The following is a 113,172-nucleotide window of genomic DNA, read 5'->3' on the forward strand; positions in this document are numbered from 1 at the left end:
CGGGATCCTCCGATCCCGCGGCCCCCGCGTCGTTCGGCCCGTGTCCGCTACGGACGGAACCGCAGCACCTGCGGGTCGTGGTCGCTGATCTGGTCGTTGAACTCCGAGTTGATGTGCACGCTGTCGTAGTCGAAGTCGCAGCCGCGCCGGATCGAGGGGCTCACCAGGATCTGGTCCAGGACCTGCTCGTTGCCCTGGTAGTCGTACGTGTAGCGCTCGCGCTTCGGCAGCGACTTGATCGCCGACCACAGCTCGCCGTCACCCTCGAGGATCTTGGCGGTGCCGGAGAACTCGAAGTCGTTCATGTCGCCGAGCGCGATGACCTCCGCGTTCTTCTGAACATCGAGGATGTTCTTGACGAACGCGTTGACGAGCGTCGCCTGAGCGTGCCGCTGGGCCTCCGAGCTGCGCACCGGCGGCTGGTACTGCGCGGTCAGGCCCTGGTCGCCGCCCTTGGAGTTGAGGTGGTTGGCGATCACGAACACCGTCTTGCCGCGGAAGACGAACTCGCCGGCCAGCGGCTTGCGGCTGGAGTTCCAGGCCGCGTCGGCGGGGGCGATCCGGCCCGGGGAGGCCGTCAGCTGCGCCTTGCCGTGCACCTTGGTGACACCCACCGCGGTGGTGGAGTCGCCGCCCGCGCGGTCGGTGAAGGAGACCCGCTCCGGGTTGAAGAGGAACACCTGGCGGATGTTGCCGCCGGGCTCGCCGCCGTCCTGGTCGTTGACCGGGTCGATCGAGCGCCACTCGTACTTCGGGCCGCCCGCCGCGACGATCGCGTCGATCAGCTTGTTCACGGTCACGCTCGCGTCGACCGTGCCGTCGTCCGTGGCGCCGTTGTTGTCCTGGATCTCCTCCAGGGACACGATGTCGGGCGACTGGAGGTTGTTCACGATCGCGGAGGCGTGCTTGTCGAAGGTGGCGTCGGACGGGTCGAGGTTCTCGACGTTGTACGTGGCCACCGCCAGCTCGCCGCGGGACTGCTTGCGGGTGGTCTCCCGCTCCAGGCCGCCGCTCTTCAGGGTGCCGAGCTGCCCGGCGACGAGGGTGTAGCCGCCGTACTGGTTGTAGTCCAGCGGGCCGGTGGTGGTGCCGGTGAGGGTGTCGCCGACGTTCGCCTTCGGGAAGTCGGCGGTCGAGCCCAGCGACTGGACCTGAATGCGGCCGGTGTTCTGCGAGTCGTAGGAGCCGTAGACCGTGCCGCCGCGGCGGCTGCGGTGCTCGTGCGGCTTCACCGTGACCCACAGCTCGCTGTAGGGGTCGGTGGCGGTGACCACGCGGGCGTCGGCGACCTGGACGTTCATGCCCTCCAGGGACTCGTAGTGGTCCAGGGCGTACTTCGCCGGGTCCAGGGTCAGACCGTTGACCGAACCGCTCGCGGCGGTGTCGCCGGCCGGGGTGTACCGGTCCGGCACCGACTTCGCGTCGATCACCGTCGGAGCCGGGACAGCGTTGCCCGTGGAGACGGTGGTGACCGTCGGCTTCGTGATCTCGGTCAGCGACTGGTTGCCGGTCGAGGTGCCGCCGGGCACGTACTCCGAGACCGTGCCGGTGACCGTGACCGAGTCACCGACGGCGACCTTGGGGGTGGCGCTGGTGAAGACGAACACGCCTTCGCTGGTCGCCGGGTTGTCGTCCGGGGTCGGGTCCTGGATCCAGAAACCTCTGGAGGAGCCGTAGGTGCGGGTGCCCGTGACGATGCCGGGTACGTCCGTCACCTTCTGGCCGGCGTACGGCGATACGCGGGTGGTGCCCTGGACGTCGTGGATGCGTACGGAGTCCGCGTGTGCGGGAGTGGGGAGGGCAACTATCTGGGTGGTGGCCGCCGCGCCGCATACGGCGGCGACGGTGAGCGCGGCGAGGCGCGCGGAAGACCTGCTCGGCAAGGGATCCCTCCGGGGACGTACGTGAGCGCCGGGACGAGGGTGGGACAGCGTGCCCTGGGTGGAACGACGTGACACGCGTAGAGCCGCGTGAAACAAGTGAGTGAACAGTTGTCCCCCCGTTTCTACGCGCGTCAATCTCCTGCCTGGCCAGGCCAGTTGTCAAGGTTTCGGCCATGTACGCCCGACGACGGGGAGATGAACCGGGCGGCATGGGGCCAAATCCGTCTAGGCTGAGCGGTTGAACCCCTGACAACCGCGAGGAGTCCGATGTCAGACAGCTCCCCCCTGCCGCCGGTCAGGCTGCACCCCGAAGCGGAGCTGGCGCGTGACGCGCTGTCCACACCGTTGCTCTCCCGGGCCGCCCGGCTCGCCCGCTGGGCCGGACCCGACACCCGCGTGGACGCCGGCGGCGGGCTGGTCGACGAGCAGCTCCCGGCCGCCGCGGAGGTGCTCTCGCTGAGTGGGGACGACGCGGCCGCCCTCGCGAGCGAGGCCTGGCGGGTCGCCGTGGACACCGGTCTGGTCGAGATCCTCGACGAGGAGGCCGGCACCGTCGCCACGGGGCAGGAGCTGGCACGGCTGACCGGCGGCTCCCCGCACGACGTGCTCGCGGTGTGGCTGACCGCGCTGGAGACCGCGGTCGCCGACGCGAGCGTGCCCGACCTCGACGACCTGGCCGACGCGATGGACGCCGGCGGCGAGGTCGATTTCTCGTCACTCGACTGGGACCCCGAGGCGGAGGCCGCGTTCCTCGACGGGGTCCTCGGGAACCTGTACCTGCTCACCGTCAGCGAGAACGGTCCCGGCGACGCGGCCGTCCCGCTGCCCGCGCTCGCCGCCTCGGTGATCGTGCCCGGTGACATGGGCGAGCCCACCAACGACATACTCGAGCAGGTCTCCGACGCCATGATGCGGCTGGACGACCAGTTCCGGGTGCTGGAGCCGATCGGGCTCGTGGAGTACCTGCCGGTCGACGAGGCGGTGATGGCGGACCCCGACGGCACCGGCGACACCGGCGAGGAGGCCTCCGGGCCGGTCGACGACACCGACGTCACCCGCTACGGCATGGTCCGGCTGACCCCGCTCGGCATCTACGGGCTGCGGGCGCGCCTGCTGGAGGGCGGGCTCGAGGCGCCCGCCGTGGGTGACCTCGCCGACAAGGGCGCGGACGTACTGCTCGACGGCACGTCCGCCTATCCGCCGGCCGCCGCCCAGGCCGAGACCGAGCAGTGGCTCACCCGCCGTGACCCGCTCGACGCCGCGACCGAACTGCTGGCCGCCGCGCGGGGCTCGGACCCCGGCGCGCCGCTGCGCAGGCTGCGCTGCCAGCAGGCGCTGTCCCTGGTCGGCCCGCAGGCCGAACCGGCGCTGCGCGAGGTGCTCGACGATGCGGAACTCGGCGGACTGGCCCGGGTGTGGCTGAGCGAGCACGGCGCGGCCGACGTGCCGCCGCCGTCCGAGCGGATGGTCTTCTGGCTGACCATCGACACGGTCGCCGCCCAGCTCCAGGCCGAAGGCAACTCCGAGGAACTGCAAGCCCTCGTCGAGGGCCTCGCCCGCCAGCACAGCAGCTTCTTCGCGGCGGCCTGGCGAGTGGACCACCCGGCCACCGCGGACGTCCTCGAGGCCATGGGCCGCCTGCACCCGGACAAGCGGATAGCGAAGGAGGCCCGGAAGGCGGCGTTCAAGGCGAGGTCCCAGCAGGGGAGTTGACCGAGGTCCCAGCAGGGGAGTTGACGTCCGGGCGCGGCCCCGGCGCCCGGGAAGGGCGCGGGGGCCGATGAAGTCTCCGGCAACGGCCGGAAGTCGGCGGGACTTTTGGTGTCAGTGGGGGAGTAATTACGGATTCATGGAAGTGGGTCCGGTGAAGTCGCCCGGTGTTCAACCGCCGTTCAGGGGCGGGCGGGACTGTTTCGCCGACCCGAGGTCCGCCACCCTCCACGGCACGCACACCATCACGGGAGACACCATGTCGCTCACCCGCAGGGACTTCGCCAGGAAATCCGCGATCACCGGGGCCGGAGTGGCGTTGGCGGGCAGCGTCGGCGCCCTCGCCACCGCGCCGAACGCCCTCGCGTCCACGGAGACCGACAGCGCGGACGCGGAAGCGCACGGCGGGCACGGCGGAGTCGGCTACGGGCCGCTGCTCCCCGACCCCGACGGCATCCTCGCGCTGCCCGCCGGCTTCAAGTACCGCATCATCACCTACAGCGGCAGGACCAAGCTGGAGTCGGGTGAGTTCACCCCGTCCAACCACGACGGCACCTCCACCTTCTGCGGCCCGCGCGGCACCACGCTCCTGGTCAACAACCACGAGCTGAAGGGCCCGCGCGCCGGCTGGAAGTACCCCGTGCCGCTCATCGAGGGCCTGGTCTACGACCCCGCCGCCTCCGGAGGCTGCACCGTCGTCGAGGTCCGCCGCGACCACGTCGCCGAGTGGGTCGGCATCGCCGGCACCTCCACCAACTGCGCCGGCGGCAACACCCCGTGGGGCACCTGGCTGACCTGCGAGGAGACCGAGGACAAGGCCGGCCAGAACGGCATGACCAAGGACCACGGGTACGTCTTCGAGGTCGACCCCGAGGACCGCCGCGCCAACCGCGACCCCAAGCCGATCAAGGCCCTCGGCCGCTACGCCCACGAGGCCGTCGTCGTCGACCCCAAGCGCGGCCACCTGTACCTGACGGAGGACGCGTCCGGCCCCAACGGCCTGCTCTACCGCTGGACCCCGCCGGCGGGCTTCCACCACGGCCGCGGCAAGCTGCGCACCCTCGCCGACGACGCCGGCGTGCTCCAGGCGTTCAAGTGCTTCGACTCCGGCGGCAAGTTCGTCGACGACCTCTCCCGGGCGACGAAGCCCGGCACGGTGTACGGGGTGGACTGGGTCGACGTCCCCGACCGTGACGCCAAGGCCACCTCCGTCCGCAAGCAGTTCACCGACGGGCAGATCACCCGCGCCCGCAAGCTCGAGGGCATGTGGTGGGGCGACGGCGGCGCGTACATCGTCTCCTCGTACGCCCGTGAGGAGAGCCCCGTCCAGCACGACGGCTCGGTCTGGTTCTACGACCCCAAGCGCCGCACGCTGACGCTGAAGGTCCGCATCGGGGTGAACCCGAACCCGGACGTGGAAGGCAACTTCGACGGCCCCGACAACATCACCGTCTCCCCGTACGGCGGCCTCGTCATCGCCGAGGACGGCGAGGGCATCCAGCACCTGTTCGGCGCCACAGACAGCGGACGCACCTACCCCATCGCCCGCAACGAACTGAACAACGGCACCGAGGAGGAGCCGGAATACAGCGAGTTCACCGGCGTCACCTTCTCGCCCGACGGCAGCACCCTGTTCGCCAACATCCAGGAGCCGGGCATCATGCTGGCCATCACGGGCCCCTGGAAGCGCCAGCAGCGGTAGTTAATTCGCTCGCCCGTCCCGCGGGCCGCCTCCTAGAGTGATGCATGTCCAGGTGCGAAGGCAGGACCTACTTCCACTCATAATGGGGCGGCCGCGGGTTCGAGTCCCGCCGCCGGCACAACAGGCCGGTGTAGCTCAGGGGTTAGAGCACCTACGTCGGTTCCGCCGATCTCGATCTCTGGACACCTAAAACTTCATGCACCTCCCGGTGCGCAGGCTGCGGCTACTTCTTTTGCGAAGAGAATCCGATGCCGCCGCCGACCTGATCTCGGGAGGCGCAGCACAAGGTGGGTGCCCGGTGCGCAGGCAGCGGATACTTCAGGGATCTGGTCCCCTGGAACAGGGGGTGCGGGTTCGAATCCCGTCATCGGCTCAGGGCCGGTGTGGCGGAAACGGAAGACGCGCCAGATGATAAGTCCCGTCGCCGACTCCTGATCTCGGGCACCCTCCTTTTGCTGCGCCTCCCTCCGAAACTCCAATGAATTCGGGGGAATTCACCATGGCGCGATTCAACCGCAAGTCCGTCCGAGCGCAGCCCGCTTCGCGGGTCACCTCCACGGGCCGTGTGCTCCGTACCTACGAGGGTGGCCGCGGGCGGGAGCGTGACGCGCGCTCCGAGCTCTTCCTGCTGGCGGTGTCCCACTTTGCTGCGGACACCTTCTACGAGCGCGCCGAGGACCGCGACGACCGGTTCGTGAAGCTCGTACGAGACCTCGCCGTCACCGACCCGTCCTGGACGGCCGGCCTGCTCGGCTGGCTGCGTGGCGAGGGCAACGTGCGGACCGCCTCGATCGTGGGCGCCGCCGAGTACGTACACGCGCGCCTGACGGCGGGCGGCACCGACGGCCCGGCCAACCGGCAGGTCGTGGCCTCCGTGCTCCAGCGGCCCGACGAGCCCGGCGAGCTGCTCGCCTACTGGACCGCGACCTACGGCCGCAGCGTCCCCAAGCCCGTCAAGCGCGGGGTCGCCGACGCCGTACGCCGCCTCTACAGCGGCAAGTCGCTGCTGAAGTACGACACCGCGTCCAAGGGCTACCGCTTCGGCGACATCCTCAACCTGGTGCATGCGGCGCCGGACCCGGACAAGCCGTGGCAGGGCGAGCTGTTCCAGTACGCCCTCGACCGCCGGCACAACCCCGACACCGCCGTGCCGCCCGCGTCGAACCGTGTCCTGACCGCACACCGCGAGCTGATGGCGCTGCCGGTGGAGCGGCGCCGCGCGGTGGTGACGTCGAAGGGCGGTGCCGAGCGGCTGGCGGCGGCCGGAATGACCTGGGAGGCGCTGGCCGGCTGGCTCCAGGGCCCGATGGACAAGGCGGCCTGGGAGGCCGTGATCCCGTCCATGGGCGCCATGGCGCTGGTCCGCAACCTGCGCAACTTCGACCAGGCCGGCGTCTGTGACGAGGTCGCGGCCCGGGTCGCGGCGAAGATCAGCGACCCGGCCGAGGTCGCGCGCTCGCGGCAGTTCCCCTTCCGGTACCTGGCGGCGTACCGGCATGCGCCCTCGCTACGCTGGTCGTACCCGCTGGAGCAGGCGCTCGGCCACTCGCTGGCCAACGTGCCCGCGCTGCCCGGCCGCACCCTGGTCCTCGTCGACCGTTCCGGCTCCATGTGGGCGCCCCTGTCGGACCGCTCGGAGCTCAATCGGGCCGACGCGGCGGCGATCTTCGGCACGGCGCTCGCGCTGCGGGCGGCGGACGCTGACCTCGTCGAGTTCGGCACCACGAGCCGGCGCCTGGATCTCCACGAGGGCGAGTCGGTGCTGAAGATCCTCGGCCGCTTCCGCGACCTGGGCGGCACCGACACCACCAGCGCGGTCCGCGCCCACTACCGGGGGCAGGACCGGGTGCTGATCGTCACCGACGAGCAGTACGCCTTCAATCACTACGGCGACCCGACCGAGCAGGTTCCGGCGCACGTGCCGGTCTACACCTGGAACCTCGCCGGCTACCGGGCGGGCCACGGCCCGTCGGGCAAGGCGAACCGGCACACCTTCGGGGGCCTTTCGGACGCGGCTTTCCGCATGGTGCCGCTGCTCGAAGCGGCCCAGAGCTCTGACTGGCCCTGGGCTGCCTGAGCCGCCGAAGCGTGGCCCGCACTTCTACGGGGGTGCGGGCCACGCCCTTGCCCGCGCCCTTGTGTGAGCGGCGCACTGATATCCAACATTTCAGTTGTGGAGGCCATACGACCCGTCCAGCGCACCCTTCTCCGGGACCGCGCCTACGCATCGATCCGGGACGCCATCGTGGCCGGGGAGCTCGAACCCGGCGCGGTGGTACGCGACGCCGAGCTCGCCGAGCGGCTCGGGCTGTCGCGGGCGCCGGTGCGGGAGGCTTTCTCCCGGCTGGTGGACGAGGGGCTGCTGGAGAGCAAGCCGCAGAGTTACACCAGGGTCACCCCGGTCGTCGCGGCCGACGTAAGGGACGCGGCGGCCGTGGTCGGTGCCCTGCACGAGCTGGTCACGCGTGTCGCCGTACCCCGCTTGCGGGAGGCGGACCTGGCCGCCATGCGCGCCGCCAACGAGCGGTTCGCCGCCGCCGTACGCACCGGTGACGTGGACGCGGCGCTGCACGCCGACGACGAACTGCACGACGTCCTGGTCCGGGTGAGCGGCAACCGCGCGGCCGCCGCCACCGTCGCCCGCTACACCCCGCTCATCCGCCGCCTGGAGCGACGGCGTTTCGGCGAGGGCGGCTCATGCCGTTCCGCCGGGCTGCACGAGCGGCTCATCGAGGCATGCGCGGCCGGTGACCCGGACGAGGCGGTCCGGGTCACCGCCGACATCTGGCGCACCCTCGCCGACCTGGCCGACCCCGACTGAACCGGGAGGACCCATGTCCCTTTCCTCGTACGAGCGTTACCCTCTGCTGTTCGGGCCCTCCCCGGTACACCCCCTGGAGCGCCTCACCGCCCATCTCGGCGGAGCCGCCCTGTGGGCCAAGCGGGAGGACTGCAACTCCGGGATCGCCTACGGCGGCAACAAGACCCGCAAGCTGGAATACCTGGTCGCCGACGCCCTCGCCCAGGGCTGTGACACGCTCGTCTCGATCGGCGGAGTGCAGTCCAACCACACCCGTCAGGTCGCCGCCGTCGCCGCCCGCGCGGGGCTCAAGTGCGTGCTGGTGCAGGAGAGCTGGGTCGACTGGCCGGACTCCGTGTACGACAAGGTCGGCAACATCCTGGTCAGTCGCCTCGCCGGGGCCGACGTACGGCTGGTGAGGGCCGGCTTCGGGATCGGGTTCAAGGAGAGCTGGGAGCAGGCTCTGAGGGAGGTCGAGGGGGGTGGCGGCAAGCCGTACGCGATCCCGGCCGGGGCCTCGGACCATCCGCTCGGCGGCCTGGGCTTCGCGGGCTGGGCGTATGAAGTGGCCGAGCAGGAACAGGAGTTGGGAGTCTTCTTCGACACGGTGATCGTGTGCTCGGTGACCGGGTCGACGCAGGCCGGCATGGTCGCCGGGTTCGCCGCGCTGGAGGAGGCGGGCGGGCGCCGCCGCCGCGTGATCGGCATCGACGCCTCGGCCGAGCCTGCCGCCACCCGCGGGCAGATCGCCCGGATCGCCCACGACACCGGACAACTCATCGGCGTCAAACGTGCGTTGACCGAGGCGGACGTCGAGCTCGACGAGCGGTACCACGCGGGCGTGTACGGCGTCCCGGACGAGGCCACGCTGGAGGCGATGCGGCTGGCCGCCCGCACGGAGGGGATGGTCACCGACCCCGTCTACGAGGGCAAGTCGATGGCCGGGCTCGTCGACCTGGTCGCGCGCGGCGAGATCGGCCGCGACTCCACCGTCCTCTACGCCCACCTCGGCGGCCAGCCCGCCCTCAACGCCTACAGCGCGCTGTTCTAGGCCCGTTGCGAGAGCCCCTAGGCATCCGCGCGCCGCCCCCTGATCATGAACGCCGCCACCAGCAGCGCAGCCAGCGCGATCAGTGCTCCGGTGCCGAAGGCGCGGGACGCTCCATGGGTGAGGAGGGCGGCCGGGGAGCCGGTGGCGTGCCGGGTCGCCGTGCCGAACACCGTGACCAGGACAGAGAGTCCGAGGGTGCCGCCGAGCCACTGGAGGGTCTGGAGCAGGCCGGAGGCGGCGCCCGCTTCCCGGGGTTCGATCCGGGCGAGGATCGTCGCGTTCAGCGGCATGAAACTGAGGCCGACGCCCAGGCCCATCAGCAGCAGCGGGCCGAGCAGACCGGTCACGTAGCCGTCGTCCGGTCGCAGCCGCCACAGCCACGCGCTCGCCACGGTGATCAGCGCCATGCCGGTGAGCAGCACCGGCCTGACGCCGAACCGGGCGAGGAGCCGGGGCACCAGGCGCACGATCGTGAACATCACCAGCGTCAGCGGCAGGAAGGCGAACCCCGCGCGCAACGGGCTGAACCCCAGGACCTGCTGGCCGACCAGGGTGAGGAAGTAGAACGCGCCGAACAGCCCCGCGGGCAGCAGCATGATGCTCACATAGCCGCCGGCCCGGTCCCGGTCGGCGAACAGGCGCAGCGGCATGATCGGCTGGCCGGCGCGGGCCTCGATCAGGACGAAGCCGACGAGCAGCGCGGCCGCCGTGCCGAAGCCGAGCAGCGCCTGGCCGTCGCTCCAGCCCTGCTCCGAGACCCGGATGAACGCGTACACCAGCGAGGTCATCCCGGCCGTTCCGGTCAGCGCGCCCGCCGCGTCGAACCGGCCCGCGTGGCGCGGGGCCTCCGTGACGAAGCGGGGCAGGGCGAGGGCGAGGCCGAGGCCGATGGGCACGTTGATGAGCAGGGCCCAGCGCCAGGAGGCCCAGGAGGTCAGCATGCCGCCGAGGACCAGGCCGACGGAGCCGCCGATGCCGGCCATGGAGGCGTAGACGCTCAGGGCGTGGTGGCGGCGCGGTCCGTCCGGGAAGTTGGTGGTGATCAGGGCGAGGGTGCTCGGCGCTATGAGGGCGGCGCCGACGCCTTGCAGCGCGCGGGCCGCGAGCAGCCAGCCGCCCTCGGTGGCGAGTCCGCCGAGCAGTGACGACAGGGCGAAGAGCAGGACGCCTGCGGTGAGCGTGCGCCGGCGCCCGAGGATGTCGCCGACGCGTCCGCCGAGCAGCAGCAGACCGCCGAAGGCGAGCGTGTAGGCGTTGAGGACCCAGGACAGGCCGGTGCGGCTGAAGTCCAGGCCCCGCTGGATGTCGGGGAGCGCGACATTGACGACGGTCGAGTCGACGCCGACCATCAAGTAGGCGGTCACGATCACGAGAAGGACGGTGCCGAGTCTGGCGGGATGCGGTGGTGCGGAGAGTGCGTCGGCGGGTGTGGGCGGTGCGGACGGGGCGGACATGGGTTCTCCCGTTGTGGCGTCCCCGGGTGAGGCGCGAAAGGGCAGGTCGGACTGCCCGCGGAGCACACGGCGGTAAGCGGGGACTGTCTCCGTTTAATGCTCGATAAGATACGGAGAGAGCCCCCGGTTTGCAAGGAGTAACTGGATGACGCAGGTCAAGCCCATGCGTGCGGACGCTCGGCGCAACTACGAGCGGTTGCTGAAGGTGGCGGCGGAGGCCTTCGCCGAGCATGGGGAGAACGCGTCGCTCGACGACATCGCCAAGCGGGCGGGGGTCGGTTCGGGGACGCTCTACCGGCACTTCCCGACCCGGCAGGCGCTGCTGGAGGCGGTGTACGTCGACGCCATCGAGGCGCTGGCGGCGCGGGCCGACGAGCTCGCGCAGGAGCTGCCGCCCGGCGAGGCGCTGGCCGAGTGGCTGAACGAGCTCGGCGCGGGAATGATCCAGGTCCGCGGCCTGAAGGCTCTGCTGGGTTCCGCTGTCACGGACGGCAGCTCCGCCGTGGTCACGGCCTGCGGCAACTCGGTGAAGAAGGCGGCTCAGCGGCTGGTGGAGGCGGCGCAGCAGGAGGGAACGCTGCGCGGGGACGTCGAGTCGATCGACATTCTGCGGCTGGCGCACGGCGTGGCCACGGCGTCCGAGCTGGCGAACGGCGAGGGCAGGCACATCCGCCGGTATCTGTCCCTGCTGACGGAGGGGCTGCGGCCGTAGGCCGACGGCGGGCGCCCCGGCCCGAGGCGCCCGCCGGTGTCGTACGACTGCTCACACGGCTGCTGGGGCCTGTTGCGAAAGTCCCGTCGTCCGCCCGGAGGGCGGGCCCGGCGGCGTCCGGCGAGAGTGCGTGCCGGCGTCGCTGGGCAGGCGGTACTTTCGCAACAGCCCTAGAGGGCCTGAGCGGCCGGCTTCACCATGTTCCGTACCGTACGGGCCTTCACGAAGTCGCCGATCGCGGTCATGTCCCACTCGCCGGAGAACTGCCGGACGAGCTTGGCCATCATCACGCCCGTCTGAGATTCGGCGTTGGTGAGGTCGAAGCGGACCAGTTCCTCGCCGGTCGCGGCGTCCAGGAGACGGCAGTAGGCCTTGGCGACCTCGGTGAACTTCTGCCCGGAGAAGGAGTTCACGGTGAAGACCAGACCGGTGACCTCCTGCGGCAGGCGCCCGAGGTCGACCGTGATCACCTCGTCGTCCCCGCCGCCCTCGCCGGTGAGATTGTCCCCGGAGTGCTTCACCGCGCCGCTCAGGATCGTGAGCTTGCCGAAGTAGCAGCTGTCGATGTGGTTGCGCTGCGGGCCGTAGGCGATGACCGAGGCGTCCAGGTCGATGTCCTTGCCACGGAACGCCGGTTCCCAGCCGAGGCCCATCTTGACCTGCGACAGCAGCGGGCGGCCGCCCTTGACGAGGGAGACGGTCTGGTTCTTCTGGAGGCTGACCCGGCCCTTGTCGAGGTTGATCTTCCCGGCACCGGGGGCCGGCGGCGCGGGCGGGGCCGGGGGTGCGGCGGGGGCCGGGGGAGCGGCGACCGGTGCCGCCGGAGCCGGAGCGGTCGGCTGGGGGGCGGGCGCCGGGGTGGCGGCGGCCGGTTCCTCGACCGTCACACCGAAGTCGGTCGCGATGCCCGCCAGGCCGTTGGCGTACCCCTGGCCGACGGCGCGGGCCTTCCACTGGCCGCCCCGCAGGTAGATCTCCACGACGACCAGCGCCGTCTCCGTGCCCAGCTGCGGCGGTGTGAACGTGGCCAGTACGGACCCGTCGTCCGCGTTGCGGATGGTCGCCGTCGGTTCGATGCCCTGGAAGGTCTGTCCTGCCGCGTCGGGGCTCGCCGTGACGACGATCTTCTCGATGCCGGGAGGGACGGCGGCGGTGTCGACGATGATCGCGTCGGGCGCGGTGCCGCCGCCGGAGCGGTACGTCACGCCCGGGCCGGCGGGCTGGTTGTAGAAGATGAAGTCGTCGTCGGAGCGCACCTTGCCGTCGGCGGTGAGCAGCAGGCCCGACACGTCGAGCCGCACCGGTGCGGCGACGTCCACCGCCACGCGGGAGACGGACAGAGGGATGTTCGAGCCAGGGGTCATAGCTGTCATGCCGGGTGAACGAGCGGGGCCGCTTTACCGTTCCCTTACCGTGGGCGGCGGGCCCGGGGATTTCGCCCCCACCGCCCCTACCGGGGCTCCGCCCCCGGCGGGGGCGAAATCCCCCTACGGCACCACCACGATCTTGCGGCCCACCCCCGCCGCGAACTGCTCCAGCGCCTCCGGGTAGCGCTCCAGGGGAATCCGGTCGCTGATGAAGAGATCCGGGTCCAGCACCCCGTTCGCGAACAGTTCGGCCGCGCGTTCGAAGCTGTGGAGCACCGCCATCGAACCGGTGATGGTGATCTCCTGGTTGTAGATGCGGTACGGGTCGATCGTCACGCGGGTCGCGTAGTCGGCGACGCCGAACTGGAGGAACGTGCCGGCCTTGGCCACCCGGTCCAGTCCGTCCTGGATCGCCGCCGCGTTGCCGGTCGCGTCGACGACGAGGTCCCAGCCCCGCGGCCGGTCCAGCTCGTCGGCGTTGCCCGCGGTCGCCGAGACGCCCAGCCGCCGCGCCGTCTCCAGCCGGGCCGGGTTGACGTCCACCACGTCCACGCTCGCCGCGCCAGTGCGCTTGGCGAGCTCCAGCATCATCAGGCCCATGGTTCCGGAGCCGTAGATGAGCACGTGGGCGCCGAGGCGGGAGCGCAGGACGTCGTAGCCCCGCACCGCGCACGACAGGGGCTCCACCAGGGCCGCGTCCTGGGTGCGGACGTGCTCGGGGAGCTTGACGCAGTTGGCCACCGGTGCCACCGCGTACTGTGCCGCACCGCCCGCCGTGGTCACGCCGATCGCGGCCCACCGCTCGCAGAGGTTGTTGTGGCCGGTGCGGCAGTAACGGCATTCGTAGCAGTACAGGGACGGGTCCACCGCCACCCGGTCGCCGACCGAGACCTCCGTGACCTGGGTGCCGACCCCGACGACCTCGCCGGCGAACTCGTGCCCGGGGACGATCGGCAGCTTGGGCGCGAACTCGCCCTGGAGGATGTGCAGGTCGGTGCCGCACAGTCCGCAGGCCGCGACCTCGACGACGACCTCGCGGGGGCCGGGCGTGGGGTCGGGGACCTCGGCGACGACGGCGCGGCCCACGGACTCGATGACGGCGGCCTTCATTTGACGGCTCCCAACGACAGGCCCTGGACCAGCTTGTCCTGGGCGGCGAACCCCGCGGCGAGCACCGGCAGGGAGATGACGAGCGACGCGGCGCACACCTTGGCCAGGAACAGGCCCTGGCTGGTGATGAAGCCGGTCAGGAAGACCGGGGCGGTCTCCGCCACCACGCCCGTGAGGACCCGGGCGAACAGCAGCTCGTTCCAGCTGAAGATGAAGCAGATCAGGGCGGTGGCGGCGATCCCGGGCAGGGCGATCGGTGCCACCACGCGCGCGAGGATCGTCGGCAGGCGCGCGCCGTCCACCCGGGCGGCCTCGATGACCGCCACGGGGACCTCGGCCAGGAAGGACTGCATCATCCAGACCGCGATCGGCAGGTTCATGGAGGTGTAGAGGATGACCAGGAGCCAGATGTTGTCCAGCATCCCGGCGTTCTTGGCGAAGAGGTAGATCGGCAGCAGGCCCGCCACGGCCGGCAGCATCTTCGTGGACAGGAAGAAGAACAGCACGTCCGTCCACTTGCGCACCGGCCGGATCGACAGCGCGTACGCCGCCGGGAGGGCCAGCAGCAGGACGAAGAGGGTGGACACGACCGAGGCCACGGCGGAGTTGATCAGTGCGGGCCAGGGGCTCGCCCCGCCGCCCGTGCCGAAGAACTCGCGGTAGCCGTCGAGGGTCAGCGATGCCGCGAAGGAGGGCGGGTTGGTGGCCGCGTCGGCTTCCGAGTGGAAGGACGTCAGGGCCATCCAGGCGATGGGCAGGAAGAACACGATGCCGGCCAGCCAGGCCACCAGGCCGAGGCCCATGCCCTTGCGGCGGACGCGTACGGCGATGGCGCTCATGCGCGGGACACCTCCTCGCGGAACAGGGACGACACCACGCGCAGGGCGAAGGTGGCGATGATGATCGAGCCGATGACCACCAGGACGCCGGCGGCCGAGGCGAGGCCGTTCTCGTGGGCCTGGTAGAAGCTCTGGTAGACGGTGTACGGCAGGTTGGCGGTGCCCAGGCCGCCGGACGTGATGGTGAAGACGGCGTCGAAGTTCTGGACGATGTAGATCGAGCCGAGGAGGGCGCCCAGCTCCAGGTACCGGCGTAGGTGCGGCAGCGTGAGGTGGCGGAAGATCTGCCAGTCGCTCGCGCCGTCCACCCGGGCGGCCTCGATCTGCTGCTGGTCGCGGCTCTGGAGTCCGGCGAGCAGGATCAGCATCATGAAGGGCGTCCACTGCCACACCAGGGAGGCCTCCACCGCGAGCAGCGGGGTGCTGGAGATCCAGTCGGGCTGTGGGCCGCCCACATAGTGCAACAACCCGTTGAGAAGGCCGTATTCGGGGTTGTAGAGGACGTGCTTCCAGAGCAGGGCCGCCGCCACCGGGACCACCAGGAACGGGGCTATGAGAAGCGTGCGGACCACGCCCCGGCCGCGGAACCTGCGGTCCAGCAGCAGGGCGAGGGCCAGTCCCAGGACCAGGCTGGCCAGGACCACCGCCACCGTCAGCAGCACGGTCGTCCACACCGAGTGGCGCAGGTCGGCGTCGGTCAGCACCTGGCGGTAGTTGTCGAGGCCGGTGAAGCGGCGGGCCTTGGGGTAGAGGGCGTTCCAGTCGAAGAAGGAGATCACCAGCGTGGCCACGAACGGCAGCTGGGTCACCGCGATCATGAAGACGAGCGCGGGGAGCAGCGGGGCACGGGTGGCCCAGGCGCGCAGCCGGGCGGAGGGCGGCCGGGTGGCGCGTACGGGAGCGGCGGCCACGGGGGCCGTGGTGGTGGCGGTCATCGTCCCTCGTACTCCTTGGAGATCCGCTCGGCGAGCTGCTGGGACTTCTTCAGGGCCGAGTCGACGGACTGGCGTCCGGCGATGGCCGCGCTGATCTCCTGGGAGACCTTGGTGCCGAGGTCGGTGAACTCGGGGATGTCGACGAACTGGATGCCGGGCGCCGGGCGCGGCTGGACACCGGGGTCGTTCGGCCGGGCGTTCTCGATGGCGTCCTTCGTCATGTCCTGGAAGGCGGCGGCCTCCTCGCGGTAGGCGGCGTTGGCGTACGTCGACGAGCGCTTGCCCGCCGGGACGTTCGACCAGCCGCTCGTGTCCCCGACCAGCTGTTCGTACTGCTTGCTGGACGCCCAGGAGACGAACTTCCAGGCCTTGTCGGGGTTGCGGGAGGCCTTCTGGATGCCCCAGGCCCAGGTGTAGAGCCAGCCGGAGGACTTGGTCTGCTCGACCGGGGCGGAGGCGTAGCCCAGCTTGCCCTTGACCGGGGAGCCCTTCGCCTCCAGGGATCCGGCCGCCGAGGTGGCGTCGTACCACATGGCGACCTTGCCCTGGGTCATGTTGTTCAGGCACTCGGCGAACCCGGACTGGGCGGCACCGGACTCGCCGTGCGCGCGGACGAGGTCGACGTAGAACTTGGTGGCCTTCTCGAACCCGGGGGAGTCGAGGCGGGCCTTCCAGCCCTTGTCGAACCAGGTGCCGCCGAAGGTGTTCACGACCGTGGTGAGGGGGGCCATCAGCTCCCCCCAGCCGGGCAGGCCGCGCAGGCAGATGCCCTTCATGCCGGGCCTGGCGCCGTCCACCTTCGCGGCCAGGTCCGCCACCTGGGTCCAGGTCGGGTGCGCGGGCATGGTGAGGCCCTTCGCCTCGAAGACGTCCTTGCGGTACATCAGGAAGGACGACTCGCCGTAGAAGGGCTGGCCGTAGAGCTTGCCGTCGTCCGCGGTGAGGGACTGGCGCATCGGCCCCAGGACGTCCTGTTCGTCGTACGCCGGGTCCTTCGCGACGTAGCCGTTCATCTCGTGCAGCCAGCCGTTGCGGGCGTAGATCGGTATCTCGTAGTTGGAGAGGGTGGCCACGTCGTACTGGCCGGCCTGGTTGGCGAAGTCCTGGCTGATCTTGTCGCGGACGTCGTTCTCGGGCAGGACGGTGAAGTTGACCTTGATGCCGGTCTCTTTGGTGAAGTGGGCGGCGGTGAGCTTCTGCAACTCGGTCATCTGGGGGTTGTTGACCATCAGGACGTTGATGGAGTCGCCGCCGGAACCGGACCCGCCCGCACCGACCCAGCAGCCGGAGAGCAGCGGGGCGAGCAGCGTCCCTGCGGCGGCCAGGGCGAGCGTGGCTCGCGACGGCCGTCGTCGGCTCTGGGTTCGCATGGATCGCTCCTGCACATATGAGGATATTAAGGGCGCATTATGGCGTGGATGTGCCACTGGTAGGTGGGTTGGATTTACAAACTGATGTGCTGTTGGGGTCGGGGAACGCGTTCGGATTTCAAACCCGGATCACTTGGGGTCCGAGCAGTGCGTACCGATGGGCCTCGGCCGCCGGAAGGAGCGTGCTCGTCACGATCGTCTCCAGGGCGCCGATGTCGGCGAACCGGCAGAAGCTGACCGCGCCGAACTTGGTGTGCACCCCCGCGAAGACGGTGCGCCGGGCGGCGCGGATCGCCTGGGCCTTGACCTCGCTGACCGCCGGGTCGGGAGTGGTCAGGCCGTGTTCGCGGGAGATGCCGTTGGCGCCGAGGTAGGCGAGGTCGAGGACGAAACCGGCGAGCATCTTCGTCGTCCAGTGGTCGACGGTCGCCAGTGTGCCGGGGCGGACCCGGCCGCCGAGCAGCAGGACGGAGACGTTCTCGGCCTCGGCGAGCGCGCCGGCGACCGGCAGGGACGCGGTGACCACGGTCAGCGGCCGGTCCCCGGGCAGGTTCTCGGCGATGAGCTGTGGGGTGAAGCCCTCGTCGACGAAGACGGTCTCCGCGTCCCCGACCAGCTCGGCCGCGGCGGCCGCGATCCGGCGCTTCTCGGGTACGTGGCTGGTGGCGCGGAAGGCGAGCGTCGTCTCGAACCCGGCGCTCTCCACGGGATAGGCGCCGCCGTGTGTGCGGCGCACCAGGCCGTGGTCCTCCAGGGCGCGCAGGTCGCGCCGGATGGTCTCCTTGGCCACGCCCAGCTCGGCGGCGAGCGCGGTGACGTCGACCGCGCCGGTGGCGCGCGCGGTCCGCACGATCTCGCGCTGGCGTTCCTCCGCCGTCCTGCCGTCCATACCTCGCACCTCCCGCCGTGTGCCCGTTCGGGCCCTGTGAGGCCCATGAGGGAATTTGTACAGCGGGGTCCGGGCACTGAACAGGCCTGTTGCCTGCCCGATACTGCCCGGGTGTGCCCGTTCCACGTCGGGTGTGCCCGCCTCGGACCTGCGGGGCTGCCTGCCCGGGCGTGGGATCGGGCGGGGTCCGTGCCCGAACACGGCGGCGGGCGGGCCCGTTCGGTGCCCGCCCGCCACCGCGCAGGGTCGTTCTCCGCCGGTCAGTACGGCCAGATCGGCGGGTCGCTCACGAAGGGGCCGCCCAGGTGGGTGTGCGCCGGGTTGTCCGGATCCAGCTCGCCGTGCTCGGCGACGAGCTTCTCGGCGTACGGCTCGGAGTCGTCCTGGGGTTCGTATCCGAGCGCCCGCGCGCTGGTCAGGTCCCACCACAGGCGCGTGTTGGCGGAGGAGCCGTAGACGACGGTGTGGCCGACCTTTTCGGCGGTCAGGGCCGCGTGGAAGAGGCGGGCGCCGTCGGCCGGGCTCATCCACACCGAGAGCATGCGCACGCCGGTCGGCTCGGGGAAGCAGGAGCCGATGCGCACGGAGACGGTCTCCAGGCCGTGCTTGTCCCAGTAGAGCTGCGCGAGGTCCTCGCCGAAGGACTTGGACAGGCCGTAGAAGGTGTCAGGGCGGCGGGGGGTGTCGATCGGGATCAGCGCGCTCCGGTCGAAGGGTGCCTCTCCCTGGGGCGCCGGGGTGAAGCCCACCGCGTGGTTGGAGGAGGCGAAGACGATGCGCGGCACTCCCTCCTGGCGGGCGGCCTCGTAGAGGTTGTAGGTGCCCTCGATGTTCGCCCTGAGGATCTTCTCGAAGGGTGCCTCCAGGGAGATGCCGGCGAGGTGCAGGATCGCGTCGACCCCCCGGACCGCCTCGCGCAGCGCCTCCTTGTCGGCGAGGTCGGCGGTGATCGCCTCGGGCGCGTCCTCGATGGGGCGCACGTCGAACAGGCGCAGGTCGTAGCCGTACTCCGGGAGCAGGCCGCGCATCAGGGTGCCGAGCCCGCCTGCGGCGCCGGTGAGCAGAACGGTGCGGGGTGCGGGCATCCTGGGTCTCCTTGGCTCGGGCGGCGCGTCCACGTCCGGCTACCTGTCCGTCATTCACATTCATGGACACGTTAGGGAGGGGCGCGCATCGGGTCAAGTGTGCCGTGGAGTGCGGAAATCCTCTCGTGTGTTGCGCATTTGCGTGCTTGACCCGCGTTGAGTGGGGCCCTTAGCGTGGATGTGTTCAGAAATATAGACGTCGATCAGAAGTATGCACCGACAGGGAGAGCCCGTGACGCCAGCCCCTCTCGCCGCTCGTCTCAGCGACCCCCGGGGACCGCTGTTCTTCCCCGTCACCGCGTACGGTCCGGACGGCTCGATCGACCTCGACGTCTACCGCACGCACGTGCGCCGGGGCGTCGACGCGGGGGCCGCCGCGGTGTTCGCCTGCTGTGGCACCGGCGAGTTCCACGCCCTGCTGCCCGAGGAGTTCGAGGCGTGCGTACGGGCGGCCGTCGAGGCGGCCGAGGGGCGCGTACCGGTCGTCGCCGGCGCCGGATACGGCACCGCGCTCGCCGTGCGGTACGCGGCGCTGGCGCGGGCGGCCGGGGCCGACGGCCTGCTCGCCATGCCGCCGTACCTGGTCGTCCCCGGCCAGGAGGGCCTGCTGCGCCACTACCGGCAGGTCGCCGCGGCCACCGAGCTGCCCGTGATCGTCTACCAGCGCGACAACGCGGTGTTCAGCCCCGAGACCGTCGTCGAGCTGGCCCGCACCGAGGGGATCATCGGCTTCAAGGACGGCCTGGGCGACCTGGATCTGATGCAGCGGATCGTCAGCGCCGTCCGCACCGAGGCCCCCGGCGACTTCCTGTACTTCAACGGCCTGCCCACCGCCGAGCAGACCCAGCTCGCCTACCGCGGCATCGGAATCCGCCTGTACTCCTCCGCCGTGTTCTGCTTCGCGCCCGAGATCGCCCTCGCCTTCCACCGGGCCCTGGAGACGGGCGACCAGGACACCGTCCGCCGCCTGCTGGACGGCTTCTACCGCCCGTTCGTCGACCTGCGCGCCCAGGGCCGCGGCTACGCGGTCGCCCTCGTCAAGGCGGGCGTACGGCTGCGCGGCCTGGACGTGGGGGAGGTGCGGCCCCCGCTGCACGAGCCGGCCGAGGATCATGTCAAGCAGCTCGCTCAGCTGATCGAGCGCGGGTACGCACTGCTCGAGGAGGACGTGTGAAGGCGTCGGCGTTCGTCTACCCCTGGGACGTCAACGGGGACCCGCAGGCCCCCGCGCGGATCGCCGGACTCGGCGTGGAGCAGGTGACCCTCGCCGCCGCCTACCACTCCACGCGCGCGCTGACCCCCCGCCACCCCCGCCACCGCATCGTCACCGCCGAGCACGCGGCGGTGCTCTACCCGGCCGACCCGCGGCGCTGGGAGGGCCGCACCCCGCGCCCGTACCCGGCCGGCGACTGGGCCCCCGGCGACGCCTTCGGGGAGGCCGCCGACGCCCTCGCGGCGGCCGGCCTGGAGGTGCACACCTGGGTGGTCCTCGCGCACAACTCCCGCCTCGGCGCCGAACACCCCGGCACCTCGGTCGTCAACGCCTACGGCGACCGCTACCCCTGGGCGCCCTGCATCGCCCAGCCCGCCACGCGCGCGTACCTCGTCGACCTGGCCGCCGAGGCCGCCGTACGGCCCGGGGCGCGCGGCACGGAGCTGGAGTCCCTCGGCTGGTACGGACTCCAGCACCTGCACGCCCACGACAAGACCTCCGGCGTCGGCCTGGGGGAGGCCGGGCAGTACCTGATGGCACTGTGCTTCTGCCCGGCCTGCCGGGCGGGCTACGCCGTGGAAGACCTGGACGCCGACGAGCTGGCGGCCTCCGTACGGGCCGCGCTGGAGCCCCTGTGGCAGGGCGCGGCGGCCGACGACGGGGGCTGGGCGGGCGTGGAGAAACTCCTCGGCGGGGAGACGGCGGCCGCCACGCGCGCGTGGCGCGACCGGACCGCCCGCACGCTCCAGGAGGACGCGGTCGCCGCCGTCCGCGCCGCCGCGCCCGAGGGCTTCCAGGTGCTGCTGCACGCGGACCCCGTGTCCTACCACTGCGGTGCCAACCCGGGTGTGGACCCCGCGCACGTCCTGTCCGTCGCGGACGGCGTGGTCGTCCCCTGCGCGGGCGGTACGGAGCCGCTGACGCCGTTCGCCGAACAGGGCCGGGCGGGAGCGGTGATCGCCGCCAACTTCACCGTGGTGTCCGGCATGGGCGGCAGCCCGGGCACCCTCGCGGCGGACGCGGCGCGGGCGCGGGAGCTGGGCGCGACGGAACTGCGGCTCTATCACGCCGGGTTGGCGTCGGACGGGGACTTGGCGGCGGTGCGGGAGGCACTGCGCTGAGCCAGTGACCCGGCGGTGGCGAGCAGCCCGACGCCGAGGAGCACCAGCAGCAGCCGGTGGTCGACGAGTTCGACGAGGGCGGCCCCGACGGCCAGGCCGATCACGTTGGGCGTGAACATCAGCGTGCCGGCGGTCGCGGTCGCCCGCCCCAACGCGTCGGCCGGGATCTCCCGCTGTACGGCGGTGTAGGCGGCGATCAGCACACAGGGCAGCCCGAGCCCGCCCGCCGCGCTGCACGCCAGCACCACCGCGTCGTACGGCACCGCCCGCGCGGCCACCGCGACCGCCGTCAGCGCGATGCCGTACGCCGCGAACCGGCGCTCACCGAGCCGCCGCAGCGCGGGCCCGGACACCAGCCCGACCGCGACCGACCCGACGCCCTGGACGGCGTACATCACGCCCGTGTAGGCGGGGGAGCGGCCGAGGGCGTCCACGACGGCGTAGTTCAGGCTGCTGCCGAGCGAGGTGAGGCTCATGGTCGTCCCGCCGGCCAGGACGAGCGGACGGAGCGTGGTGTGCGCCCACAGACGACGGGCGCCTTCGACGGTCTGCCGCCACCAGTTGCCGCCGGCCGGCCCGGGACGTTCCTCGCGGACCCGGAGCAGCGCGCACAGTCCCGCCGCCAGCACGAAGGTGCCGGCGTCCAGCATCGCGACACTCGGCCCGCCGTACGCCGTGTACAGCGCGGCGCCGGTCAGCGGGGCGACCAGCTTCATGCCCTCGCGGGCGGTCATCCGCAGTCCGTTGAAGTCGCCGAGCAGGGCGGGGTCGACGGCGGCGGCCACGAGGGCGGAGTTGGCCGCGTCCTCGACGACGCCTGCCGCGCCGTAGCAGACGAGGACGGTGAGGAGCAGCCGGACGGAGGCGGGGGAGTCGACGGTCCAGAGGGGGAGCAGGAGCCCGGCGAGGCCGAGGTTGACGCAGATCAGGAGGGGTTTGCGGCGGACCCGGTCGGCGAGGGTGCCGAGGGCGGGTCCGGCGAGGGTGGGGGCCCAGAGGGCGGCGGTGCACAGGGCGGCCAGGCCGTTGGATCCCGTGAGGTCCTTGACCCAGACGCCCGACACGAGCCAGAGCGCGGAACTGCCGAAGCCGGACACCACGACGCCGGTGAGGTAGAGGGCCGCGTTGCGGTCGCGGAGCAGGCGGGTCGCGGTCCAGGAGGTGGTCATGCCTGGTCATCGTGGGTCTAAGGCCTGCCCGGGAGCATCGGGCAGGTGCCTTAGAAAAACCTCTGGCCCACCGATGAGTTTCCCGGCGCCGCCCGGTCCACCCTCCGTACCGGTACCGCATGCCCGAAGGAGCAGGACCATGACCGACACGATCCTCGACCTCGGCCCGCAGGCCCGAGCCGTGGCACTGCTCGCCGAGAGGGTGACCGACGAGCAGCTCTCGGCCGTCACACCGTGCCCGGACCTCGCCGTGCGCAACATGCTGGGGCACCTCGTGGGCCTCGCCGCCGCCTTCCGTGACGCCGCCCGCAAGGACCTGGGCGTCACCACCGACACCAGCCCCGGCACCACCGTGCCGGACATCGGCCCCGGCTGGCGCGAGGAGCTGCCCAAGGTGCTCGACGAACTCGCCGAGGCCTGGCGCGACCCGGCCGCCTGGACCGGCATGACCCGCGCGGGCGGCGTGGACCTGCCCGGCGCGGTCGCGGCGGCCGTCGCCGTCGATGAACTGGTCATCCACGGCTGGGACCTGGCCCGCGCCACCGGCCAGGACTACACCCCCGACCCGGCCGCGCTGGAGGCCTCGTACGGCTTCCTCCGCGCCGCGGCCGACGACCCGAGCCGCGGCGGCATCTTCGGCCCGATCGTCCCCGTCCCGGCCGACGCACCGCTGCTGGACCGGGCGGTGGGACTGAGCGGACGCGACCCGGGGTGGCGCCCTTAGAGCCCCCAGCTCTCAGACCGGCGCAAACAGGCCTGGGCGACGGTAGATCACCGCAAACGGCGGGCGGGCCGGGGCCGTGCGACCGTACCCTCCCCACCATGCCCCTCAGCCTCACCGTCCTCGGCACCGCCTCCCCGCACCCCGGCCCCGGCCGCCCCTGCTCCGGGTACCTGCTGCGCGGCGGGGGCGCCGAGGTGTGGGTGGACGCCGGGACCGGAACCTTCGCGGAATTGCAGCGGCACACGGACCCGGCGCGGCTGACGGCGATCTGGATCTCGCACCTGCACGCCGACCACAGCGCCGACCTGCTCGCCGCCGCCTACGCCTTCGCCTTCGGCGGACTCACCCCGCCCGCGCCGATCCCGGTGTACGCGCCACAGGACTGCGCCCGCCGTCTGGCGGGCTTCTTCGGCCGGCCGGACGTGAAAGGGCTGAGCCACGTCCTGGACTTCCGCCCCCTGTACGACGGGCACGTCGTCCGGCACTGGAACCTCCGCCTCACCAGCCGCGCCGTCGCCCATGACACCGAGGCGTACGGACTGCGCGCCGAGAGCCAGGGGAGCGTCCTGGCGTACTCCGGGGACAGCGGCCCCTGCGTCGCGCTGGGCGAACTCGCCGTCCGCGCGGACCTGTTCCTGTGTGAGGCGGACATCGATGAGCATCGCGATGGCGAACAGGTCCATCTGACACCGGAGGACGCGGGCCGCATCGCCCGGGAGGCGGGTGTACAGGAGTTGCTGGTCACCCACGTCGGGCCGGCGCTCACCCGTGAGACGGCGACCGCGCGCGCCGCCGTGGCCGCCGGACGGCCCACCGACACCGCCCGTGAGGGTGAGACGAGAACCGTCTGACCCTCCAGCCCTCCTGCCTCGGCAGCCTCAACTTCCTTTGTCAGAAGCATTGACGAATCACATGCCCCCTCCTACCTTCATCGCGTCGTACTTCGTACGTCATATATGAGACGCGATACGCGAGATCAGATACGCGACATCCGAGAGGCGCGCATGACCTCTGTGCCCACGCCGATCCCGTCCCGCACGCAGTTCGTGCTGGAGGGGATCAAACACCGCATCCTCACCGGGCAGCTGACGCCCGGCCAGGCCCTGGTCGAGACGGAGCTCGCCGCGCAGTTCGGGGTGTCCAAGACCCCCGTGCGCGAGGCGCTCAAGACGCTGGCCGGGACCGGGCTGGTGGTGATGAGCCAGTACAAGGGCGTCACGGTGCGCATGGTGGACGCGGACATGGCGAGCGAGGTCTACGACGTACGGCTGCTGCTCGAACCGGAGGCCCTCAGGCGTGCCGTGCACCGGGGCGCCTCCCTCGACGACGCCCGGGACGCCCTGCGGCGGGCCGACGCGGCCGGCGACACCGCCGAACGCTCGTTGGCCAACCGGGAGTTCCACCGCGCGCTGTACCTGCCCTGCGGCAACCCGCTGCTCGGCCGGATGCTCGACGAGGTCCGCGACCAGGCCGCCCTGGTCTCGGCCGTGGCCTGGGCCGCCGACCCCTCCTGGGAGCGGGAGGCCGCCGAACACAGGGAGATCCTCCGGCTCGCCCTGGAGGGCGAGGCGGACGGCGCGGCGGCCGCCCTGCACGCGCACATCGCGTCGTTCGTGCGGCGCGCGTTCCCCCACGCCCAGGAAGAGGAAGGTCAGGAATGAGCGCGACGTTCGAGACCCAACGGGCCGCCCTGGCCGACGTGGTGGCGATCCCGGTGACGCCGTTCACCGCGGACGGCGACGTCGACCGGGACGCCCACCGGGCCCTGCTGCGTCGCCTGCTCGACGGCGGCATCACCACTCTCACCCCGGGCGGCAACACCGGCGAGTTCTACGCCCTCACCCCCGAAGAGCGCCGCCTGGTCACGGAGCTGACCCTTCAGGAGGCCGGCGAGCGCGCCGTCGTCCTGGTGGGCGTCGGGCACGACGTGCCGACCGCCGTCGCCTCCGCGCGGCACGCCCGCGAGCTCGGCGCGCAGATGGTGATGGTCCACCAGCCGGTCCACCCGTACGTCTCCCAGTCCGGCTGGGTCGACTACCACCGCGTCATCGCCGAGGCCGTCCCCGAGCTGGGCGTGGTCCCGTACATCCGCAACGCCCAGCTCACCGGCGCCCGTCTCGCCGAACTCGCCGACGCCTGCCCGAACGTGATCGGCGTCAAGTACGCGGTGCCGGACGCGGCCCGGTTCGCCGCCTTCGCCCGGGACGCGGGCCTGGACCGCTTCGTGTGGGTGGCGGGCCTGGCCGAGCCGTACGCCCCCTCGTACTTCTCCGCGGGCGCCACCGGCTTCACCTCGGGGCTGGTGAACGTCGCCCCGGCCGTTTCGCTGAACATGATCGAAGCGCTTCGATCCGGTGACTACCCGGCCGCCATGAAGGTCTGGGAGCAGATCCGCCGCTTCGAGGAACTGCGTGCCGCGGGCGGCTCCGCCAACAACGTCACCGTCGTCAAGGAGGCTCTGGCCTCCCTCGGACTGTGCCGCCGCGACGTCCGCCCGCCCAGCAGGCCGCTGCCCGAGGACGAACGCGCCGAGGTCGCCGCCATCGCCGCCGGGTGGGCCATATGAAGAAGCCGGAAGAGCTCAGGAGCCACCAGTGGTACGGCACCGACGGACTGCGTTCCTTCAGCCACCGGGCCCGCACCCGCCAGCTCGGCTACCTGCCCGAGGAGCACCTGGGCAAGCCCGTCATCGCGATCCTCAACACCTGGTCCGACATCAATCCTTGTCATGTGCATCTAAGGGATCGGGCGCAGGCCGTGAAGCGCGGCGTGTGGCAGGCGGGCGGCTTCCCCCTGGAGTTCCCGGTCTCCACGCTCAGCGAGACCTTCCAGAAGCCGACCCCCATGCTCTACCGCAACATGCTCTCCATGGAGACCGAGGAGCTGCTGCGGTCCTACCCGGTCGACGGCGCCGTCCTGATGGGCGGCTGCGACAAGTCCACCCCCGCCCTGCTCATGGGCGCCGCGAGCGTCGACCTGCCCACCGTCTTCGTGCCCGCCGGGCCGATGCTCCCCGGACACTGGCGCAACGAGGTCCTCGGCTCCGGCACCGACATGTGGAAGTACTGGGACGACAAGCGCGCCGGCCTCATCGGCGACTGCGAGATGACCGAGCTGGAGAGCGGCCTCGCCCGCTCGCCCGGCCACTGCATGACCATGGGCACGGCCTCCACCCTGACCGCCGCCGCGGAGGCGCTCGGTGTGACCGTGCCGGGCGCGTCCAGCGTCCCCGCCGTGGACTCCGGGCACGACCGGATGGCCGCCGCCTCCGGTCTGCGCATCGTCGAACTGGTCCATGAGGACCGCAAGCTGTCCGACATCCTCACCCGGGAGGCCTTCGAGGACGCGGTGACCACGGTCCTCGGCCTCGGCGGTTCGACCAACGCCGTCATCCACCTGATCGCCATGGCCGGACGCGCCGGGATCCGCCTCACCCTCGACGACTTCGACCGCATCGCCCGCACGGTCCCGGTCCTGGCGAACGTCCGCCCCGGCGGACGGACGTACCTCATGGAGGACTTCCACTTCGCCGGCGGCCTCCCCGGATTCCTCTCCCGGATCACCGACCTGCTCCACCTCGACCGGCCGACCGTCTCCCACGACACCCTGCGCGAGCAGATCGCCGGCGCCCAGGTGCACAACGACGACGTCATCCGGCCCCGGGACAACCCGGTGGCCGACGAGGGCGGGGTCGCGGTGCTGCGCGGCAACCTCTGTCCGGACGGCGCGGTCATCAAGCACATCGCCGCCGAGCCCCACCTGCTCAAGCACACCGGGCCCGCGGTCGTCTTCGACGACTACCGGACGATGCAGCGGACCATCAACGACCCCGCCCTCGGTATCACCGCCGACAGCGTGCTCGTGCTGCGGGGCGCCGGCCCCAAGGGCGGCCCGGGCATGCCCGAGTACGGCATGCTCCCGATCCCGGACCATCTGCTCAAGCAGGGCGTGCGCGACATGGTGCGGATCTCCGACGCCCGGATGAGCGGGACGAGTTACGGCGCCTGCGTGCTGCACGTGGCACCGGAGTCGTACATCGGCGGCCCGCTCGCGCTGGTCCGCACCGGGGACCTGATCACACTGGACGTCGAGGCGCGCACCCTCCGACTCGACGTGGACGACGTGGAACTGGACCGGCGCAGGGCGGAGTGGACGCCACCGCCCACGCGTTACGAGCGCGGCTACGGCGCGCTCTACAACGACCAGATCACCCAGGCCGACACCGGCTGCGACTTCGAGTTCCTCGCCCGCCCCGGCAAGGTCGCGGACCCCTACGCGGGCTGACCCCACGCACCACGGGTGACGCCCAGGCCCCTGCGCACGAAGAAAGCGCTTCACCCGCACGAGACCGGACGACGCACCAGAACGGAGAACAGTCATGGCCCAAGCCGCAGCCGTGGCGAAACCGCCCGCGCCACCCCGGCGGCGCCGTGCCTCCGCGACGCCGCGCAGGCTCCCGTACCTGCTGATCGCCCCGGCGGCCCTGCTCATGCTGGGCTTCATCGCCTACCCGGTCCTCAGCGTCTTCTACTACAGCCTCCAGAACTACAACCCCACCAAGCCGTGGCGGAACGGATTCGCGGGCTTCGACAACTTCACCCAGGCCTTCGCGCACGACCCCCAGTTCTGGGACACGCTCACCTTCAGCGCGAAGTGGGTGGTCGTCGAGGTCGGACTCCAGCTGCTCCTCGGTCTCGCCCTCGCCCTGATCGTCAACCAGACCTTCGTCGGACGGGCACTGGGCCGGGCGCTGGTCTTCTCCCCGTGGGCGGTCTCCGGCGTGCTCACCTCCGCGATCTGGGTGCTGCTCTACAACTCCCAGACCGGCATCACCCGTTACCTCGCCGACGCGGGCATCGGCTCGTACGGGACCAGCTGGCTCTCGGACACCTCGACCGTGTTCCCGGCGGCGGTGGTCGCCGACCTGTGGCGCGGGGTCCCGTTCTTCGCGATCCTCATCCTCGCCGACCTCCAGTCCGTCTCCAAGGACCTGTACGAGGCGGCCGAGGTGGACGGCGCGAGCCGGCTGAAGCAGTTCTGGCACATCACGCTGCCGCACCTGAAGGACGCCATCGTCCTGTCCACGCTGCTGCGGGCGGTGTGGGAGTTCAACAACGTCGACCTGCTCTACACCCTGACCGGCGGCGGCCCGGCGGGGGAGACCACGACCCTCCCGCTCTACATCGCCAACACCAGCGTCGACGCCCACAACTTCGGCTACGCGTCCGCCCTCACCACGGTGGCGTTCGTGATCCTGCTCTTCTGCTCGATCGCCTACCTGCGACTGAGCAAGTTCGGAGGTGGCGAGAAGTGATCACCGAGATCGCCCCCGCGGAGGACAAGCGCGTGGCCCCCGAACCCGCCCGAGCGCGCCGGGGCAGGCGCCGCGCCTGGGACGAGGCCCCGCGCTGGCAGATCTACCTGCCCCTGTCGGTCTACCTGCTCTTCACCCTGGTCCCCTTCTACTGGATCCTCCTCTTCGCCCTCCGCCCGGCCAGCTCGACCTCGCTGGTGCCCTGGCCGGTCACCTTCGACCACTTCCAGAAGGTGTGGAGCGAGCGGAGCTTCGGCACCTACTTCACCAACAGCGTGTACGTCGGTGTCGCCACGCTGATCCTCACCACCGTGGTCGCGCTGGCCGGCGGCTACGCCCTGGCCCGCTTCGACTTCCGGCTCAAGCGCGCCTTCATGCTGGCCCTGCTGTGCTCCCAGTTCGTGCCGGGCGCGCTGCTGCTGGTGCCGCTGTTCCAGATCTTCGCCAAGCTCCAGATGATCAACTCGCTCGGCAGTGTGATCCTCGCCGAGACCGTCTTCCAGTTGCCGCTGTCGATGATCCTGATCAGCGGCTTCATCCGGAACGTGCCGTACTCCCTGGAGGAGGCCGCCTGGGTGGACGGCTGCAACCGATTCGCCGCCTTCCGCATCGTCGTGCTTCCGCTGCTGCGGCCCGGGTTGATCGCCGTCGGCTCCTTCGCCTTCGTGCACGCCTGGAACCACTTCCTGTTCGCCCTGATGTTCCTGTCCGACCAGAGCAAGCAGACCATCCCGGTCGGCCTCAACACCCTGATGAGCGCCGACAGCGTGGACCTGGGCGCCCTGGCGGCGGGCGGTATCGTCGCGGCCGTACCGGTGGTGATCGTGTTCGCCTTCATCCAGAAGTGGCTGATCACCGGCTTCAGTGCGGGGGCGGTGAAGGGTTGATGGCTCGTGACCTGACGGTTGGCGCCGGCGTACCCCTCGTGCTGGCGGGGGCGCGCGGCCACGGCCGCTGGCACCTGGACAACATCCGCCGGCTCCAGAGCAAGGGCATCGTCCGGCTGGCAGGCATCTGCGAGCTGACCCCGCTGGCCGCCGCCGAGATCCCCGAGGGCCTCGGCGCGCCCGAGCAGTCCGCCGACTTCGGGGCGCTCCTCGACTCCACCGGCGCGCGGATCGCGGTCGTCTGCACGCCGATCCCGACCCACACCGACCTGGCCCTGACGGCCGCCCGCAGGGGCGTGCACCTGCTGCTGGAGAAGCCGCCGGCGCCGTCGTACGCGGAGTTCCGCCGTATGACCGACGGGGTCACCGCGGCGGGCGTGGCCTGCCAGATCGGATTCCAGTCACTGGGCTCGCACGCCGTGCCCGCGATCCGCCGGCTGATCGCCGAGGGCGCGGTCGGCGAGGTCACGGGGGTCGGCGGCGCCGGGGCCTGGGCCCGCGACGAGGCCTACTACCGGCGGGCGCCCTGGGCCGGCAGGCGCCGGCTGAACGGCGTCGACGTGATCGACGGGGTCCTCACCAACCCCTTCGCCCACGCCGTCGCCACCGGCCTCGCCCTCCTCGGCACCACCCGCGCCGAGGACGTCGCCGGCATCGAGACCGAGCTGCTGCGGGCCAACGACATCGAGTCCGACGACACCTCCTGCGTCCGGGTGACCACCGGGCTCGGCCCGGTCACCGTCGCCGCGACCCTGTGCGCCGAGGAGCCGGGGGAGCCGTACGTACTGGTGCACGGCTCCAGCGGCCGGATCACCTACTGGTACAAGCAGGACCGCGTGCTGCTCCAGCGGGCGGCCCACGGGCCGGAAGAGACCGAGTACGGCCGTACGGACCTGCTGGAGAACCTCGTCGACCACCTCACCACCGGCGCGGACCTGCTGGTCGAACCCGAGTCGACGGGCGCCTTCATGAAGGTCGTCGAAGCGATCCGGCTGGCCGAGGACCCGGCCGCGCTGCCCGCCGGCGCCTGGCATCTGCTCCCGGACGAGAACCGCCGGGTCGTGCCCGGCATCGACGCTCTGGTCGCGGCCGCCGCCGACACCCTCGCCCTCTACTCCGAGCTGGGCGCCTCCTGGGCCCTACCGAAAGAGGTGAGCACCCGATGACACCCGACGACACCCACGTCCTGCGGGTCGCGGGCCGCCCGGTCGGCCGCTATGTCACCCGGCCCGGACTGCCGGCCCGGCTCTCGCCGCGCCCCTACCTGCACCCCGTCACCACCCTGGCCGGCACGGCGGTCACCGAGCTCAGCCCCGCCGACCACACACACCACCTCGGCGTCGGCGTCGCAGTCCCCGACGTCGAGGGGTACAACTTCTGGGGCGGGCGCACGTACGTCCGTGACCAGGGCCCGACAGAGCTGGACAACCTTGGCGCCCAGCGTCACACCGGCTTCCAGCTGCGCGACCCGGACGGCTTCGTCGAGGAGCTGCGCTGGGTCGCTTCGGGCGCCGAGCTGCTGCGTGAGCGCCGTACCGTAGCGGCCACCGAACTCACCGCGACCGCCTGGGCGTTGGACTTCACCTTCTCCCTCACCAACGTCACGCCTCAGGCGCTGTCCATCGGCAGCCCCGCCACGAACGGACGCCCTGGTGCCGCGTACGGCGGCTTCTTCTGGCGGGCCCGCAAGGAGGCGTCGGCGCCGGACGTCTTCACCGGCGAGCGTGCCGGCGAGGCCGAGGCGCACGGCGCCCGCGCCGACTGGCTGGCGCTGGCCGGCGCCGGCTGGACGCTGGTGTTTGCGGGGGCCACCGAGGAGACCCGCGGCGACCCGTGGTTCGTGCGCACCGCCGAGTACCCGGGGGTGGGTTCCTCGCTGGCGTCCGCGGAGCGGCTGCCGATCGCGCCCGGCGACACCGTCGTACGACGGATCGTCACCGTCGTCGCCGACGGCCGGCTCGGCCGGGACGAGGCGGCCGCGCTGGTGCGGAAGGCGGTGAGCCAATGAGCGTCCGCCTGACCGAGGAGACGTACCGCAACCCGATCCTCAACGCCGACTGGTCCGACCCGGACGTCGTGCGCGTCGGCGACGACTTCTACCTCACCGCGTCCAGCTTCGGCCGCGCCCCGGGCCTGCCGCTGCTGCACTCCCGCGACCTGGTCAACTGGACCCTGGTCGGCCACGCCCTGCAACGCCTGGAGCCGGCCGCCGAGTTCAGGTCGCCGCGCCACGACTGCGGGGTCTGGGCACCCTCGTTGCGCTTCCACGACGACCGCTTCTGGATCTTCTGGGGCGATCCCGACCAGGGCATCTTTCAGGTCAACGCGCCCGGGATACGCGGCCCCTGGACCCGCCCGCACCTCGTCAAGAAGGGCAAGGGACTCATCGATCCCTGCCCCCTGTGGGACGAGGAGAGCGGCGAGGCGTATCTGGTGCACGCCTGGGCGAAGTCCCGCTCGGGCGTCAAGAACCGGCTCACCGGACACCGGATGCACCCCGACGGCACCAGCCTGCTGGACGAGGGCAGGCTGATCGTCGACGGGGACGGGATCCCGGGCTGGTTCACCCTCGAAGGGCCCAAGCTGTACCGGCACGACGGCTGGTTCTGGATCCTGGCGCCCGCCGGGGGAGTGGAGACCGGCTGGCAGGGCGCCTTCCGTTCCCGGGACTTCTTCGGGCCGTACGAGGAGCGGATCGTCCTCGGACAACGGGACACCGACGTCAACGGGCCGCACCAGGGCGGCTGGGTGCGCACCCGGTCCGGCGAGGACTGGTTCCTGCACTTCCAGCAGCGCGGCGCGTACGGCCGTGTCGTGCACCTCCAGCCGATGCGCTGGGGCCCCGACGGCTGGCCGGTGATCGGGGACGACGGCGCCCCCGTCACCGAACACCGCCGCCCCGCCCTGCCGCCGCAGCCGCCCGCCGCGCCCGCCACCGACGACGACTTCCCCGGCGGACGGTACGGCCGTCAGTGGCAGTGGACGGCCAACCCCCAGGACGGCTGGGCCACCCAGCACTCCGCCGACGGACTGCGGCTGACCTGCGTCCGCACTCCCGGCGCGCACGACCTGCGCAAGCTGCCGCACATCCTCACCCAGCGGCTGCCCGGCACCCCGGCGACCGTCGAGGTCGAGCTCGGGCTGCACAGTGAGGAACCGGGGGCGCGGGCCGGGCTGGCGGTCCTCGGGGACGCGTTCGGCTGGATCGGTCTCGAGCGCCAGGCCGACGGGACGGTCCATCTCGTGCACCGGTTCGCCGAGGCGGTGGCGGAGAAGGAGCGGGACGCCGAGCGTCCGCGGCCCGCCTCCGAGGGGCACGCCCGGCTGCGCATCGAGATCGGCCCGGACGCGCGCTGCCGTTTCGCCGCCGACACCGGGGACGGCTTCCGCCCGTCTGGTCCCGTCTTCGCCGCCACCTCCTGGCGCTGGGTCGGCGCTCTGCTCGGACTGTTCGCCGCAGCGCCGGCCGGAGCCGGGCACGCCGGGTCGGGCACCTTCACGCACTTCCGTATCGAGCCCTGCTGATCACCTGCCTGGTTCAACCCGCACGCCTCTTGGGAGCCGCAATGACGCACCTCCGTAGCAAGCGCTTGCCCCTCATGTCTCCGCTGAACCCGGAAGAAGAGAGCAGACCGATGAAGAGCAGCATCCGCAGAAGCAGGCGCGCCGCCACGGCCGTCGCCCTGGGCTCCGTGCTCGCGCTGGCCGCCACCGCCTGCGGCGACGACGGCAGCGGCGGCGCGGGGGACAAGGGCGACGAGGGCTCCGGCAAGGGCACGATCACCTTCTGGGACAACAACGGCGGTGTCCGCACCGACATCTGGAAGCAGATCATCGCCGACTTCCAGCACAAGTACCCGGACATCAAGGTCAAGTACGTCGGCATCCCGGCGGCCGGCGCCCAGTCCAAGTACGACACCGCCATCCAGGGCGGCGGCCTGCCGGACGTCGGCGGCGTGGGCACCGCGATGCTCGCCGAGGTCGGGGCCCAGGGCGCGCTGGAGCCGCTGGACAGCCGGCTGCGGAAGAGCCCGCTGAACGGAAAACTGAGCCAGAACCTGATCGACGTCAGCAAGGCGGCGGGTGGCGGGGACACGCTGTACCAGGTGCCGACCTCCGCGAACAACGGCACGCTGTGGTACCGGACCGACCTGTTCAAGAAGGCCGGCCTGGACGCGCCGACCACCTGGTCGAAGTTCTACGCGGCCGCCGACAAGCTCACGAACAAGGGCAAGAACCAGTTCGGCTACACCATCCGCGGCGGCGAGGGCGCCATCGCGCCGGCCCTCGACGCGGTGTACGGCCAGACCGGGATCACGTCGTTCTGGAACGGCGACAAGACCACCGTCAACGATCCCAAGAACGTGGCCGCCCTCGAGAAGTACGTCGCGCTCTACAAGAAGGACACCCCGTCCGCCGACGTGAACAACGACTTCACGAAGATGGTCGCCCAGTGGGACAGCGGCACGATCGGCATGCTGAGCCACAACCTGGGCTCGTACCAGGACCATCTGAAGGCGCTGGGCAAGGACAAGTTCCGGGGCGTTCCGAACCCCACGCTGGACGACGGCACCCGGGTGCAGGTGTCCAACCCGGTGGACGGGCTGAGCCTGTTCAAGTCCAGCAAGAACAAGGCGGCCGCCTGGAAGTTCATCGAGTTCGCGGTCTCCGCCGAGGAGAACTCCAAGTTCAACGAGTCGGCGGGGCAGGTCCCGGCGAACACCGACGCGGCCAAGGACGCGTGGATCCAGCAGGCCGAGCCGACGAAGCTGGCGGCCGAGGCGCTGAACGGGGGCGAGACGAAGATCGTCCAGTTGCCCTACTACCTGCCCGACTGGAACACGATCTCCAAGGCGGACAACGAGCCGAACTTCCAGAAGCTGCTGCTCGGGAAGATGAGCGCGAAGGAGTTCCTGGACACGCTGGCCGACCAGCTGAACAAGGCGCAGGCGGACTGGAAGGCGCATCACTGATTGTCCTTCGGCTGCGGGCCGGTCGTGGCTGGTCGCGCAGTTCCCCGCGCCCCTTCGGGGCGCGGGATTCCCCCCGTTCGAAAGGCACCGTCGTGTCTCCTACCCGCAGACAGGTAACACTGGCGGCTCTCGCCGCCCTCCCGCTCGGCCTCGCCGCCAACGGCACCGCGCAGGCCGCCCCTCACCGTCGTACGGTCCACATCGCCGGTGACTCCACCGCCGCCCAGAAATTCGCCGACGCCGCCCCCGAGACGGGGTGGGGAATGGCGCTCCCCTTCTTCCTCCGGAAGGAGATACGGGTCGCCAACCATGCCGTGAACGGGCGGAGTTCCAAGAGCTTCGTCGACGAGGGGCGGCTCGACGCCATCCTCGCCGGCATCCGGCCGCACGATCTGCTGCTCATCCAGTTCGCGCACAACGACGAGAAGTCCGCCGACCCCGCTCGCTACACCGAGCCGTGGACCACGTACCAGGACTACCTGCGGCTCTATGTCGACGGGGCGCGAGCCAAGGGCGCCCGGCCCGTGCTCGCCACCCCCGTCGAGCGGAGGAAGTTCGACGCCGACGGCAACGCCGTGCCGACCCACGGCGACTATCCGGCAGCGATGCGGGCCCTCGCCGAGGAGGAGCGCGTGGCGCTGCTCGACATCGAGGCGCTGTCGCTCGCGCTGTGGCAGTCGCTCGGGGTCGAGGCGACCAAGACGTACTTCAACTGGACGGACACCGAGCAGGACAACACGCACTTCAACCCGCCGGGGGCCATCGCCGTGGCCCGGCTCGTGGCGCAGGAGCTGCCGCGCACCCGGGTGCTGGCCCGGCACGACGCCGTCCGGCTGCACGAGGACGTCCCGGCGTCCTGGATCACCTGGCCGCCCGCATCGGATTCGTGAACGAGGAGACCGCACAGTGCGCACTCAGAAATGTCATGGACGCGTCATAACAGCCCTCGTCGGCTGCACCGCCCTCGTGCTCGCCGTCACCGGCACCGCCTCCGCCCAGCCCCGGCACCCGGACCTCGCCCACCAGACCCTCGCGGCGAACGACGGCTGGGCCGCCTACGGCACCGGCACCACCGGCGGCGCCGCCGCCGACCCCGCGCACGTCTACACCGTCACCACCTGGGACGCCTTCAAGGCCGCCCTCGCCGACGGCGGCAGCGCACCCAAGATCATCGAGGTGAAGGGCACCATCGACGCCGACGGGCCGAGCTGTGCGTCGTTCGCGGCGGCCGGGTACGACTTCGACGCCTACCTCAAGACGTACGACCCGGCCGTGTGGGGCCACGACAAGAACCTTGACGCCGAGCCCGACGACAGCCCCGAGGGCCTGCGCCGCGCCTCCGCCGCCGACCAGGACGCCTACATCAAGGCGAACATCCCGGCCAACACCACCGTCGTCGGCATCGGCACGGACGCCGGCTTCAAGGGCGCGAGCCTCCAGATCAAGGGCGTCGACAACGTCATCGTCCGCAATCTGGGCTTCGAGAGCCCGCTCGACTGCTTCCCGCAGTGGGACCCGACCGACACCGCCGACGGCAACTGGAACTCCGAGTACGACAGCGCGGTGGTCTACGGCTCCACCCATGTGTGGATGGACCACGACACCTTCACCGACGGCGACCACCCGGACAGCACCCTGCCGTACTACTACGGGCGGATCTACGAACAGCACGACGGCGAGCTCGACATCGTCAAGGGCGCCGACTACGTCACCGCCTCCTGGAACGTCTTCGAGGACCACGACAAGACGATCCTCATCGGCAACAGCGACAGCGCCTCGACGGCCGCCGTGGACCGAGGGCATCTGAAGGTCACCTTCCACCACAATCTGTTCGCGAACCTGGTGGAGCGCGCGCCCCGCGTCCGCTTCGGCCAAGTGGACTCCTACAACAACCACTTCGTCGCCGGTGACGGCTACGGATACAGCTACGGCATCGGCATGGAGTCCCAGCTCGTCGCGGAGCACAACGCGTTCACGCTGCCCGACGGAGTCAGCACCGGTTCCGTCCTGAAGAAGTGGAAGGAGGCACCGGTCACCGCCGACGACAACTACGTCAACGGCACCCGGACCGACCTGATCGCCGTCCACAACGCCGAGGTCCCCGGCGAGATCCTCCAGTCGGGCGCCGGCTGGACGCCGGCCCTGAGGACGAAGGCCGACCCGGCGAAGGCCGTCCCGAAGATCGTCGACCACTGCGCGGGCGCCGGGCACCTGCGCTGAGCGCCGCACGAAACGGCCGGGGCAGGACGGGCCCCGGCCGGCATCCCCTGACGAGCCGCACCGCGAAGGAGCATCCGCATGGCCTCGCCCCACCTCCGACCACCCCTGTCCAGAAGGGCCTTCCTCGCGGCGAGCGCCCAGGCCGCCGCCACACTCGGCCTCGCGACCGCCGCCCCCGCGCACGCCACCGGCGGCCGGCGCCCCTTCGGCCGGTACGGGTCACCGGCACGCCGCCTGACGCCGAAGACCCTGTATGTCGACCCGCACGGCCGCGGCGACTTCACACGCGTCCAGTCCGCCGTGACCGCCGCGACCGGCACCGGCCGGACCCTGGTCCTCGGCCCGGGCACCTACCGGGAGACCGTCGCCGTCGATGCCACCCGCACCGAGGCGACCTGGATCGGCGCCTCGGAGGACCCCCGGGACGTCGTGATCGTTTACGACAACGCCAACGGGACGCCGAAGCCGGACGGCTCGGGCACCTACGGCACCACGGGCTCGGCCACCACGACCGTCCAGGCCGACGGCTTCACCGCCCGCTGGATCACCTTCGCCAACGACTGGCTGCGTGCCGACCACCCGGACATCACCGGCACGCAGGCGGTGGCCATCAAGGTGCAGGGCGACCGGAGCGCCTTCACCCACTGCCGGTTCCTCGGCCACCAGGACACCCTGTACGCCGACTCGATGGCGCTCGGCGTCTTCGCCCGCCAGTACTACGCCCACTGCTACGTCGAGGGGGACGTCGACTTCGTCTTCGGCCGGGCCACGGCCGTGTACGAGCACTGCCACTTCCGCACGCTGAACCGCACCGACCTCACCGCCGCCCCCTACGGCTTCGTCTTCGCGCCCTCCACGGCGGTCGCCGATCCCCGCGGCTACCTGGTGACGCGCAGCCGGGTCAGCAGCGAGGCCCCGGACGCCTTCTACAAGCTGGCCCGCCCCTGGGTCCCCGGCTCCGACCCCACCGCCCGCCCGATGCTCACCGTCCGGGACACCCACCTCGGCCCCGGCATCGACGCGGTCGCGCCCTACACCGACATGTCGGCCGCCTACCCGTGGCGGAACCAGCGCTTCGCCGAGTACCGCAACGCGGGGCCGGGCGCGGAGGTCACCGTCCCGGAGAACCGCCCCCAACTCACCGACCAGCAGGCCCGGTCGGCGACCGGCGAGGCCTACCTCGGTGACTGGGCGCCGCGGCGGGAGGGCTGCTGACATGCGCAGACGCACCCTCCTGGCGGGCATCACCGGCGGCCTGGCCGCCGTCGGTACCCTCCCGCTCCCGCCGTCGGCCGCCATATCCTGCACGTTCGCCGCGTACAACGCCCGCAAGTCCGACGGCTCCCTGCCCGCCACGACGTTCCTGACCACGGGCAGCCCCACCATCGGCGCCACCATGAACTGACCCCGGCAGGGGACGAGGAGCCCGTTGCCCGACCGAGAAGGTATCGATCGGGCAACGGGCCTCGCGCTCGGAGGGGTGACGCGCGTAGAAAACCTGTCATGCATAAGCCACTTCGGATCGCGGCCCTCGCGGCCGCCTGTGCCCTCGCCGGTGGCGCCCTGTACGGCGCCGGCGCGGCCACCGCCGGTCAGTCCACGGCGAACTCCACCCACGAGCCCTACAACATCGGGCAGCTGGTGAAGGACATCGACACCTACTACGGGACCACCGCCGACGCGAACGGCGTCTACCAGGCGTCCCCGGACAGCCCGTACGCCACGGACCTGGCGCGCCTCGACTCCGCCGCCAAGCGGTACATCGACCAGGCGGCGCGCAAGGCGCACCACCGGCACGAGAAGCCCGCGGTCGTCTTCGACATCGACGACACGCTGCTGCTCAGCCTCGACTACGAGAAGCGCTACAACTACACCTACAACTCGACCACCTGGGGCGACTACGTGAACCGGGCCGACCGCCCGGCCGTCTTCGGCAGTCCCGAGCTGGTCCAGTACGCCGAGTCCAAGGGCGTCGAGGTCTTCTACAACTCGGGTCTGAGCGAGTCGCAGCGCACCGCCGCCGTCGAGAACCTGAAGAAGGTCGGCGCCGATGTGAACCTCGACGCCGACCACATGTTCCTCAAGGACAAGGCGAACCCGCCGTCCTACCTGAGCGCCTGCGCCACCCCGGGCACCTGGAACTGCACCACGGTCCAGTACAAGTCCGGCACCCGCGAGCACATCGAGGACGACCTCGGGTACGAGATCATCGCCAACTTCGGCGACCAGTACTCGGACCTCGACGGTGGCCACGCCGACCGCACGTACAAGATCCCGAACCCGACGTACTTCGTCAGCTAGCGTTCCTCACCGGTCTGATCGACTCCAGGGTCGGTACGACCGGTTCGATCGTGCCGTCGGCCGCGAACCGCATACGGTCGACCGTCGTCTCCCGGTGCATACCGTCACCGCCCGCCTTCCCGGGGCCGTTCAGCGCGAACCGGTGGTAGACGATGTACCAGTCGTCGGTGCCGGGCACGTTCACCACGGAGTGGTGGCCGGTGGCGAGGATGCCGTACTCGGGACGCTTGGACAGGATCGTCCCCCGCTTGGTCCACGGGCCGAGCGGGGACGGTCCCGTCGCGTAGGCCACGTGGTAGTTCTCGCTACGGGTGTCGTCCTCGGACCACATGAAGTAGTACGTGCCGTTCCGCTTGATCACGAAGGATCCCTCGCGGAAGTTGTCCGTGGTGATGTCCTTCACCTTCGACGGGTCGTACGACGTCATGTCGTCGTTCAGCGGGACCACGTACGCGTGCCCGTTGCCCCAGTACAGATACGCCTGGCCGTTGTCGTCCGTGAACACGGCCGGGTCGATCATCTGGCCCGCCAGGTTGCCCTTGGCGACCAGGGGTCTGCCGAGCGCGTCCTTGAAGGGGCCGGCGGGGGAGTCGGCCACCGCCACGCCTATCTGCTGCTCCGCGCAGAAGTAGAAGTAGTACTTGCCGCCCCGTTCGGCGATCGCCGGTGCCCAGGCGTTCTTGTCGGCCCAGGAAACGTCCGGGCCCAGGTCGAGGATCACGCCGTGGTCCTTCCAGTGGACCAGGTCTCTCGACGAGTACGCCTTGAAGCTCGTCCCGCTCCAGCCCTGATGGCCGTCCGTCGTGGGGTAGATCCAGTACTGGCCGTTCAGGTAGTGGACGTCCGGGTCCGCGTTCAGGCCGGGCAGGATCGGACTTCGGGTGCGGACGGCCTCGACCGTCCAGGTGCGGGTCGTGCCGTCCGCCGCCGTCACCGTGTACTTCCGCGGCTTGCGGAAGTCGCGCCGGGTACCGGACCTCGGGCTGACCGTCGCGCCCTCACCCACCCACAGCTTCGGTGCCAGCCGGGACAGATCGGCGTCCGGCTCCATCGGGAGCACGACCTTCGACGCCGGCTCGGTGACGACCGCGTACCCTTTCTGGTCCTTCGCCGTCGCGTCCACCACGGAGGTGGGCGTGCTGGGGTACGCGGCCAGCAGGCGGTCGTACTCCGCCTGCGTCACCGGCATCACCGTGCCGTGCCGGGGGCTCGCCGGGAGCTGGTAGTCCGTGGACATCGTCCACTTGCCGGAGTCCAGGTCGGTGGTCTCGAAGGGCACGTAGCCGCGCAGACCGTACTCGTCGATGAACAGGTACCACTTGTTCTCGGTGTTCGACTTGAACACCGTCGGTCCCTCGCCGCGCTCGATGGACCCGCTGCCGATGCAGTCGGAGACGAAGTCGTACTTGGTGCTTGTCAGGCTGGTCGATTTCTCGCCGGTGATGAACTTCGAGCAGGGCGAGCTGGAGGACGGATCGCGTTCGTCCTTGGTGTAGCGGTAGTAGGTGTCCTTGTACTTGACCACCGTCGAGTCGATGACCGAGTAGCCGGGGTCGTCCCAGACCTTCGGCGCGCTGAAGGTGCGGAAGTCCTTCGTCGTCGCGTACAGCATCTTGTTGTACGTCGATCCGGTGTGGTCGGGGTCGTCGTCGGCGTACAGCTTCGACGCCCAGAAGACGACGTACTCGCCCAGCGAGTCGTCCCAGTAGGCCTCCGGCGCCCAGGTGTTGCCCGCGTTGTCGGGGGCGACCTTCACCAGGCGCTGGTCGGTCCAGTGCACCAGGTCGGTGGACTCCCAGATCATGATGGACTTGCTGCCGTGCCGCTGGACGTGGTCCCAGCTGCCGCTGCTGTTGTTGTACATCCTGAGGTCGGTGGCGATCAGATAGAACTTGTCGCCGTCGGGGGAGCGGATGACGAACGGGTCGCGCAGGCCCTTCTCGCCGATGGTCGAGGTCAGGACCGGCTTCCCGGCGTTCAGCTCGCGCCAGTGCAGCGGGTCGTTGCCCCGGCTGAGGGCGTAGCGGATCTGCTCGCCGTCGGCGGTGCCCTCGCCGGTGAAGTAGGCGAAGAGGTAACCGGCGTACTTGGGGTGTTTCACGGGTGGGGCTCCAGAGTGCGCGGTGCCGGGCGGGGCGGCGAACAGCGTGAGCAGGAGGGCGAGACAGGCGAGGAGCGCGGCTCTTAGGCGCATGGGCAATCCTGTCGGAGCTTGGGGGTTTCTGTTGGGTGTTGCGCCCTCGGAGTGTCACCAGTGGGGAAAGGCACGTCAATCGATGAGAGCGGGATGAGAACCGCCGAAACTTTCGCTCGTTTTCGTTCGGCCCGGCAACCCGCTCCGGCCACGGTGGCGACCGGTGTCCGTAGCATCCCCCTGGGAAAGGAACACCCCGTGCGCCAGAGCACCGGACGCCACCGCAGGACGCGCACCCTCTCGATCGCCTCGACGGTGGCCGTCGCCGCGGGGGCCGGCGGCGTCTACCTCGGCCTGTCGAACGGCGGCGCCCAGGCCGCCACGACGACGGTCACCGTGTCCAGCACCGCCCAGCTGGAGTCGGCCGTGAAGAACGCGGCGGCCGGCACCGTCATCCAGGTGCGCGGGGGCACGTACTATCCGACGGCCACCCTCAAGTCCACCGCGAACGGCACCGGTTCGAACCGGATCACGCTCCAGGCGTACGGCAGCGAGAAGGTGAAGATCGACGGGTCCAAGCTGCCCGCCGGCTCCTGGCTCACCGGGATCTACGGCAGCTACTGGACCGTCCAGAACCTCACCTTCCAGAACTCCCCGGCCCAGGGCTTCGTCGTCACCTCCTCCACCGGCGGCGTCTTCAAGAACCTGGTCACCGCGGACAACGGCGACTCCGGCTTCACCCTGCGCGGCGACAACACCGTGAACAACCTCGTTCAGAACCTCAACAGTCACGGCAACTACGACGCCGCCGGGCACGGCCAGAACGCCGACGGCATCGCCGTCAAGTTCGGCTCCGGCACCGGCAACAAGGTCACCGGCGCCCGCCTGTACAACAACTCGGACGACGGCCTCGACCTCTGGCAGTTCTCCTCGCCGGTCACCATCGAGCACTCCTGGGCCTTCGGCAACGGCAAGAACCGCTGGAACGACTCGGCCTTCGAGGGCAACGGCAACGGCTTCAAGCTGGGCGGCGGGGGCATCGCGGTCGCGCACGCCGTCAACAACAACGCGGCCTGGGACAACACCCTCAACGGCTTCACCGAGAACTCCAACACCGGCGCATCGTGCTCAACCGCAACACCGCGTACGCCAACACCGAGGCCGGCTTCTACTTCGCCACCGGCAAGGCCCGCCTCGCCCGCAACCTCGCCGTGGGCAACAAGGGCGGCCTGGACAAGCTGGGGTCCGCCACCGTCTCCGCCGCCAACAACTGGGACAGCGGAGTCAGCACCCCCGCTTTCAAGTCGACCGACGCGACGACGGCGTACGGCGCCCGCGATTCGGACGGTTCGCTGCCCGCGACGAGCTTCCTCACCACGGGTTCGGCCACCATCGGCTCGACCATGAATTAGCCCGCCGGCCAAGGGAGAACGCCCCGCCGGTCGTCACCGGCGGGGCGTCCTCGTGGCCGGTCGAGGGGGGCTCGGACCGGCCGTACCGGCCGAGGGGGGCTCAGGCCGACACTTGTACTGACGCTGAAAACGAACACATGGTTGTCGAACGTGTGATTGTTTTCTGGGTCGGTTCAGGAGTCGCCGTCGCCCGAGTCGTGCGCGGCGAAGTCGCCCTTCACGGCGTACCGGGCGGCGCCCGCGGCGCCCGTGACGGTGTAGGTGTCGTCCTTCGCGTCCCGGCCGCCGCGCTCGTGGTTGTACTGCCCGGCGAAGACCCACTCGCCCGCAGGGACCGTGCGGCCCTCCTTGAGCACCCATGTGTAGACCAGGAAGCCGTTCCTCTCCTCGACGGTCTGGGTGAAGTCGGCCTCGGGCAGGGACCGCCAGGCGCCCGCCGTCGACACGCCGCCCGTCTGCGCCACCTTCAACTGCACGGTCAGCGCGTTCAGTTGCTTGGACGTCTTCAGGGTGATGTTGCTCTGCGCCCAGAAGTCGTTGCTGTGCGGGTCGACCGAGCCGTCCGACCACACAGGGCCGTCCTGCGTACCTTCGGCGGCCGGCGCCTTCGGGGTGGCCGAGGCCTTCGGGGGCGTCGGCGTGGGGGACGGACCGGCCTGGTGGGAAGGCCGCGTGGCGCCGTCGGAGCCGGTCGTCGGGGCCGCCGAGTGGACCGGTGGCCGCCTCGTCGCGTCCGGCGACGGCGTGGGCGTCGGCGAGACCGCGACCGTCTGCTGGGCCGGGGTGTCGTCGTTCTTCACCGCCGAAGCCACCGCGTACCCGCCGACCGCGAGGACACCGGCCACCGCGGTCGTGGCGCTCACCACCCGGAACCAGCCGAACACCGGCGGGCGCGTCGCCCGGTGGTCGGAGCGGCCCTGCGCGGCCATGCCCCGCTCGACCCGGGCCAGGATGCGGGCGCGGTCGGGTTCGTGCTCCTCGGCCGCCTCGTGCAGCCGGGCGCGCAGCTCGTCGTGCACGTCCTGCTGCCTCATCGGTTCCTACCTCCGGTCTCGCCGCCGCGCGCCATCGCCGCGTGCACCTTCTGCGGAGCGCGCTCGGTGCCGAGCAACCGCTGTAGTTCGGCCATTCCCTTCGACGTCTGGCTCTTAACCGTACCCACCGACACCCCCAGGGCCAGCGCGGTGTCCTTCTCCGACAGGTCGAACGCGTGCCGCAGCACCACACACGCCCGCTTGCGGAACGGCAGCCTGCGCAGCGCCTCCTGCACGTCCACCACGCCGGCCACGTCGGGGTTCTCGGTCTTCTCCTCGCGGTGCGACCAGAACAGCGAGATCCGGCGGCGCTCGCGCACCGCGCTGCGGATGCGGGTACGGGCCAGGTTGGCGACGACACCCCGGGCGTAGGCCACCGGGTGGTCGGCCGCGCGCACCCGGTCCCAGCGGTGCCACAGCGCGAGCAGCGCGTCCGCGGCCAGGTCGTCGGCGGCGTCCGCCTCGCCGGTCAGGAGGTAGGCGAGACGGGAGAGTTCGGCGTAGTGCCGTTCGAAGAAGGCATGGAACTCCACGGAGGCGGCGTCGTCGACGACTGTGCCCACGGGCGACCTCTCTGTGTGTGTCATGTGAATGACATGTGGTTGTCCGGGGGTGGCCGGGACGGGATCCGGAAGCGTAGCAGTGAACAACCGCTTGGTTTGTACGAGGGTTCGAACGCCGTATGGTCGGCCGACGTCCGATTCCGTAACACGGAGAAAACCTGAAACCGGTTCAACGAGGGAACAATCCAGCCAGCATCCGCAGACCGATCATGAGGCGACAAGGAGCAACACCATGTCCGAGACGCAGAAGGTGGCCGACCGGCCAAGTGCCGCGCCACCCGCGGCGAACGGTGTCGACCGGTACTTCAGAATCTCCGAACGCGGATCGACGTTCGGCCGGGAGATACGCGGCGGCCTGGCGACCTTCTTCACGATGGCCTACATCCTTGTCCTGAATCCGATCATCCTGGGCAGCGCCAAGGACAAGTTCGGCCACACGCTCGACGCGGGCCAACTGGTCACCGCCACCGCCCTGGTGGCCTGTGTGATGACGATCATCATGGGCGTCGGCGGCAACCTTCCGCTCGCCATCGCCGCCGGCCTCGGCCTCAACGCCGTCGTCGCCTTCCAGCTCGCCCCGCTGATGAGCTGGGCCGACGCGATGGGACTCGTCGTCCTCGAAGGCGTCCTGATCTGCGTCCTGGTGCTCACCGGGCTCCGCGAGGCGATCATGAACGCCATCCCGCAGCAGCTCAAGCAGGCCATCGGTGTCGGCATCGGCCTGTTCATCGCCTTCATCGGCTTCGTCGACGCCGGGTTCGTCAGCCGCATCCCCGACGCCGCGAACACCACGGTGCCCGTGCAGCTGGGCGCCGTCGGCCGGCTCACCGGCTGGCCGGTCCTGGTGTTCTGTCTCGGCGTACTGCTCACCATCGCGCTGCTCGCCCGCAAGGTGAAGGGCGCCATCCTGATCAGCATTGTCAGCATGACGGTCGTCGCGATCGTCATCAACGCCGTCGCCGACATCAAGAGCTGGGGCCTGACCACCCCGAAGGTCCCCGACAAGATCGTGGCCGCCCCCGACTTCGGACTCGTCGGTCACTTCAGCCTGTTCGGCGGCTTCGCCAAGGCCGGGGTGCTCACCGCCGTCCTGCTCGTCTTCACTCTGATCCTGTCCGACTTCTTCGACGCCATGGGCACCATCGTCGGCATCAGCGCGGAGGCCGGACTCCTCGACGAGAAGGGCCAGGTGCCCGGCATCGGCCGCGTCCTGTTCATCGACGGCGCCGCCGCCGTCGCCGGCGGAATCGGCTCCGCCTCCTCCAACACCGCCTACATCGAGTCCGCGGCCGGCGTCGGCGAGGGCGCCCGCACCGGCTTCGCCAACGTGGTCACCGGCGGTCTGTTCGGCCTCGCGCTCTTCCTCACCCCGCTGCTCACCATCGTCCCGCTCCAGGCCGCCGCACCGGCCCTGATCGCGGTCGGCTTCCTGATGATGACCCACGTCAAGCACATCGACTGGGACAAGTACGAGATCGCCATCCCGGCCTTCCTCACCATCGCCGCGATGCCGTTCACCTACTCCATCACCGACGGCATCGGCGCCGGCTTCCTGGCCTACGTCGTCATCAAGTCGGTGCTGGGCAAGGCGAAGGAGGTCAACTGGCTGCTGTGGACGGTGTCGGCGCTGTTCCTGGTGTACTTCGCGATCGACCCGGTGGAGCAGATCCTGGGCGTGAAGTAGCGCGCCAAGGCGTGCGGCAGTACGTCAACTCCGCAGCGCGGCCCGCATCATCGCCTTGGCCACCGGCGCGGCCAGGCCGTTGCCGCTCACCTCGGAGCGGGCCGCGTCCGACTGCTCCACCATCACCGCGACGGCGACCTCCTTGCCGCTCGAGTCGGACTTGCCGAACGAGGTGAACCAGGCGTACGGCGTCTTGCTGTTGTTCTCGCCATGCTGGGCGGTGCCGGTCTTGCCGCCCACGGTCACACCGGAGATCTTCGCGTTCGTACCGGTGCCGTCCTCGACCACCGTCCGCATCGCCGACTGGAGCTGCTCGGCGGTCGAGGAGCTGACGATCTCCTTGCTGTCCGCGCTGTCGTCGTAGTCCTTCAGTACGTCGCCGCCGCTGTCGGTGATCCGCGAGACCATGTGCGGCGAGACCAGCTTGCCGCCGTTGGCTATCGCCGCCGACACCATGGCCATCTGAAGCGGGGTGGCGGTGACGTCGAACTGGCCGATGCCCGACAGGCCCGTCTGCGCCTTGTCCATGTCCGAGGGATACACGCTGGCCCACGCCCGCACCGGCACATCGAGCTGGTCGTCGTCGAAGCCGAACTTCTCGGCCATCGCCTTCACCTTGTCCTGGCCGAGGTCGACGGCCATCTTCCCGAAGACGTTGTTGCAGGAGTACTGGAGGGCGACGCGTATCGAGGCGTTCTTGCAGGGCGCGGAGGCGTTCTCGTTGGAGAGCGGCCGGGTGGTGCCCGGCAGGGTGTACGGGTCCGGGCTGGCGGTGTGCTCGTCCACGTCCTTGTACAGCCCGTCCTCCAGCGCTGCCGCCGCGACGACCAGCTTGAACGTCGAGCCCGGCGGCAGCGGCTGGCGCAGCGCCCGGTTGGTCAGCGGCTTGTCCGGATCGGCGTTGAGGTTCTTCCAGGCGGTGCCCGCGGTGTTGGCGTCGGTCAGCGTGGACGGGTCGTACGACGGTGTGGACACCACCGCGAGGATCTTGCCGGTCTTCGGGTCGATCGCGACGGCGGCGCCCTTGTTGTCGCCCAGCGCGCTGTACGCCGCCTTCTGCACGTCCGGGTCGATCGTGGTGATCACGTCGCCCGGGTCGGCGCGCTTGCCGGTGACGGTGTCCATGACGGTCTTGAGCCGGTTGTCCGTGCCGTTGAGCAGCTCCTGGTAGATGCCCTCGAGCTGGGTCGGCGCATACGCCTGCGAGGCGTAGCCCGTCACCGCCGCGTACAGCTTGCCGTCCTTGTACGTGCGCTTGTACGCGAGGTCGCCGCCCTTCGTACGGGCCGAGCCGGTGATCGACTCGCCTGCCACGATGATGTTCCCGAGCGGCTCCGCGTACGTCTGAATGACGTTGCGCCGGTTGTTCTTGTCGTCCGCGAGGGCCTTGCCGTCGTAGAACTGCACCCACGTGGCCCTGAGCAGCAGGGTGAGCACGAGCAGCAGTGTGAAGACGGACGCCCGCCTGATCGTCTTGTTCATCCCGGTCATGAGGACGAGCGGGATGCGGCAATCGTTCCGCTCCGCCGGGTTTCTCATCGGGCTTTCATGCGAGCAAAAGCCTTCATGAGAGCAGCAGCACGACCTCCTCGATCTCCGCGCCGCGGGCGTTCGCGTATCCCCGGGCCCGTGCGCTCTCCCGGAACCCGCACTTGCGCAGCACCCTGAGCGACCCGGCGTTGTCGGCCGCCGCACGCGCGTACAGCGGGCGTTCCGGCACCTCGGCGAGCAGTCCCCGCAGAGCGGCCGTGGCCAGGCCGCGCCCCCAGTACGCGCGATCGATCCAGTACGCCACCTCGCGCTCGCCCGGCTGGCCGTACACCATCGCGCTCCCCACCACCTCCCCGTCCGCCAGGACGGTGCGCGCGAGCCCGTCCGCCGAGGAGCGGAACTTCTCCCAGTGGGCGTCGAAGGAGTCGTGGTCGGCCGGGTTCTCGGGGGTGAAGGCGGCCATCCACACCGCCTCGGGGTCGTTCATCTGCCGGTAGAACACCGGCAGATCGCTGTCGAGGACCTCGCGGAGCACGACCTCCATGGTCACAGCCTACGGGTGGCGAGGGTCAGCCGGTCACGGGCGTCGAACAGAGCGTCCTTGATCATCTGCTCATGGGCGGGGGTCAGCCGGGCCACCGGCACCGAGCAGCTGATCGCGTCGCGGGCAGGGGTGCGGTAGGGAATCGCCACGCCGAAGCAGCGCAGGCCCAGCGTGTTCTCCTCGCGGTCGACGGCGAAGCCCTGCTCGCGGACCTGGCGCAGCTCCTCGATGAGCTTCTCCCGGTCGGTGATCGTGTGCTCGGTCAGCGCCGGCAGCGTCTCCGGCAGCAGCTTGCGCACCTGCTCGTCGGTGTGCGTGGCCAGCAGCGCCTTGCCCAGCGAGGTCGAGTGCGCGGGCAGCCGGCGGCCGACCCGGGTGAAGGGGCGCAGATAGTGCTGCGACTGGCGGGTGGCCAGGTACACCACGTTCGTGCCGTCCAGACGGGCCAGGTGGATGGTCTCCGTGGTGTCGTCGGAGAGCCGGTCCAGCGTCGGCCGGGCCGCCGCGACCACCTCGTCGCCGTCGATGTACGACGTACCGACGAGCAGCGCCCGCACCCCGATGCCGTACCGCGTGCCCGTCGCGTCCGTCTCCACCCAGCCCAGCTCCACCAGCGTGCGGAGCAGCATGTAGAGGCTGGACTTGGGATACCCGACGGCCTCCTGGACCGCCGCGAGGGAGTGCATACCGGGCCGGCCGGCGAAGTACTCGAGCAATTCCACGGTCCGCACCGCGGACTTGACCTGCGCCCCGCCGCCTGTCTCGCCTGCCGACATCGCCGTTGACCCCTTCGTTCGACGAGGACCTGAAGATATAGTCTCCAACAGCATATTCATCATCAGAGACAGTGTTCAGTATATCGAACGTCCCTGGTCGATGGCGTACATACTGCGGCACTACATGGAGGGACCCGCGGTGGCAGCAGCACCAGTCTGGAGTGTCGACCCGCGCACCGGGAAGCAGCGTGAACAGGTTGCGGTGGAGGCCACAGCCGAAGAGGTCGACGCCGAGGTGAAGGCGGCGCAGGCCGCGCGCGGCGCCCTCGCCGACCGCACGGTCCGCTCCGCGTTCCTGCGCGCCGCCGCCGACGGCCTCCAGGCGGCCAAGGACTGGCTGGTCGAGACCGCCGACGCCGAGACCGCCCTCGGCCCCGTCCGGCTGACCGGCGAACTCGCCCGCACCTGCTACCAGCTGCGGGCCTTCGCGGACATCGTCGACGAGGGCGCCTTCCTCGACGTCATCGTCAACCACCCCGACGACACCGCCACCCCGCCGATCCCGGACCTGCGCCGCTACAAGGTGCCCCTGGGCGTCGTCGCCGTCTACTCGGCGTCCAACTTCCCCTTCGCCTTCTCGGTCGCCGGCGGCGACACCGCCAGCGCGCTGGCCGCCGGCTGCCCGGTTGTCGTCAAGGCCCACCCCGACCACCCGGCCCTGTCCGAACTGGTCGCCAAGGTGCTGCGCCGGGCCGCCGCCGAGCACGGCATCCCCGAGGGCGTGGTCGGCCTGGTCCACGGCTTCGAGGCGGGCATCGAGCTGATCAAGCACCCGCTGGTCGCCGCCGCCGGCTTCACCGGTTCCGTCCGGGGCGGACGCGCCCTCTTCGACGCGGCCGCCGCCCGGCCGGTCCCGATCCCCTTCCACGGTGAGCTGGGCTCGCTCAACCCGGTCGTCGTCACCGAGGCCGCCGCCGCCGAGCGGGCCGACGCCATCGGCGCCGGTCTCGCCGGGTCGATGACCCTCGGCGTCGGCCAGTTCTGCGTCAAACCGGGCCTCGTCCTGGTGCCGTCCGGCGCGGCGGGCGACGGCCTGGTCAAGTCGCTCACCGACGCCGTCAGCGACACCGACGCCGGCGTGCTCCTCGACCACCGCATGCGGGACAACTTCCTCGCCGGCGTCGCCGAGCGCGCCGAACTCCCCGACGTGGAGTCCCCGGTGACCCCCGGCGCCGGCGGCGAGCACACGGTCAGCGCGGGCTTCCTGACGGTACCGGCGAGCAAGCTGGCCGAGGAGGGCGCGTACGACCTGCTCCTCGAGGAGTGCTTCGGGCCGGTCACGGTGGTCGTCCGGTACGACGACGACGGCGAGGCGACGGCTGTCCTGTCCCGGCTGCCCGGCAACCTCACCGCGACGGTTCACCTGTCGGAGGAGGAGGCGGCGGGAGAGGGCCGGGGCGCGGAACTCCTGGCCGAGCTGACGCCGCTGGCGGGACGCGTGCTGGTCAACGGCTGGCCGACGGGGGTGGCGGTCGCCCCCGCCCAGCACCACGGTGGGCCGTACCCGGCCACCACCTCCACCTCGACCTCCGTGGGCGGTACGGCGATCGAGCGGTGGCTGCGGCCGGTCGTCTACCAGAACGCCCCCGAGGCGCTGCTGCCGAAGGAACTGCGGGACGACAATCCGCTGGGGCTGCCCCGGCGGTTCAACGGCGCTCTCGAGCGGTAGCACCCGGCATGGACGTGGAACTTCCCGAACTTCCCTTCGCTCTGCGCACCTACGGCCCCGACGGCAACTGGTCCTACGAGGACGGCGTGCTCACCGGGTGGGCCGGGCCCCGGCAGGACCGGTTCGTGCCGCCCACCGGGGAGGCGCTGGAGCCCGCCTCCGACGCGCCCCGGCTGCTTGGCGCGCCCGAGGGTGACTTCCAGCTGATCGCACGGGTCACCGTCGGGTTCGCCGCCGCGTTCGACGCGGGCGTGCTCTACATCCACGTCGGCGAGCGGGCCTGGGCCAAGCTGTGCCTGGAGTACTCCCCGGACGTGCCCACCGTCTGCACGGTGGTCACCCGGGGACACTCCGACGACGCCAACTCCTTCACCGTGGACGGCAGTTCCGTCTGGCTGCGGATCAGCCGCACCGGCCGGGCCTTCGCCTTCCACGCCTCCCGGGACGGCGAGCGCTGGACCTTCGTCCGGTTCTTCACGCTGGGTGAGGAGAAGGAGACCGACGCCGCGCTCATCGGCTTCATGACCCAGTCGCCGATGGGGGAGGGCTGCGTGGTGACGTACGACCACATCGAGTTCCGGGACGGCTGGCCGGACGACCTGCGGGACGGGAGCTGAGCGGTCCGGAACCGCGGTCGCCCGGGGCACGTCCTCCGCTGCGTGATCGAAGCGCACCGGAACATCGAGTCCCTGGTGATCAGGACCGCCCTGCCCGCGGAGGCCGAGGCCGTCGCCGAGCTGCACGTCCGGGCCAGGTCGACGTACTACCCGGACGGCCTGCCGGAGGACGGTTTCGACTGGGCGGCCCGGTGGCGTGAGGCCATCGGGCGGCCCGACGGCCAGGTGCTGTGCGCCGTGCGGGCCGGGCGCCTGGTGGGCATCGCCTCCTTCCGCACCCCTAAGGACATGCCCGCCGGGGACGTCAAGCTGTTCCAGTTCCACGTCGCCCCGGGCCACTGGCGCACGGGCATCGGCACGGCCCTGCACGCCGCCTGCGTCGAGCAGTGGCAGGCCGACGGCAGGCGGAGCGCGGTCCTCGACGTGCACGTGGACAACGCACGCGCCCAGGCCTTCTACGCCCGCCAGGGCTGGGCACCGGACCCGGAGAACCCGCCCGCCGAGGGCGACCACCACCTGTTCCTGCGGTACGCGGTGCGGCCCGGGGAATGAAATACGCTGCTTGAACGTTCACGCACCAGGGCGGAGAGAGCCTCCACACCGGTACGACCTGGAGAGCCGTGAACATGCGCGTCGAAATCTGGACGGACATCGCTTGTCCCTGGTGCTACGTGGGCAAGGCCCGCTTCGACAAGGCGCTCGCGGCCTTCCCGCACCGCGACCAGGTCGAGGTGGTGCACCGCTCCTTCGAACTGGACCCGGGCCGCGCCAAGGGCGACGTCCAGCCCGTGATCAGCATGCTCACCCGGAAGTACGGCATGAGCGAGGCGCAGGCCGAGGCGGGCGAGGACAACCTGGGCGCGCAGGCCGCCGCCGAGGGGCTGGACTACCGCACCCGGGGCCGTGACCACGGCAACACCTTCGACATGCACCGCCTGCTGCACTTCGCCAAGGAGCAGGGCAGGCAGGACGAGCTGATCCAGATCCTGTACCGGGCGAACTTCGCCGAGGAGCGGTCGCTCTTCACCGAGGGCGACGAGCGGCTGGTCGCGCTGGCCGTCGAGGCCGGACTGGACGCCGACGCCGTCCGCGCGGTGCTCGCCGACCCGGGCGCGTACGCCGACGAGGTCCGCGCCGACGAGCGCGAGGCGGCACAGCTCGGCGCGAACGGTGTGCCCTTCTTCGTCCTCGACCGCAAGTACGGCGTCTCCGGTGCCCAGCCAGCCGAGGTCTTCAGCCAGGCGCTCACGCAGGCGTGGGGCGAGCGGCAGCCGCTGCGGCTCATCGACTCGGGTGACGCCGAGGCGTGCGGTCCCGACGGGTGCGCGGTGCCGCAGCAGGGCTGAAAGCCGCAGCTCAGGGCGTACGTATAAGCGCCGCTTAGCGGACCCACGTAAAAATCCGCAATGGACGGGGACTTCATCGGGCCGCACAGTGGATCCATGGAGACCTCCGAGACCTTCGAGAGCCTCGTCCGCGCCGAATTCGCCCCCAAGAACACCTACCTCAACACCGCGAGCAACAGCCTGCTGCCCGCCCGCACCGTCGCCGCCCTGCACGAGGCGGCGATGATGCGGGCCGAGGGCCGGCCGCTGGGCCCGCTGTACGAGGACGTGGAGGCCTGCCGGGCCGGGTACGCCCGGCTCGCCGGAGTCCCGGCCGACCGGGTGGCGGTGGGTGCCTCCGTCGCCGCGCACTCCGGGGTGATCGCCGCCTCGCTGCCCGCGGGAGCCGAAGTCCTCACGGCCGAGGACGACTTCACCTCGGTGCTGAACCCGTTCCACGTCCGTGGCGACCTCAAGGTCCGCACGGTCCCGCTGGAGCGGATCGCCGAGTCGGTCCGCCCGGACACCGCGCTCGTCGCGGTCAGCGCCGCCCAGTCCGCCGACGGGCGGATCGCCGACCTGGCCGCTCTGCGCGAGGCGGCCCGGGCCCACGGCGCGCGGACCTACGTCGACTTCTCCCAGGCGGCCGGCTGGCTGCCGATGGACGCCGACGCCTACGACTTCTCCGCCTCCGTGTCCTTCAAGTGGCTGCTCGGCCCGCACGGCGCGGCCTTCCTCGTGGTCCCGGAGGACTTCGGCGGGCTGACACCGGTGCTCGCGGGCTGGGTCGCGGGGGAGCGGCCGTGGGACAGCTGCTACGGCCCGGTGGCCGAACTCGCCCACTCCGCACGGCGGTTCGACCTGACCCACGCCCTGTTCACCTGCGCGGGACTGCGCCGCTCCCTCGACCTGATCGAGGAGCTCGGCGTGACCGCCGTCCACGAGCACGACCTGGCGCTCGCCGACCGGTTCCGGGCCGGCCTCGCGGCGCTCGGCCACGAGCCGGTGCCCGCCCCCGACTCGGCGATCGTGTCGGTGCCCGGCCTCGGCGACCGTCAGCCGGAGCTGAGCCGCGCGGGCATCGAGGTCTCCAACCGCGCCGGCAACCTGCGCGCGGCCTTCCACCTCTACAACACCCCCGCGGACGTGGACCGCCTACTGGACGCCCTGGCCCCCTGACACGACCGGGCCGGAGCCCCCCGTCCCACACGAGGCGGCCCCGGCCCGGTGTTCAGGGGGTTACTTCACCGGGGTGAAGTCGCGGGCGCCGATGCTGTGTTTCCCGGGGGCAACCCCCGGACCCCCGGCCGGTCTCGCGGCGCTCGGCCGCGGGTCTGTGGCGCTTCCGCCTGACACGACCGGGCCGGAGTCCCCCGTCCCACACGAGGAGGCCCCGGCCCGGTGTTCAGGGGGTTACTTCACCGGGGTGAAGTCCCGGGCGCCGATGAACTCCGGTCGCCGTACCGGAGCCGCGAAGGGTTCCACCGCCGCGTTCTCCACGCTGTTGAACACGATGAAGACGTTGCTGCGCGGGAACGGCGTGATGTTGTCGCCGGAGCCGTGCATGCAGTTGCAGTCGAACCAGGTCGCCGATCCGGCCGCGCCGGTGAACAGCTTGATGCCGTACTCGCCGGCCAGCTTGGTCAGCGCCTCGTCGGACGGCGTGCCCGCGTCCTGCATCTGAAGCGACTTCTTGTAGTTGTCCTTGGGCGTGGCCCCGGCACAGCCCAGGAACGTCTTGTGCGAGCCCGGCATGATCATGAGCCCGCCGTTGGTGTCGTAGTTCTCGGTCAGCGCGATCGAGACGGACACCGTCCGCATGTTCGGCAGGCCGTCCTCGGCGTGCCAGGTCTCGAAGTCCGAGTGCCAATAGAAGCCGCTGGCACCGAAGCCCGGCTTGACGTTGATCCGGGACTGGTGGACGTAGACGTCCGAGCCGAGGATCTGCCGGGCGCGGCCGACGACCCGCTCGTCCCGCACGAGGTTCGCGAACAGCTCGCTGATCTTGTGCACCTCGAAGACGGAGCGGATCTCCTGGGACTGCGGCTCCACGATCGACCGTTCGTCGGCGCGGATCTCCGGGGCGTTGACCAGCCGGTCCAGTTCCCGCCGGTAGACGGCGGCCTCTTCCGCGGTGATCAGCTGGTCGACGGCGAGGAAGCCGTCACGCTCGAACGACTCGAGGTCGGTCGTCGCGATCGGGCCGGCGGCGCCGGGGGCGCCCCAGAGGACCGGGTCCTGGCGCGGGATCGACACCTCGGTGGCGCCCCGGCTGGGGTAGAGGTCGGTGACGATGGGCGTGGTGGTCGTGGTAGTGGTCATGGTCTGTCACACCTCCTCGGGCTCGGTGAGCAGCGGGTAGACGCCGTTCTCGTCGTGGTCCTCCCGTCCGGTCACGGGCGGGTTGAACACGCAGAGGCAGCGGAAGTCCTCCTTGACGCGCAGCGTGTGCCGCTCGTGGCCGTCGAGGAGGTACATGGTGCCGGGAGTGATCGTGTACGTCTCCCCGGTCTCGTGGTCGGAGAGTTCGGCCTCGCCCTCGACGCAGACGACGGCCTCGATGTGGTTGGCGTACCACATCGACGTCTCCGTACCGGCGTACAGAATCGTTTCGTGCAGGGAGAAGCCGACCTTCTCCTTGGCCAGCACGATGCGCTTGCTCTCCCAGGTGCCGGACGCGGCCTTCACATGCCGGTCGGTGCCTTCGATGTCCTTGAACGAGCGGACGATCACGGTGGTGCACTTCCTCCTTGAGCTGGACCTTTGTCAGGTCGTGGTCAGGCGGTCTCGCGGACGGCGCGGGCGAGGACGCGCAGGCCCTCGTCCAGCTCGTCCGGAGTGATGGTGAGGGCCGGCAGCAGTTTGACGACCTCGCTCTCCGGGCCGGAGGTCTCGATGAGCAGCCCCAGCTCGAAGGCGCGCCGCGCGACCCGCCCGGCGCGGTCCTTGTCGTGGAACTCCAGGCCCCAGACCAGCCCCAGGCCGCGGTACTCCTTGACGTCGGCGAGGTTCTCCTCGGTGATGGAGATCAGCGCCTGCTCGACCTGCTCGCCGCGGGCCCGGGTCTGCTTCTCCATCGCGGCCCCGTCGGTCCAGTACGCCTCCAGGGCGGCGGTGGCGGTGACGAACGCCGGGTTGTTGCCACGGAAGGTGCCGTTGTGCTCGCCCGGCTCCCAGATGTCCAGCTCGGGCCTGAACAGGCACAGCGACATCGGCAGCCCGTAGCCGCTGATGGACTTGGACACGGTGACGATGTCGGGCACGATCCCGGCCTCCTCGAAGGAGAAGAACGCGCCGGTACGGCCGCAGCCCATCTGGATGTCGTCGACGATCAGCAGCATGTCCTGCCGCTCGCACAGCTCCTTGAGCGCCCGCAGCCACTCCGGGCGCGCGACGTTGATGCCGCCCTCGCCCTGAACCGTCTCCACGATCACCGCGGCGGGTTTGTTGAGCCCGGAGCCCTGGTCCTCGAGCAGCCGCTCGAACCACAGAAAGTCCTGGACCTTGCCGTCGAAGTAGTTGTCGAACGGCATCGGCGTGCCGTGCACCAGCGGGATGCCCGCGCCGGCCCGCTTGAAGGCGTTGCCGGTGACGGCGAGGGAGCCGAGGGACATGCCGTGGAAGGCGTTGGTGAAGGACACGATGGCCTCCCGGCCCTTCACCTTCCGCGCCAGCTTCAGCGCGGACTCCACGGCGTTGGTGCCGGTGGGGCCCGGGAACATGACCTTGTACGGCAGGTCACGCGGGCGCAGCACCAGGTTCTGGAAGGACTCCAGGAAGGCACGCTTGGCGCTGGTCGACATGTCGAGGCCGTGTGTGACGCCGTCCCGTTCCAGGTAGTCGATCAACGCCCGTTTCAGGACGGGGTTGTTGTGGCCGTAGTTCAGCGAGCCCGCGCCGGCGAAGAAGTCGAGGTACTGATGGCCGTCCTCGTCGAACATGCGGCTGCCCTGCGCGCGGTCGAAGACGGTGGGCCAGCCACGGCAGTAGCTGCGTACCTCGGACTCCACGGTCTCGAAGACGCTGAGGTCGGGCTGGGTGATGGTCACGACGAATCGCTCCTCGTTGCGTGGGGGGAGGGGAGTGCGTGGGGGTTCTTCAGCGTGGGGGTTCAGAAGGAGAGGGGACCGATGCGGTACAGGACTTCCGGCTCGTGCGGCCCGTCCGGGAACAGCCCCGTGTCGAAGAGCACCTCGCGGGAGAGCTTGGCGCCGTGGCGGTCGGCGTACGAGGTGAACAGGCGCTCCGAGGCGGTGTTGCCCGGGGTGATCGTGGTCTCGACGCAGGTGATCCCGCGCTCGGCGCCGAGGCGCGCGGTCAGCCCGTCGAGCAGCGCGGCCGCGATCCCGCGACCCCGGTGGGCCGCGTCGACCGCCACCTGCCAGACGAGCAGGGTGTGCGGCTGCTCCGGCCGTACGTACCCGGTGAGGAACCCGACCGGTGTCCCGTCGGTGTCGCGCGCCACCGCCGAGGTGGCGGCGAAGTCGCGGCACCACAGCAGGTAGCTGTAGGAGGAGTTCAGGTCGAGGGTTTTGGAGTCTTTGGCGATACGCCAGAGCGCGGCTCCGTCCGCCACCACCGGGTGGTCGATGAGCAGGTCTGCTTGTGCGGCAGTCATGCGGATTGAATTTACCCGTGGAAATTCAAAAATGCATGGCTGAACAGGGTTACTTCGGTGCGGGTCCTGTGTTATCGCGCAGGCGCGGGCAGGTGCACGGCGAGACATCACTAGGTCCCGGTTTGTACGCCTCAAAAGGTGCAAATCGGAAGGCTTGTGTAATGCGTCACAGCCATGTAACCCGCTCGAAAAATCCCTGTGTTTACGCCCTGGAAAAGCGGGCAGAAGCACCGGGGAAAGCTACCCTGAAATAAGAATTAGCAAATCGCCGTGAATTCACGCTCCGGTCACACCGCCAATACACTCGCTACCGCCAGGTGGAGTCCACGGCCTCGCGTGCGCGCCGCGGATCCACGCTCAGCCCCTGCTCGGCCAACGCGGCGCCCACCGCTGCCAAGGACGCCCGCACCGCGTCCGCCGTCGCGTCCGGCCCGTAGTGGTTGACCCGGATCATCTCCCCGGCCAGCGCGCCACCGCCCGCGGCCAGCGGCAGCGCGGGGTCGCTCGCCAGCGTCCGGGCCACCAGCTCCGACGCCACCACGCCCGGCGGCACCCGCAACGTCGTCGCCACCGGTGCCGCGTCCCGCTCCTCGTACACATACGGCTCCAGACCCCCGCCCAGAGCCGCCGCCCCGGCCCGCGTGGCCAGCGCGGCGCGCCGGTGCCGGGCCATCACGGACTCCAGGCCGGCCGCCTCGATCCGCTCCAGACAGGCCTCCAGGGCGAGCATCTCCAGCTGGGCGGGAGCGTGCAGCAGCGTCTTGCGGCCGCCGTCGATCCAGCGCTCCTTCCAGTCGAGCAACGACAGGTACGAACGGCGCGGCGCCCGCGGGTTCGCCGCCATCCGCGCCCAGGCCCGCTCGCTCACCGAGACCGCCGACACACCCGCCGGACCGCCCATCGCCTTCTGCGCCCCGATCACGCACAGGTCCACGCCCCACGCGTCCGGCAGCACCGGCTCGGCACCCACGGAGGCGACCGCGTCCAGATAGAAGAGGGCGCCCTGCTCCCGTACGGCCTCGCCGATCTCCGCGACCGGGTTGGTGTTGCCGGTCGCCGCCTCCGCGTGCACGAGCGACACGAAGTCGATCTCCGGGTGCTCGGCGAAGGCCTCCCGGATCCGCTCGGCCGTGACCGCCGTGTGGAAGGGCACCGCTAGGTCGTACACCGTGGCCCCGCAGTCCCGCAGCCAGTTCCCGAACGTCTGTCCGTACGGACCGGTGATCACGTTCAGCGCGATCGTGCCCGGCCCTGCGGTCGCCCGGATCGCCCCCTCCAGCGGCAGCAGCGCCTCGCCCTGAGTGATCACGACGTCCTGCCGGGTGTCGAGCAGCCGGGCCACCCGGTCCTCGATCGAGGCGAACCGTGCGGCGCTCAGCGGGGGGAGATCGAGGAAGGCGTGGGTCACGGCGGTGCTCTCTTCGCTCACGGGGAACAGATGGAACAGATGAAGCGGGTGAAGCAGGTGAAGCAGGTGAAGCGGATGAAGCAGATGGAGTCGAGCGTAACCGGCCGCGTTCGGCCGTCTCCGACCGGTGACTTCTTAGGTCGGACCGCCTGATGACCATCGGATTGATTTGAGAGACCCAAACCTTTCCTTATAATCGGAACCCACAGTTCCCCCACAGGAGGCCTCCCGTGACCGCACTCTCCGGGCGCCGGACCCGCGTTCTGGCCGCCACCACCGTGACCGTCGGGCTGGTGCTCGTGGCCGCCTGTACCTCCACCGGAAACGGCGGCGGCTCGAAGACCGCCGCCGGCGGAGTCGAGGTCGTCAAGGCGGGGCAGCTCACCACCTGCACCCACCTGCCGTACCCGCCCTTCCAGTCGGAGATCGGCGGCAAGGTCCAGGGCTTCGACGTCTCCCTCGTCGACCTGGTCGCCAAGGACCTCGGCGTGAAGCAGGCCATCGTCGACACGCCCTTCGAGAACTTCAAGACCGGCGCCTTCCTCAACTCCGGCCAGTGCGACCTCGCCGCGGCCGGCATGACCATCACCGCCGAGCGCAAGAAGCACGTCGACTTCTCCGACCCGTACTTCAACGCCACCCAGGCCGTCCTCGTCGACAAGAAGAGCGGCATCACCTCGCTCGCCGACGTCAAGGCCAAGGGCAAGAAGCTCGGTGCCCAGGCGCAGACCACCGGCGAGGACTACGTGAGGAAGCAGGGCTTCGACCCGGTCTCCTTCGAGTCCTCCGACGCGGTCCTCAACGGACTGCGCACCGGCCAGGTCCAGGCCGTCGTCATCGACTACCCCGTCGTCCAGGGCTGGCTGAAGGACAAGGCCAACGCCGGCGCCTTCAAGACGGTCGACAACATCAACACCGGTGAGCAGTACGGCTTCACGGTGAAGAAGGGCAACACCAAGCTCCTCGCCGCCATCAACAAGGCGATCGCCGGCGCCAAGGCCGACGGCACCTACAAGAAGCTGTACGAGAAGTGGATCGGCCCCTACGACGCCGCCGCGGCCTCCCCCTCCGCGTCATGAGTGACGCCACCGACGCGGCCCGCACCGGGGTCCAGCCGAGGAAGAAGGGCCTGACCCGCCGCCAGAAGCGCAAGCTGTCCCGCGGTGTCCAGTACGCCGTCTTCGTCGCCGCCGTGATCGCCTTCGCGGTCACGGCCGACTGGGGACAGCTCCAGAACCAGTTCGCGCAAGCAGACATCGCCCGGCAGATGTTCCCGGACATCATCACGCTGGCGCTGAAGAACACCGTCCTCTACACCGTGTCCGGCTTCGTCGTCGGCCTGGTGCTCGGCATGGTCATCGCGCTGATGCGGCTGTCGTCCGTGGGCCCCTACCGCTGGCTCGCCGGCATCTACATCGAGATCTTCCGCGGTCTGCCCGCCCTGCTGATCTTCATCTTCATCGGCGTGGCCGTGCCGCTGGCCTTCCCCGGCACCGAGATCATCGGCGGCACGTACGGCAAGGTGGCCCTCGCGCTCGGTCTGGTGGCGGCCGCGTACATGGCCGAGACGATCCGTGCCGGCATCCAGGCGGTGCCCAAGGGACAGATGGAAGCGGCCCGTTCGCTGGGCTTCTCGCCCGCCCGGGCCATGGCCTCGATCATCGTCCCGCAGGCCTTCCGGATCATCCTCCCGCCGCTCACCAACGAACTCGTCCTGCTCTTCAAGGACTCCTCGCTGGTGCTGTTCCTCGGCGTCACCCTGGAGGAACGCGAACTGTCCAAGTTCGGCCGCGACCTGGCCAGCGCGACCGCCAACTCCACGCCGATCCTCGTCGCCGGCCTGTGTTACCTGCTGGTCACGATCCCGCTCGGCTTCGTCGTCCGCCGCATGGAGGCCAAGGCCCAGGAGGCCGTCAAGTGAGCACCCCCGAAGTCCTCATCCAGGACCTGCACAAGTCCTTCGGCGACAACGACGTGCTGCGCGGCATCGACCTCGAGGTCCGCCAGGGCGAGGTGGTCTGCGTCATCGGCCCCTCCGGCTCCGGCAAGTCGACCCTGCTGCGCTGCGTCAACCTGCTGGAGGAACCCACCAAGGGCCGGGTCTTCGTCGGCGGCGTCGAGCTGACCGACCCCGATGTGGACATCGACGCCGCCCGCCGCCGCATCGGCATGGTCTTCCAGCAGTTCAACCTCTTCCCGCACCTCACGGTGACCGAGAACCTCACCCTTCCGCAGCGCCGGGTGCTGGGGCGGAACAAGGCGGCGGCCGCGCAGGTGGCCGCCGAGAACCTGCGGCGCGTGGGCCTCGCCGAGAAGGCGGACGCCTACCCCGCCTCCCTCTCCGGCGGCCAGCAGCAGCGCGTCGCCATCGCCCGCGCGCTGGCCATGGGCCCCGCGGTGATGCTCTTCGACGAGCCGACCTCCGCCCTCGACCCCGAACTCGTCGGGGACGTCCTCGCGGTGATGCGCATGCTCGCCGACGAGGGCATGACCATGATCGTCGTCACCCACGAGATGACCTTCGCCCGCGAGGTCGCCGACCGGGTCGTCTTCATGGACGGCGGCGTGATCGTCGAGGACGGCACCCCGGACCAGGTCATCGGCGACCCGAGCCACGACCGCACCCGCCACTTCCTCTCCCGCCTCCTCGACCCGGCGATGGCCGAGGTGGAGGAGGAGACCTCGGACCAGGTGGGCAAGGGCGGCCAGTAGCTCACTAAGGTGCCGTCCATGAGCGAACGCGCGGTGCTGCACGTGAAGGGCCGGATTCTCGTCGGTGCGGACGAGGTCCGGGACGAGCTGTGGGTGGTCGGCGGCCGGATCTCGTACGACCGTCCCGCCGGCGCCCGCGAGGTGACGACCGTCGAGGGCTGGGCGCTGCCCGGCCTGGTCGACGCCCACTGTCATGTCGGCCTCGGCGCGGACGGCCCGGTCGACAAGGACGTGGCCGAGAAGCAGGCGCTGACCGACCGCGAGGCCGGCACCCTGCTGATCCGCGACGCGGGCTCGCCCTCCGACACCCGCTGGATCGACGACCGCGAGGACCTCCCGAAGATCATCCGGGCCGGCCGGCACATCGCCCGCACCCGCCGCTACATCCGGGGCTACGCCCACGAGGTCGAGCCGGACGACCTCGTCGCGTACGTCGCCCAGGAGGCCCGGCGCGGCGACGGCTGGGTCAAGCTGGTCGGCGACTGGATCGACCGCGACCTCGGCGACCTGTCCGCCTGCTGGCCGCGCGAGGCGGTCGAGGCGGCCATCGCCGAGGCCCACCGCCTGGGCGCCCGCGTGACCGCCCACTGCTTCGCCGAGTCCTCCCTGCGCGACCTGGTCGAGGCGGGCATCGACTGCATCGAGCACGCGACGGGCCTGACGGAGGACCTGGTCCCGCTGTTCGCCTCGCGGGGCGTCGCGATCGTCCCCACCCTCGTCAACATCGCCACCTTCCCCCGGCTCGCCGACGGCGGCGAGTCCAAGTACCCGCGCTGGTCCGCCCACATGCGCCGCCTCCACGAGCGCCGCTACGACACCGTGCGCGGCGCCTACGACGCCGGGATCCCGGTCTTCGTCGGCACGGACGCCGGGGGCTCGCTCGCCCATGGCCTGGTCGCCGGCGAGGTCGCGGAACTGGTCACCGCGGGCATCCCGCCGGTCGACGCCCTCTCGGCGACGAGCTGGGGCGCGCGGAAGTGGCTCGGCCGACCCGGCCTGGAGGAGGGCGCACCTGCGGACCTGGTGGTGTACGAGGCGGACCCGCGCGCGGACGTACGGGTACTGGCGTCACCGCGACGGGTGGTGCTGAACGGGCTGGTGGTCGAATAGCCGCCGGACAATTCGTACACGCGCACGGAAAATCCACGATGGAGTGAAGTGACGCGGGATCGCTGACGGTTCACCCTCGGTGCGCGATTCTTGCCGGGTCCCGAGCAGGTCTCGTCTGGGGGTCCACACCTTGAACGGCACCAACTTCCGTATGCCCGCACGCCGTTGGGCCACCGTCGCAACGGCTGCGGCAATCGCCGCCGGTCCCGTCACGCTGGCCGGCGCGGGCTCCGCCCGAGCGACCGGCGCACACGGCCACGCCGGCGCCGTCGTGCTGCGCACCGGGCTCGACGTGTCCCTCGTGGACAAGACCGGGAACGTCCCCCTCGCGGTCTCCCTCAACGAGGTCCAGGCACCGCACACGGCCGGGAAGACCGCCCTGACCGCCCGCCTGGACGGCGTGGAGGGCGGCAAACCCTTCACTGTGCTCGGGGCGGACGTCGCCTCGGCGAAGGCCACGACGACCGCGACCCGCGCCGAAGCCACCGTCCACCTCGCCCACGCCAGGCTCCACGTCCCCGGCCTGCCCCTGCTGTCCCTCGTTGAGCTGGACACCGTCACGGCGAAGGCGACCTGCGAGTCCGGCAGGGCGCCGGTCGCCACCTCCGACGTCCCGGGCGCGGTCACGGTCCTCGGCAAGCGCGTCACCCTCACCGCCGGCGGCCCGACGGACGTCCGCGTGCCCGGGCTCGGCGAAGTCCGCCTGGACCTCTCCCGGCGCAGGACCACCTCCCGCGCCGCAGCCGCCACCGCCCTCCAGCTCAAGGTCTCCGTCAACCCGCTGAAACTGAACGTGGCCGACGTGACAGGCACCGTGACCCTGGCCGCGGCGACCTGCGAGACCCCGGCCACCCCCACACCCCCGGACAAGACCCCGGCCCCTGCCGTCAAGCCCCAGGGCACCCCGGTCAAGACCAAGACCGACCTGGCACAGACGGGCGCAAGCTCCCTGACCCCGTACCTGGCGGCAGGCTCAGCCGTGCTCCTGACAGCGGGCGGGGGAGCGGCGGCGCTGGTGCGGCGGCGAAAGGGCTGAGAGCGGGGGTGTCGGCGCTGGGGCGGCAAGGCCCTTGGCCGGGGCCCGGGGCAGAGCCCCGGATCACCCCAGCGCGGCACCCAGCGCCCGCAGAAACCCGTCCACCGTCCCCCGGTCCCGCACAGCGACCCGCACCCACTCCTCCCCCAGCCCGGGGAACGTGTCCCCCCGCCGCACCGCGTACCCCAGCTCCCGCAACCGCCCCCGCACCACAGCCGCCCCCGGCATCCGCACCAGGACGAACGGTCCCTCCGCAGGGGATGCCACCCGTACGCCCCGCCCGGCGAACGCCGACAGCCCCGTCACCAGATGGGCCCGCTCCGCCGCCACCCGGTGCGCCGCGTGCGCCGCCTCCGCCAGGGCCCGGGGGGCCACGCACGCCTCCGCCGCGGCCAGCGCGGGCGTGGACACCGGCCACAGCGGCTGGGCCCGCTCCAGTTCCGCGATCGTCTCCGGCGCGGCCAGTACATAGCCGATCCGCAGCCCGGCCAGCCCCCACGTCTTGGTAAGGCTGCGCAGCACCACGAGCCCGGGCACATCCGTCCGCCCGGCCAGTGCCTCCCGCTCACCCGGCACCGCGTCCATGAACGCCTCGTCGACCACCAGCACCCGCCCGGGCCGGGCCAGGGAGGCGATCGTCGCGGCCGGGTGCAGCACGGACGTGGGATTCGTCGGGTTGCCGATCACCACCAGGTCGGCGTCCTCCGGCACCGCCGCCGGATCCAGCCGGAAGCCGTCCGCCTCCCGCAGCAGCACCCGGTCCACGGTGTGCCCCGCGTCCCGCAGGGCGGCCTCCGGCTCGGTGAACTGCGGATGCACCACCACCGGCCGGCGCACCTTCAGCGCCCGCGCGAGCAGCACGAACGCCTCCGCCGCCCCCGCCGTCAGCAGCACCCGCTCCACCGGAACCCCATGCCGCCCGGCCACCGCCGCCCGCGCGGCCCGCCCGTCCGGGTAGGCGGCGAGGGAACCCAGGGACCCGGCTATGCGCTCCCGCAGCCACACGGGCGGGGTGTCCGCGCGGACGTTGACGGCGAGGTCGACCAGCGCGGCCCCGTCGTCCCGGACCTCGGCGTCCCCGTGGTGGCGCAGATCGTGCCCGCCCGTGGCGGCGTCCTCAGTGCGCATGGCTGTGTGCTTGCCCCCCGTGATGGTGATGCCCGTGGCCGTGCCCGTGCCCGTCGTCGTCCGGGTGGAAGTGCGGCTGCTGCGGCAGACCCACCTTGTCCTCGAAGCCGGGCAGCGCGATGCGGTACACGCACGAGTCGCAGTTCATCCGCAGGTCGCCCTTGACGGCCTCCTCGTACCGCTCCATCACCAGGTCGAGCAGCTCCGGCTCGGGCCCTATGACGTCCGCCGACCGCACCTCGGTCTCCGGGTGCGCGGCGGCCCAGCCCTCGGTCTGCCGCCGGACCCGGTCGGGCAGGATGCCGGTGAACAGGAAGTAGGGGAGTACGACGATCCGCCGCGCCCCCAGCTTCGCGCACCGGTCGAGACCGCTCGGCACGTCCGGTGCCGCCAGCGACACGAACGCCGTCTCCACACCGGCGTACCCGCGCCCCTCCCACAGCAGCCGGGCGGCCTTGTGCACCTCGGCGTTGGCGTCCGGGTCGGTCGAGCCGCGCCCGACGAGCAGCACGGTCACGTCGGTCCGGTCCTCCGGCCTGCGCGCCGAGGAGCCGAGCGCCTCGTCCAGCCGCCGCTCCAGCACGTTCAGCAGCGCCGGGTGCGGGCCGAGCGGACGGCCGTAGGTGTAGGAGATCCCGGGGTGCCGTTCCTTCTCGCGGGCCAGCGCGGCCGGGATGTCGCCCTTGGCGTGCCCGGCGGACACCAGCATCAGCGGGACGGCGGCGAAACGGCGTACGCCCTGCTCCACCAGCTCGGTCACCGCGTCACCCAGGGGCGGCGGCGACAACTCGATGAAACCGCCCGCGACGGGCAGTTCGGGGTGGCGGCGGCCCAGCTCCCGGACGAAGTCGCGGAACGCCTCGGCTCCGGCGTCGTCCCGGGTGCCATGGCCGGCGATGAGCAGGGCGGGCGGCGGGGTGGTCACGGCTTCTCCTCAGCGGGGACGGGGTGGTACAGCAGGGCGTTGAGCGCGGCGGCGGCGACCGCCGAACCGCCCTTCTCGGACACGTTGCTCACGGCGGGCAGTCCGCTCTCGCGCAACGCGGCCTTGGACTCGGCCGCGCCGACGAAACCGACGGGCAGACCGATGACGAGCGCGGGATCGGCGTCCAGCGTCAGCAGTTCCTCCAGGGCGGTCGGCGCATTGCCGATCACCCAGAGGGCGCCCGGACCGACCTGCTCGTACGCGAGCCGTATCGCTTGCGCCGAGCGGGTCAGCCCCGGCCCGGACCCGGCGTCCCTGAGGCGGCAGACGGTCTCGCGCCGGGTGATGCCGGCCCCGACCATCTCCACGTCCACGACGACCGGCGCCCCGCCGTGCAGAGCGGTGTGCGCCCTCTCCAAGTCGCCCTCGTCCATGACGAGATCGGTGGCGTACTCGAGGTCGGCGGCGGAGTGGATGACCCGCTCCACGACGGCCCGGGTCAGCGGCGGGAAGTGCGAGGTGTCCAAGCGGGCACGCAGTCGCCGGTAGGACTCCACCTCGATCGGATGAACCACACGGTTCACTTGGCGCCCTCCTGCTCATGCGAGCTGTCCTGCCAGCGGTAGCCGCGCGGCGTCACCATGCGGCCCGCGATCTCACGGGTCGCCGTGTTGCCCACCGTGACGACCGTCATCATGTCGACCGTCGCCGGGTCCAGCGCGGCCAGCGTCGTCAGCCGGCCGGCCTCGTCCGGCCGCGAGGCGTTGCGTACGACTCCGACGGGCGTCGTCGGCTCCCGGTGCCCGGCGAGGACGGCGAGCGCCTTGGGCAGCTGCCAGTCGCGGCCCCGGGAACGCGGGTTGTAGAAGGTGACCACGAGGTCTGCCTCGGCCGCCGCCCGCACCCGCCGCTCGATGACCTCCCACGGCGTGTGCAGGTCGGACAGGCTGATCGACACGTGGTCGTGGCCGAGCGGCGCGCCCAGGATCGCCCCGGCCGCGAGCGCCGCCGTCACGCCGGGCACCCCGACCACGTCGATGTCGTCGGATGCCTCGGCGAGCGCCGGGGACGCCATCGCGTACACGCCCGCGTCCCCGCTGCCGATCAGTGCGACCGAGTGGCCCGCGCGGGCCTCGGCGACCGCCGTGCGGGCCCGCTCCTCCTCCGCGCCGAGCCCCGACTCGAGGATCCGGGTGCCGGGCCGCAGCAGGTCGCGGATCTGGTCGACGTACTGGTCGAGCCCGACGAGCACCGAGGCGCGCCGCAGCTCCGCCTCGGCGCGCGGGGTGAGCAGGTCCCGGGCGCCCGGCCCGAGCCCGACCACCGCGAGCCGCCCGCGCCCCGGCCGCCGTACGACGGCACAGGTCGCCATCGCGGGGTTGGCCGCCGACTTGCGCTTGGGAACGAGGAGTTCGCCGCCCCGGACCAGCGCGGCGGCCTCCGCGACGGACGGCGTGCCGACGGCGGCGAGGGGCGCGTCCGACGGGTTGGGCACCTCGACGCCCGCCAGCTCCTCGGCGGAGTACGTCACCAGCGGCACGCCCAGCCGTTCGGCGGCGGCCACGATCCCCGGCTCCGCCGCCTTGGCGTCGACGGTGGCGAGGTGGGCGACGGACTTCGAGGAGAGCCCGGCGTCCCGCAGCGCGGCCTCGATCAGCCCGAGCACCTCGTCGGCCGGCGCGCCCCTGGAGGCCCCGACACCGACGACCAGGGACGGCGGCCGCAGCAGCACCTCGCGCTCGCCCGCCTCGACGTCCCGGTCGGTCAGCCGGACGGTGTACGCCCCCTCCGGCACCGTCGGCAGCGGAGGCAGCGGCCACGCCAACTCCGCCTCCAGAGCGACGGGTTCGCCGTCCAGCAGGGCCCGCGAAACCGTCGCGACGGAGCCCTCCACCGGAAACCCGAGCGTGTCCAGGCCCGGCAGGCCGACGGAGTCCGTCGCGGTGGTCACCACCGGCTCGGCACCCAGCAACCCGCCCACCTCACGGGCGAGTTCGTTGGCCCCGCCGCCGTGCCCGCCCACCAGCGACACGGCGAACCGTCCGCCCTCGTCGACGCACACCACACCCGGGTCCGACAACTTGTCCGCCAGCAGCGGCGCCACGAGCCGCACCACGGCTCCCGTGGCCAGGAAGCACACGAGCTGCTCGCACTCCGCGAACGCGGCCCGCACGGCGTCCCCGACGGGACCCTCGTACACGCGCGTACGGTCCGGCCACGCAGCGGCCACCCGGTCGCGCGCGGCCGTCCCCGCCGCGGTGGCGGAAATGAGGCCGATCACAGAGCAACTCCTTCACGACGGCTGGGGGTTCTGATTCCCCACAGCAGGAAAACGGGATTGGTCGCCGCCAGCCGGGTCACGTCACCCGGCAGCGGCGCGAGCCGGGACGACTGGAGCAGCACGCCTTCGCACTCGAACCCGGCATCGGCGAGCGCGGCCCGGGCCGCCGGGACCCGGTCCAGCGCGGCCATCGCGACGACCACGGCCCGCCGGGCCCGCCGCGCGCACTCACCGACGATGTCGGGCAGCTCGCGCCCCCCGCCGCCGACGAACACGGCGTCGGGATCGTCGAGCCCGGCCAGCGCCTGCGGCGCCGTGCCGTGCACCACGTGCACGTCGACGCCGTGCGCGGCGGCGTTGGCGTGGATCCGCTCCACCCCGTCCGGGGCCTTCTCCACCGCGCTGACGGCGGCACCGAGCCGTGCGCACTCCACGGCGACGGACCCCGACCCGGAGCCCACGTCCCACACCAGCTCGCCGGGGCGTGGCCCGAGCCGGGCCAGGGCCAGCGCCCGCACCTCGAACTTGGTGATCATCGAGTCGCGGTGGGCGAAGTCACCCTCGTCCAGCGCCCACCCGGCGGGAGCCGCGGCGGCCGGGCCCGCGAGCGTCCGTACGGGACCGGGCGTCCGCGACCCGTCCAGGCACAGCACGACGCTCACCGCCGTACCCCAGTCGCGTCCCGCGGCCTCGGCCGGCGTGACCCGCTCGACCCGCTCATCCGCCGAGCCCAGCGCCGAGGCGACGACGAGGACCCGGTCGGAGGCGGTACGGGCGAGCGCGGCACCCAGCTCGGCGGGTCCGGCGCCGGGCCCGGTCAGCACCGCGACCTTGGGATGCGCCCGGCACACGTGCACGGCCGTCCGCGCAGCCCGCCCGTGCGCGCTGACCACCACCGCGTCGTCCCAGGTCAGCCCCAGCCGTGCGAACGCGGCCGCGACCGACGACACCCCCGGCCGCACATCCAGCAACTCGGACCCGAACCGCTCGGCCAGCGCCCGCACGATCCCGAAGAACCCGGGATCGCCCGAGGCCAGCACGACGACGCGCCGGTCCTTGTCGACGTACTCCCGCATCGCGTCCAGGGCGGGCGCCAGCGGGCCGAGCACGATCCGCTCGGCGGTCTCCGGCAGCACCGCGGCGTCCAGGTGCCGCCGCCCGCCCACGACCAGCTCGGCCCCCGCCAGAGCAGCGGCGTCGACCGGCGCCCCGGTTCCCGTGCCGACCACGGTGATCACGTGCTCGCCCCCCGCTCACGCAGGGCCTTGCGGGCCTCGGGGTCGGCCTTGCGGTAGCCGTGGAAGTGACCGGGGTGGTACAGGTGCGAGCGGGTGCCCTCGGCGTCCAGGGCCGGGCCGACCAGGAAGAGGGTGTGCTTCCAGAGCTTGTGCTCCTTGACGGTCTCCTCCAGCGTGCCGACCGTGCACTTCACGACCAGCTCCTCCGGCCAGGTCGCCTGGTACGCGACGACCACCGGAGTGGTGGTCGGGTAGCCGCCCTCCAGCAGCTCCCGCACCAGCTGCCCGCTGCGGGCCGCGGACAGGAAGACCGCCATGGTGGTGCCGTGCTTGGCGAACTCACGCACCTCCTCGCCGGGCGGCATCGGCGTCTTGCCGCCCCCCAGCCGGGTGAGGACCACCGACTGCGCCACCTCGGGAATGGTCAGCTCGCGCTGCGCGAGGGCGGCGACGGCGGAGAAGGCGGAGACGCCGGGCACGACCTCCGTCTCTATCCCGATCCGGGCACACCGGTCGAGCTGCTCCTGCGTGCCGCCCCACAGGGCCGGGTCGCCGGAATGGATCCGGGCCACCTTCAGTCCCTCCCGGCGGGCCCGCTCGTACACGGCGACGACGTCCTCCAGCGACATGGTCGCCGAGTCCAGGATCTCCGCGCCCTCCCGCGCGTGCCCGAGGACCTCCGCCTGGACCAGGCTGGCCGCCCAGATCACCACGTCGGCCTCGGCGATGGCGCGCGCGGCACGGAAGGTCAGCAGGTCGGCGGCGCCGGGACCGGCACCGACGAAGGTCACCTTGCCGGTGGGGGCATCGGCCATGAGAATCTGTCCTCTCCTACAAGTCCTACGAGCAAAAGTCCTGTGAGTGCGGCGGCTACGGCCGTGTGTGCGTGCGCGCGGGTCGATCGGATAGCAAGAGCACATGGCGGTCTTCGTCGCGCTGGGCGCGTTCCTGATGACGCTGGCCGGGGGCTGGACGGCACAACGCGTGACCGACCGCCGCCACCTGGTCCTGGGCCTGGCCGGAGGCCTGATGCTGGGCGTGGTCGGCCTCGACCTGCTCCCGGAGGCGCTGCGCGCGGCCGGCCGCGAGGTGTTCGGCGTACCGGCGGCCCTGCTGCTGTTCGTGGCCGGCTTCCTGGTGGCCCACCTGGTGGAACGGACACTGGCCGCGCGGCAGGCGGCGCACGGCGGCGCCGAGGGACACAACCACCGCGCGCCCGAGGTGGGCCTGGCGGCGGCGTCCGCGATGGTCGGCCACAGCGCCATGGACGGCGTCGCGATCGGCGCGGCCTTCCAGGTGGGCGGCGGCATGGGCACGGCGGTCGCGCTCGCCGTCATCGCCCATGACTTCGCGGACGGCTTCAACACCTTCACCATCACGAGCCTGTACGGCAACGCGCGCCGCAAGGCCGTCGCCATGCTCGTCGCCGACGCCTGCGCGCCCGTACTGGGCGCCGCCTCGACCGCGTTCCTGACCATCCCGGAGGCGTTCCTCGGCGGCTATCTCGGCCTGTTCGGCGGCGCGCTGCTCTACCTCGCCGCCGCCGAGATCCTCCCCGAGGCCCACCACGAGCACCCCGCCCGCTCCACCCTGCTGTGCACGCTGGCCGGAGCGGCGTTCATCTGGCTCGTGGTCGGGCTTTCCGGCTGACAAGTACGCCGCTCTCACAGCTTGCCGCCCCGGCCGCCGTCGCGCCGGGCGGGCGCGATCAGCGTGGAGAGGTACGGCAGCGGCCCGCCGTCCAGTTCGGCGGCCGGCCGTATCGACTCCTCCGCCAGCCCGAGCGCCGACCCCCACACGGCGCCGTCGAGCCGCCCGGTCTCCCGCAGCGCCTCCGCGACCTCCGCCGCCTGCCGCCCGAACTTGTACGCCACGACCGTCCCCGGACCCGCGAGGGCCTCCTTGAGCACGGCCGACCCGGCGGTGACCGGCACCAGCGTCAGCGGCTCGGTGCCCTCGGTGAGCACGGCACCCGAGCGTGCGGCGAGATCCTGCATGGCGGTGATCCCGGGCACGGTCTCCACGACCGTCCCCGGCACCAGCTCCGCGACGGTCTGCGCGAGATAGGTGAAGGTGGAGTACACGTTCGGGTCCCCGATGGTCGCGAACGCCACGGCCCCCCGCTCCCTGAGCAACCCGGCGACCCGCTCACCGGCCGCGTCCCAGGCGCCCTCACGCCGCGCCCGGTCGGTCCGCTCGTTGAGCGCGAACACGACCCGTACGACCTTCTCCTCCGGCACGTAGTGCAACACGGTCGCCTCGGCCCGCCCGCGCTCACCACTGTCCATCACCGGTACGACGACGACATCGGCGGCGCGAAGGGCGTTGACCCCCTTCACGGTCACCAGCTCCGGATCACCGGGGCCCACCCCGACTCCGACCAGCCTGCTGCTCATGACGTCCGGCACCTCTCCACGAACCGACGGGCCACACCGGGCACGGACGCCCAGTGCGTGTGCAGATAACTCGCGTGCACGCCCTGCTGTACGAAACCTTCGACACGCCGCTGAGGGGCGCGTACACCCCAGGCGGGCGCTGCCCCCGCGCCGGGCTCGACGACCGTCCGGTGGAACTCGTGCCCACGCATCCGCGTCCCCGCGCCGGCGAGCACGCTGTCGCTCACGGCGACGGCGTCCCGGTAGCCGAGGGTCAGCCGCTCGCTCATCCGGGCGGAGGCGTCCACCACCCCGCACATGGGCCGCCCGTCGAGCTCACGGCAGAGGTAGAGCAGCCCGGCACACTCGGCGGCCACCGGCGCCCCGGCCTCCGCGAACGCCGCGACGGCCTTGCGCAGGGGTTCGTTGGCGGACAGCTCGGCGGCGTACACCTCCGGGAACCCACCGCCGATGACCAACCCACGGGTACCGTCCGGCAGTCGCTCATCGCGAAGCGGATCAAAAGGCACGACCTCGGCTCCGGCGGCGGTGAGCAGCTCGGCATGCTCGGCATAGGAGAAGGTGAAGGCGGGACCGCCGGCCAGGGCAACGACCACCTTCGAGCGCCGGTCGGCATCACTCAGCCCGTCCGGGGCTTGAGGACGAGGCCGATCAGGCCGATCGGGGGTCCAGGGGGCGGAGCCCCTTGGCGGGGTCGAAGGGGCGGAGCCCCTGGAGGACGGGAAGGGCAGGGGCGGCGGGGGCGCTGCATCCATCAGCGGCTCCGCCGCGGGAGCCAAGGCCTCAGCCGCGTCCCAGCCCGCACACGGCAACGTACCCGCGCCGCGCGCCAGCGCCAGCAACCCCTCGAGATCGCACCCCGCCTCCACCTGCGCCGCCATCGCGGCAACAGCCCCCACCGCCGAAGCCCGCCGCTCGGCGACCGGCACCAGCCCCAGATGCCGCGAGGGCGTATCGACCTGAGCCACCCGCCGCAGCACCCCGAGCACAGGCACCCCGGCCGAATCCAACGCCTCCCGCAAAAGAGCCTCGTGCCGGTCCGAAGCCACCTTGTTCAGGATCACGCCCCCGACCCGCACCTCCGGGTCCCAGGACGCGAACCCGTGCACCAGCGCCGCCACCGACCGCGACTGCGACGACGCGTCCACGACGAGCACCACCGGCGCCCGCAGCAGCTTCGCCACATGGGCGGTGGACGCCAGTTCACCCTCCCCGGCGGCCCCGTCGTACAGCCCCATCACGCCCTCGACGACGGCGATGTCGCACCCGCGCGCCCCGTGCAGGAACAGCGGCCCGACCAGATCGGGCCCGCACAGGTACGCGTCGAGGTTGCGCCCCACACGCCCGGTGGCGAGCGCGTGATACCCGGGGTCGATGTAGTCGGGCCCGACCTTGTGCGGGGAGACGGCGAGCCCCCGCCCGGTCAGCGCCGCCATCAACCCCGTGGCAACGGTGGTCTTGCCGCTGCCCGAGGAGGGCGCGGCGATGACCAGCCGGGGCACGGACGAGGACATCACCACTCGATGCCCCTCTGCCCCTTCTGCCCGACGTCCATGGGGTGCTTGACCTTGGACATGTCGGTGACGAGGTCGGCGAAGTCCACGAGCTTCTCGGGCGCGTTCCGCCCGGTGATCACGACATGCTGGGTGCCGGGCCGGTTCCGCAGCACCTCCACGACCTCGTCGGTGTCGACCCATCCCCAGTGCATGGGGTAGGCGAACTCGTCGAGCACATACAGCTGGTACGTCTCCGCGGCGAGGTCCCGCTTGACCTGCTCCCAGCCCTCCCGGGCCTTCTCCTCGTTGTCCATCTGGTCATCGCGCTGGACCCAGGACCATCCCTCGCCCATCTTGTGCCAGTCGACGCTCCCGCCCTCGCCGGACGCCCCGAGCACGCGCAGCGCGTTCTCCTCGCCGACCTTCCACTTCGCCGACTTGACGAACTGGAACACCCCGATCGGCCATCCCTGGTTCCAGGCGCGCAGCGCCAGCCCGAACGCGGCGGTCGACTTGCCCTTGCCGATGCCTGTGTGGACGACGACCAGCGGCCGGTTGCGCCGCTGCCGGGTCGTCAGTCCGTCGTCCGGTACGGCACTCGGCTGTCCCTGCGGCATTACGCGGCCCTCCTCGAAGTTCCCTGCACATCCCTGACCAGTCCGGCGATCGAGTCCGCCCGCAACTCGTCGAGCGTCACCGCCGTACCCCCGAGTTCTCCCGCGAGCTGCCCGGCCAGCCCCAGCCGGACAGGCCCCGACTCGCAGTCCACGACCACGGAGGCGACCCCGTCGGCCTCGAACAGCCGGGCCGCACGCCCGGCCAGTGCCACCGGCTCCGGGCCACCGGTGGCACGTCCGTCGGTCACCACCACGACCAGCGCCCGTCGCGCCGGATCCCGCAGCCGCTCCACGCGCAGCACGTCGTGTGCCTTCAGCAGCCCGGCGGCGAGTGGCGTCCGTCCGCCGGTGGGCAGCGACTCCAGCCGGGCCGCCGCCGCGTCCACGGACGACGTGGGTGGCAACGCCACCTCGGCGGCCGCCCCCCGGAACGTCACGAGCCCCACCTTGTCCCGCCGCTGGTAGGCGTCGAGCAGCAGCGACAGCACAGCGCCCTTCACGGCACCCATCCGCTGCCGGGCCGCCATGGACCCGGAGGCGTCGACGACGAACAGCACGAGGTTGCCCTCACGCCCCTCGCGTGTCGCCTGCCGCAGATCGTCCCGCCGTACGACGAGACCCGGCCCCGACCGTCCCCGCGCCCGCTGGTGCGGGGCGGCGGCCTGCACGGTCGCCGCCAGGTGCAGCTTGGTGAGCGTGCCCCGCGGGCGCCGGGCCCCGGTGGTCCGCCCGTGCTCGGTCCGCGCCCGCGACCGCCGCCCGGCCGCACCCTCGCCGATGCCGGGGACGCTGAGCACCTTGGCGCGGAAGGGCTCGGAGGCCCGCGCCGGGGCCTGTTCGCCCGCTCCGGCGCCGGACGCCTGGGGCTCCCCGCCCTCACCGGCCTCGGGGCGCGCGCCGGTGTCCCCGCCCTGCGGGTCGCCGTCGCCCTGCGGCGGCTGCCCGCCGCCACCGCCACCGGGGCCGTCGGGGTCCGGGTCCTCGTCGTCCGAGGAGTCGCCGAACTCCTCCAGCGTCTCGTCGAGCTTGCCCTCGTCGAGGCCCGGCGCGTCGAAGGGATTGCGGCGCCTGCGGTGCGGCAGCGCGAGCAGGGCCGCCTGCCGCACGTCCTCCGCGAGCACGTCGGTGCGCCCGGCCCAGGCGGCCAGCGCGGTCGCGGTCCGCGCCATCACGATGTCGGCCCGCATGCCGTCCACCTCGAAGGCCGCGCAGGTCGCCGCGATCTGCCTGAGCGCCCCGTCGCCCAGCCGCACCGACGGCAACAACTCCCGGGCCGCCACGATCCGCGCGCGTACGGCGGCCTCCTCGTCCGCCCAGCGGACGGCGAAGGCGGCGGGATCGTCGTCGTACGCCAGCCGGCGCCGCACGACCTCCACCCGCTGCTCGGGTTCCCGCGAGGCCGCGACCTCCACGGTGAGCCCGAACCGGTCCAGCAACTGCGGCCGCAGCTCGCCCTCTTCGGGGTTCATGGTGCCGACCAGCAGGAACTTCGCGGCGTGCCGTACGGAGACACCCTCGCGTTCGACGTACGACGCGCCCATCGCCGCCGCGTCGAGGAGCAGGTCGACCAGATGGTCGTGGAGGAGGTTGACCTCGTCGACGTAGAGGATCCCGCGGTGCGCGTCCGCGAGGAGCCCCGGCTCGAAGGCCTTCACTCCCTCCGCCAGCGCCCGCTCGATGTCCAGCGCCCCGACCAGCCGGTCCTCGGAGGCACCGACCGGCAGCTCGACCATCCGGGCCGGCCGGGACTCGAACGCCCCCGGTTCGTGCGGCCCGTCCGGGCAGGCGGGGTCGGGGGAGCCGGGGTCACAGGAGAAACGGCACCCGGAGACGACGTCGACCCGAGGCATCAGCGCCGAGAGCGCGCGCACCGCCGTGCTCTTCGCCGTCCCCTTCTCGCCCCGCACCAGGACGCCGCCCACGGCGGGGCTCACCGCGTTGAGGAGCAGGGCCAAGCGCAGATCGTCCTGCCCGACGACGGCAGTGAAGGGAAAGGGCGTGCTCATGCCTGGATCACTCCTTCGAGTGGCTGGTGTCCGAGTCGGCCGCGTGCCGGGCACACGGCTGTCAACGTGTCGCTCGGATCCCCGCCGACGCGGGGGTGGTCCGGGCACTGCCAGATCGACAGCCGTCCGTGCACGTTGCTCCCCGCCACTGCGGGGGTTTCCGGGGAGATCACGCTTCTCCCTCCAGATCGCCCTCGAGCTCGAGGTAGGTCGCCCGGAGCCGGTCCAGGGTCTCCTGGTCCGGCTCTGCCCAAAGGCCTCGGTCCGCGGCTTCCAGCAGGCGCTCGGTGATGCCCCTCAGCGCCCACGGGTTGGACTTGCGCATGAACTCCTGGTTCTCCGGCGAGAAGACGTACTCCGCGCTGAGCTTCTCGTACATCCAGTCGTCGACCACGCCGGCGGTGGCGTCGTAGCCGAAGAGGTAGTCGACGGTCGCCGCCATCTCGAAGGCGCCCTTGTAGCCGTGCCGGCGCATGGCCGCCATCCAGCGCGGGTTGACCACACGGGCGCGGAAGACGCGGTGGGTCTCCTCGCCGAGCGTGCGGGTCTTCACCTGGTCCGGCACGGCCGAGTCGCCGACGTACGCCTCGGGGGAGGCCCCCGTCAGGTGCCGCACCATGGCGACCATGCCGCCGTGGTACTGGAAGTAGTCGTCGGCGTCGACGAGGTCGTGCTCGCGGGTGTCGACGTTCTTCGCGGCGACGGCGATCCGCTTGAACGCCGTCTCCATGTCCCCGCGCGCCGCCCGCCCGTCGAGCCCGCGCCCGTACGCGTAGCCGCCCCACACCGCGTACACCTCGGCGAGGTCCGCGTCCGAGCGCCAGTTCCGCGCGTCGATCAGCGGCAGCAGACCCGCGCCGTACGCCCCCGGCTTGGAGCCGAAGATACGGGCGGTCGCGCGCCGCCGGTCGCCGTGCCGGTCGGTGTCCTCGTCGGCGTGGGCGCGGACGAAGTTGCGGTCGGCGGGCTCGGCCAGCTCGGCCACCGCCCGCACCGCGTCGTCGATCAGCCCGACGACGTGCGGGAACGCGTCCCGGAAGAAGCCGGAGATGCGCACGGTGACGTCGATGCGCGGCCGGCCCAGCTCCGCCAGGGGGACGACCTCGAAGCCCGTCACCCGGCGCGAGGCGTCGTCCCAGACCGGGCGGCAGCCCAGCAGCGCGAGGATCTCGGCGATGTCGTCGCCCTGGGTGCGCATGGCGGATGTGCCCCAGACCGTCAGGCCGACGGACTTCGGGTACTCGCCCGTGTCCTGGAGATAACGCGCGACCAGCGAGTCCGCCAGCGACTGGCCGACCTCCCAACTCAGCCTGGAGGGGATGGCCTTGGGGTCGACGGAGTAGAAGTTGCGGCCGGTCGGCAGGACGTTCACCAGGCCGCGCGTCGGTGAGCCGGACGGGCCCGCCGGGACGTAACCGCCGTCCAGCGCACGGAGGATGTGGCCGATCTCGTCGGTGGTCCTCGCGAGCCGCGGTACGACCTCCGTGCAGGCGAACTCCAGCACGGCGACAGCCTCCGGGAGTTCGGCGCCGAGCACGTCACGCGCCAGACCGGGGACGGTCGTCACGTCCCACGCCCGGGCCTCCAGGTCCTCGGCGATCCGCCGGCACAGCTGCTCCAGCAGGTCGATCGTGTCGGCGGCCGTCCGCGCCGGACCCTCCACCAGGTCCGTCAGCTCCACCGGCACCTTCACCGGGGCGCCTGGCTCGGCCAGCAGGTCCTTCTCCACCAGCCCGAAGTGAGCCGCCAGCGAAGCCCTCAGACCGGGCAGCGCGTTCGCCTGCCCGCCCCACACCTGCGAGGCCCGCAATACGGCGAGCACCAGGTTCACGCGCGGTTCGGCGACCGGGCCGCCGCCCAGGATGTGCAGGCCGTCGCGGATCTGCACATCCTTGATCTCGCAGAGGTAGCCGTCGATGTGCATGACGAACTCGTCGAACTCTTCGTCGTCCGGCTGCTCGGCCACGTGCAGGTCGTGGTGCAGTTCGGCCGCCTTGACCAGGGTCCAGATCTGCGCGCGCACGGTCGGTGCCTTCGCCGGGTCCAGGTCGGAGACCAGCGCGTACTCGTCGAGCAGCTGCTCCAGCTTGGCCAGGTCGCCGTAGGTGTCGGCGCGGGCCATCGGCGGCACCAGGTGGTCGACGACCGTGGCGTGCCCGCGCCGCTTGGCCTGGGTGCCCTCGCCGGGGTCGTTGACGATGAACGGGTAGATCAGCGGGAGGTCGCCGAGGACGGCGTCCGGGGCGCAGCCGCGCGACAGCCCGAGCCCCTTGCCGGGCAGCCACTCCATCGTGCCGTGCTTGCCCATGTGCACGATCGCGTCGGCGCCGAAACTGTTTTCCAGCCACCGGTACGCCGCCATGTAGTGGTGCGATGGCGGCATGTCGGGGTCGTGGTAGATCGCGATCGGGTTCTCGCCGAAGCCGCGCGGCGGCTGGATCATGACGACGGCGTTCCCGAACTGGAGGGAGGCGAGGACGATCTCGTCCCCGTCGACGTAGAGGGAGCCCGGCGGTTCGCCCCACGCCTCCAGCATGGCGTCCCGCAGCTCCGGGTCGAGCTTGTCGAACCACGCCCGGTAGTCGGCCAGCGGTACGCGCGCGGGCGCGGCGGCCAGCTGCTCCTCCGTGAGCCACTCGACGTCGTGCCCGCCGGCCTCGATGAGGCGGTGGATCAGCTCGTCCCCGTTGTCGGGGTACTCGCTGAGCCCGTACCCGGCGTCCCTGAGTGCGTCCAGCACCCGTACCGCCGAGGCCGGGGTGTCCAGGCCCACCGCGTTGCCGACCCGGGAGTGCTTGGTCGGGTAGGCGGTGAAGACCAGCGCGACCTTCTTGTCGGCGTTGGCCTTGTGCCTCAACTGGGCGTGGCGTACGGCGATCCCGGCGACCCGCGCGGCCCGCTCGGGGTCGGCCACGTACACCGGCACCTCGTCGGGGCCCTGCTCCTTGAAGGAGAACGGCACGGTGACGATTCGCCCGTCGAACTCCGGGATCGCGACCTGCATCGCCGCGTCCATGGGGGAGAGGGCGGCGTCGGACTCGTCCCAGGCCGCGTGCGACGAGGTGAGGCACAGGCCCTGGAGCACGGGGATGTTCAGGTCGGCGAGCGCCCCGATGTCCCAGGACTCCTCGTCGCCGCCGGCCGAGGCCTGCGAGGCGTGCGTGCCGCCCGCGGCGAGCACGGTGGCCACCAGGGCGTCCGCGCTGCCGAGGATCTCGTACAGCCCGGCGTCGGCACCGCGCAGCGAACCGCAGTAGACGGGCAGCGCGTTCGCGCCCCGCGCCTCGATCGCGTCGCACAGGGTGTCCACGAAGGCGGTGTTGCCGCTCAGTTCGTGGGCGCGGTAGAAGAGCACGCCGACGGTCGGGCGGCCGTCCTGGAGCGTACGGGAGCCGTGCACGCCGTACTCCGGCATCTTCCGCGGCTCGACGAACCCCTCACCGGTCAGCAGCACCGTGTCGGACAGGAACCGGGCGAGCTCGGTCAGGTTCTCCGGGCCGCCCTCCACGAGGTACCTGAGCGCCTCGGCCACGACACCGGCGGGCACGGACGACTCGGCCATCAACTCGGCGTCGGGCACGGCCTCTCCGCCGAGCAGCACGGTCGGGACGCCCGAGGCCTTCAGGGCGGCGAGCCCGTCCTCCCAGGCGCGCTTGCCGCCGAGCAGCCGTACGACGGCGATGTCGGCGCCCGCGAGGAGGGACGGCAGCTCGGCCTCCACGTCCACCCGGGTCGGGTTGCCGATCCGGTAGGACCCGCCGGAGGCCCGCGCCGCCAGCAGATCGGTGTCGGCGGTCGACAACAACAACACTGTGCTCATGCGGGTGCTCCCGGTGGAATGAAGGGCAGTCCTTGCGGCGCGCCCGACTCGATGAGCCGCCAGAGCGCGTCCGTGTCCGCGTGCTGTTCGATCAGGTCGCCGAGCCGGTCGAGCTGCTCCTCGCGCAGCGCGGCGAACGAGGTGTCGGCGGCGGGCACGAAGCGGCGGCCCGCGGCGGCGGCCACCTCGCGCAGGAAGGCCCGCCGGAAGCCGTCCGACTCCAGCGAGCCGTGCCAGTGCGTGCCCCAGGTCTGGCCGACCCGGCAGCCGTCCAGGAAGGACACGCCCCCCGTCACTTCGGCGACGCCATGGTGGATCTCGTACCCCTCGACGTGCTCGCCGAGGGCTTCCCCGACAGGCCGGGTGAGGGTCTTCTCGCGGGCGAACCGCACGCGGACGGGAAGGACTCCGAGGCCGTGGACCTGGCCGGCGCGCGACTCGACCTCGTCCTCGATGTGCTCACCGAGGATCTGGAAGCCGCCGCAGACGCCGAGGACGGGCCGCTGCTCGGCGGCCCTTCGGACGAGGGCCTCGGCCAGCCCCCGCTCCCGCAGCCACTCCAGCGCCCGGACCGTGCCCCGCGTCCCCGGGATCACCACGAGGTCGGCGTCGGCCAGTTCCTCGGGCCGGTCCACGAACCGCACCACGACACCGGGTTCGGCTGCCAGCGCGTCCACGTCCGTGAAGTTGGACATCAGCGGGATCGCGCACACGGCCACCCGCAGCACATCCTCGCCGACGGGCGGGGCGGTGTTCGACTCGCGGACCGTCCCCCGCAGCGACACACGCAGCCCGTCCTCCTCGTCGATGCCGAGTCCGTGCCGGAAGGGCAGCACGCCGTACGTCCGCCGCCCGGTGAGCCCGTGCAGCATGTCGAGGCCGGGTTCCAGCAGGGAGACGTCGCCGCGGAACTTGTTGACGAGGAAACCCGCGACGAGTTCCTGGTCCTCGGGGGAGAGCAGGGCGACGGTCCCGAAGAAGGAGGCGAAGACGCCCCCACGGTCGATGTCGCCGACGACGAGCACGGGCAGCCGCGCGTTCCTCGCGATCCCCATGTTCACGATGTCGGTCCGCCGCAGATTGATCTCGGCGGGCGAACCGGCCCCCTCACAGATCACCGCGTCATACGTGCCCCGCAACTCGGCGAGACAGTCCAGCACGGTCCCCAGCAGCCGCTGCTGCCGCCCGCCGTGGTACCCGCGCGCGCTCAGCTCGCCCACGGGCTTGCCCAGCAGCACCACCTGACTGCTCTGTTCCCCGCCGGGCTTGAGCAGCACGGGATTCATCAGCGCGGTCGGCTCGACACGGCACGCCTGCGCCTGCATGGCCTGCGCCCGCCCGATCTCCGCGCCTTCCCGCGTCACGAACGAGTTGAGGGACATGTTCTGCGCTTTGAAGGGCGCGACCTTGACCCCCTGCCGCACCAGCCAGCGGCAGATCCCGGCCGTGACGACGCTCTTGCCCGCGTCCGAGGTGGTGCCTGCGACGAGGAGACCCCCGTTCATTTCCCACGTCCCTTCACGACGATGCGCGCGGCGACGCTGACGCCGAGCGCGAGCAGGCCGACGCGCTTCGAGAGCCGTACGGCCCGTTCGATGTCGGGTACGGCGACGGCGCGTCCCTTCTGGTTCAGCACCGGTCGGTGTTCCACCCGTCCGCCGTACGACAGCGTCCCGCCCAGCCGCACGCCGAGCGCGCCCGCGAACGAGGCCTCCACGGGCCCGGCGTTGGGGCTCGGGTGCCGGCCGGCATCGGCCCCCCAGGCCCGTACGGCTCCGCGCGGGTCGCCACCGGCGACGGTCGCCAGTACGGCGGTCAACCGCGCCCCCGGCCAGCCCGCGAGGTCGTCGAGCCGGGCCGAGGCCCATCCGTACCGCCGGTACCTGGGCGACTTGTGCCCGACCATGGCGTCGAGGGTGTTGACGGCCCGGAAGCCCAGCAGCCCGGGCACCCCGGCCACGGCTCCCCACACCAGGGCGCCCACCACCGCGTCGGAGGTGTTCTCGGCCACGGACTCCACGACGGCCCGGGCGATCCCGTCGGCGTCGAGCGCCTGCGGGTCCCTTCCGCACAGGTGCGGCAGCCGCGCCCGGGCAGCCTCGACGTCTCCGGCCTGAAGGGCACGCCCGATGCCACGGGCCTCGCGCGCGAGGGAGGTTCCGCCCACGACGGACCAGGTGGCGGCGGCGGTCAGCGCGACGGAGGCGGCACGGGAGGGGCGTACGGCCGCGGCGGCGACGGCTCCCAGACCGGCGGCACCGCCCACGCACACCGCGGTGTGCAGCGCGCCCCAACCCCGGTGGTCCCGCCACAGCGCCCGCTCCATGGCACCGGCGGCCCGCCCGAACGCGGCCACCGGATGCCCGCGCCGCGGATCACCGAGCAGATGGTCACCGAGGAGGCCGGCGGCGGCGCCGTACGCGAAGACGCGATCGGCACGCATCGGCTCAGCCGGCCGTGGGGTCGGGCAGCGATCCGGTGCTGTACCTCGAACGGCAGGCGAGCATGGCGATATGTCCTCACTCAGGGTGTCCGCGCCCTGGTTCGACGAGACCGGCGGTGGGAGTTCCTGGCTCCCGGGGCTACCTACCCCGGTGACAGTGGCGGGACCGCGCCGGATTCACACCGGCTTCCTCCCTTGCCGCCGTACATGGCCCCGGAAGTCCACCACGGCCCCGGAAGGGCCGTCAACTTGCTGTTGACCTGCACGAGGAGAGTGTGCTGAGGCCCACATCGAAGCCCGGGTGACGGTGGGGCGGCATGCGAAAGGCTCCTCCCCGAAGTCTTCGGGGAGGAGCCGGTGAGGCCTCGGTCAGGCCTTGTTCATGATCAGGTAGATCCCGTAGGCCACCGCTGCCGCGCATCCCGCGAAGCACACGTACGCCCCGGCGACGGCCGACGCCGCCGAGTCGCCCTGGGCGGCGGCGCGTTCGCGTCGTGCCAGGCCCTGGACGCCCAGGGTGAAGAGGGCCACCAGGCCGACGGTGACCGCGAGGCTGACGCCGAAGACGGAGCCGAGGGCTGCCCAGTCGATCTTCATAACAGAGCTGCTTTCTTGGTGCCCGGGTGCCCGGGGTCAGACGGCGGCGGCCGGCGGGGTCGCCGGGTCGGCGGTGGGGACGGCGACGGGCGTCGCGGGGGACGGGATCGTGGCCGTCAGGTCCTCGGCCACGGTGCCCGCCGGGGGCGGGGTCACGGCGGCGATCGCGGTGGTGACCACGCCGGCCGGCTCCTCGGTCTCGTTGACGTTGGTCGCGTCGACCACCTCGCGGCGGGAGAGCTTCCAGATCGCGGCGCTGGAGGCCACGAGGAAGACCGCCACCAGCGCGGTGCCCCAGTCGCCGAGGTCCGTGACCGTCTCGGCGAGCGCGCCGACCAGCGCGGCGGCCGGGAGGGTCAGCGCCCAGGCGACGAACATCCGGGTCGCCGTGGACCAGCGGACCACTCCGCCCTTGCGGCCCAGGCCCGCGCCCATCACGGAGCCGGAGACGACGTGGGTGGTGGAGAGGGAGAAGCCGAGGTGGGAGGAGGCGAGGATGGCGGTCGCGGCGCTCGTCTGGGCCGCGAAGCCCTGCCGCGGCTCCAGTTCGGTCAGGCCCTTGCCCATGGTGCGGATGATGCGCCAGCCGCCGATGTAGGTGCCGAGCGCGATGGCCATGCCGGCGGAGAGGATCACCCAGGTGGGCGGGTTGGAGCCGGGGGCGATGGAGCCGCCGGCGATCAGCGCGAGGGTGATGATGCCCATCGTCTTCTGCGCGTCGTTGGTGCCGTGGGCGAGAGAGACCAGACCGGCCGAGGCGATCTGGCCGGCGCGGTAACCCTTGCGGGTGGCCTCGCCCTCGGCGTTCTTGCCGATGCCGTAGGAGAACCGGGTGGCGAGCATCGCCGCGATGCCCGCGACGACCGGCGCGGCGACCGCCGGGAGCAGCACCTTGGTGACGAGGACGTCACCGTGGACGGCACCGAAGCCCGCGGAGGCGACGGTGGCGCCGATCAGGCCGCCCATGAGGGCGTGCGAGGAACTGGAGGGCAGCCCCACCAGCCAGGTGAGCAGGTTCCAGAGGATCGCGCCGACCAGGGCGGCGAATATGACCTCGGGACGTATGCCGTTCTCGTCGACGAGACCCTTGGAGATCGTGTTGGCGACCTCCACGGAGAGGAAAGCACCCACAAGGTTGAGGACGGCGGACATGGCCACCGCGACCTTGGGCTTGAGCGCACCGGTCGAGATGGTGGTGGCCATCGCGTTGGCGGTGTCGTGGAAACCGTTCGTGAAATCGAACGCGAGTGCGGTTACGACCACAATCGCGAGGATCAGCGAGAAGCTTTCCATTTACCCAGGCATTCTTTCGAGCGTCATTGGCGGGTTGACCGTAGGCAACCTGGGTGAACGGAAGATGAACTGGGGCAGGCATCACGGTGTCGGATCCGGAGATGGCCGTTCCGCTCCGGTTCGGTGGTGCGGAACGACCCTGGGCGGCCCTTGGCTAGTCGTCCCTCGCGAACGACTTCAGCCCGGCCGGGGAGCCGTTGAAGAGATTCTGGTCACCCGGCAGGCTGCCGCTGTTGTCGTACTGCCAGAAGGTCCAGTACGACCACCCGGCCGGCAGGGCGCCGGGGTCCCCGGAGTGGCGGGCGAGCCACAGCGCGTGGTCGGCGAAGGCATGGCTGCGGCCGGTGCAGTCGTTCCACCAGTGGGCGGTGGTGTAGATCACCGGGCGGCGGCCGGTCTCCCGTTTCATCTCGTCGCTGAAGGCCTGGATCCAGTCGACCATCTTCGCCTTGCTCAGGCCGTAGCACCTGTGCCCGTTGTCGTACGGATTGTATTCGATGTCCAGTGCGGGCGGCAGTGTCCAGCCGTCGGCGGTCCAGGAGCCGCCGTGGCGCACGAAGTACGCGGCCTGGGCGGCGCCCGGCGACTCGTCCGGCAGCGCGAAGTGGTACGCCCCGTGGATCAGGCCTGCCTCACGCGAGCCGCTGTACTGCCGGCTGAAGTAGGGGTTGCGGTAGTCGGTGGATTCGGTCGCCTTGATGTAGACGAAGCGGGCGCCCTTGGCCTTCACTTCCGGCCAGTCGACGTTCTTCTGGTGGGACGAGACGTCGTGTCCCTTGGGCAGGCCTGCCGCCGTGGCCGGGGTCCCGGCGAGGGCCGTCCCCCCGACGGCGAGCGCCGTCACGGCCACCACGAGCGGACGGGCGCGGAGACGGGACAGATCCATGATTCCCCCCGGAATGGCGACGTGCGCGACAAAACGTGCAGAGAGTATTGGAAGATCATGTGATGAACGATGATCTCCGGCCAACCATGGACAGAGGGTCATTTATGGCGCTATGCACCCTTTCGGAGGGCTCGATTCCGGCCTAAACTGCGCCGCCGTGACACCGCGTCAGCCGACCCGCTGGCAGGATCACGGCCATGGCTGAAGAGAGCAGGGGCGTGCGTGAGCAGGAGTCACGGGCCTGGGAGGCGCTGGTCGCGACGGCCCGCCGGACCGTGGCCGACGGACTCGTCGTCGGCACCTCCGGCAACGTGTCGGTGCGCGTCGGCGACACCGTGCTGGTCACGCCGTCGGGCGTCCCGTACGACCGGCTGACACCGCACGACGTGACCGGCGTCGACCTCACCGGACGGCAGGTGCTCGGCTCACTGGTGCCGACCAGCGAACTGCCCATGCACCTGGCCGTGTACCGCACCACCGACGCCGCCGCCGTCGGCGCCGTCGTCCATACTCACGCCGTGCACGCCACGGCCGTCTCGACCCTCGTCACCGAACTCCCGGCGGTCCACTACATGTCCTGCGCGCTCGGTGGCCCCGTCCGCGTCGCCCCCTACGCGACCTACGGCACCGAGGAGTTGGCCGAGAACATGCTCCGCGCCCTCGTCGACCGCTCCGGCTGCCTCCTCCAGAACCACGGCACGATCACCTACGGCACCACCCTCGACCAGGCCTACGACCGCACCGCCCAGCTGGAATGGATGTGCCGCCTGTGGCTGACGGCGTCCTCGGTGCCCGGGCTGACGCCGTCCCTGCTGACCCCGGAGCAGCTGGCCGCGGTGGGGGAGAAGCTGCGCGGATACGGCCAGCGGAGGTGAGGGCACCCGCCGGTCCGCGCCCGCCCGGGGATTGAAAAGGGCCTCCCGCTGGAACCCGCAAGGACATGTCACCCCGACACCCGCTCCCGCTGGCCGGTCGGCCGGCCCACCGGGACACTGGACCCGTGCGCACCGTCACAGCGGCGGCCTCGGCCGTCACCGCGCTCCTGGCGGTCGGCGCGGCCGGTGTGGCCGCCGGCCGGATGGCCAGCGACGCCGCGCTCAAGGCGGCCCCCGGCAGACCGCTGCCCACCGAGCCCCGGCTCACCGTGCACGCCATGGCCGAGGGCCGGCTCGCCCTCACCCGCGCCCTGGCCTCCCTGCGCCCCGGCACCTACGGCCTGGCCGGCGACGGCTCGCACGCCGTCGTCGGCCCCGTCCTCGAAGCCGCCGCGCCCTCCGCCGACACCGTCGTACGCCGACTGGAACGCGTCACCCACGGCACACTCGATCCCGGCGACCAGGTTTGGCTCACCCCCAACCTGTACGTCGGCAACCCGGGCGCCGCCCTCGGCCTCGACCACGCCGACATCGACGTGCCCGGCGAACTCGGCGCCCTGCCCGCCTGGTTCGTGCCCGGCGCCCGGGACACCTGGGTGATCGCGGTGCACGGCCTCGGCACCACCCGCGAACACTCCATGAACGTCATGGGGTTCCTGCACGAACTGCGGTTCTCCGTGCTCGCCCTCGCCTACCGCGGCGACCTCGGCGCCCCCCGCCCCCCGGACGGCCTGAACCACCTCGGCGAGACCGAGTGGCGCGACCTCGACGCGGCGATCCGCTACGCCGTCCGCTACGGCGCCCGGCGCGTCGTCCTCTACGGCTGGTCCACCGGCGCCGCCATGGCCCTGCGCGCCGCCGCGCGTTCCACCCTGCGCGACCATGTCTCCGGGCTCGTCCTGGACTCGCCGGTGCTCAACTGGGAGGCCACGCTGCGCGCCCTCGCCGCGGCCCGGGGCGCACCCGACTTCCTGCTGCCGCTCGCCGTGCGGGCCGCGCAGGGCCGCGCCGGCCTCCGTGCCGACCGCCTCGCGATGACCGCCGACCCGGCGCGGCTGAGCGTGCCCACCCTGCTGATCCACGGACCGGACGACGTGGTGGCCCCCTGGGAGTTCTCCCGCCGCCTCGCGGCCGAGCGCGCCGACCGGGTCGCCCTGCACACCGTCCGGGACGCCCCGCACGGGGCGATGTGGAACGCCGACCCGAAGGAGTACGAGGAGACCGTGCGGCGGTTCCTGACGCCGCTGATGTGAGCGCCCGGCAGGGGGTCGACGCCCCGGTTCCAGCCGTTCCGTTCAAGGCCGTACCACTGGCCTGAACACCCCTCCCCGGCTGCCGCCGGAACGTGTCCGTTGGCCCACCCTGTCGCCCGCCGTGACATTCCGTTTGGGTTTTCGGACCGTCAACCGGAAGACTGCACCCGTGACGTCCCGTATCCCGCGCGACTCCAGGCTTCGACTCGTCCGACCGCGACCCCTGGCCGCCGCCCCCCGAGCGATGAACCAGCGGCGCTCGCGCCGCCCCGCACCCCGCCCGCCGGAGGGCACGCCCGCCCCCGCCGAGCTGGCCAGAATGGCGCGGTCCCGCCTGGCCGACGCGGCCCGCTTGGCTCACTGGGCCGACGCCGCCCTCGGCCCCGGCCGCGACGGTGCGACCGCCGACGGCAAGGCCACCCTCTCGGGGACGACCGCCGAACGCGCCGCCGCCGATCTGGGCCTGACCGTGGCTCAGGTCCGCGCCGACTGGGACACCGCCCGCCTCGCCGGGCTCGTCGAGGTCCACGGCGACAGCGCGCGCCCCGGCTGGCGGCTGCGCGCCTGGGACCGGGACGACAGTGCCGTGCTGCGCGGCTGGGTCGCCCTCTTCGACGCCTGGTCGCTCGCCCACCCCGAGCCCGCGGGCCACGAGCCCGCCGCCGTGGCCGAGGTCGTCTCGGCCATGCCCCAGGTGCTCTCCTTCCTACAGCTGTCCGCCGGGCCCGTCCCGGTCGACCAGCTCCTCGACCTGCTCCAGCAGCGCGTCACCGAGCTGCGCACCGAGCGCTGCGAGATCTCCTACGAGCCCGATCCCGAGATCCTGGCCGGTGCCGCCCCCACCGTCGGCATCCCGCCGGCGGAGCCCGCGCCCGACCTCGCGCCGCTGCTCGACTGGGCCCTGCACGCCCTACGCTCCGTCGGCGCCCTCACCGTCGGTGACGGCCAGGCCACGCTCACCCCGCTGGGCAGCTGGGCGGTGTGGGTCAAGCTGGAGCAGATCTGCGTGGCCGCGCAGAGCCCCGCCGGGAACATCGAGCAGGGCGCCGAGGACATGCTGCGCGGCTGCGCCCAGCTGCGCCCCAACGCGGCCCGCGCCGAATACCGCGCCTGGCTCGCCGCCCGGCCCGTCGGCAGCGCCGTCACAGAACTCATCGACGCCGCCCGCGGCGAGGACGCCCTGCTGCGCGGCCTCGCCTTCGAGGCGCTGCGCGTCGTCGGCGCGCCCGCCGAGGCGGACGTGCGCGGCGTCGTCGACGAGTCGACGCTCAGGCCGTACGCCCTGCTGTGGCTCGCCGAGCACGACGGGGCCGACCCGGAGGACGCCCACGAGGTCCTCACCCGTCAGGAGGCCACCTGGCTGTGGGTGGACACCGCCGCCGCCGTCGCCGACCACGGCGAGGCGCCGATGCTCGTACGCCACCTGGAGTCCGCGGTCCAGCTCACCGTCCCCCAGCTGCTGGACGAGGTCCGCGCGGTCGGTCATCCGCGCACCGTGCAGGTCCTGGTCGCCCTCGCCGCCGCCCACCCCGACCCGGCCCTCGCCAAGGCGGTGCGCCGGGCCGCCTTCCAGGTGCACACCGGGGGATAGGGCCTGGCCCCGGGCGGCCGTCAGGCCCCGATCTCGGGGGCGTACGTCCCGAAACTCCAGATGTTGCCCTCGACGTCCCGGGCCATGTAGTCCCGCGAGCCGTACGGCTGGTCGGTCGGGGGCACCAGGATCTCCGCGTCGTGGTCCACGGCGCGCTGGTGGTGGGCGTCGACGTCGTCCACCACGACGTACACCCCCGTCGGACCCGCCTCGCCCATCACCTCCGCGAAGACGCCGTCCCGGCCCTTGGAACCGAGCATCACCCCGCCGTTGCCCTGCACCAGCTCGGCGTGCAGGACCGTGCCGTCCGCACCCTCGTACAGCGACAGTTCGGTGAAGCCGAAGGCCTCCGTGAGCTGTTTGATCGCCGCCTTCGCGTCCGCGTACAGCAGCGTCGGATAGACGCTCGGCCGCGCACCACCCGTACCAGCCATGCCCACCACTCCCTGCGCCGATCCGATGTGCCCGCCTCGCCGCCAGTGTGACACCCACCACCGACAACGCCCCACGACCACGGCAACCGGAGCACATGGCACCGCCTCCGGGAGGGGGGCGGTCATGGAGGCGTGCGACCCGGTCACCGGCGATGCCGGCGGACGGAACGGCCGTCGGTGTCCGGGACGAGCCCGTCGTCCCGGAACGCTGCCGCCGGGCGCCGACCGGCTCCCGGCGCAGGGCGGCACCGGCGTTCCGCGTCCCCTCGCGCGGGGCGTGCTCGCGGTCGTCGCCCGAGCCGCATCACCGCGTTCCGCACGCGCTCCGCCCGGGACGTGCCGTACATCACGTCGCCGTCGGCGACCTGGGCCGTATCGCCCCGCGCCGCGACTCCCCGGCCGGTGACGTCCCGGCCCGGCGGTCCGAACACCCGCACGCAGAAAAAGCGCTTGCCCCGCCCCGTTAGACTTGCCCCATGGCCATTCTCCTCGCGCATTAGACGGCGGGAACGTCCTCAGCCGCCCACCCGCCACCTACCTCCGCTCTGGAGTCTGTCCGTGATCTCCGCCTCCGGTATCGAGCTGCGCGCCGGCGCCCGCATCCTCCTCGAGAACGCCAACTTCCGCGTCGCCAAGGGCGACCGCATCGGCCTGGTCGGCCGCAACGGCGCCGGGAAGACCACCCTCACCAAGTGCCTCGCTGGCGAGGGCATGCCGGCCGCCGGCAACATCGCCCGCTCCGGTGAGGTCGGCTACCTGCCCCAGGACCCCCGCACCGGCGACCTCGATGTCCTCGCCCGCGACCGCATCCTCTCCGCGCGCGGCCTCGACGTACTGCTGCGCAAGATGCGCGACAACGAGCAGCGCATCGCCACCGGCCAGGGCACCACCCGGGAGAAGGCCCTCAAGCAGTACGAGCGCCAGGAGACGGAGTTCCTCACCAAGGGCGGATACGCCGCCGAGGCCGAGGCCGCCACCATCGCCGCCGCGCTCAACCTGCCCGACCGCGTGCTCGGCCAGCCGCTGCACACCCTCTCCGGCGGTCAGCGCCGCCGTATCGAGCTGGCCCGGATCCTGTTCTCCGACGCCGACACGCTGCTGCTCGACGAGCCGACCAACCACCTCGACGCCGACTCGATCACCTGGCTGCGGGACTACCTCAAGACCTACCGCGGCGGCTTCATCGTGATCTCCCACGACGTCGACCTGGTCGAGACGGTCGTCAACAAGGTCTTCTACCTGGATGCGAATCGCTCGACGATCGACATCTACAACATGGGCTGGAAGCTCTACCAGCAGCAGCGCGAGGCCGATGAGAAGCGCCGCAAGCGCGAGCGCGCCAACGCCGAGAAGAAGGCCGCCGCGCTCAACGCGCAGGCCGACAAGATGCGCGCCAAGGCCACCAAGACCGTCGCCGCGCAGAACATGGCCCGCCGCGCGGACAAGCTGCTCTCCGGCCTCGACGCGGTCCGCCAGTCCGACAAGGTCGCCAAGCTCCGCTTCCCGGAGCCCGCGCCCTGCGGCAAGACCCCGCTGATGGCCGAGGGCCTGTCGAAGTCGTACGGCTCGCTGGAGATCTTCACCGACGTCGACCTGGCCATCGACAAGGGCTCCCGGGTCGTCATCCTCGGCCTCAACGGCGCCGGCAAGACCACCCTGCTGCGCCTCCTCGGGGGCGTCGAGCAGCCGGACACCGGCGCGGTCGTCCCCGGCCACGGCCTCAAGCTCGGCTACTACGCCCAGGAGCACGAGACCCTGGACGCCGACCGCACCGTCCTGGAGAACATGCGCTCGGCCGCCCCGGACATGGACCTCGTGGAGGTCCGCAAGGTGCTGGGCTCGTTCCTCTTCTCCGGCGACGACGTCGACAAGCCGGCCGGCGTCCTCTCCGGCGGCGAGAAGACCCGTCTCGCCCTGGCGACCCTGGTGGTGTCCTCGGCGAACGTGCTGCTCCTGGACGAGCCCACCAACAACCTCGACCCGGCCAGCCGCGAGGAGATCCTCGGCGCGCTGCGCACCTACAAGGGCGCCGTGGTCCTCGTCACCCACGACGAGGGCGCCGTCGAGGCGCTCCAGCCGGAGCGGATCATTCTGCTGCCGGACGGCGTCGAGGACCTGTGGGGCTCCGACTACGCGGATCTTGTCGCCCTGGCTTGATCGAATGAATGATCCACTGCGTATGGATCATTCGGCGGATCCGTGATCCATCATCTGTGTGAGATCTCCTCGTATCGAGGTGTGTCCTACATCGATTTCGCGGCCGATCCCTCGGTCACCGAGGGGTCGGCCGCTGCGCGTCTCTGACCTGCTGATTCGCGAGAGAACCCGTTCGGCCGTACGGACGCACACGTCTGGAATCGTCAGTTCCGCTTGTGGGGATGTGCTCCCGTCGTCAAAACCGTGTCTCACGGACCTTGCCGAATGGGTGGCCATCGAGCCCCGGAGGGGTGATCATGAGGAGACCAGAGCGCACTTCCCATGAGGAGGCACGGGTGGCCGAGACTCTGAAGAAGGGCAGCCGGGTAACCGGCGCCGCGCGCGACAAGCTCGCGGCAGACCTGAAGAAAAAGTACGACTCCGGTGCGAGCATCCGGGCGCTGGCCGAGGAGACCGGCCGCTCGTATGGCTTCGTACACCGGATGCTCAGTGAGTCGGGCGTCACGCTCCGTGGGCGTGGCGGAGCGACCAGGGGCAAAAAAGCCGCATCGTCCTGATCCGGGCGGCCCATCGGCTTCGATGGTGGCCACCCGGTCGGTCGGGTGATCGGCCGGGTGGTTACTGTGCAGTCACTTAGCTGACCGCACGCATCGGAGGCGCCCCATGGCTTCGCCCGAGAAGGACCCTGCTGTTCCCCTGCTCGACCAGGACGGCGTACGACTCACCGTCGACGACGCGCTCGCCACGGTGACGCTGACCAACCCGGCCAAGCGCAACGCGCAGAGCCCCGCTCTGTGGCGGGCGTTGGCCGAGGCCGGCCGGCTGCTGCCGGGCTCCGTCCGGGTGGTCGTGCTGCGCGGTGAGGGCAAGTCCTTCTCCGCCGGGCTCGACCGGCAGATGTTCACGCCCGAGGGGATCGAGGGCGAGCCGACCTTCGTCGACCTCGCGCGCCGTGACGACGCCGAGCTCGACGCGACCATCGCCGGCTACCAGGAAGCGTTCACCTGGTGGCGGCGGAACGACATCGTGTCCGTCGCCGCTGTCCAGGGGCACGCCATCGGTGCCGGCTTCCAACTGGCCCTCGCCTGCGATCTGCGCATCGTCGCGCACGATGTGCAGTTCGCCATGCGCGAGACCAGCCTCGGGATCGTGCCCGACCTCACGGGCACGCACCCGCTGGTGGAACTGGTCGGGTACGCCCGGGCGTTGGAGATCTGCGTGACCGGACGGTCCGTGCAGGCCGAGGAGGCGGTGAGTTCGGGGCTGGCCAACATCGCGGTGCCCGTGGAGGAACTCGACGGCACGCTCCGCGACTTCACGGCGGCGCTGCTCGCGGCACCCCGCGACGCGGTCGTGGAGACCAAGGCCCTGCTGCGCGGGGTGGCCGGTCGCGGCTACGACGAACAGCGCGCCGCGGAGCGCCAGGCCCAGGCGCGGCGGCTGAGGGACCTGGCCGGCATCGGCGAGTGAGCCGTACCGGGTCAGTCGACGGCGGTCGCTGGCATGGCCGCGGTCGGGTGACGTCGCAGCGCGTCCCCGACGGCTCGGCCATGTCCGCCGTTCCTCGGTGCGCACGGCCCGGTCCGAGCCGTCGGGCGTGCGCCGCGGAGCGCCAGGCCCAGGCGCGGCGGCTGAGGGACCTGGCCGGCATCGGCGAGTGAGCCGTACGGGGTCAGTCGACGGCCGTCACCAGCACGGCCACGGTCGGGTGATCCCGCAGCGCGTCGCCGACGGCTGCGCGCACCTGCCGGGCCACGTCCAGGGCGCGGTACGCGGCGTCCACCGCCACTTCCACCCGGACGTGGCGGTGCGCGAGCGCGGCCTCGTCCTGGTCCTGCCGTTCCTCGATGCGTACCGCCCGGCCCAGGCCGCCCAGCGCGCCGGTCAGCCGGGTCACGCCGGGCACGGAGAGGGCGGCCGTGGCGGCCCGGTTCTCGTCGGCGTCCGCCGTCTCCCGGGCCGGCACCGGCGGCACCGTAACCGTAACCGTGGCCGGGGCGGGCGGCTCCTCGTCGTCCAGCAGGCCGGTCACCCCGAGGTCCACCTCGGTGACCGCGAGACCGAGCCCCTCCGTCGCGGCCGTCGCCAGGACCAGACGCAGACGGGACGCCGTGTCGGGCAGGGGCATGTCCGCCGTGGCCGCGAAGTCGGCCGTCAGCCGGAGCGGACCCGGCGGCAGCGCACTCGGCGGCAGGGGCACGGCGGGCTCCTCGGTGTACTCCGGCCCGGCGAGCCCGAGCCGCAGCGCGCCCAGGCGCACACCCGTCACTTCCCGCGTCGCGCGCCGCAGCACCTCCGTGGCCGCCCCCTCCGCGATCCACGCGCCGTCACGCGCGCCACCCAGGGGAAGCAGCCTGCCGAGGCCCAGCTGCTGTCGCACCGCACGCGCCCATCGCTCCGCCGTCATTGCTCCAGCCTGCCGCATCCCCGGGGCGGGGCGCCGCAAGCACACTTACCGTGGTCGAAGGAGGACGACCGAAGAGGACGTACGGCCATGACCGAGATGACGAATCAGGACCGGACGGCGGATCCCACGGGTGCCAAGGACGTGCCCGGGACGACGGGGGCCCGCGGGGCACAGCCGACACGGCGTGGGGGCGGGGATCCCGCGACCCGGGGACGGACCACCATCGCCGACGGGGTCGTGGAGAAGATCGCGGCGCTGGCCGCGCGGGACGTGGTCGGAGTGCACGCACTCGGCAGCGGACTCGCACGGACCTTCGGCGCCGTACGCGACCGGGTGCCCGGCGGCACGAAATCGGTGACCCGGGGAGTGAAGGCCGAGGTCGGCGAGGTGCAGACCGCGCTCGACCTGGAGATCGTCGTGGACTACGGCGTGGCGATCGCCGATGTCGCCCATGCCGTGCGGGAGAACGTGATCACGGCGGTGGAGCGGATGACCGGACTACAGGTCGTGGAGGTCAACGTCGCGGTGAGCGATGTCAAGCTTCCGGAGGAGGAGGAAGAGGAGCCGGAGCCCCGGATCCAGTGACGCCCGACGGCCCGGACAACGCACGGCTGAGGAGCTGAGGAGCACAGCATGAGCATGGCCGTGGTCGGCATGATCGCCGGGATGGCGCTGGGCTTCGCCGGGTACTTCGGCGGATTCGGTGCCTTCCTGCTGGTCGCTGCCCTGGGCGCCGTCGGGTTCGTCGTCGGCCGGTTCCTCGAGGGGGACCTGGAGCTGGGCGACTTTCTCCGCACCCGGGACGACCGGCGCGACCGGCGGCGGTGACGTCCGTGAGCGGCGGGGTCGGTGATGCGCACGGTCCCGTGACCGTCGTGGCGCCCGGCGAGCGCGGCGCCCTGCGGATCGCCGACGGGGTCGTCGCGAAGATCGCGGCGCAGGCGGCACGCGAGGCGCTCGGCCCGCTGCCCGGGCAGGCGGAACCGCCGTGCGCCACCGTCGTCGTCCACCACGACGCCGTCCGCGTCCGTGTCCACCTGGAACTCGACTATCCGGCCGACATCCCCGCCCGCTGCCGCGCGGTGCGTCGCCGGGTCACCGAGCGGGTAACCGCGTTGGCGGGAACGGAGGTGCCGGAGGTCGCCGTCCAGGTGGAACGGCTGCATCTGACGCATCCGCAGGGGACGGCACAGGGGAGGACGCGATGAGTGAACCCCGGGGAACCGAGAGCACCACCCAGCCGCTGCCGGTCGTCATGGAGAAGGCGGAGCAGCCGTCCCCAACGGTGGTGGAGCCCCCGCCGGTGGCGGACGGCGGCAGGGACGGCCGCTTCTGGTCGGCCCGCCGCGTCCCGGCGGGCATCGTGGCCGTACTGCTCCTGCTCGGCGCGGGCACCTTCCTCTACGACATCGCCGCCGTCCGCGCCCACCGGCCCGCCATGAGCTGGCGCCGCGGCCTGGCCCGGCAGCTCGCCGAACGACAGCTCGACGACAGCTGGGTGCTGGCCGGCGCGGGCGTCGCACTGGCCCTCGGCCTCTGGCTGCTCGTGCTCGCGGCCACGCCCGGCCTGCGGCACCTCCTGCCGATGCGGCGCCAGCACCCCGACGTCCGCGCCGGACTGGAGCGCGCGGCGGCCGCCCTGGTGCTGCGCGACCGGGCCATGGAGATCTCGGGCGTGCGGTCGGTCCGGGTGCGGATGGGCCGCAGGAAGGCCGCCGTCCGCGCGGTCTCGCACTTCCGTGAACTCGACGATGTACGCGCCGACCTGGACACCGCCCTCACCGCGGCCGTACAGGGCCTGGGCCTGACCCGGCCGCCCGCGCTGTCGGTGCACGTCAGCCGCCCGGGACGGAAGGGGTGACCGCGGTGCTCAGGGTCGTCAACCGCACGCTCGTCGGACTGGCCGGGCTGCTGCTGGCCGCCCTCGGCGGCTCGGTGCTGGCCGTCGGCCTGGGCGTCCGGCCGCCCTCCTGGTGGATCCACGACGGCCGGCACGACGTCCTGCTCAGCGACGCCGAGCGGACGCGCTGGCGGGACGCCGGCTGGTGGTGGCCGACCGTCCTCGCCGCGCTCGCCCTCCTGGTCCTGCTCGCCCTGTGGTGGCTGACGGCGGTACTGCGCCGCCGCCGGCTCACCGAGGTGCGCGTCGACACCGGCGACGCCAAGGGCGCGCTGCTGCGCGGCCGGGCTCTGGAAGGCGTCCTGGCCGCCGACGCGGCCCGCCAGGAGGGCGTGGCCCACACCCGTCTTCTGCTGACCGGCCGCCGTACGACACCCCGGGCACGGATGTGGCTTCAACTGGAGCCGGACGTGGACCCCGGTACGGTCCTGCACGACCTGACGGCCCAGGCACTGACGCACGCACGCGAGTCGGCGGGGCTGGCGAAGCTCCCGGCGGAGGTACGCCTACGGGCGGTCAAGCACAGGGCCGAAAGGGTGGCGTGAGAGAGGGTGGCTCGAGCCCCTCAGAAACCGTGCCGCATCCCGCCGTCGACAGGCACCATGATCCCCGTCAGGTAGGACGCGGCCGGAGACAGCAAGAACGCGGCCACCCGCCCGAACTCCTCGGGCGTCCCGTACCGCCGCAACGGAATCCGGGACTCATTCGCCGCCCGAGTAGCCTCCGGGTCCGCCGACAACCCGTCCAGCTCGCGCACGCGATCCGTGTCGATGCGCGATGGGAGCAGCCCCAGCACCCGGATCCCGAGCGGCCCCAGCTCGTCCGCGATGGATTTGGCGAACCCGGCGAGTCCGGGCCGCAGCCCGTTGGAGATGGTCAGTCCCGGAATCGGCTCGTACACCGAGGCGGACAGCACGAACCCGATGACCCCGCCCGGCTCCAGCTCCGCGGCCGCCGCGCGAGCCAGCCGTACCGCACCCATGAACACCGACTCGAACGCGCCCCGCCACTGCTCGTCCGTGTTGTCGGCGACGAACCCCGGTGGCGGCCCGCCGACGCTGATCAGGACGCCGTCGAAGCCGCCGAAGCGCTCGCGGGCGGCCGCGATGAGCCGCTCGGCGCCCTGCGGGTCGGCGTTGTCGACGGCGACACCGGCCGCGTTCGGGCCCAGCTCGGCCGCCGCGTCGGCGACGCGCTGCTCGTCCCGCCCCGTGATGACCACCTTCGCCCCGTCGGCGACGAGCTCGCGCGCGGCGGCGTTGCCCAGCCCGCGCGTGGCTCCGGTGACGACGTACACCCGGTCCCTCAGTCCAAGATCCATGGCCCCTATCCTGCCTCGTCGCTCCCGAACAGGGCGAGGGCGGTGTTCACCAGGCCGATATGGCTGAACGCCTGCGGGAAGTTGCCCAGCTGGCAGCCGGCCACCGGGTCGTACTCCTCGGACAGCAGCCCCACGTCGTTGGTGATGCCCACGAGCCGTTCGAACAGCTCCCGGGCCTCCTTCGTCCGGCCCGTCAGATGCAGGGCGTCCGCGAGCCAGAAGGAGCACGCCAGGAAGACGCCCTCCCCGCCGGGCATCCCGTCGACGGACGTCTCGTCGGCGTCGTGGTCGGTGTCGCAGTCGGTGTCGTACCGGCGCACGAAGCCGCCCTGCCCGAGTCCGGCGCGGATGGCGTCGATCGTGCCGATCACCCGCGGGTCGTCGGGCGGCAGGAAGCCGACGCGCGGGATGAGCAGCACGGCCGCGTCGAGTTCACGCGAGCCGTAATACTGCGTGAAGGTCCTCCGCTCGGGGTCGTAGCCCTTCTCGCACACCTCCCGGTGCACCTCGTCGCGCAGCGCGCGCCAGCCGTCGAGGTCGCCGGGCAGCTCGGGGTTGTCCTCCAGCGTGCGCACGGCACGGTCGGCGGCCACCCACACCATCACCTTGGAGTGCACGAACTGCCGCCGTCCGCCGCGCACCTCCCACAGGCCCTCGTCCGGCTGCCGCCACGCCGAGCGCAGGAACTCCAGCAGTGCGCCCTGGAGCGACCACATGTGCGGCTTGGGAGGCATGCCCGCGCGCCGGGCCAGCGACAGCGAGTCCATGACCTCTCCGTACACGTCGAGCTGTAGCTGCCGCACGGCGTCGTTGCCGATCCGTACGGGCGCCGAACCCGCGAATCCGGGCAGCCAGGGCAGCTCGAACTCGGGCAGCCGGCGCTCGCCCGCGAGGCCGTACATGATCTGGAGATCCGCCGGGTCGCCCGCGACCGCGCGCACCAGCCAGTCGCGCCAGGCCTCCGCCTCCTTGCGGTAGCCCGCGGCCAGCAGGGCGCCGAGGGTGAGGGTGGAGTCGCGCAGCCAGCAGTAGCGGTAGTCCCAGTTGCGTACGCCACCCAGTTCCTCGGGGAGTGAGGTGGTGGCCGCGGCGACGATGCCGCCGGTCGGCGCGTAGGTGAGGGCCTTGAGGGTGATCAGGGAGCGGACCACCGCGTCCCGGTGCGGCCCCTGGTAGCGGCAGCGGGACGCCCAGCGCCGCCAGTCCGCGACGCTGTGCCGCAGGGAGACGAACGGGTCGACGAGCGGGGGGCGCGGCTGGTGCGAGGGATGCCAGGTGAGTACGAACGCGACCCGCTCGCCCGCCGCCAGGGTGAACTCCGAGTAGGTGCCGAAGTCCTCGCCCCAGGTGCGCACCGCCGGTTCGCTGCGCAGCCACACGGAGTCGGGCCCCGCGACGGCGACCCGGTGGCCCCCGGACCGGCGCATCCACGGCACGATCGAGCCGTAGTCGAAGCGCAGGCGCAGGGTGCTGCGCACGGTGACCCGGCCGGAGAGACCCTCGACGACGCGTACGACGTCGGGTGCGCGGTCGCGCTGCGGCATCAGGTCCGTGACCCGGACCGATCCCTGAGGGGTGTCCCACTCGGTGTCGAGGACGAGGGTGTCGTGGCGGTAGGCGCGGCGGGTGCAGGGGCCGGCCCCCTTGGGGGCGATCCTCCAGTGACCGTGCTCCTCGTCGCCCAGGAGCCGCGCGAAGCAGGCGGCGGAGTCGAAGCGGGGCAGGCACAGCCAGTCGATGGAGCCGTCCCTGCCGACCAGGGCCGCGGTCTGCTCGTCGCCGATGAGGGCGTAGTCCTCGATGCGCGGATGCACGGGTTTCCGGATTCCCGGTGTGCCGCGGCCACAATCAGCCGGCTGGTCCGGGAAGGTGCCCGCGCGTGGCGGTGGGTCCCACCCCTGACGCGCCGCTCACGGTGTTCACACCGCGGCGGTCGCGGGCTCCTCGCTCGGTTGTGCGGCCGCCTCGGCCCGGGACCGGTCCTCGCGGCGGACCAGGACGAACCAGCCGTACGGGACGCCCGCGGCGAACAGCCACCACTGGATCATGTACGCGTAGTTCAGCGGGGCGTCTTCACTGCCGGGGTCGGAGAGCAGCTCGGGGGTGTCGCCCTTGGGCTCCGGAGCGGTCTGCTGGATGTAGCCGCCGAGCACCTGGGCGTTCAGCCGCCGGGCCTGCTCCGCGCTGTTGATCAGCATGATCTGCCGGTCCGGCAGCCCCTTGATCTCCTTGATGCCGCTGGCCGCCGTCGTCTCGTCGGCCATCAGCCGCCCGGTGACGGTGGTCCGGCCGCCGGGCGGCGCGGGGATCTTGGGGAAGGCGGTCTGCGTGCCGTTCGCCGGGATCCAGCCGCGGTTGACCAGCAGCACCTTGCCGTCCGTCAGCACGAACGGCGTCAGGACGTGGAAACCGACCTCGTCGTCGGCGTTGACACGGCGCCGGACGACCACTTCCCGCGCGGTGTCGAAGGTGCCGGTCGCGGTGACCCTGCGGTACTTCTCGGTGCGGGTGACGGCGTGTCCCGGGGAGCTCAGCCGCTCCACGGGCACCGGCTTGGCCGCCAGTGCCTCGGCGACCAGCTGGTTGCGGGCGCTGCGCATCTCGTACCGGTGCTTCTGCCAGATGCCCAGCCAGATCATGGTGGGGATCAGCAGCAGGGCCACCAGGGTGAGGATCACCCACTGGCGGGTCAGCAGAAAGCGGTAGCGGTGCACCCCACGACGGTACAACTCGGTCGTGGGGCGCAATCGGGCGGGTACCGGCTCACAGCTTGTCCACGACGCCCACCTTGCCCTCGGAGCGCGCGCAGTGGGCGCCGCAGTACCAGTGGCCCTCGACCTCGACGCCCTGGCCGATGATCTGCACCCGGCAGTGTTCGCAGATAGGGGCCATGCGGTGGATCGCGCAGGAGAAGCAGTCGAAGACGTGCACCGCGCCCTGGGCGTGCACCTCGAAGGTCATGCCGTAGTCATTGCCGCAAACTTCACATCTCGCCATGCGCCACAGAGTGAGCCGTCGCCGCCGCCCGGGCGAGCGGCCGCCGGGCGAGTCGCACGGCAATCACCCATCCGTACGGTCGTTCCTCCATACGGTCGTCCGTCCGCATGGTCATTCCTCTGTGCGGTCGTTCCTCCGTGCTGTCGTTCGTCCGTACCGTCATTCGCCCGACGCGGGCTCCACATCCGCGAGGAGCTGCCCGAACGCCGCCTCGTCCACCACCGGCGTCCCGTACTGCCGCGCCTTGACCGCCTTCGAGGTGCCCGAGTCCGGATCGTTGGTCACCAGGAGGCTGGTCAGCCGGGACAGGCTGGTCGCGACATGCAGCCCCGCCTCGGTCGCCCGGTCCTCCAGCAGCTCACGCTCGACCGAGGTGTCCCCGGAGAACGCGATCCGCATGCCCTGCTTGAGGCGTTTGCCCTCTTCGTACCGGCCCGGGTTGGGATAGGGGCACGCGGGCCGCTTGCGTGCCGGACGCCAGGTGCCGGGCCGGTATCCGCCGTAGCCCCCGCCGCCGGCCTGGCGGCCGATCCGGGGCGCGGGCCGGTCCTGCCACTCCGTCAGCGGCCGGCACTCCAGCAGCGGCAACCGCACCCCGCCCTCCGCCGCGGCCCGCAGACTGGGCCGGAACGCCTCCGCGAGCACGCGCGCGTCGTCCAGCGCGTGGTGCGCGTGCCGCTGCACGACGCCGAAGTGGGCCGCCAGCGACTCCAGCTTGTGGTTGGGCAGCGGCAGACCAAGTTCCTTCGAGAGCGCGATCGTGCACAGCCGCTGCCGCACCGGGGCCTCGCGCTCCGCGCGCGCGTACTCCCGGGCGATCATCTGCCAGTCGAAGACGGCGTTGTGCGCGACCAGCACCCGGCCCGCGAGCCGGGCGGTGAACTCCTCGGCGATGTCCGCGAACAGCGGCGCGCCCTCGAGTACCTCGCTCGTCAGACCGTGGATCCACACCGGGCCCGGGTCCCGCTCCGGATTGACCAGCGTGTACCAGTGGTCCTCGACCTCACCGCGCGCGTCCAGCCGGTAGACGGCCGCGGAGATTATCCGGTCGTCCCGGGCCAGGCCCGTGGTCTCCACGTCAACGACCGCGTATCCCTGGGGATACGCGGCCGGCCACCGGGTGGGGGAGGACGCTGCGGTCGTTCGGTCTTCGAGCATGGTCACTGAGGATACGGGCCGCGACTGACAGTCCTCTCCCGGAGGTTCGGGTCCGTCACCGCACATGTCCATTCCCTGCGCGTGGCTATGGACACCTTCACCACACGGTGCGACCGTGCTGCCGCCCGACGGTTGACGGCCCATGGAAGGGCGGTACGGCGTATGGCACGCGTACGGTACGGCGCACGGACCGAGGCGGAGGTCACGGCCGCGCGCACCGCGAGCGCGAAGCTCCCCGACATCTGGTCCACCGGCGTGGTGGCCCTCTGGGAGACCGATCCGGACGCGGTGGCGGTGGTGCTGCCGCCCCCGCTCAAACCGACCGGGCGCCCCCTGGTCCGGGTCAGCATCAGCAAGGTCGACCTGCCCGGATATCCGCTCGGCGCGGGCTCGTTCGCGGTCGCCGCCGCGCACGGCGAAACCGAGGGCTGGTATCCGCTGGTGATGCCGATGACCCACGAGCGCGCCCTCACCGGCGGCCGGGAGGTCTTCGGAGAGCCCAAGAAGCTCGGCGAGGTGACCGTCGAGCGCGACGGCCCGGTGGTGCGCGCGTCGCTGGCCCGGCACGGCATCGCCTTCGTCGAGGTGTGCGGCGCGGTGAGCGGTGACCTGCCCCTGCCCGGGCCGTCGCGGAAGACCGACTTCTACTTCAAGTTCCTTCCCGCGGTGGACGGTTCCGGCTTCGACGGCGACCCGCTGCTGGTGCACTGCGTGCGCCACGAGAAGGTGAGTGGGCTGGAGGCGGTCACCGGGGACGTGGTGCTGCGCGAGTCCGTGTACGACCCCGTCGCCGACCTGCCGGTCCTGCGTCTCGTCGAGATCACCCTCGGCCGGAAGACCAGCGACCAGCGCGGCCGGGTCGCCGAACGGGTCGATCCGCAGGCGCTGTTGCCGTACGTCCACCAGCGGTACGACGATCCGCGCCAGGTCCTGGACGCGCCGCCCGAGACTCCCGAGGGGAGCCTCTGATGGAGCTGAGGGAGGGACAGGTCGCCGTCGTCACCGGCGCCGCCAGCGGCATCGGCCTCGCCATGGCCCGGCGGTTCGCGGCCGAGGGCCTGAAGGTGGTCCTCGCCGACGTCGAGGCGGCCGCCCTGGACAAGGCCGCCGACGACCTGCGCGCGGACGGCGCGGACGTGCACGCCCGCGTGGTCGACGTCGGAGTCCGCGAACAGCTCCTGGAGCTGGCCGAGTCGGTGTACGAGACGTACGGCGCCGTGCACGTCCTGTGCAACAACGCCGGGGTCGGCTCGGGCGCCGAGGGCCGCATGTGGGAGCACGACCCGAACGACTGGAAGTGGGCGTTCTCCGTCAATGTGTGGGGCGTCTTCCACGGCGTCCAGGCATTCGTGCCCCGGATGATCAAGTCGGGTCAACCCGGTCATGTCGTCAACACGTCCTCCGGCGACGGCGGCATCGCCCCGCTGCCCACCGCCTCCGTGTACGCCGTCACCAAGGCGGCCGTCGTCACGCTGACCGAGTCCCTGTACGCCCACCTGAAGGCGGAACACGCGCGCGTGGGCGCATCGGTGCTCTTCCCCGGCCCGCACATGCTGCGCACCGGCCTGTGGGAGTCGCACCGCAACCGACCCGAGCGGTACGCGAAAGAGAGGCCGCGGAGGACCCCGTACCGCAGCCTCGACCAGTGGGAGGCGGCGATGCGCGCGGCGGGCAAGGATGTCCGCTTCACGCCCGTCGAGGAGGTCGCCGGCCTCGTCGTGGACGGCATCCGCGCCGACCGCTTCTGGCTGCTGCCGCCGAGCGAGCACAGTGACGCGCAGATCCGGGCTCGGGCCACGTCGATGCTCGACCGCACGAACCCGGCGTACCTCGAACCATTCATCCTCGACTGAATCGCTGCCGCGCTCCTCGGCCGACGGCGAGACCGTGGTCGGCCGGAGGCCGGGGGGTTGTCCCCCCGGGAGATGCAGCATCCTGGACTAGGAGGCCGGCGTGACCGACCAGGACACGATGACCGATCACGAGCCCTACCTGATCATCTCCTCCGACTGCCACGCCGGGCTGCCCACCGAGGAGTACCGGCCCTACCTGGAGGCCCGGTTCCACCGGGACTTCGACGAGTTCCTCGCCGGCCGCGACCGGCGCCGCGAGGAGATGACGCGGCTCGGCATCCGCAACGAGGCCTTCGCGGACAAGTGGTTCCAGGACAACGAGGAAGGCCTGCGCGGCGGCTGGGACACCGCCCAGCGACTGAAGGAGCTCGACGGCGACGGGGTGGCCGCCGAGGTGGTCTTCCCGGACGCCGACGCCGTGGACAGCCGTACGGCCGCTCCCTTCGGCGTGGGCCTAGGCCTGTCCGGCGACCAGGACCCCGAACTGGGCATGGCGGGCGCGCGGGCGCACAACCGCTGGCTGGCCGACTTCGTCTCCGAGCACCCCGAACGGCACTGCGGGGTGGCCCTGCTGCCCGTCACGGCCCCGGCCGAGCGGGTGGTCGCCGAGGTCCACCGCGCCAAGGAGTCCGGTCTCGACGCCCTGATGATCCCGTCCATGTGGGTCGACAAGGAGCCGTACCACGACCGCCGTTACGACCCCGTATGGGCGGCGGCCGCCGAGTGCGGGATGCCGCTGCTGACGCACTCCGGAGCGGCTCCGCGGCACGAGTACGGCGACCACCTCGGGATCTACGTCTCCGAGGTCACCTGGTGGCCCGCCCGGCCGCTGTGGTTCCTCCTCTGGTCCGGGGTCTTCGAACGCCATCCCGGGCTGAGGTTCGGGGTGGCGGAGTCGGGCTGCTGGTGGCTGCCGAACCTGCTGTGGTTCATGGACCGCCTCTACCTGGGCGCGCACGGCGGCAAGAAGCTCTCCCCCTTCCAGGAGCTGGGGCGTCCCCCGCACGAGTACCTCGACCGGCAGGTGTTCGTCTGCGCCACCAACACCAAGCGCCGCGAACTGGCCCAGCGTTACGAGATCGGCGTGGACAACATCCTGTGGGGCAGCGACTTCCCGCACCCCGAGGGCACCTGGCCCGACACGCGCGCGTGGCTGCGCCGCACCTTCCACGACATCCCGGTGACCGAGACCCGCCGCATGCTGGGCCTCGCGGCGGCCGAGGTCTTCGGCTTCGACGTGGCGAGACTGACCCCGCTTGCCCGGCGTATCGGCCCCACGCCCGCCGACCTCGGCCAGCCGGACGACCAGGCGGCCGTCGAGGCGTCCTGGGCGCGCTCGCGCGAGGTGGGCCGCCACTGGCTGACCGGCCACGACTTCCCGGACCTGGGGGTGACCCCGTGAACTCCCCGGACGAGGACCGCTGCACGGTCATCTCCGCCGACTGCCACGCGGGCGCCGACCTCCTCGACTACAAGCCGTACCTGGAGCGGCGGTACCACGACGACTTCGACGCCTGGGCGGCCACGTACGTCAACCCGTACGAGGACCTGCTCGCCGACTCCGCCGACCGGAACTGGGACTCCGAACTCCGCCTGGCCGAACTGGAGGCGGACGGGATCGTCGCGGAGGTGGTCTTCCCGAACACCATTCCGCCGTTCTTCCCGTCCGGCTCCCTGAGCGCGCCCACGCCGACCGCGGAGGAGTTCGACCGCCGGTGGGCGGGTCTGCGCGCCCACAACCGCTGGCTGGCGGACTTCTGCGCGGCCGCGCCGGGCCGCCGCGCGGGCGTCTGCCAGATCCTCCTGAACGACGTCGAGGAGGCCGTGCAGGAGATCCGGTGGGCGGCCGGCGCGGGCCTGAAGGGCGGGGTGCTGCTGCCGGGCACACCGCCGGGCTCGGGGCTGCCCGAGCTGTACTCGTCGGCGTACGACCCGATCTGGGCCGTCTGCGCGGAACTCGGCGTGCCCGTCAACCACCACGCGGGCTCGGCCTCGCCGCCGCTCGGCGACGAACCGGCCGCCCGCGCGGTCTTCATGGTCGAGACGACCTGGTTCTCCCACCGCGCGCTGTGGCACCTCGTCTTCGGCGGCGCCTTCCGCCGTCATCCGGACCTGAAGCTGGTCCTGACCGAGCAGGGCTCGGGCTGGATCCCCGGAGTGCTCGACATGCTGGACTACTACCACGGCCGCCTGGTCGCCGCCGCGACGAAGGCGGCCACGGCGGAGGCCAAGTTCGGCGCGGGTCTGGCCGCCGGCATGGGCGGGGCCCCTTCACGGGTCTGGCGCGACAACTGCTTCGTCGGCGCCAGCTTCATGCGCCCGCACGAGGTGCCGCTGCGCGACCGCATCGGCATCGACAAGATCATGTGGGGCAGCGACTACCCCCACGACGAGGGGACCCATCCCTACTCTCGGGAGGCCCTGCGCTTCGCCTACGCGGGCGTGCCCCGGGACGAGCTCACGGCCATGCTCGGCGGCAACGCCGCCCGCGTGTACGGCTTCGACCTCGACTTCCTGGACCCGATCGCGGCGAAGGTCGGCCCGACGGTCGCGGAGCTCGCCGAGCCGCTCCTCGAACCTCCCGCGGACGCGACGAGCCCCGTGTTCGCGCGGGGGGCGTCGGTACGGGTCTGGTGACGGCCGGGGTGGAATCCTCCTGGTGTGACGGAACCGACCCATGACGAGGCGCACGGCGGCGCGCTGGGCTCCCGCCTGAACTGGTTGCGCGCGGCCGTCCTCGGCGCGAACGACGGCATCGTGTCCACCGCCGGCCTCGTCGTCGGCGTGGCCGGTGCCACGGACTCCCGCGCCGCCCTGCTCACCGCGGGCCTGGCCGGGCTGCTGGCCGGGTCGATGTCGATGGCGGCGGGCGAGTACGTGTCGGTGTCGACCCAGCGGGACTCGGAGATGGCCGCCCTGGCGGTGGAGAAACGGGAGTTGAGGGAGCAGCCCGCGGCCGAACTGGAGGAGCTGACCGAGCTCCTCCAGGAGCGCGGGCTGTCCCGGGGGGTGGCGCGGGAGGCGGCGGAGCAGCTCACCGCGCGGGACGCGCTGAGGGCCCACGCGCGCGTGGAGCTGGGCATCGACCCGGAGGAACTGGCCAACCCGTGGCACGCGGCCTGGGCGAGCTTCCTGGCCTTCACCGTGGGCGCCCTGTTGCCGCTGCTGGCGATCGTGCTCCCGCCGGCCGGCCTGCGGCTGCCGGTGACCGTGGTGTCCGTGCTCGCCGCCCTCGTCCTCACCGGCTTCAGCAGCGCCCGCCTGGGCGCCGCGGCTCCGGCCCGGGCGGTGCTGCGGAACGTGGCGGGCGGGGCGCTGGCCATGGGGGTGACGTACGTGGCGGGGACGCTGCTGGGCGCGGCGGGGGTGTGAGGGCGCACAGCGGCGACGGCGTACCGTGAGGTGCGCCCGCCCCCCCTCGCTTTCGCAGGAAGAAGGACCCTCGCCATGCGCGCCACCACCATCCACGCCCCGTACGACATGCGCGTGGAGGACGTGCCCGAGCCCGTGGTGCAGCTGTCCACCGACGCCGTCGTACGGGTGCTGCGCGCCTGCATCTGCGGCAGCGACCTGTGGGCGTACCGCGGCGAGGCGGCCAGGCAGGCGGGACAGCGGATCGGGCACGAGTTCCTCGGCGTCGTGGAGGGGACCGGCTCCGACGTGAGCACCGTACGGCGCGGGGACCTGGTGGTCGCGCCGTTCATGTGGTCGGACGGCGTCTGCGACTACTGCCGCGAGGGCCTGACCACCTCCTGCCGGCACGGCGGCTTCTGGGGCTCGGTCGGTTACGACGGCGGCCAGGGCGAGGCCGTCCGCGTGCCCTTCGCCGATGGCACCCTGGTCCAGCTGCCCAAGGAGGCGGCCTCCGACGAGCACCTGCTGTCCGCGCTGCTGACCCTGTCCGACGTCATGGGCACCGGCCACCACGCGGCCCTCGGTGCGGGCGCCCGTCCGGGTGCCACGGTCGCCGTCGTCGGGGACGGCGCGGTCGGCCTGTGCGCCGTGCTGGCCGCCAAGCGGCTCGGCGCGGAGCGGATCATCGCCCTCGGCCGGCACCAGGTCCGTACGGACATCGCGCGCCGTTTCGGCGCCACCGACGTCGTCGCCGAGCGCGGGGACGCGGCCGTCGAGGCCGTCCGCGAGCTCACCCGCGGGCAGGGCGCGCACGCCGTCGTCGAGGCGGTCGGTACCGAGCAGTCGATGCGGACCGCCGTCAACATCGCCCGCGACGGCGGCGCCATCGGCTTCGTGGGCGTGCCCCATGGCAGCGGCACCGGCCTCGACCTCGGCGTCATGTTCGACCGGAACCTCGCGCTGCGCGGCGGTGTCGCACCGGTCCGCGCCTACATCCCCGACCTGCTGCCCGACGTCCTGGACGGCACGATCGACCCGTCGCCCGTCTTCGACATGACGGTCGGCATCGAGGGCGTCCCCGGCGGCTACAAGGCGATGGACGAGCGCATCGCCCTCAAGGTGCTGGTCACCAACGGCTGACCGGCGGCCTCAGGTCCAGCGGGCCGCGTCCGTCCCCCAGGGCACCGGAGGCCGCGCCCAGTCGGCCGGGCCGCCCGCGAAGGACACGGGCGGGCGCGCGTACCGCAGCCGCCCCAGCCGGGTGTCCGTCACGGCGAGCCAGGCGTCCGGCCCGTCGTACGGCAGGTCACCGCCCGCGCCCGGCGCCGCCTCGTCCGTCAGCCAGTGCGCGGTCCGGGCGAGCGCCAGCCGGACGAAGCGGCCACCGCCGTCGTACGACTGCTCGGTCAGCGCCCGCAGTACGGCAGCGGCCAGCAGATAGCCGGTGCCGTGGTCCAGCGCCTGCGCGGGCAGCGCACCGGGCCGGCCGGCCGAGCCCTCGACGGCCGCGATGCCGGTGGCGACCTGCACGAGGCTGTCGAAGCCGCGCCGCCCGTCCCACGGCCCGTACGCGCCCCAGGCCGACACCTGCGCCACGGTCAGTCCGGGCCGCCGCTCGGCCAGCGCCTCGGGGGAGAGGCCGAACCGGTCCAGCGCGCCCGGCCGGTACCCGGTGACCACCACGTCCGCCGCGGCCAGCAGTTCCTCGAAGGCCTGCCGGTCCGTGGCCAGGTCCAGCGTCGCCGACCGCTTCCCGAAGCCCGTGTCGGCGTGCTGGTCGGGCAGTTCCGGCAGGTGCGGCGGGTCCACGCGCAGCACCTCCGCGCCCAGCAGGGCGAGCGTGCGGGTGGCGACCGGGCCCGCGAGGACCCGGGTCAGGTCCAGGACGCGCAGGCCGGCGGCGGGCAGCAGGGGAGAGGAGTTCCGCGGAGGCGGCAGCACGCGCGCGCGTGCCGAGCCCAGTCGTCCGCGCTCGACGAGCGGCCGTGCGGCCACCGCGGCGGCCTGCTCGTGCACGGCCCACTCCTCCGGCGTACGGAGCGCGACCGCGAGGCCCCCCGCCTCGTACACCGTCTCCTCGACCTCGCGCGCGGGCCGCTGGGCGAGCCGGTCGGCCACGGCCTCCACGGACGCGTCCTCCGACAGCCCCAGCGCACCCAGCAGCCGCGTCCGGTGGTGGGGATAGTTGGCGTGCGTGCGCACCCATCCGTCGGCCGTACGCCAGAACCGCGACAGCGGCGCGAAGGCGACCGGCGGCCGCCCGTCGACCCTCAGCAGCCGCTCGCTGTGGAAGGCGGCCGCCACCGCCCCGTCATCGACCCGTACCGCCGGCACCTCGGCGAGTCCGCCCCGCCGCGCCCCCAGCTCGGCGGCGGCCAGCGCACAGGCCCCCACGCAGGAGCGGGCCAGCTCCCGTACCGGAAGGCGCGCCTGGAGAGCGCCTTCCCTGATCACGGTGCCGGCCCGCGTCACGAGGGCGGGGTCGCCGCCCAGGGCGGACCAGACGAAGTTGATTCCAGTCATGACTGCACTATGCAGTATTGACTCAATCAATACATGGCGGAGGCCGCCTCACTTCGTCACGGCCGCCAGCGCGTCCGCCGTGCCGAAGCCGTAGAAGCCGTTGTGGTTCTTCGGTCCCTCGCACACCGCGTCGATCTTGCCATCACCGTTGATGTCGTACGGGTCGGTGCACGGTGTGGCGTCGGCCTCCGCGTACAGGAGGGCCTTCACCAGGGCCGCGGAGGCGTGCGGGTGGGTTGACTTGATCAATGCGGCGACACCGGCGACGTGCGGGGTCGCCATCGACGTGCCGGCCATGTAGCCCCACTTGCCGCCGGGCAGCGGGCCGAGGATGAGGCCGCTGGTGGCCGGGGGTTCCGGCTTCTGGTAGGCCGTGGAGTCGCCGCCGGGGGCGGCAATGTCGATCACGCCCAGGCCGTAGTTGGAGAAGGACGACTTGATGCCCTTGGCGCCGGTCGCCGCGACCGTCACGACACCCGGCAGCTGGGTGGGGATGTCGTAGCACTCGTGCGGGTCGATCACCCGGTCCGACGGGGTGGAGTCGTTCGGCGAGACCGGGTCGGTGATCGAGTCGGACGCCAGGTCGTAGCTCTCGTTGCCCGCCGCGGCGACGTTGACCGCGCCCTTGCGCTCGGCATACCGGGAGGCCCGGGTGATGGCGTCCACCAGCGCCTTCTGGTCCGGGTCGGTGGTGCAGTTGAAGTACCACGGGTCGGTGTAATAGCTGTTGTTGGTCACGTCCACGCCGTGCTCGGCCGCCCACACGAAGCCGCAGACCACGGCTTCGGTGTAGAAGTAGCCGTTCGGGTTGCCGACCTTGATGCCCGCGACCCGCACCCCCGGCGCCACGCCCGTGATGCCGACGCCGTTCTTCGCGCCCGCGATCTCACCGGCCACGTGCGTGCCGTGCGGGCTCTCGCTCGCGCTGGGCCGCCAGGCCCCGTCGGTGGTGTCCGGCTTGCCCGAGACGCAGTTGGCGGAGGCGGCACGGTCGAAGTTGGGCGCGATGTCGGGGTGGGTGTCGTCGACACCGGTGTCGACGACGGCGACGGTGACCTTCCGGCTGCCGAGGGTCTTCTCGTGCGCCTTGTCCGCCTTGATGGCGGGCAGGTCCCACTGGAGGGGTTCCAGCGGGTCCTGTCCGTCGGCCGCCCGCGCGCCCGCGACCTGCTCGTCGCTCAGCACCTTCGGCGTCCCGACGTCGGTGGTCGACTGGGCGGGCAGCGGCGCGGTGCGGGTGGCGCCGGCGGAGTCGACGTCGCGCACCTTGCGTACGGCCGTGGCGAAGCCGGGGTTCGACGAGTGGACGACGATCACGCCTATCCGGTCGTAGGCGATCACGACGGAGCCGCCGGCCTCGCCGATGGCCTTCTCCACGCGCGCGGAAGCGGCGTGCCCGGGGCGGACGTTGACGACGTAGCTGAGCGCGGTCGCGTCCGCCTCGGCGGCGGCGACCGGTGCGGCCGGGGCCGCCGTCGCGGTGGCGTTCGGCAGGAAGGCGAGGGCCGTCGCCATCGCCGTGCCGAGCGGAAGGGCGAGGGCGCGACGGTGGTGCCGGTGGGACGCTGTCATAGGTCTTGTCTCTCCAGTTGGTCGGAATTCGTCGATGCCGGGGTTACTTGACCGCGCGCAGCGCGTTGACGATGCCGAACCCGTAGAAGCCGTTGACTCGCTCGCCGCCCACGCAGGTCGCGTCCACGACACCGTCGCCGTCCCCGTCGTACGGGTCGCTCGGGCAGCCGGGGTTGTCCGCCTCGGCCTTGAGCAGCGCCTGAAGCTGCGCCGGGGTGGCGTGCGGGTGGGCGGACTTCAGCAGCGCGGCCACGGCGGCCACGTGCGGGGAGGCCATCGAAGTGCCCTGGAGGAAGCCGTACTGGTCGTTCGGCAGGGTCGACAGGATGCGGCCGTTCTTGGACGGCGTGTCCGGGATCTGGAACTTGTCGCCGCCGGGGCCCGCCACGTCGACGACTCCCTTGCCGTAGCTGGAGTAGTACGACTTGGCGCCCTTGACGCCGGTCGCGCTCACCGTGACCACGCCGGGCAGCTGGGTCGGCACGTCGAAGCACTCGTGCGGGTCGACCGTCCGGGTCGTGGGCGTCGAGTCGTCGGGGCTGGAAGCGTCGGCCAGGGCGTCCGAGTCGAGGTCGTCGTTGGAGTTGCCCGCGGCGGCCACATTGAGCGTGCCCTTGCGCTGGGCGTACAGCTGGGCCCTGTTGACCGCGTCGACGATGGCACGTTGATCGGGGTCGTCCATGCAGTTGTACTGCCACGGATCAACGTAGTAGCTGTTGTTCGTGACCTCGATGCCGTGATCGGCGGCGAACACGAAGGCGCAGACCACGCTTTCGGGGAAGAACAGCGAGTTCGCGTCCGGCTGGGCCACGGTGATGCTCGCGACCTTCACACCCGGGGCCACCCCCGCCACGCCTATGCCGTTGCGGGCCGCGGCTATCTCACCCGCGACATGCGTGCCGTGGTAGTGGTCGGCGTCCACCGGCCGCCAGGCGCCGTACGTCGTGTCCGCCTTGCCGCTCACACAGTTCGCGGACTGGGAGGCGGAGAAGTTCGGGGCGATGTCCGGATGGGTGTCGTCGACGCCGGTGTCGATGACACCGACGGTCACCCGCCTGCTGCCCGGGTCGATCCGCGCGGCCTTGTCGGCGCCGATCGCCCGCAGGTCCCACTGGTCGGCCTCCAGGGGCTCCTCGCCCGCTGCCGCGCTCTTCGCGAGCTTCGCCGCCTGGGCCTTCGACAGGACCTGCACCGCCCCCTCGTCCGTCGTCCCCGCGGCGCTGAGCGGCGCGGTCCGCGAGGCACCCGCCGACTGCACTCCGCGCACCGCGCGGATCTGCTTGCCGAAGTCCGGGTTCGCGGAGTGGACGACGATCACGCCGATCCTGTCGTACGTCACCACGACGGAACCGCCGGCCGCCTCGATGGCCTTCTGCACCGACGCGATGGTGTGGCGGTCGGTCCTCGTGTTGACGAGGTACGCGAGGTTCGGGCCGTCCGCCGCGCGTGTCGCCTCAGCCGTCGTCGGGGCCGCCGACGCCGCCGACGGGAGGAAGCCGAGCGACGCGGTCAGCGACAGCACGACGGGCACGGCGAGGGCGAGCCGGCGTCTGGAGCGCAGATGAGACATGGGATCTCCACATCATCCGGGGTCATCCGAAAACGAAACCGGCCCGAGACACAGGTGCTCCTCGGGCAGGTACATGACTAGTTGTGCAGGGCGAAGCTATCCCGGTGTCTCACTGGCCAGCAATGACCACGGCAGACGACTTCCGAAAGAACTCATAGGACTTGAACCGGACCTCGCGTGGCGCCGTGGACCTTCGACGGGGAGCTTGAGCAGGATCGAGCCCCCGCCGCAAACCGTCCGCAACACGAGGAGACTCCGTGGCTACCGAGACACCGCCCCCCTCGAAGACCCAGCCCCGACTCCCCTCCACCGAGGAGTTCGCCGCGGTGCAGGAGAGCGCGGAGTTCGGTGAACTGCGCCGCTCCTACCGCTCCTTCGCCTTCCCGCTGACCGTCGCCTTCATCGCCTGGTACCTGCTGTACGTCCTGCTCTCCAACTACGCGGGCGACTTCATGGGCACCAAGGTGGCCGGCAACGTCAACGTCGCCCTCGTGCTGGGCCTCGCCCAGTTCCTCACCACGTTCCTGATCGCCTGGTGGTACGCGCGGCGCGCCGCCGCTCACCTCGACCCCAAGGCGGAGGCCATCAAGTCCCGGATGGAGGACGGCGCATGAGCATCGCACAGCAGAGCGTGCTGGCGGCCGGCGAGGCGAGTGAGCACCGGACGCTGATCGTCACCCTGTTCGCGGTCTTCGTCGCCGCGACCCTCGTCATCACCGTCTGGGCCGGCCGGCAGACCAAGGACGCCGCCGACTTCTACGCCGGCGGACGGCAGTTCACCGGCTTCCAGAACGGCCTCGCCGTCTCCGGCGACTACATGTCCGCCGCGTCCTTCCTCGGCATCGCGGGCGCCATCGCCCTCTTCGGCTACGACGGCTTCCTGTACTCCATCGGCTTCCTGGTCGCCTGGCTGGTCGCCCTGCTCCTGGTCGCCGAGCCGCTGCGCAACTCCGGCCGCTACACCATGGGCGACGTGCTGGCGTACCGCATGCGCCAGCGCCCCGTCCGCACGGCGGCCGGTACCTCCACGATCGTCGTGTCGATCTTCTACCTGCTGGCCCAGATGGCCGGCGCCGGCGTCCTGGTCTCGCTGCTGCTCGGCATCACCAGCGACGGCGGCAAGATCGGAATCGTGGCGCTGGTCGGCGTCCTGATGATCGTCTACGTCACCATCGGCGGCATGAAGGGCACCACCTGGGTCCAGATGGTCAAGGCCGTGCTGCTGATCGCGGGCGCCCTGCTGCTGACCTTCCTGGTCCTGCTGAAGTTCCACTTCAACATCTCCGATCTGCTGGGCAAGGCCGCCGACAACAGCGGCAAGGGCTCCGCGTTCCTCGAGCCCGGCCTGAAGTACGGCGCCACGGGCACCACCAAGCTGGACTTCATCTCCCTGGGCATCGCCCTCGTCCTCGGCACGGCGGGTCTGCCGCACATCCTGATCCGCTTCTACACCGTTCCCACCGCCAAGGCCGCCCGTAAGTCGGTCATCTGGGCGATCGGTCTGATCGGCGCCTTCTACCTGATGACCCTCGCCCTCGGCTTCGGCGCCGCCGCGCTGATCAAACCGGACGAGATCATCGCCTCCAACAAGGCGGGCAACACGGCGGCACCCCTGCTGGCCCTCCACCTCGGCGGAGTGGACTCCGACTGGGGCGCCATCATGCTCGCCACCATCTCCGCGGTCGCCTTCGCCACGATCCTCGCGGTCGTCGCGGGCCTGACCCTGGCCTCGTCCTCCTCCTTCGCCCACGACATCTACGCCAACGTCATCAAGAAGGGCGGGGCCACCGAGAAACAGGAGATCAACGCGGCCCGGTACGCCACGGTCGGCATCGGCGCCGTCTCGATCCTGCTGGGTGCCCTCGCCCGCGACCTGAACGTGGCCGGCCTGGTCGCCCTGGCCTTCGCGGTCGCCGCCTCCGCCAACCTGCCGACCATCCTCTACAGCCTGTTCTGGAAGCGGTTCACCACCTCCGGCGCCCTGTGGTCGATCTACGGCGGCCTGGTCACCGCGGTCGGCCTGGTGCTGTTCTCCCCGGTGGTCTCCGGCAAGGAGACGTCGATGTTCCCCGACGTCGACTTCCACTGGTTCCCGCTGGAGAACCCGGGCATCATCTCG

Annotated in this window: 102 protein-coding genes, 1 pseudogene and 1 riboswitch (1 of these 104 only partly in view); of the genes and pseudogenes, 56 read left to right on the forward strand and 47 right to left on the reverse strand. The window is 71.7% G+C overall.

Annotated features, from left to right (window positions below):
* Positions 1-47: 47 nt before the first annotated feature.
* Positions 48-1,883 carry an endonuclease/exonuclease/phosphatase family protein gene (locus ACWGJM_RS28880; protein WP_453414646.1) on the reverse strand — a complete coding sequence of 612 codons (1,836 nt, stop codon included), beginning with the start codon at positions 1,881-1,883 and terminating at the stop codon, positions 48-50.
* A 267-nt stretch (positions 1,884-2,150) separates the two neighbouring features.
* Here ACWGJM_RS28880 and ACWGJM_RS28885 point away from each other — a divergent pair, with 267 nt between their 5' ends.
* From ACWGJM_RS28885 to ACWGJM_RS28905, 5 genes are all read left to right on the forward strand, one after another.
* Positions 2,151-3,596: a hypothetical protein gene (locus ACWGJM_RS28885; protein WP_453414647.1), complete on the forward strand. Its 1,446-nt coding sequence runs from the start codon at positions 2,151-2,153 to the stop codon at positions 3,594-3,596.
* Between the two features lie 256 nt (positions 3,597-3,852).
* Positions 3,853-5,295, forward strand: a complete 1,443-nt coding sequence (locus tag ACWGJM_RS28890; RefSeq protein ID WP_453414648.1) for an alkaline phosphatase PhoX — start codon at positions 3,853-3,855, stop codon at positions 5,293-5,295.
* Between the two features lie 499 nt (positions 5,296-5,794).
* Positions 5,795-7,372, forward strand: coding sequence for a TROVE domain-containing protein (locus tag ACWGJM_RS28895; protein ID WP_453414649.1), 1,578 nt, complete (start codon positions 5,795-5,797; stop codon positions 7,370-7,372).
* Positions 7,373-7,468: 96 nt separating this feature from the next.
* Positions 7,469-8,116: a GntR family transcriptional regulator gene (locus ACWGJM_RS28900; protein WP_453414650.1), complete on the forward strand. Its 648-nt coding sequence runs from the start codon at positions 7,469-7,471 to the stop codon at positions 8,114-8,116.
* A gap of 13 nt (positions 8,117-8,129) precedes the next feature.
* Positions 8,130-9,146, forward strand: a complete 1,017-nt coding sequence (locus tag ACWGJM_RS28905) for a 1-aminocyclopropane-1-carboxylate deaminase (protein WP_453414651.1) — start codon at positions 8,130-8,132, stop codon at positions 9,144-9,146.
* A 17-nt stretch (positions 9,147-9,163) separates the two neighbouring features.
* Here ACWGJM_RS28905 and ACWGJM_RS28910 read toward each other — a convergent pair whose 3' ends face one another.
* The gene (locus ACWGJM_RS28910) at positions 9,164-10,600 is read right to left on the reverse strand and encodes an MFS transporter (RefSeq protein ID WP_453414652.1); all 1,437 of its coding nucleotides are present in this window, start codon (positions 10,598-10,600) and stop codon (positions 9,164-9,166) included.
* Between the two features lie 145 nt (positions 10,601-10,745).
* Between ACWGJM_RS28910 and ACWGJM_RS28915 the strand changes: the two genes are divergently transcribed.
* Positions 10,746-11,312 (forward strand): TetR/AcrR family transcriptional regulator, encoded by a 567-nt coding sequence (locus tag ACWGJM_RS28915; protein ID WP_453414653.1) that lies wholly within the window; start codon positions 10,746-10,748, stop codon positions 11,310-11,312.
* A 170-nt stretch (positions 11,313-11,482) separates the two neighbouring features.
* Here ACWGJM_RS28915 and ACWGJM_RS28920 read toward each other — a convergent pair whose 3' ends face one another.
* The 7 genes from ACWGJM_RS28920 to ACWGJM_RS28950 all read right to left on the reverse strand — a co-directional run bounded on the left by ACWGJM_RS28920 (position 11,483) and on the right by ACWGJM_RS28950 (position 18,907).
* Positions 11,483-12,676, reverse strand: coding sequence for a TerD family protein (locus tag ACWGJM_RS28920; protein WP_453414654.1), 1,194 nt, complete (start codon positions 12,674-12,676; stop codon positions 11,483-11,485).
* A 123-nt stretch (positions 12,677-12,799) separates the two neighbouring features.
* Positions 12,800-13,789, reverse strand: a complete 990-nt coding sequence (locus tag ACWGJM_RS28925; RefSeq protein ID WP_453414655.1) for a zinc-dependent alcohol dehydrogenase family protein — start codon at positions 13,787-13,789, stop codon at positions 12,800-12,802.
* Positions 13,786-14,628: a carbohydrate ABC transporter permease gene (locus tag ACWGJM_RS28930; RefSeq protein ID WP_453414656.1), complete on the reverse strand. Its 843-nt coding sequence runs from the start codon at positions 14,626-14,628 to the stop codon at positions 13,786-13,788. Before ACWGJM_RS28930 ends, ACWGJM_RS28925 begins: the two co-directional genes overlap by 4 nt.
* Positions 14,625-15,563, reverse strand: coding sequence for a carbohydrate ABC transporter permease (locus tag ACWGJM_RS28935; RefSeq protein ID WP_453414657.1), 939 nt, complete (start codon positions 15,561-15,563; stop codon positions 14,625-14,627). Before ACWGJM_RS28935 ends, ACWGJM_RS28930 begins: the two co-directional genes overlap by 4 nt.
* Entirely contained in the window at positions 15,560-16,933 is a 1,374-nt protein-coding gene (locus ACWGJM_RS28940; RefSeq protein ID WP_453414658.1) for an ABC transporter substrate-binding protein, read from the reverse strand. The genes ACWGJM_RS28935 and ACWGJM_RS28940 overlap by 4 nt, the downstream gene beginning before the upstream one ends.
* 118 nt (positions 16,934-17,051) lie before the next feature.
* Entirely contained in the window at positions 17,052-17,822 is a 771-nt protein-coding gene (locus tag ACWGJM_RS28945; protein WP_453414659.1) for a DeoR/GlpR family DNA-binding transcription regulator, read from the reverse strand.
* Positions 17,823-18,082: 260 nt separating this feature from the next.
* Positions 18,083-18,907, reverse strand: coding sequence for an NAD-dependent epimerase/dehydratase family protein (locus ACWGJM_RS28950; protein WP_453414660.1), 825 nt, complete (start codon positions 18,905-18,907; stop codon positions 18,083-18,085).
* 232 nt (positions 18,908-19,139) lie between these two features.
* Here ACWGJM_RS28950 and ACWGJM_RS28955 point away from each other — a divergent pair, with 232 nt between their 5' ends.
* Positions 19,140-20,081, forward strand: coding sequence for a 5-dehydro-4-deoxyglucarate dehydratase (locus tag ACWGJM_RS28955; protein ID WP_453414661.1), 942 nt, complete (start codon positions 19,140-19,142; stop codon positions 20,079-20,081).
* A complete protein-coding gene (locus tag ACWGJM_RS28960; RefSeq protein ID WP_453414662.1) occupies positions 20,078-21,241 on the forward strand; it encodes a hypothetical protein in 1,164 nt (387 codons plus the stop codon). The genes ACWGJM_RS28955 and ACWGJM_RS28960 overlap by 4 nt, the downstream gene beginning before the upstream one ends.
* Here the strand turns inward: ACWGJM_RS28960 and ACWGJM_RS28965 are convergent.
* Positions 21,184-22,410: an MFS transporter gene (locus ACWGJM_RS28965; RefSeq protein WP_453414663.1), complete on the reverse strand. Its 1,227-nt coding sequence runs from the start codon at positions 22,408-22,410 to the stop codon at positions 21,184-21,186. The genes ACWGJM_RS28960 and ACWGJM_RS28965 overlap by 58 nt on opposite strands.
* A gap of 139 nt (positions 22,411-22,549) precedes the next feature.
* Between ACWGJM_RS28965 and ACWGJM_RS28970 the strand changes: the two genes are divergently transcribed.
* The 16 genes from ACWGJM_RS28970 (at position 22,550) to ACWGJM_RS29045 (ending at position 38,829) form a co-directional block, all read left to right on the forward strand.
* Positions 22,550-23,134, forward strand: a complete 585-nt coding sequence (locus ACWGJM_RS28970; protein ID WP_453414664.1) for a TIGR03086 family metal-binding protein — start codon at positions 22,550-22,552, stop codon at positions 23,132-23,134.
* A 98-nt stretch (positions 23,135-23,232) separates the two neighbouring features.
* Positions 23,233-23,985 (forward strand): MBL fold metallo-hydrolase, encoded by a 753-nt coding sequence (locus tag ACWGJM_RS28975; RefSeq protein ID WP_453414665.1) that lies wholly within the window; start codon positions 23,233-23,235, stop codon positions 23,983-23,985.
* Positions 23,986-24,138: 153 nt separating this feature from the next.
* Positions 24,139-24,795 (forward strand): GntR family transcriptional regulator, encoded by a 657-nt coding sequence (locus ACWGJM_RS28980; protein ID WP_453414666.1) that lies wholly within the window; start codon positions 24,139-24,141, stop codon positions 24,793-24,795.
* The gene (locus ACWGJM_RS28985; protein WP_453414667.1) at positions 24,792-25,700 is read left to right on the forward strand and encodes a dihydrodipicolinate synthase family protein; all 909 of its coding nucleotides are present in this window, start codon (positions 24,792-24,794) and stop codon (positions 25,698-25,700) included. Before ACWGJM_RS28980 ends, ACWGJM_RS28985 begins: the two co-directional genes overlap by 4 nt.
* Entirely contained in the window at positions 25,697-27,418 is a 1,722-nt protein-coding gene (gene araD, locus ACWGJM_RS28990) for an L-arabinonate dehydratase (RefSeq protein ID WP_453414668.1), read from the forward strand. The genes ACWGJM_RS28985 and araD overlap by 4 nt, the downstream gene beginning before the upstream one ends.
* A 94-nt stretch (positions 27,419-27,512) precedes the next feature.
* On the forward strand, positions 27,513-28,448 hold the full coding sequence (locus tag ACWGJM_RS28995; RefSeq protein ID WP_453414669.1) for a carbohydrate ABC transporter permease: 936 nt from the start codon (positions 27,513-27,515) through the stop codon (positions 28,446-28,448).
* Complete coding sequence (locus ACWGJM_RS29000) at positions 28,445-29,335, forward strand: carbohydrate ABC transporter permease (RefSeq protein WP_453414670.1); 891 nt, start codon at positions 28,445-28,447, stop codon at positions 29,333-29,335. The genes ACWGJM_RS28995 and ACWGJM_RS29000 overlap by 4 nt, the downstream gene beginning before the upstream one ends.
* Positions 29,335-30,501: a Gfo/Idh/MocA family protein gene (locus ACWGJM_RS29005; RefSeq protein ID WP_453414671.1), complete on the forward strand. Its 1,167-nt coding sequence runs from the start codon at positions 29,335-29,337 to the stop codon at positions 30,499-30,501. Before ACWGJM_RS29000 ends, ACWGJM_RS29005 begins: the two co-directional genes overlap by 1 nt.
* The gene (locus ACWGJM_RS29010; RefSeq protein WP_453414672.1) at positions 30,498-31,343 is read left to right on the forward strand and encodes a DUF6807 domain-containing protein; all 846 of its coding nucleotides are present in this window, start codon (positions 30,498-30,500) and stop codon (positions 31,341-31,343) included. Before ACWGJM_RS29005 ends, ACWGJM_RS29010 begins: the two co-directional genes overlap by 4 nt.
* A complete protein-coding gene (locus ACWGJM_RS29015; protein ID WP_453414673.1) occupies positions 31,340-32,860 on the forward strand; it encodes a family 43 glycosylhydrolase in 1,521 nt (506 codons plus the stop codon). Before ACWGJM_RS29010 ends, ACWGJM_RS29015 begins: the two co-directional genes overlap by 4 nt.
* A 110-nt stretch (positions 32,861-32,970) precedes the next feature.
* Positions 32,971-34,308 (forward strand): ABC transporter substrate-binding protein, encoded by a 1,338-nt coding sequence (locus tag ACWGJM_RS29020; RefSeq protein ID WP_453414674.1) that lies wholly within the window; start codon positions 32,971-32,973, stop codon positions 34,306-34,308.
* A gap of 92 nt (positions 34,309-34,400) precedes the next feature.
* Positions 34,401-35,198 (forward strand): rhamnogalacturonan acetylesterase, encoded by a 798-nt coding sequence (locus ACWGJM_RS29025; RefSeq protein ID WP_453414675.1) that lies wholly within the window; start codon positions 34,401-34,403, stop codon positions 35,196-35,198.
* Positions 35,199-35,214: 16 nt separating this feature from the next.
* Positions 35,215-36,528, forward strand: coding sequence for a pectate lyase family protein (locus ACWGJM_RS29030; protein ID WP_453414676.1), 1,314 nt, complete (start codon positions 35,215-35,217; stop codon positions 36,526-36,528).
* A gap of 78 nt (positions 36,529-36,606) precedes the next feature.
* The gene (locus tag ACWGJM_RS29035; protein WP_453414677.1) at positions 36,607-37,743 is read left to right on the forward strand and encodes a pectinesterase family protein; all 1,137 of its coding nucleotides are present in this window, start codon (positions 36,607-36,609) and stop codon (positions 37,741-37,743) included.
* 1 nt (position 37,744) lies between these two features.
* A complete protein-coding gene (locus ACWGJM_RS29040) occupies positions 37,745-37,933 on the forward strand; it encodes a hypothetical protein (RefSeq protein ID WP_453414678.1) in 189 nt (62 codons plus the stop codon).
* Between the two features lie 98 nt (positions 37,934-38,031).
* The gene (locus tag ACWGJM_RS29045) at positions 38,032-38,829 is read left to right on the forward strand and encodes an HAD family acid phosphatase (protein ID WP_453414679.1); all 798 of its coding nucleotides are present in this window, start codon (positions 38,032-38,034) and stop codon (positions 38,827-38,829) included.
* Here the strand turns inward: ACWGJM_RS29045 and ACWGJM_RS29050 are convergent.
* The gene (locus tag ACWGJM_RS29050) at positions 38,822-41,023 is read right to left on the reverse strand and encodes a family 43 glycosylhydrolase (protein WP_453414680.1); all 2,202 of its coding nucleotides are present in this window, start codon (positions 41,021-41,023) and stop codon (positions 38,822-38,824) included. The genes ACWGJM_RS29045 and ACWGJM_RS29050 overlap by 8 nt on opposite strands.
* 198 nt (positions 41,024-41,221) lie before the next feature.
* On the opposite strand from ACWGJM_RS29050, the pseudogene ACWGJM_RS29055 reads away from it, so the two are divergent.
* A pseudogene (locus tag ACWGJM_RS29055) lies at positions 41,222-42,375 on the forward strand (right-handed parallel beta-helix repeat-containing protein).
* 173 nt (positions 42,376-42,548) lie between these two features.
* Here ACWGJM_RS29055 and ACWGJM_RS29060 read toward each other — a convergent pair.
* Together ACWGJM_RS29060 and ACWGJM_RS29065 are read right to left on the reverse strand one after the other, a co-directional pair.
* A complete protein-coding gene (locus ACWGJM_RS29060) occupies positions 42,549-43,409 on the reverse strand; it encodes a hypothetical protein (protein WP_453414681.1) in 861 nt (286 codons plus the stop codon).
* Positions 43,406-43,972 carry a SigE family RNA polymerase sigma factor gene (locus tag ACWGJM_RS29065; RefSeq protein WP_453414682.1) on the reverse strand — a complete coding sequence of 189 codons (567 nt, stop codon included), beginning with the start codon at positions 43,970-43,972 and terminating at the stop codon, positions 43,406-43,408. Before ACWGJM_RS29065 ends, ACWGJM_RS29060 begins: the two co-directional genes overlap by 4 nt.
* A 232-nt stretch (positions 43,973-44,204) precedes the next feature.
* Here ACWGJM_RS29065 and ACWGJM_RS29070 point away from each other — a divergent pair, with 232 nt between their 5' ends.
* Complete coding sequence (locus tag ACWGJM_RS29070; RefSeq protein ID WP_453414683.1) at positions 44,205-45,656, forward strand: NCS2 family permease; 1,452 nt, start codon at positions 44,205-44,207, stop codon at positions 45,654-45,656.
* Between the two features lie 24 nt (positions 45,657-45,680).
* Here the strand turns inward: ACWGJM_RS29070 and ACWGJM_RS29075 are convergent, their stop codons facing one another.
* The 3 genes from ACWGJM_RS29075 to ACWGJM_RS29085 form a co-directional block, all read right to left on the reverse strand.
* Positions 45,681-47,138: a peptidoglycan D,D-transpeptidase FtsI family protein gene (locus ACWGJM_RS29075; protein ID WP_453414778.1), complete on the reverse strand. Its 1,458-nt coding sequence runs from the start codon at positions 47,136-47,138 to the stop codon at positions 45,681-45,683.
* Positions 47,139-47,220: 82 nt separating this feature from the next.
* A complete protein-coding gene (locus ACWGJM_RS29080) occupies positions 47,221-47,691 on the reverse strand; it encodes a GNAT family N-acetyltransferase (protein ID WP_453414684.1) in 471 nt (156 codons plus the stop codon).
* A 2-nt stretch (positions 47,692-47,693) separates the two neighbouring features.
* The gene (locus ACWGJM_RS29085; protein ID WP_453414685.1) at positions 47,694-48,467 is read right to left on the reverse strand and encodes an IclR family transcriptional regulator; all 774 of its coding nucleotides are present in this window, start codon (positions 48,465-48,467) and stop codon (positions 47,694-47,696) included.
* 139 nt (positions 48,468-48,606) lie between these two features.
* On the opposite strand from ACWGJM_RS29085, the gene ACWGJM_RS29090 reads away from it, so the two are divergent.
* The 5 genes from ACWGJM_RS29090 to ACWGJM_RS29110 all read left to right on the forward strand — a co-directional run bounded on the left by ACWGJM_RS29090 (position 48,607) and on the right by ACWGJM_RS29110 (position 53,257).
* Positions 48,607-50,136, forward strand: a complete 1,530-nt coding sequence (locus ACWGJM_RS29090) for an aldehyde dehydrogenase (NADP(+)) (protein WP_453414686.1) — start codon at positions 48,607-48,609, stop codon at positions 50,134-50,136.
* 8 nt (positions 50,137-50,144) lie between these two features.
* Positions 50,145-50,753, forward strand: a complete 609-nt coding sequence (locus tag ACWGJM_RS29095; RefSeq protein WP_453414687.1) for a DUF1349 domain-containing protein — start codon at positions 50,145-50,147, stop codon at positions 50,751-50,753.
* Positions 50,754-50,798: 45 nt separating this feature from the next.
* On the forward strand, positions 50,799-51,305 hold the full coding sequence (locus ACWGJM_RS29100) for an N-acetyltransferase family protein (RefSeq protein ID WP_453414779.1): 507 nt from the start codon (positions 50,799-50,801) through the stop codon (positions 51,303-51,305).
* 74 nt (positions 51,306-51,379) lie between these two features.
* Positions 51,380-52,099 carry a DsbA family oxidoreductase gene (locus tag ACWGJM_RS29105; protein WP_453414688.1) on the forward strand — a complete coding sequence of 240 codons (720 nt, stop codon included), beginning with the start codon at positions 51,380-51,382 and terminating at the stop codon, positions 52,097-52,099.
* Between the two features lie 96 nt (positions 52,100-52,195).
* The gene (locus ACWGJM_RS29110) at positions 52,196-53,257 is read left to right on the forward strand and encodes an aminotransferase class V-fold PLP-dependent enzyme (protein ID WP_453414689.1); all 1,062 of its coding nucleotides are present in this window, start codon (positions 52,196-52,198) and stop codon (positions 53,255-53,257) included.
* A gap of 234 nt (positions 53,258-53,491) precedes the next feature.
* On the opposite strand, the gene thpD is transcribed toward ACWGJM_RS29110, so the two are convergent.
* The 5 genes from thpD to ACWGJM_RS29135 form a co-directional block, all read right to left on the reverse strand.
* Positions 53,492-54,400 (reverse strand): ectoine hydroxylase, encoded by a 909-nt coding sequence (gene thpD / locus ACWGJM_RS29115; protein ID WP_453414690.1) that lies wholly within the window; start codon positions 54,398-54,400, stop codon positions 53,492-53,494.
* A 6-nt stretch (positions 54,401-54,406) separates the two neighbouring features.
* Positions 54,407-54,811, reverse strand: a complete 405-nt coding sequence (locus ACWGJM_RS29120) for an ectoine synthase (RefSeq protein WP_453414691.1) — start codon at positions 54,809-54,811, stop codon at positions 54,407-54,409.
* A 44-nt stretch (positions 54,812-54,855) separates the two neighbouring features.
* Positions 54,856-56,127, reverse strand: coding sequence for a diaminobutyrate--2-oxoglutarate transaminase (gene ectB / locus ACWGJM_RS29125; protein ID WP_453414692.1), 1,272 nt, complete (start codon positions 56,125-56,127; stop codon positions 54,856-54,858).
* 62 nt (positions 56,128-56,189) lie between these two features.
* Positions 56,190-56,696, reverse strand: coding sequence for a diaminobutyrate acetyltransferase (gene ectA / locus ACWGJM_RS29130; protein ID WP_453414693.1), 507 nt, complete (start codon positions 56,694-56,696; stop codon positions 56,190-56,192).
* 307 nt (positions 56,697-57,003) lie between these two features.
* Positions 57,004-58,104, reverse strand: coding sequence for a pyridoxal-phosphate-dependent aminotransferase family protein (locus ACWGJM_RS29135; RefSeq protein ID WP_453414780.1), 1,101 nt, complete (start codon positions 58,102-58,104; stop codon positions 57,004-57,006).
* 230 nt (positions 58,105-58,334) lie between these two features.
* On the opposite strand from ACWGJM_RS29135, the gene ACWGJM_RS29140 reads away from it, so the two are divergent.
* The 5 genes from ACWGJM_RS29140 to ACWGJM_RS29160 all read left to right on the forward strand — a co-directional run bounded on the left by ACWGJM_RS29140 (position 58,335) and on the right by ACWGJM_RS29160 (position 62,962).
* A complete protein-coding gene (locus ACWGJM_RS29140; RefSeq protein WP_453414694.1) occupies positions 58,335-59,183 on the forward strand; it encodes a transporter substrate-binding domain-containing protein in 849 nt (282 codons plus the stop codon).
* Positions 59,180-60,025, forward strand: a complete 846-nt coding sequence (locus ACWGJM_RS29145; protein WP_453414695.1) for an amino acid ABC transporter permease — start codon at positions 59,180-59,182, stop codon at positions 60,023-60,025. Before ACWGJM_RS29140 ends, ACWGJM_RS29145 begins: the two co-directional genes overlap by 4 nt.
* Positions 60,022-60,816, forward strand: coding sequence for an amino acid ABC transporter ATP-binding protein (locus ACWGJM_RS29150; protein WP_453414696.1), 795 nt, complete (start codon positions 60,022-60,024; stop codon positions 60,814-60,816). The genes ACWGJM_RS29145 and ACWGJM_RS29150 overlap by 4 nt, the downstream gene beginning before the upstream one ends.
* A gap of 18 nt (positions 60,817-60,834) precedes the next feature.
* Positions 60,835-61,926 carry an amidohydrolase family protein gene (locus ACWGJM_RS29155; protein ID WP_453414697.1) on the forward strand — a complete coding sequence of 364 codons (1,092 nt, stop codon included), beginning with the start codon at positions 60,835-60,837 and terminating at the stop codon, positions 61,924-61,926.
* A gap of 130 nt (positions 61,927-62,056) precedes the next feature.
* The gene (locus ACWGJM_RS29160) at positions 62,057-62,962 is read left to right on the forward strand and encodes an SCO1860 family LAETG-anchored protein (RefSeq protein ID WP_453414698.1); all 906 of its coding nucleotides are present in this window, start codon (positions 62,057-62,059) and stop codon (positions 62,960-62,962) included.
* Between the two features lie 63 nt (positions 62,963-63,025).
* Here the strand turns inward: ACWGJM_RS29160 and cobC are convergent, their stop codons facing one another.
* From cobC to cobM, 6 genes are read right to left on the reverse strand one after another with little or no spacing between them, the layout of a single operon-like run.
* On the reverse strand, positions 63,026-64,090 hold the full coding sequence (cobC, locus tag ACWGJM_RS29165) for an Rv2231c family pyridoxal phosphate-dependent protein CobC (RefSeq protein WP_453414699.1): 1,065 nt from the start codon (positions 64,088-64,090) through the stop codon (positions 63,026-63,028).
* Positions 64,080-65,015, reverse strand: coding sequence for a sirohydrochlorin chelatase (locus tag ACWGJM_RS29170; RefSeq protein ID WP_453414700.1), 936 nt, complete (start codon positions 65,013-65,015; stop codon positions 64,080-64,082). The genes cobC and ACWGJM_RS29170 overlap by 11 nt, the downstream gene beginning before the upstream one ends.
* Complete coding sequence (locus ACWGJM_RS29175; protein ID WP_453414701.1) at positions 65,012-65,599, reverse strand: precorrin-8X methylmutase; 588 nt, start codon at positions 65,597-65,599, stop codon at positions 65,012-65,014. The genes ACWGJM_RS29170 and ACWGJM_RS29175 overlap by 4 nt, the downstream gene beginning before the upstream one ends.
* Positions 65,596-67,296 (reverse strand): precorrin-3B C(17)-methyltransferase, encoded by a 1,701-nt coding sequence (cobJ, locus tag ACWGJM_RS29180; RefSeq protein ID WP_453414702.1) that lies wholly within the window; start codon positions 67,294-67,296, stop codon positions 65,596-65,598. Before cobJ ends, ACWGJM_RS29175 begins: the two co-directional genes overlap by 4 nt.
* Entirely contained in the window at positions 67,293-68,534 is a 1,242-nt protein-coding gene (gene cbiE, locus ACWGJM_RS29185) for a precorrin-6y C5,15-methyltransferase (decarboxylating) subunit CbiE (RefSeq protein ID WP_453414703.1), read from the reverse strand. The genes cobJ and cbiE overlap by 4 nt, the downstream gene beginning before the upstream one ends.
* Complete coding sequence (cobM, locus tag ACWGJM_RS29190; RefSeq protein WP_453414704.1) at positions 68,531-69,349, reverse strand: precorrin-4 C(11)-methyltransferase; 819 nt, start codon at positions 69,347-69,349, stop codon at positions 68,531-68,533. Before cobM ends, cbiE begins: the two co-directional genes overlap by 4 nt.
* A 103-nt stretch (positions 69,350-69,452) precedes the next feature.
* On the opposite strand from cobM, the gene ACWGJM_RS29195 reads away from it, so the two are divergent.
* A complete protein-coding gene (locus ACWGJM_RS29195; protein ID WP_453414705.1) occupies positions 69,453-70,184 on the forward strand; it encodes a ZIP family metal transporter in 732 nt (243 codons plus the stop codon).
* Positions 70,185-70,198: 14 nt separating this feature from the next.
* Here the strand turns inward: ACWGJM_RS29195 and cobI are convergent, their stop codons facing one another.
* The 10 genes from cobI to ACWGJM_RS29245 all read right to left on the reverse strand — a co-directional run bounded on the left by cobI (position 70,199) and on the right by ACWGJM_RS29245 (position 84,088).
* Positions 70,199-70,930, reverse strand: coding sequence for a precorrin-2 C(20)-methyltransferase (cobI, locus tag ACWGJM_RS29200; protein ID WP_453414706.1), 732 nt, complete (start codon positions 70,928-70,930; stop codon positions 70,199-70,201).
* Positions 70,927-72,444 carry a cobyrinate a,c-diamide synthase gene (locus ACWGJM_RS29205; RefSeq protein WP_453414707.1) on the reverse strand — a complete coding sequence of 506 codons (1,518 nt, stop codon included), beginning with the start codon at positions 72,442-72,444 and terminating at the stop codon, positions 70,927-70,929. The genes cobI and ACWGJM_RS29205 overlap by 4 nt, the downstream gene beginning before the upstream one ends.
* Positions 72,444-73,043, reverse strand: coding sequence for a cob(I)yrinic acid a,c-diamide adenosyltransferase (gene cobO / locus ACWGJM_RS29210; RefSeq protein WP_453414708.1), 600 nt, complete (start codon positions 73,041-73,043; stop codon positions 72,444-72,446). The genes ACWGJM_RS29205 and cobO overlap by 1 nt, the downstream gene beginning before the upstream one ends.
* Positions 73,043-75,049, reverse strand: coding sequence for a putative cobaltochelatase (locus ACWGJM_RS29215; protein WP_453414709.1), 2,007 nt, complete (start codon positions 75,047-75,049; stop codon positions 73,043-73,045). The genes cobO and ACWGJM_RS29215 overlap by 1 nt, the downstream gene beginning before the upstream one ends.
* Positions 75,050-75,218: 169 nt before the next feature.
* Complete coding sequence (cobN, locus tag ACWGJM_RS29220) at positions 75,219-78,869, reverse strand: cobaltochelatase subunit CobN (RefSeq protein ID WP_453414710.1); 3,651 nt, start codon at positions 78,867-78,869, stop codon at positions 75,219-75,221.
* Positions 78,866-80,374 (reverse strand): cobyric acid synthase, encoded by a 1,509-nt coding sequence (locus ACWGJM_RS29225; RefSeq protein WP_453414711.1) that lies wholly within the window; start codon positions 80,372-80,374, stop codon positions 78,866-78,868. The genes cobN and ACWGJM_RS29225 overlap by 4 nt, the downstream gene beginning before the upstream one ends.
* Positions 80,371-81,312, reverse strand: coding sequence for a cobalamin biosynthesis protein (locus ACWGJM_RS29230; protein ID WP_453414712.1), 942 nt, complete (start codon positions 81,310-81,312; stop codon positions 80,371-80,373). Before ACWGJM_RS29230 ends, ACWGJM_RS29225 begins: the two co-directional genes overlap by 4 nt.
* A gap of 101 nt (positions 81,313-81,413) precedes the next feature.
* Positions 81,414-81,553, reverse strand: a riboswitch (cobalamin riboswitch).
* Positions 81,554-81,681: 128 nt separating this feature from the next.
* A complete protein-coding gene (locus ACWGJM_RS29235; protein ID WP_453414713.1) occupies positions 81,682-81,909 on the reverse strand; it encodes a hypothetical protein in 228 nt (75 codons plus the stop codon).
* Between the two features lie 36 nt (positions 81,910-81,945).
* Entirely contained in the window at positions 81,946-83,202 is a 1,257-nt protein-coding gene (locus tag ACWGJM_RS29240) for an anion permease (protein WP_453414714.1), read from the reverse strand.
* A 154-nt stretch (positions 83,203-83,356) separates the two neighbouring features.
* Positions 83,357-84,088, reverse strand: coding sequence for a lysozyme (locus tag ACWGJM_RS29245; RefSeq protein WP_453414715.1), 732 nt, complete (start codon positions 84,086-84,088; stop codon positions 83,357-83,359).
* A 197-nt stretch (positions 84,089-84,285) separates the two neighbouring features.
* On the opposite strand from ACWGJM_RS29245, the gene ACWGJM_RS29250 reads away from it, so the two are divergent.
* The 3 genes from ACWGJM_RS29250 (at position 84,286) to ACWGJM_RS29260 (ending at position 87,807) form a co-directional block, all read left to right on the forward strand.
* A complete protein-coding gene (locus ACWGJM_RS29250) occupies positions 84,286-84,963 on the forward strand; it encodes a class II aldolase/adducin family protein (RefSeq protein ID WP_453414716.1) in 678 nt (225 codons plus the stop codon).
* 125 nt (positions 84,964-85,088) lie between these two features.
* Positions 85,089-86,216 carry an alpha/beta hydrolase gene (locus ACWGJM_RS29255; RefSeq protein WP_453414717.1) on the forward strand — a complete coding sequence of 376 codons (1,128 nt, stop codon included), beginning with the start codon at positions 85,089-85,091 and terminating at the stop codon, positions 86,214-86,216.
* Positions 86,217-86,385: 169 nt separating this feature from the next.
* Positions 86,386-87,807 carry a hypothetical protein gene (locus ACWGJM_RS29260; protein WP_453414718.1) on the forward strand — a complete coding sequence of 474 codons (1,422 nt, stop codon included), beginning with the start codon at positions 86,386-86,388 and terminating at the stop codon, positions 87,805-87,807.
* A 20-nt stretch (positions 87,808-87,827) separates the two neighbouring features.
* Here the strand turns inward: ACWGJM_RS29260 and ACWGJM_RS29265 are convergent, their stop codons facing one another.
* Positions 87,828-88,241: a VOC family protein gene (locus ACWGJM_RS29265; protein WP_453414719.1), complete on the reverse strand. Its 414-nt coding sequence runs from the start codon at positions 88,239-88,241 to the stop codon at positions 87,828-87,830.
* Between the two features lie 558 nt (positions 88,242-88,799).
* Between ACWGJM_RS29265 and ACWGJM_RS29270 the strand changes: the two genes are divergently transcribed.
* From ACWGJM_RS29270 to ACWGJM_RS29280, 3 genes are all read left to right on the forward strand, one after another.
* Positions 88,800-90,398 (forward strand): ABC-F family ATP-binding cassette domain-containing protein, encoded by a 1,599-nt coding sequence (locus ACWGJM_RS29270; RefSeq protein ID WP_453414720.1) that lies wholly within the window; start codon positions 88,800-88,802, stop codon positions 90,396-90,398.
* Positions 90,399-90,733: 335 nt separating this feature from the next.
* Entirely contained in the window at positions 90,734-90,955 is a 222-nt protein-coding gene (locus ACWGJM_RS29275; protein ID WP_004002281.1) for a helix-turn-helix domain-containing protein, read from the forward strand.
* Positions 90,956-91,061: 106 nt separating this feature from the next.
* Positions 91,062-91,868, forward strand: a complete 807-nt coding sequence (locus tag ACWGJM_RS29280) for an enoyl-CoA hydratase/isomerase family protein (RefSeq protein WP_453414721.1) — start codon at positions 91,062-91,064, stop codon at positions 91,866-91,868.
* Positions 91,869-92,070: 202 nt separating this feature from the next.
* Here ACWGJM_RS29280 and ACWGJM_RS29285 read toward each other — a convergent pair whose 3' ends face one another.
* Positions 92,071-92,805 (reverse strand): nucleopolyhedrovirus P10 family protein, encoded by a 735-nt coding sequence (locus ACWGJM_RS29285; RefSeq protein ID WP_453414722.1) that lies wholly within the window; start codon positions 92,803-92,805, stop codon positions 92,071-92,073.
* A gap of 87 nt (positions 92,806-92,892) precedes the next feature.
* Between ACWGJM_RS29285 and ACWGJM_RS29290 the strand changes: the two genes are divergently transcribed.
* The 5 genes from ACWGJM_RS29290 to amaP are packed head-to-tail and all read left to right on the forward strand — an operon-like array spanning position 92,893 to position 95,250.
* Entirely contained in the window at positions 92,893-93,390 is a 498-nt protein-coding gene (locus tag ACWGJM_RS29290; RefSeq protein WP_453414723.1) for an Asp23/Gls24 family envelope stress response protein, read from the forward strand.
* Positions 93,391-93,438: 48 nt separating this feature from the next.
* Positions 93,439-93,633 carry a hypothetical protein gene (locus tag ACWGJM_RS29295; RefSeq protein ID WP_453414724.1) on the forward strand — a complete coding sequence of 65 codons (195 nt, stop codon included), beginning with the start codon at positions 93,439-93,441 and terminating at the stop codon, positions 93,631-93,633.
* Positions 93,630-94,013 carry an Asp23/Gls24 family envelope stress response protein gene (locus ACWGJM_RS29300; protein ID WP_453414725.1) on the forward strand — a complete coding sequence of 128 codons (384 nt, stop codon included), beginning with the start codon at positions 93,630-93,632 and terminating at the stop codon, positions 94,011-94,013. Before ACWGJM_RS29295 ends, ACWGJM_RS29300 begins: the two co-directional genes overlap by 4 nt.
* Positions 94,010-94,666 carry a DUF6286 domain-containing protein gene (locus ACWGJM_RS29305; RefSeq protein WP_453414726.1) on the forward strand — a complete coding sequence of 219 codons (657 nt, stop codon included), beginning with the start codon at positions 94,010-94,012 and terminating at the stop codon, positions 94,664-94,666. Before ACWGJM_RS29300 ends, ACWGJM_RS29305 begins: the two co-directional genes overlap by 4 nt.
* On the forward strand, positions 94,663-95,250 hold the full coding sequence (gene amaP / locus ACWGJM_RS29310; RefSeq protein WP_453414727.1) for an alkaline shock response membrane anchor protein AmaP: 588 nt from the start codon (positions 94,663-94,665) through the stop codon (positions 95,248-95,250). The genes ACWGJM_RS29305 and amaP overlap by 4 nt, the downstream gene beginning before the upstream one ends.
* Before the next feature lie 20 nt (positions 95,251-95,270).
* Here the strand turns inward: amaP and ACWGJM_RS29315 are convergent, their stop codons facing one another.
* From ACWGJM_RS29315 to ACWGJM_RS29335, 5 genes are all read right to left on the reverse strand, one after another.
* Positions 95,271-96,026: an SDR family oxidoreductase gene (locus ACWGJM_RS29315; protein ID WP_453414728.1), complete on the reverse strand. Its 756-nt coding sequence runs from the start codon at positions 96,024-96,026 to the stop codon at positions 95,271-95,273.
* Positions 96,027-96,031: 5 nt separating this feature from the next.
* The gene (locus ACWGJM_RS29320; protein ID WP_453414729.1) at positions 96,032-97,840 is read right to left on the reverse strand and encodes a glycoside hydrolase family 15 protein; all 1,809 of its coding nucleotides are present in this window, start codon (positions 97,838-97,840) and stop codon (positions 96,032-96,034) included.
* Between the two features lie 105 nt (positions 97,841-97,945).
* On the reverse strand, positions 97,946-98,740 hold the full coding sequence (locus tag ACWGJM_RS29325; RefSeq protein WP_453414730.1) for an SURF1 family cytochrome oxidase biogenesis protein: 795 nt from the start codon (positions 98,738-98,740) through the stop codon (positions 97,946-97,948).
* 49 nt (positions 98,741-98,789) lie between these two features.
* Positions 98,790-99,023 (reverse strand): hypothetical protein, encoded by a 234-nt coding sequence (locus ACWGJM_RS29330; protein WP_453414731.1) that lies wholly within the window; start codon positions 99,021-99,023, stop codon positions 98,790-98,792.
* Positions 99,024-99,182: 159 nt separating this feature from the next.
* Positions 99,183-100,181, reverse strand: coding sequence for a DEDDh family exonuclease (locus ACWGJM_RS29335; protein WP_453414732.1), 999 nt, complete (start codon positions 100,179-100,181; stop codon positions 99,183-99,185).
* Positions 100,182-100,343: 162 nt separating this feature from the next.
* On the opposite strand from ACWGJM_RS29335, the gene ACWGJM_RS29340 reads away from it, so the two are divergent.
* The 6 genes from ACWGJM_RS29340 to ACWGJM_RS29365 all read left to right on the forward strand — a co-directional run bounded on the left by ACWGJM_RS29340 (position 100,344) and on the right by ACWGJM_RS29365 (position 106,528).
* The gene (locus tag ACWGJM_RS29340) at positions 100,344-101,150 is read left to right on the forward strand and encodes an acetoacetate decarboxylase family protein (protein ID WP_453414733.1); all 807 of its coding nucleotides are present in this window, start codon (positions 100,344-100,346) and stop codon (positions 101,148-101,150) included.
* The gene (locus tag ACWGJM_RS29345) at positions 101,150-102,034 is read left to right on the forward strand and encodes an SDR family NAD(P)-dependent oxidoreductase (RefSeq protein WP_453414734.1); all 885 of its coding nucleotides are present in this window, start codon (positions 101,150-101,152) and stop codon (positions 102,032-102,034) included. Before ACWGJM_RS29340 ends, ACWGJM_RS29345 begins: the two co-directional genes overlap by 1 nt.
* A 118-nt stretch (positions 102,035-102,152) precedes the next feature.
* Entirely contained in the window at positions 102,153-103,436 is a 1,284-nt protein-coding gene (locus ACWGJM_RS29350; protein ID WP_453414781.1) for an amidohydrolase family protein, read from the forward strand.
* Positions 103,433-104,671, forward strand: a complete 1,239-nt coding sequence (locus tag ACWGJM_RS29355) for an amidohydrolase family protein (RefSeq protein WP_453414735.1) — start codon at positions 103,433-103,435, stop codon at positions 104,669-104,671. Before ACWGJM_RS29350 ends, ACWGJM_RS29355 begins: the two co-directional genes overlap by 4 nt.
* Positions 104,672-104,695: 24 nt before the next feature.
* Positions 104,696-105,406: a VIT1/CCC1 transporter family protein gene (locus ACWGJM_RS29360; RefSeq protein WP_453414736.1), complete on the forward strand. Its 711-nt coding sequence runs from the start codon at positions 104,696-104,698 to the stop codon at positions 105,404-105,406.
* A 75-nt stretch (positions 105,407-105,481) separates the two neighbouring features.
* The gene (locus ACWGJM_RS29365) at positions 105,482-106,528 is read left to right on the forward strand and encodes a zinc-dependent alcohol dehydrogenase family protein (RefSeq protein ID WP_453414737.1); all 1,047 of its coding nucleotides are present in this window, start codon (positions 105,482-105,484) and stop codon (positions 106,526-106,528) included.
* Between the two features lie 9 nt (positions 106,529-106,537).
* Here the strand turns inward: ACWGJM_RS29365 and ACWGJM_RS29370 are convergent, their stop codons facing one another.
* Genes ACWGJM_RS29370 through ACWGJM_RS29380 form a run of 3 tightly spaced genes read right to left on the reverse strand, consistent with a single transcriptional unit; the run spans position 106,538 to position 111,053 of the window.
* A complete protein-coding gene (locus ACWGJM_RS29370; protein WP_453414738.1) occupies positions 106,538-107,911 on the reverse strand; it encodes a CoA transferase in 1,374 nt (457 codons plus the stop codon).
* A 48-nt stretch (positions 107,912-107,959) separates the two neighbouring features.
* On the reverse strand, positions 107,960-109,483 hold the full coding sequence (locus ACWGJM_RS29375; protein ID WP_453414739.1) for a S8 family peptidase: 1,524 nt from the start codon (positions 109,481-109,483) through the stop codon (positions 107,960-107,962).
* Positions 109,484-109,526: 43 nt separating this feature from the next.
* Positions 109,527-111,053, reverse strand: coding sequence for a S8 family peptidase (locus tag ACWGJM_RS29380; RefSeq protein ID WP_453414740.1), 1,527 nt, complete (start codon positions 111,051-111,053; stop codon positions 109,527-109,529).
* Between the two features lie 257 nt (positions 111,054-111,310).
* Here ACWGJM_RS29380 and ACWGJM_RS29385 point away from each other — a divergent pair, with 257 nt between their 5' ends.
* Both ACWGJM_RS29385 and ACWGJM_RS29390 read left to right on the forward strand, forming a co-directional pair.
* Positions 111,311-111,667: a DUF485 domain-containing protein gene (locus ACWGJM_RS29385; protein WP_453414741.1), complete on the forward strand. Its 357-nt coding sequence runs from the start codon at positions 111,311-111,313 to the stop codon at positions 111,665-111,667.
* Positions 111,664-113,172, forward strand: partial view of a solute symporter family protein gene (locus ACWGJM_RS29390; RefSeq protein ID WP_453414742.1) — the 5' portion only. The gene runs 117 nt beyond the window's last position; the window shows 1,509 of its 1,626 coding nt (coding positions 1-1,509); it begins with the start codon at positions 111,664-111,666; its stop codon lies beyond the right edge, outside the window. Before ACWGJM_RS29385 ends, ACWGJM_RS29390 begins: the two co-directional genes overlap by 4 nt.

The organism is Streptomyces sp. NPDC054834 (assembly GCF_053611185.1).

Excerpts from the sequence above, each read along its gene's own strand:
- ACWGJM_RS28885 (WP_453414647.1), top strand. The coding sequence starts at position 2,151 with ATGTCAGACAGCTCCCCCCTGCCGCCGGTCAGGCTGCACCCCGAAGCG.
- ACWGJM_RS28890 (WP_453414648.1), top strand. The coding sequence starts at position 3,853 with ATGTCGCTCACCCGCAGGGACTTCGCCAGGAAATCCGCGATCACCGGG.
- ACWGJM_RS28895 (WP_453414649.1), top strand. The coding sequence starts at position 5,795 with ATGGCGCGATTCAACCGCAAGTCCGTCCGAGCGCAGCCCGCTTCGCGG.
- ACWGJM_RS28905 (WP_453414651.1), top strand. The coding sequence starts at position 8,130 with ATGTCCCTTTCCTCGTACGAGCGTTACCCTCTGCTGTTCGGGCCCTCC.
- ACWGJM_RS28910 (WP_453414652.1), bottom strand. The coding sequence starts at position 10,600 with ATGTCCGCCCCGTCCGCACCGCCCACACCCGCCGACGCACTCTCCGCA.
- ACWGJM_RS28915 (WP_453414653.1), top strand. The coding sequence starts at position 10,746 with ATGACGCAGGTCAAGCCCATGCGTGCGGACGCTCGGCGCAACTACGAG.
- ACWGJM_RS28920 (WP_453414654.1), bottom strand. The coding sequence starts at position 12,676 with ATGACCCCTGGCTCGAACATCCCTCTGTCCGTCTCCCGCGTGGCGGTG.
- ACWGJM_RS28925 (WP_453414655.1), bottom strand. The coding sequence starts at position 13,789 with ATGAAGGCCGCCGTCATCGAGTCCGTGGGCCGCGCCGTCGTCGCCGAG.
- ACWGJM_RS28930 (WP_453414656.1), bottom strand. The coding sequence starts at position 14,628 with ATGAGCGCCATCGCCGTACGCGTCCGCCGCAAGGGCATGGGCCTCGGC.
- ACWGJM_RS28935 (WP_453414657.1), bottom strand. The coding sequence starts at position 15,563 with ATGACCGCCACCACCACGGCCCCCGTGGCCGCCGCTCCCGTACGCGCC.
- ACWGJM_RS28940 (WP_453414658.1), bottom strand. The coding sequence starts at position 16,933 with ATGCGAACCCAGAGCCGACGACGGCCGTCGCGAGCCACGCTCGCCCTG.
- ACWGJM_RS28945 (WP_453414659.1), bottom strand. The coding sequence starts at position 17,822 with ATGGACGGCAGGACGGCGGAGGAACGCCAGCGCGAGATCGTGCGGACC.
- ACWGJM_RS28950 (WP_453414660.1), bottom strand. The coding sequence starts at position 18,907 with ATGCCCGCACCCCGCACCGTTCTGCTCACCGGCGCCGCAGGCGGGCTC.
- ACWGJM_RS28965 (WP_453414663.1), bottom strand. The coding sequence starts at position 22,410 with ATGACCACCTCCTGGACCGCGACCCGCCTGCTCCGCGACCGCAACGCG.
- ACWGJM_RS28970 (WP_453414664.1), top strand. The coding sequence starts at position 22,550 with ATGACCGACACGATCCTCGACCTCGGCCCGCAGGCCCGAGCCGTGGCA.
- ACWGJM_RS28975 (WP_453414665.1), top strand. The coding sequence starts at position 23,233 with ATGCCCCTCAGCCTCACCGTCCTCGGCACCGCCTCCCCGCACCCCGGC.
- ACWGJM_RS28980 (WP_453414666.1), top strand. The coding sequence starts at position 24,139 with ATGACCTCTGTGCCCACGCCGATCCCGTCCCGCACGCAGTTCGTGCTG.
- ACWGJM_RS28985 (WP_453414667.1), top strand. The coding sequence starts at position 24,792 with ATGAGCGCGACGTTCGAGACCCAACGGGCCGCCCTGGCCGACGTGGTG.
- araD (WP_453414668.1), top strand. The coding sequence starts at position 25,697 with ATGAAGAAGCCGGAAGAGCTCAGGAGCCACCAGTGGTACGGCACCGAC.
- ACWGJM_RS28995 (WP_453414669.1), top strand. The coding sequence starts at position 27,513 with ATGGCCCAAGCCGCAGCCGTGGCGAAACCGCCCGCGCCACCCCGGCGG.
- ACWGJM_RS29005 (WP_453414671.1), top strand. The coding sequence starts at position 29,335 with ATGGCTCGTGACCTGACGGTTGGCGCCGGCGTACCCCTCGTGCTGGCG.
- ACWGJM_RS29010 (WP_453414672.1), top strand. The coding sequence starts at position 30,498 with ATGACACCCGACGACACCCACGTCCTGCGGGTCGCGGGCCGCCCGGTC.
- ACWGJM_RS29015 (WP_453414673.1), top strand. The coding sequence starts at position 31,340 with ATGAGCGTCCGCCTGACCGAGGAGACGTACCGCAACCCGATCCTCAAC.
- ACWGJM_RS29020 (WP_453414674.1), top strand. The coding sequence starts at position 32,971 with ATGAAGAGCAGCATCCGCAGAAGCAGGCGCGCCGCCACGGCCGTCGCC.
- ACWGJM_RS29035 (WP_453414677.1), top strand. The coding sequence starts at position 36,607 with ATGGCCTCGCCCCACCTCCGACCACCCCTGTCCAGAAGGGCCTTCCTC.
- ACWGJM_RS29040 (WP_453414678.1), top strand. The coding sequence starts at position 37,745 with ATGCGCAGACGCACCCTCCTGGCGGGCATCACCGGCGGCCTGGCCGCC.
- ACWGJM_RS29045 (WP_453414679.1), top strand. The coding sequence starts at position 38,032 with ATGCATAAGCCACTTCGGATCGCGGCCCTCGCGGCCGCCTGTGCCCTC.
- ACWGJM_RS29050 (WP_453414680.1), bottom strand. The coding sequence starts at position 41,023 with ATGCGCCTAAGAGCCGCGCTCCTCGCCTGTCTCGCCCTCCTGCTCACG.
- ACWGJM_RS29060 (WP_453414681.1), bottom strand. The coding sequence starts at position 43,409 with ATGAGGCAGCAGGACGTGCACGACGAGCTGCGCGCCCGGCTGCACGAG.
- ACWGJM_RS29070 (WP_453414683.1), top strand. The coding sequence starts at position 44,205 with ATGTCCGAGACGCAGAAGGTGGCCGACCGGCCAAGTGCCGCGCCACCC.
- ACWGJM_RS29075 (WP_453414778.1), bottom strand. The coding sequence starts at position 47,138 with ATGAACAAGACGATCAGGCGGGCGTCCGTCTTCACACTGCTGCTCGTG.
- ACWGJM_RS29080 (WP_453414684.1), bottom strand. The coding sequence starts at position 47,691 with ATGGAGGTCGTGCTCCGCGAGGTCCTCGACAGCGATCTGCCGGTGTTC.
- ACWGJM_RS29085 (WP_453414685.1), bottom strand. The coding sequence starts at position 48,467 with ATGTCGGCAGGCGAGACAGGCGGCGGGGCGCAGGTCAAGTCCGCGGTG.
- ACWGJM_RS29095 (WP_453414687.1), top strand. The coding sequence starts at position 50,145 with ATGGACGTGGAACTTCCCGAACTTCCCTTCGCTCTGCGCACCTACGGC.
- ACWGJM_RS29105 (WP_453414688.1), top strand. The coding sequence starts at position 51,380 with ATGCGCGTCGAAATCTGGACGGACATCGCTTGTCCCTGGTGCTACGTG.
- ACWGJM_RS29110 (WP_453414689.1), top strand. The coding sequence starts at position 52,196 with ATGGAGACCTCCGAGACCTTCGAGAGCCTCGTCCGCGCCGAATTCGCC.
- thpD (WP_453414690.1), bottom strand. The coding sequence starts at position 54,400 with ATGACCACTACCACGACCACCACGCCCATCGTCACCGACCTCTACCCC.
- ectA (WP_453414693.1), bottom strand. The coding sequence starts at position 56,696 with ATGACTGCCGCACAAGCAGACCTGCTCATCGACCACCCGGTGGTGGCG.
- ACWGJM_RS29145 (WP_453414695.1), top strand. The coding sequence starts at position 59,180 with ATGAGTGACGCCACCGACGCGGCCCGCACCGGGGTCCAGCCGAGGAAG.
- ACWGJM_RS29155 (WP_453414697.1), top strand. The coding sequence starts at position 60,835 with ATGAGCGAACGCGCGGTGCTGCACGTGAAGGGCCGGATTCTCGTCGGT.
- cobC (WP_453414699.1), bottom strand. The coding sequence starts at position 64,090 with ATGCGCACTGAGGACGCCGCCACGGGCGGGCACGATCTGCGCCACCAC.
- cobM (WP_453414704.1), bottom strand. The coding sequence starts at position 69,349 with ATGGCCGATGCCCCCACCGGCAAGGTGACCTTCGTCGGTGCCGGTCCC.
- ACWGJM_RS29195 (WP_453414705.1), top strand. The coding sequence starts at position 69,453 with ATGGCGGTCTTCGTCGCGCTGGGCGCGTTCCTGATGACGCTGGCCGGG.
- cobI (WP_453414706.1), bottom strand. The coding sequence starts at position 70,930 with ATGAGCAGCAGGCTGGTCGGAGTCGGGGTGGGCCCCGGTGATCCGGAG.
- ACWGJM_RS29205 (WP_453414707.1), bottom strand. The coding sequence starts at position 72,444 with ATGTCCTCGTCCGTGCCCCGGCTGGTCATCGCCGCGCCCTCCTCGGGC.
- cobO (WP_453414708.1), bottom strand. The coding sequence starts at position 73,043 with ATGCCGCAGGGACAGCCGAGTGCCGTACCGGACGACGGACTGACGACC.
- ACWGJM_RS29215 (WP_453414709.1), bottom strand. The coding sequence starts at position 75,049 with ATGAGCACGCCCTTTCCCTTCACTGCCGTCGTCGGGCAGGACGATCTG.
- cobN (WP_453414710.1), bottom strand. The coding sequence starts at position 78,869 with ATGAGCACAGTGTTGTTGTTGTCGACCGCCGACACCGATCTGCTGGCG.
- ACWGJM_RS29225 (WP_453414711.1), bottom strand. The coding sequence starts at position 80,374 with ATGAACGGGGGTCTCCTCGTCGCAGGCACCACCTCGGACGCGGGCAAG.
- ACWGJM_RS29230 (WP_453414712.1), bottom strand. The coding sequence starts at position 81,312 with ATGCGTGCCGATCGCGTCTTCGCGTACGGCGCCGCCGCCGGCCTCCTC.
- ACWGJM_RS29235 (WP_453414713.1), bottom strand. The coding sequence starts at position 81,909 with ATGAAGATCGACTGGGCAGCCCTCGGCTCCGTCTTCGGCGTCAGCCTC.
- ACWGJM_RS29240 (WP_453414714.1), bottom strand. The coding sequence starts at position 83,202 with ATGGAAAGCTTCTCGCTGATCCTCGCGATTGTGGTCGTAACCGCACTC.
- ACWGJM_RS29245 (WP_453414715.1), bottom strand. The coding sequence starts at position 84,088 with ATGGATCTGTCCCGTCTCCGCGCCCGTCCGCTCGTGGTGGCCGTGACG.
- ACWGJM_RS29250 (WP_453414716.1), top strand. The coding sequence starts at position 84,286 with ATGGCTGAAGAGAGCAGGGGCGTGCGTGAGCAGGAGTCACGGGCCTGG.
- ACWGJM_RS29265 (WP_453414719.1), bottom strand. The coding sequence starts at position 88,241 with ATGGCTGGTACGGGTGGTGCGCGGCCGAGCGTCTATCCGACGCTGCTG.
- ACWGJM_RS29280 (WP_453414721.1), top strand. The coding sequence starts at position 91,062 with ATGGCTTCGCCCGAGAAGGACCCTGCTGTTCCCCTGCTCGACCAGGAC.
- ACWGJM_RS29285 (WP_453414722.1), bottom strand. The coding sequence starts at position 92,805 with ATGACGGCGGAGCGATGGGCGCGTGCGGTGCGACAGCAGCTGGGCCTC.
- ACWGJM_RS29290 (WP_453414723.1), top strand. The coding sequence starts at position 92,893 with ATGACCGAGATGACGAATCAGGACCGGACGGCGGATCCCACGGGTGCC.
- ACWGJM_RS29295 (WP_453414724.1), top strand. The coding sequence starts at position 93,439 with ATGAGCATGGCCGTGGTCGGCATGATCGCCGGGATGGCGCTGGGCTTC.
- ACWGJM_RS29305 (WP_453414726.1), top strand. The coding sequence starts at position 94,010 with ATGAGTGAACCCCGGGGAACCGAGAGCACCACCCAGCCGCTGCCGGTC.
- ACWGJM_RS29315 (WP_453414728.1), bottom strand. The coding sequence starts at position 96,026 with ATGGATCTTGGACTGAGGGACCGGGTGTACGTCGTCACCGGAGCCACG.
- ACWGJM_RS29330 (WP_453414731.1), bottom strand. The coding sequence starts at position 99,023 with ATGGCGAGATGTGAAGTTTGCGGCAATGACTACGGCATGACCTTCGAG.
- ACWGJM_RS29335 (WP_453414732.1), bottom strand. The coding sequence starts at position 100,181 with ATGCTCGAAGACCGAACGACCGCAGCGTCCTCCCCCACCCGGTGGCCG.
- ACWGJM_RS29340 (WP_453414733.1), top strand. The coding sequence starts at position 100,344 with ATGGCACGCGTACGGTACGGCGCACGGACCGAGGCGGAGGTCACGGCC.
- ACWGJM_RS29345 (WP_453414734.1), top strand. The coding sequence starts at position 101,150 with ATGGAGCTGAGGGAGGGACAGGTCGCCGTCGTCACCGGCGCCGCCAGC.
- ACWGJM_RS29350 (WP_453414781.1), top strand. The coding sequence starts at position 102,153 with ATGACCGATCACGAGCCCTACCTGATCATCTCCTCCGACTGCCACGCC.
- ACWGJM_RS29365 (WP_453414737.1), top strand. The coding sequence starts at position 105,482 with ATGCGCGCCACCACCATCCACGCCCCGTACGACATGCGCGTGGAGGAC.
- ACWGJM_RS29370 (WP_453414738.1), bottom strand. The coding sequence starts at position 107,911 with ATGACTGGAATCAACTTCGTCTGGTCCGCCCTGGGCGGCGACCCCGCC.
- ACWGJM_RS29375 (WP_453414739.1), bottom strand. The coding sequence starts at position 109,483 with ATGACAGCGTCCCACCGGCACCACCGTCGCGCCCTCGCCCTTCCGCTC.
- ACWGJM_RS29380 (WP_453414740.1), bottom strand. The coding sequence starts at position 111,053 with ATGTCTCATCTGCGCTCCAGACGCCGGCTCGCCCTCGCCGTGCCCGTC.